The organism is Streptomyces scopuliridis (genome assembly GCF_042790125.1).
GTDB lineage: Bacteria > Actinomycetota > Actinomycetes > Streptomycetales > Streptomycetaceae > Streptomyces > Streptomyces scopuliridis_A.
Genome location: NZ_JBHTZS010000019.1, coordinates 1 through 115,343 on the forward strand (window position 1 = coordinate 1; position 115,343 = coordinate 115,343).

Consider the following 115,343-nt stretch of genomic DNA (forward strand, 5'->3'; position numbering starts at 1 on the left):
CTCGGGGCGGGCGGCTGGTCCGGGGTGTGCCCCTCTCATCCGCCTGGCGCCGCCGGACGGGTCCGGAGGGGGCCGGGCCCCACGCCCGGCCGCGCCGCGCGCCCCGTGGGAATGCCGGGGGCGCGCGGCGCTGTTCGTTCTCGCTCGGTAGGGCCGGATCAGCGGGTCCCGACCGCCGCGCGTACGGCCCGCCGGGCCATCGCGCAGTCGTCGTGCAGCCGCCGCAGCAGCAGCCGCTGCTCCTCGGCCGGCGTCAGACCGCTCTGCTGGGCGGACGGCGACGGGTGGGCGGCCGGGCCCGTACCGGATGACGGCGCCTCACGCAGCGCGCGCTGCACCGCCGTCTCGTACATCCGGATCTCCCGGGTCAGTACGAGCATCAGATTGACCAGGAACGCGTCCCGCGCCACCGGTCCACTGGCCTGCGCGAGCTGACTGATCCGGCGGCGCGCCAGCGGGGCGTCCCCGAGCACCGCCCACAGCGTCGCCAGATCGTAGCCCGGCAGATACCAGCCCGCGTGCTCCCAGTCGACGAGCACCGGACCCGCCGGAGACAGCAGGATGTTGGAGAGCAGGGCGTCACCGTGACAGAACTCCATGCCCTGTCTCGCGCCTGCCAGACCGTGCAGCAGCTTCTGTAGATCGCCCAGGTCCCGGTCGGTGAACAGCCCCAGCTCGTGGTAGCGGGCGATCCGCGACGCGTAGTCGAGCGGCTTGTCGAACAGACCGGCCGGGGGCCGCCAGGTGTTCAGCCTGACGATCGCACCGAGCGCGGCCCGCAGATCGGCGCGGGGCGGCGCCTCCACCGGATGGCGGGTCAGCGCGGCGGCTCGCCCCGGCATCCGCTCGATCACCAGCGCGCAGTTCTCCGGGTCCGCGGCGATCAGCCGGGGCACCCGTACCGGCGGCCGGTGCCGGACGAAGGAGCGATAAGCAGCTATTTCGTGCCTGAACCGTTCGGTCCAGACCGGAGAGTGGTCCAGCAGGCACTTGGCGACCGCGTTGGCGCGCCCGGTGGTTCCGACGAGCAGCACGGAGCGCCCGCTGCGCCGGAGCACCTGCACCGGGTTGAACTCCGGGCAGACCCGGTGCACCGCCGTGATCGCCATGCGCAGCTGGGCGCCCTGGGGGCCGGACAAGTCGATTCTCCCGCTGAGCGGTTGGGTGACCGTCCCCGCCCTGAGCCGCGGCCGCCCCGCATGCGTGGGGTCCAGGTACGGCCCGCTGCCGGGGGTGACCGTACGCTGCGACCGGGGCGGGGCGGACACGGAGGACGATGCTGTGTACATGGGCGATACAGATCCCTTCGTGTGCCGACGAATTACTCGCGCCTCCCGCCCGGCAGCCATGCGGCACCCTGGGGAGTACGTCCGGCTGCCGGGCCGGGAAGGCGCGTTCCTACCTGACACCGTGGACCCCCTGGCACACGAGCTGGCGAACCCTGGCGAACCCTGGCGAATAGTCGCCACGCATCTGACAGGCGGTTACTGTCAACTCAGCCGAGAACCTGGGGGCTTGACGTGAGCGGAGAACCCAACACCCGTCTGTCGGATCTGTTCGGCCTGGCCGGCTGGTCCAAGGGCGAACTCGCACGGCTGGTGAACCGGCAGGCGGCGGCCATGGGCCACCCCCAACTGGCCACCGACACCTCGCGGGTGAGGCGTTGGATCGACATGGGGGAGACCCCGCGCGATCCCGTGCCGAGAGTGCTGGTAGCCCTGTTCACCGAGCGGCTCGGTCGTGTCGTGACCATCGAGGACCTCGGGTTCGTACGCAGCGGGCGCGCGGGGAAACGACGGGACGCCGGGAACGCGGACAACCCCGACGCCCTCCCCTGGGCGCCCGACCGGACGGCCGCGGTCCTCACCGAATTCACGGGAATGGACCTCATGCTCAACCGTCGCGGCTTGGTGGGCGCGGGTGCCGCGCTCACCGCAGGCTCAGCACTCACCAGCGCCATGCATGACTGGCTGCACTCCGACCCCGCACTCTCGGCCGACGCCCCCCGGATCGACGGTCCCCTGAACGCCGAACCCGCCGGGTTCGACCGTTACGAGGCCGCCCCCATCGGGTCGCAGGAGATCGAGGCCCTGGAGCGCTCCGTCGAGGTCTTCCGCGCCTGGGACGCCGCCCGTGGCGGCGGACTCCAGCGCAAGGCCGTGGTGGGCCAGCTCAACGAGGTGGGCGGCATGCTCGCCTACCGTCACCCCGACCATCTCCAGCGGCGCCTCTGGGGCGTCGCCGCCAATCTCGCCGTACTCGCCGGCTGGATGTCCCACGACATCGGTCTCGAACCCACGGCCCAGAAGTACTTCGTCATCGCCACCCACGCGGCGCGCGAGGGCGGCGACCGGCCCCGCGCGGGCGAGGCCCTGTCCAGGGCCGCTCGTCAGATGGTCCACCTCGGCAGGCCCGACGAGGCACTCGATCTGATGAAGCTCGCGGATTCGGGCTCGGGCGAGGAGGCCCTGCCCCGTACCCGCGCCATGCTGCGCACCATCGAGGCATGGGCGCACGCGTCCATGGGCCACGGCCAGGCCATGCGCCGCACCCTGGGTGAGGCGGAGGAACTCTTCGGCGCCGACAAGCGGGACGTCCCGTCGCCCTGCTGGATGCAGATGTTCGACGAGGCCGATCTCCACGGCATGGAGGCCCTGGCCTTCCGTACCCTCGCCGACCATGAGCCCGCGGCGGCGATCACCGCGCAGCAGCATGCCAAGCGGGCGCTGGAGCTGCGCGGCAACGGCCGTCAGCGGTCCAAGATCTTCGACTACATCTCGCTGGCCTCCGCCTGCTTCATCGCGGACGATCCCGAACAGGCCGACCGCTACGCGCGGCTGGCGCTGGTGTCGATGGGAGAGACCTCCTCGCACCGCACCTGGGACCGGCTGCGGGAGATGTACCGGCTCACCGGCCAGTACGCGGGGTACGAGAAGATCGACGACCTGCGCGAGGAGCTGAAGATCGCCATGCCGAAGGGGCCGGCGAAACGGACGGGGAAGGCGGATGTGTAGCGGCCCCCGGCCGGGAGGCCCCGGAGTTCCCGGTCAGCCGGGGATCCTGACGACCATCAGACAGGCGGCGTCCGCGCGTTCGGCCCTGTCGGACTCCTCGGCGATCAGCTGAGCACACTCCCGCGCGGAGCGGATCCCCGCCGTCCGGGGCGCCAGTCCGATGAGGCGCTCCCGCGTCGGGCCGTCGGTGTGCAGTACCAGCAGATCCCCGGGCCGGAGCTGGATTTCGGCCTGCTCGTACGCGGCTCCCGAGGTCGCCCCGAGCAGTACGCCGTCCGGCGGTGTCAGCGCGTGCCCCGCCCCGTCGCGGAACAGCAGCGGGGCGGGGTGGCCCGCCTGCGCCCACGAGAGTGTCCGGGACTCCGGGTCGTAGCGGGAGCAGAGCGCGCTGCCCAGCGCGGGCCGCTCCGAGGTCTCCAGCAGCTGGTTGAGATGGCCGAGCAGCGCTCCGGGCGCGATGCCCGCCACGGCCATGCCGCGCAGCGCCCCCAGCAGCATCGCCATCGAGGAGGCCCCGGCGACACCGCGGCCGGGCAGCTCGCCGATGGTCAACAGCGTTTCCCCGCAAGGAAGTTCGAGCACGTCGAACCAGTGACCACCGGTCGCCGGGTGTGCCGCGTCGGGGAGCCGGCGGGCGGCCAGGTCCAGCGCGTCGGGCCCGCCCCTCGGCAGGCACGAGGAGCCGTGCCACGCGGGGAGCACGGCCTCGTGCAACTCGGCCATCAGCCGGTGTTCGGTCTGCGCGCGATGGTGCTCGCGCCGGAGGGAGTCACGGGAGTCGCGTACGGTCTGCTCGCCGTGGCGCAGCGCGCTGGTGTCGCGCAGTACCGCCCACATGGAGGCGGTGCAGCCGTCGGTGTCGAGGACGGGCTCGCCCATCATGTGCAGCGTACGGACCCGGCCGTCGGGCCTGACGATCCGGAACTCGCCGTCGATGGGCTTTCCGTCGATCAGACAGCCGGTCACCATCGCGGTGAGCAGTGCCTGGTCGTCGGGGAATACCAGGGACGGCAGTTCGTCGAGTGTCAGCGGTCCGCTCTCCGGGTCGCGCCCGAGGATCTGGAACAGTTCGTCCGACCAGCTGACCTCGTCGGTCAGGAGGTTCCACTCCCCGCTGCCCACGCGGCCGACGCGCGGCCCGGGTACGTCCTGGCCGGAGTCCTGGCCCGGGGCGTCCCGCACGAGGGCGGGCGTCCCCCCGGCATCCGGCCTGCCCGCCCTGAGCTGATCCAAGTGCGAGCCCAGATGGTCGAGTTGACGTACCGCCAGGTCGCACAGCGCGCGCTGCCAGCGCCAGAGCGTGTTGTCGTCGTCGGCCTCGGTGTCCCGGCGTACGGCGTCCACGTCGCCGCGCAGCCGGCGGGTCCGGGTGATGAGCGCGTCCATCGTCCCCGGCTCGGCCGGCTGCGGAACGGGGCGGTCCGCGAACAGAGGGGACGGCATCTCGTACTCCGATACGGGTGGCTCGGCCTGTCGGTGGGGGGACCGCTACGACTGTCGCACAGCCGCACCGGGCCCGTAAGGCGTTTGGCAACACTCGGGTCGATGGTGCCTTTGGCATATGCCGCAGGCTGTGCGTCCCGCATTCATGCGTCCCCCGGGTGGACGGGGCAAGCCGAAGCCCCCGGGCGAAGCGTGTCCCGGGGGCTCGGCCAGCATTCCCCGCTGGGGGCGCTTGGAGTTAACGCGGCACAGTCTGGCACCGCGGGCGCTCAGGCGCGGGCAGGCCGCGCCGTGATCACCGGACGGCCCGCACGATCACCAGATGGCCTCGACCCATTCCGGGTGGTCGATGAACGGGTTGCGGTTGTGCTGGATCTGGTCGTAGATGACCTGGTTGCGGCGCCGCTCGAAGGCGTCCGGCGGGTCCTCGTCGTTCCACTGCTTGAGTACGGACAGCTTCCCCATCGCGGGGCTCGATCCGTTGTTGACCCGCTCGTTGGGTTCGAGGTCGGGCCAGGAGTCGTCGCCCTCGTACCGTACGGCCATGTACAGGATCATCCGGGCGACATCGCCCTTCACCGCGTCGCGCGGCTCGAAGGAGTCGGAGTCCGTGTAGTTGCCGGGCGCGCCGGAGACCGCGCTGCCGCCGTTGTCGAAGTCCTTGTTCCCGCGTATGGAGTTGACGCTCACGTCCTCCGGGCGCAGATGGTGGACATCGGTGCCGGGGCCGGTCGCCTCGCCGAAGTTGCCGTGGGACTTGGCCCAGACGTGTTCGCGGTTCCACTGGCCCGAGTTGCCGCCGTTGTTCGACTTGGAGATGGACCGGCCGGTGTACAGCTCGATCACGTTCGACGAGTTCGCGGGATCCTGGTCCGTGGCCTGGAGCGCCGTCCAGACCTGGGCGTAGGTGATCTTCGTCTGGTTCTTGATGATCGAGTGCAGCGCCGACTTGAGTGCGGGACCGGTCTTGCCGATGGCGCCCTGGTAGTACGTGTCGTCGAGCGCGGCGGTGGCCGTGGTGGCCGACGCGGTCTCCTGGGAGGCGGCGGCGGGTGCGGCGGCCGCGGTGGTGGCGAGCACCGCGGTCGCGGCGCAGAGAGCCAACAGCGTGCGTCGGGTGGGACGTTGACGACGGGACATGGGGGAGCTGTCCTCTCCGGCGGGACCACCGCGACGCACGGCCACAGGGTGGGGGCGGTGCGGCGCGTGGTCGTGAAGTAACGGTTCAGCGGGAGCCTTCCACAGGGCATGTGTTCTCGTGTGAACGCCCGGTGTCGGTCATGTGCAGGTCAAGTTCAGCCAACCGTTCGGTGCCGTGTCGTCCGGTTGCGGGGGGTCTGCGTCCGTATGGATGCACGGCGGGCATGAATCTGGTCAGCTTTGGTCCATACCAGCTTCTTGACGACCCCTCGCACCCTCCCTTAAATCAAGTATTGAAATAAGCGTCCGGGGTTGGCTCTCCCCGAAGCTTCCCGGGCGTTTGAGGTGTCATGCGCATGCCCCCCACCCGAAGTGATGTGATGACTGTGCGAATCCCCATGGGACGCCGGATCGCGCTCTACGCGCTCGCTCTTCTCTGCTGTTCCAGCCTGGCGGCGGCGGTCCCCGCCGCCGCGGCGCCCGCGCCCGGGCCGGCGCCCGCCGAGGCCGGGGCGGCGGCGGTCACGTTCTCCGACGACTTCAACGGCGCCGCCGGCTCGGCCGTCGACGGCGGCAAGTGGCAGATCGAGACCGGCGACAACGTCAACAACCACGAGCGGCAGTACTACACCGCCGGCAACAACAACGCCGCCCTCGACGGCCAGGGCAACCTGGTCATCACCGCGCGCAAGGACAACCCCGGCAACTACCAGTGCTGGTACGGCCGGTGCGAGTACACCTCGGCCCGCCTCAACACGTCCGGCAAGTTCACCTCGACCTACGGACGCGTCGAGGCCCGGATGAAGGTCCCGCGCGGCCAGGGCATGTGGCCGGCGTTCTGGATGCTCGGGAACGACATCGGCAACGTCGGCTGGCCCAACAGCGGTGAGATCGACATCATGGAGAACGTCGGCTTCGAGCCCGGCACGGTCCACGGCACCCTGCACGGCCCCGGCTACTCCGGCTCGGGCGGCATCGGCGCCGGCTACACCCTGCCGAACGGCCAGGCGTTCGCCGACGCCTTCCACACCTTCGCCATCGACTGGTCGCCCAACCGCATCACCTGGAGCGTCGACGGCAACGTCTACCAGACGCGCACCCCGGCCGATCTCGGCGGCCGTACCTGGGTGTTCAACAAGCCCTTCTTCATCATCCTGAACCTCGCGGTCGGCGGCTACTGGCCCGGCGACCCCAACGGCAGCACCCCGTTCCCGTCCCAGCTCGTCGTCGACTACGTGCGCGTCAGCACGAACGACGGCGGTTCCGGCGGCACCGCGGGCACGATCACCGGAATCGGCGGCAAGTGCGTGGACGTGGCGGGCGCCAACCCCGCCAACGGCACGCCCGTACAGCTCTACGACTGCAACGGCTCGGCCGCCCAGCAGTGGACCGTCGCCTCCGACGGCTCGCTGCGCGCGCTCGGCAAGTGCCTGGACGTGAAGGACAACAGCACGGCGGACGGCGCGCAGCTCCAGCTGTGGGACTGCAGCGGCGGCGCCAATCAGCGCTGGGCCGTCCCGGACGCCAGAGACATCGTGAACATCCAGGCCGACAAGTGCATGGACGCGACCGGCAACAGCTCCGCCAACGGGACCCGGCTGCAGATCTGGACCTGCACGGGCGCCGCGAACCAGAAGTGGACGGTGAACCGCGGATGACGACGGTACGCACCCTCCGCAAGCCCCTCAGATCCCTCGCCCCGCTGGCCGCGCTGCCTCTCGTGATCGGCGCGTCGCTCCTCACCGCGCCCACCCCCGCCACCGCGGCGGTCGCCGCCGTCGGCACGATCACGGGCCTGGGCGGCAAGTGCGTGGACGTCGCGGCCGGCAGCTCCGCCAACGGCGCGGCCGTACAGCTCTACGACTGCAACGGGACGGCGGCCCAGCAGTGGGACGTCGCCTCCGACGGCTCGATCAGGGCCCTCGGCAAGTGCCTCGATGTCAAGGACAACAGCACCACGAACGGCGCACAGCTCCAGCTGTGGGACTGCACCGGAGCCGCCAACCAGAAGTGGACCGTCTCGGCGGCCCGCGACATCGTCAACACCCAGGCCGACAAGTGCATGGACGCGACCGGCAACAGCTCCGCCAACGGCACCCGGCTGCAGATCTGGACCTGCACGGGAGCGGCCAACCAGAAGTGGACCGCGCCCTCGGGCGGCGGCAACCCCGCCCCCGGCGCCCCCATGGCGGTCGCGCCGTACCTCTACAACGGCTGGGGCAGCCCGCCGAACCCGACCACCGTCATGAACGCGACCGGCGTGAAGTGGTTCACCCTGGCGTTCGTGCTCAGCAACGGCTACTGCAACCCCCAGTGGGACGGCGGACGGCCGCTCACCGGCGGAGTGGACCAGCAGACCATCAACACCGTGCGCGGCGCGGGCGGCGATGTCATCCCGTCCTTCGGCGGCTGGAGCGGCAACAAGCTGGAGAGCTCCTGCTCCAGCGCGGGTGAGCTGGCCGCGGCCTACCAGAAGGTCATCAACGCGTACGGCCTCAAGGCGATCGACATCGACATCGAGGCGGCCGCGTACGACAGCCCCACCGTGCAGCAGCGCACCGTCGACGCGCTCAAGACCATCAAGGCCAACAACCCCGGCATCAAGGTCTATGTCACCTTCGGCACCGGCCAGAACGGTCCTGACACCAGTCTGATCAACCGCGCGGCCGCCGCCGGACTCACCGTCGACAGCTGGACGATCATGCCGTTCAACTTCGGCGGCGCCGGCCAGAACATGGGCACGCTCACCACCCGCGCCGCCGAGGGCCTCAAGAACGCGGTCAAGAACGCGTACGGGTACAGCGACGACCAGACGTACCGCAGCATCGGCATCTCGTCGATGAACGGCATCACCGACAACAACGAGACGGTGACCGTCGCGGACTTCCGCACCATCCTCGCCTACGCGCAGCAGCACCATCTGGCCCGGCTGACCTTCTGGTCGGTCAACCGCGACCGGCCCTGCACCGGCGGCGGAGCCGACACCTGCTCCGGCATCGGCCAGCAGGCGTGGGACTTCACCCGCGTCTTCGCCCAGTACGCCGGCTGACCGGGCGAGGAGCCTGATGAACCGACACCCGCACGGCGGCGGGCAGCCCCGCCGCCGGCTCTTCCCGCTCACCCTGCTGCTGACCGTGGTGGCCCTGTGCGCCTCCCTGATCGGTCTGCCCCAGCAGGAGGCCGCCGCGGGCACCACCGCGGCGGCGGCCCTGCCCACCGGCTGGACCACGATCAGCAACAAGGGCAACGGCAAGTGCGTGGACGCCCGCGCCGCGGCGACCGGCAACGGCACCGTCGTCCAGCAGTACGCCTGCAACGGCAGCCTCGCGCAGAACTGGTCCCTCACGGAGACCGGCGCCGGCTACGTCAGGGCGGGCAACCGCAACGCCGACAGCCAGGTCTGGGACGTCACCGACGTCTCGGCCGCCGACGCCGCCACGATCCAGCTCTGGACGTACGGCGGAGGCAACAACCAGCAGTGGCTGCCGGTGGCGGAGGCCGACGGCGCCTACCACTTCGTCAACCGCCACAGCGGCAAGTGCCTCGACGTACCGGGCGCCTCGACCGCCGACAGCGTCCAGCTCCAGCAGTACACCTGCAACGGCTCCGCGGCCCAGTCCTTCCGGGTCCAGGCCGCCGATCCGCCGGCGCCCCCCGGCACCCCGGATCTCGGTCCGAACGTCGTCGTCTTCGATCCGTCGATGCCGGCCTCCTCGATCCAGAACCGGGTGAACGCGACCTTCCAGCAGCAGGAGACCAATCAGTTCGGGGCCCAGCGCGCGGCCTTCCTGTTCAAGCCGGGCACGTACGACGCCGATGTGAACGTCGGCTTCTACACGCAGGTGGCCGGCCTGGGGCTCTCGCCGGACGACGTCAATATCCGTGGCGCCGTCCATGTCGAGGCCGACTGGTTCCCGCCGCAGAACGCCACCCACAACTTCTGGCGCAGCGCCGAGAACCTGTCCGTCACCCCCACCACCGGCACCGACCGCTGGGCCGTCTCGCAGGCCGCCCCGTACCGCCGGATGCATGTCCGCGGCAATCTCGCGCTGGACGACGGCGGCTGGGCCAGCGGCGGATTCATGGCCGACTCGAAGGTGGACGGCCAGGTCAGGTCCGGTACGCAGCAGCAGTGGCTGTCCCGTAACACCGAATGGGGCAGCTGGACCGGGTCCAACTGGAACATGGTGTTCGTCGGCGCCCAGAACGCGCCCGCGAACAGCTTCCCCAACCCGCCCTATACCACGGTCGACCAGACCCCGCAGGTGCGGGAGAAGCCGTTCCTGTACGTCGACGCGGCCGGCGCCTACAAGGTGTTCGTGCCCGCGCTGCGCGCCAACTCGAAGGGCACGACCTGGTCGGGCGGTGCTCCGGCGGGTACGTCGCTCCCGCTGGACCAGTTCTACATCGCGAAGCCGGGCGCGACGGCCGCGGACATGAACGCCGCGCTGGCGGCGGGCAAGAACCTGCTCGTCACCCCCGGCGTCTACCACCTCAACCAGACGCTGCGGATCACCCGCCCCGACACGGTCGTCCTCGGGCTCGGTCTCGCCACCCTCATTCCGGACAACGGCATCACCGCGGTGTCGGTGGCCGATGTGGACGGCGTCAAGGTGGCGGGGCTGCTCATCGACGCGGGCCCGGTCAACTCCCAGCGGCTGATGGAGGTGGGCGCCGACGGCTCCAACGCGAGCCACGCCGCCAACCCCACCTCGCTGCACGATGTGTTCTTCCGCATCGGCGGCGCGGGTGTCGGCAAGGCGACCACCAGTCTGGTCGTCAACAGCCGCGATGTGATCGGCGACCATATGTGGATCTGGCGCGCGGATCACGGCAGCGGGGTCGGCTGGAACACCAACACGGCGGACACCGGTCTGATCGTGAACGGCGCCGATGTCACGATGTACGGCCTGTTCGTCGAGCACTACCAGAAGCATCAGACGATCTGGAACGGCAACGGCGGCAGAACGTACTTCTACCAGAACGAGATGCCGTACGACCCGCCCAACCAGGCGGCCTGGATGAACGGCGCGACACAGGGCTACGCCGCCTACAAGGTGGCCGACTCGGTGACCAGCCATCAGGCGTACGGGCTCGGCAGCTACTGCTTCTTCAACGTCAACAACAGCGTGACCGCGGAGCACGCGTTCGAAGTGCCCACCAACGCCAATGTCCGCTTCCGCAACATGGTGACGGTGTCGCTGGGCGGTACGGGCACCATCCGGCATGTCATCAACGACCGGGGAGGCCCCTCGAACTCGTCCACCAATGTGGCCAATCTCGTCAGCTATCCCTAGGCACCGCCCTTCGGACGGACCGACGAGAAGGAACACCCCGGGCACCGGCGCGACATGACGGTGCCCGGGGTGTTCCCGTTCCTTCTCCGTCCGCCGCGCGGCCACGGCGACAGCGGACGGCTCAGGCGAGCGGTTCGACCTCCAGGAAGCGCCGTCGTCGCGGCCCCCGGTAGAGCAGGGCCTCCCACCCCAGGCGCGTCAGTACGGCGGCGCACTCGGTCAGGGCCCGCTCCTCGTCCTGGGCGGCCCCGCCGCCGTGCGGGCCGAGCCACTCCACCCGTACGGCGGCGGGCGGCTCGGCCGCCTGTACGCGGTACCCCGTCGCGACGCGCTGCCCCGCGTCGTCCACCGCGGACGCCGGCAGACCGGCGGCCTCCAGCGCGAGCGCGACGGCGCGCACCGGCCGCCGCCGCTCCCACTGCGCGGGAACCGCCGCCGGATCACCGGCCCCGGCGTTCGTCAGCCGTCTGATCTGGAGCAACCCCTCGAACGCGACCCGGACTTCGGCCGCCCGCGCCTGGGGCGTCGTACCGCACACCGGGCCGTCGCCCGTGGCCGCCTCGAAGCCGCCGGGCCGCTCCGTCCCCTCGTCTCCGCTCGCCATCCCCGCCGCCGTCCCCTTCCGCGCTGTTCCCCGACCGGACCCTGCCCGGACCCCTGCCCGGACCCATCATGTGCCCGGACCGGCGGAGAACACAGAAGACCCCGACCGGACGGGGGATGCCGGTCGGGGTCGTCACAGGGGCGAGCGTGGTTCAGACGGCGCGTCCCCGCCGATTGTTCCCGGGGCGGGCGATCAGCACGCGATCAGGACGGAAGCACCCAGATGGGGTTCGAGTAGAACCACAGGTCCTTCCACGGGTCGGCATCGCCGATCACGTCCAGCGCCGGGCCCACGGGGTCGACGGACGCGCCGTTCGGGCCCACGGCGGTGCGGTTGCCGTCCGTGCCGCGCAGCCGGACGTAGAGCGGCCCGGAGACCCGGCCCAGCTTGTACGTCAGCCGGACGGTGCCGGTCGACTTGTTGACCTCGAAGGACTTCGCGACCCTGGCGGTCGGCGCGGTGAAGGTGTCCCGGTCGTGGACGTGACCGGTGACCTCACCCTGGATGACATCGACCCGGGCCAGCTTCGGCACGAACTGCGCCCAGTTGGCGCCGTTGGCCAGGGCGATGTCGATGGACAGCTCGACCTCAGTGCCGCGCTTGACGTGCAGCGCGCCGCCGAGCGTGGCCCAGCGCCCGCCGCCCTTGACCCGGGCGTCCAGACCGCTGATCAGCCCGCCGTGGTCGACCCAGATCCGGCCGGCCCGCATACCGTCCATGACCGCCGCGTACGAGAACCGGTCCGCGCCGACATGCGTACGGCTGTAGTGGCCCGGCCAGTAGTCGCCCTTGCCGAGGTCGAGGCCGGTTCCGTAGACGGGGTCGGAGTGCTTGCCGTTGGCGTTGAAGTCGTCGTCGGGCCCGATGACGGAGGGCTCGGCGTACACGCTGTGCGAGTCCGAGTTGGCGGTGATCCACCACGGCTTGCCCTCGGCCAGCAGGCTGTCCCAGAGACCGCCGACCGTGGCGGTCATCCAGTCGAAGCCGCCCCAGGTGCGGTAGCTCTCCGGCGGGTACGCGGCGAAGGAGTTGGCGTTGGGCCCGTTCTCGTAGTAACCACGGCCACCGCCACTGCCGTTCGGCTTCGGCAGACCGGCCGCCTGGTGGCCGGGGGCGCCCTCCATGCCGATGGCGATGGGGTGGTCGGCCGAGGTGGCGTCGCGCCAGCCGCGGATCTCGTGGGGCGAGTCGATGCCGTTGCGGGCCGGGTGGTTGGCGAGCATCACGGCGTCGTCGACCTTGCGCCGGCGCACCTGGTCGGCGAGGAACTGGAGCCCGGAGATGGCCAGCGCCTCATTGGTGGCGTTGGAGGAGCTGGGGTGCAGGCTGCCGTCGTAGTCGGTCTCGAACTTCTTCAGCACCTCCACCTCGTTGCGGCCCGGGTGGACGAAGACCGTGGCGTGCTCGGCGCCCGGGATGTTCCACTCCAGCCCCTGGAAGACGAGCTGGTCCTTGTAGGTCTCGCGGGCTTCCTTGATGTCCGGGTTGACCTTCTCCACACCGATCTTGGCGTGCGCGGCGCTGCCGTGGTCGGTGATGACCATCCAGTCGAGACCGTGCGCCGTGCCCTGGCGCACCTGGTCGACGACGCGGTACTTGCCGTCGCTGCTGTACTGGGTGTGGATGTGGTGGTCGCCCGCCAGCCAGAGGAAGCCGTCGCTCTTGCCCCGGCCGGACGAGCCGACGGAAGCGGCCGACTGCGCGGCGGCGGCGGTGGCGCCGCCCAGCACGCCCGCCCCGGCCAGGCCCGCGCCGAGCAGACCGGCGCGGCGCAGCATCGAGCGGCGGGACAGCTGGCTGGGCGACAGCTCACTGTCCGGCACGTCGGCGTCGAGCGCCGGAGGCAGGGGGCCGGTGTCGGCCTGATGGTGGTGCGCGTGGTCGTGTGCGTGGTCGTGCGGGTGGTGATGGCCGTGGCCCATTGCTGCTCCTCGCCGATGCCTGTGATGCCCAGCGGGTCAGATGTTCGATCGCCGGAATGACGGCGCGGTGACGGGGATCCGTACGCGCGATGTTGAATTCCGTACGGAACGCCGGGCCTGGGGGTGTTGACGCAGGTCGTAGGGGCGTGAGCGTCTTCACCAAACATCCGGGAGCGGGGAACACCCCACTATGCACTGCATGTATACGCGCTATGTATAGTGCGGCTGCGTCATTCGGTTCCGCCCTGTCCGGGGGCTCCGCAAGAGGGATTTGTCATGCCAAAAAACACTTCGTCACGCGGCCCGGGGGCAGCGGGCGCACTGGCGGCCGTCGCCTCGCTCGCCCTGGTGCTGAGCGGCTGCTCCTCGTACGACCCCCACTCGCCGGCCGACGCCAGAGGCGACGCCAGGAACGGGGCGAAGGTCGCGGCCGGTGCGGTCGACTGCGCGAAGGAACGCTGTATAGCCCTCACCTTCGACGCGGGACCGTCCGAGCACACCCCCGGGCTGCTCGACATCCTCAAGAAGGAGAGAGTCCCCGCGACGTTCTTCCTGCTCGGCAAGAACCATGTCGTCAAACACCCCGGCCTCGTGCGCCGAATCGCGGCCGAGGGCCATGAGGTGGCCAACCACACCTGGTCGCACAAGATCCTCTCGGACCAGGACCCCGACTCCGTACGCGGAGAACTCGCGCGTACGCAGGACGCCATAGCGGAGATCACCGGCCACAAGCCCACCCTGATGCGCCCGCCGCAGGGCCGTACCGACGACGAGGTCGCGAAGGTGAGCCGGGAGCTCGGCCTCGCGCAGATCATGTGGAGCGCCACCGCCAAGGACTACTCGACGACGGACTCCGAGCTCATCGAGAAGCGCATCCTCGACCAGGCGGACCGCGACGGCATCATCCTGCTGCACGACATCTACGACGGGACCGTGCCGGCCGTCCCCGGGATCATCGAGGAGCTGAAGCGGCGCGGCTACACGTTCGTCACGGTCCCCCAGCTGCTGGCGCCGGGACGGGCCGAGCCGGGAAAGGTCTACAAGCCCTGAAGCAGTTCCGGGGGTTCCAGGGACGCCGGGGAGTCAGGACGGGAACTCGCTCTCGGGGACCTCGCTGGTGGTGGCGTTGCCACCGATCGTCTTGGCCAGCGAGAAGGTCAGCACCGTGTACTGCGTACCCCCGCTGACCTGCACGGTCCTGAAATCCGCCGTGTCGTCGAACTTCTCGAAGGCGCAGTCCCGCGTGAAGGACCTCTTCGAGGAGTTCCAGTCCGAGCCCGAGGTGAAGTACACGGTGTACGAGCCGTCCCCGACGCGGCGCACCGTCGTACTGGCTCCCTTGCGTATGTACACCGTGAAGGCGGTCTTCTTGCCACGGGTCAGGGAGACCACCGCGTCGGAGTCCGTGCCGTTCCTGACCGTCAGCCGGCCCAGCCCGCCCGACCTGGCGTCCTTCACGAAGGCGCCGTTGCCGAGCCGGCGGTGCTTCGGCTCCTCGGTGCGGGGCAGCTTCAGCCGTACGGGGTAGCCGAGGCCGGTGAGCGTGGTGCTCGCTTCCCTGACGCGCCGGGGGCCGTCGGCCGAGCCCAGTTCGACGCGCGGTGAGGTGGCACAGCGTCCTTCGCCGGCCCCCGCGTCGGCCAGGCTCTGGCTCAGATCGCGCAGCGAGGCGGCGAGAGCGGCGTTGCCGGTCACGGCGTCATCGGGGGCCTCGGCCGTCTCCAGCCCGCCGGCGGCGGTGGCGGCCGCGGTCGAGGCCGTACCGAGCGCCCGCTCCAGGGCGCGGCCCTCGCTCGCGCGGTCCACCGCGCGCAGGGCCTTGTCGAGCGGGCCGAGCGTGGTGTCCAGCGCGCCGCGGTACGCGGCGGGGTCGACGGTCGGGGTGGGACTCGGCGTGGCACTGCCGACCGCCGCCGAGGAACCGCCGCCGCTGTCACCCCCCGAGTCACACGCGGTCAGTGGCAACGCCAGTGCCAGGACCACACCCGTGGCCATGGCCCGTCCCGAGATATGCGTGCGCGGATCACTCACCCTGCTGCCCCGTTTCCCCCCGCCCGCCCCCCGGCGAGCACCGGATATCCAGGCTTCTCCCGCGCCGGACGGCTGTCAAGACGCCGCCGGGGGCAGTCCTGGTTCCGGTCCTGCTGGCGGTGGCGGAAGACCGGCCGTACGGTGAAAACAAGGGCGACTGACTCGAAGTGACCTGTGCGAGTGACCTGTGCGGTCGGACGGGCGGCGGCGTGATGACGAACAGCGGAGAGCGCGGGAGCGGGTTCATCTGCGCTCATCTCGCGGATGTGCGGCCGGTGACCGCGGACAGCCCGGACAGTTGTACCGAGTGTGTGGCCATGGGGGACACCTGGGTGCATCTGCGGGAGTGCCAGGGCTGCGGGCACATCGGCTGCTGCGACTCCTCCAAGAACAAGCACGCGACCGCGCACCACAAGGCGTCAGGGCACCCGCTCATCCGTTCGTACGAGCCGGGTGAGGGCTGGTGGTGGTGTTACGAGGACGAGGTCGTCTTCGAGGTGGAGGGCGTTCCGCCGGTACGACCCGCCTGACCCGGTACGGCCCGCCCGACCCTGACACGGCCCGCCCGACCGTGAGCCGCGGGCGACCGGACCGGACCGGGGTCAACGGGACGCCGGTCCGGGCGTCAGCCCGACGTCACGGTGAACAGCGCGCCGTCCGGATCGCGCAGCGTCGCCTCCGCCGGGGCCCGCGACGCGTCCGGAGGCGAGAGCAGCGCGCCTCCGCCGTCGAGCGCCGCCGCCACCGAACCGGACACCTCCGGCACCCGGAAGTACACATGCCAGCGCGGCCGGATCCGGGGGTCGGGCGTCCCCTGTACGCCGCCGCCGCGGATCTTGGCGACCACATGCTCGTCCTGCCGCAGCACCGCGTGATCGTTTTCGCGGACGAGCGCGAAACCGCCCTCGGTCTCCGGCGCCCAGCCGAGGACCTGGCTGTAGAACCTGGCCGCGTCGTCGGTGTCGCGGGTACACAACTCCAGCCAGGCCGGGGCGCTGCCGCGTCCCACGGTCCAGTCGGAGCGCACCGCGCCCTCCCAGATGCCGAAGGCCGCGCCGTCGGGGTCCATGGCCAGCGCCGCCCGGCCCGAGTGGAAGGCCAGCGGACCCACCGCGACGGTCGCACCGCGCTCCCTGATCCGGGCCGCGGCCTCGTCCACATCGGCCACCGCGAAGTACGGCGTCCAGGAGACGGCGACCTGGAGCGAGGCCGCGGGCGCGCCGATGCCCGCGACCGGCATTCCGTCCGAGAGGGCGACGCGGAAGTCGTCGCCCAGCCCCGCCGGCCGGTAGGTCCAGCCCAGCACATCGCCGTAGAAGGCCTGGGCGGCGGGCAGTTCACGGGAGAGCAGCGTCACCCAGCAGGGAGCTCCGGCCACCGTCTGTGAGTCGATCTTGTCCTGCTGCACACCGTTCACTCCGCCCACGCCCCGCCCCTTGTCACTCTCTGTTGTCACTACCTACTGCCCCCGTTCGGTGCCTCTACTCTGCCAGGCCCGGCACTACTTCCCCGCGTCCCGGTCCGTACCGGCGTGCGCCGGGTTGTGCTCCCGGCGGCCGGGGTGCCGGCGGCGCCAGGACAGGAACACGGCGAGGGACACGAGCGCCCAGCCCGCCAGCACGGCGAAGGGGAACGCGTGCTGGGCGTTGCCGAAGTACACCGCGGTGTGGTTGGCGTTGACCGAGGCGCCCGGTGGCAGCCACCGTCCGATGTGCCCCAGCGCGGAGGGCAGCAGCGGCCAGGAGACGGCTCCGCCGGACGAGGGGTTGCCCAGCATCACCAGCAGCACCCAGGTCGGCAGCATCGCCCACCGGCCCATGAGGGTGTTGAACATGGTGAAGACCATCCCGGACGTGAACATGGTGAACGCCAGGATCAGCCACGATTCGACGAAGGGCAGAATGAGCGCGCCGAGCCACCAGTCGACCACCGAGGCGATCGTGAACGCGCCGAGCAGGGAGTACGCGACGGTGAAGGCGATCCGTGCCCAGCGGTTCAGCCCGGCCGCGTGGATGCTCAGCTGAATCGCCCCGATGAAGCCGATGACCACGGCGGCGAGCGAGACATAGAAGAGCGCCAGCCCGCGCGGGTCTCCCTTCTGGAGCGGCTTGACATCGCTGATCCTTACGGGGACCCCGGTGGCCCTGGCCACCGGCAGGGCCGTCTCCGTGAGCAGTTGCGCCACGGACGCCCCGGCGGCACCGGCCACCGCGAAATCGACGCGGCCCGGACGGAACGTCAGAATCGCGAAGACTTCCTGCTCCTCCACCGCGCGCCGGGCCGCCGCGTCGCTCGGATAGCGACGGAGTTCGAGCGAGCCGTTGAGGGCCTTCTGCATGCCGTTCACGAAGGCGGTGGCGGTGGCGGTGCCAGTGGGGCCCACCGTGGCGGCGGGGATCCGGTGGGGCGTCGGATTCGCCATGTTGTACGTGTAGGAACCCGCGAAGAGCCCGGCCGCCGCGGCGAGGATGAAGGTCAGGACGATCGCGGGGAGGAAGGGCGACGCGGTGAAGGCGGACCAGCGCTCGCCCATGGTCCGGTGTCTGATGTGCGCGCCGCCGGAGGGTGGGTGACCTTCATGATCCGCGTCCATGAAGGCACCGTAAACCACGCGTATCGGAAGAACGCCGCATATTGCCGCCGTCCCTCAGGCGATGAGCGGCGGGGTTCAGCGCAGCAGGAGCTGTAGACCGCCGAGGACCGTCGCCCCGATCACCAGCCGCTCGAAGAGCCGTTGGTCGATCCGGTCCACACACGCCTTGCCGATGAGGGCGCCGGGGAAGACGAAGAGCACCAGAGCGGCGTCCAGCAGCAGGGAACGGCCGTCGATCAGGCCGAGTCCCACGCTGAAGGGCAGCTTGGAGGTATTGACGATCAGGAAGAACCACGCGGAGGTGCCCAGGAAGCCGAGCTTCCGGAACCCCGCGGAGAGCAGATAGAGCGACATGACGGGGCCGCCCGCGTTGGCGACCATCGTGGTGAAGCCACCGAGCACACCGTACGAACGTGCCATGACGCGACCGGCGGACGATGCTCCCGGGCCGCCCTTCCCGGAGACCGCTCCCGCCGCTTCGCCCTTCTCCGCCCCGTCCCGTGGCTCCTTGACGCTGTCCGCGCCGCCGCGCCGCCGCCAGATCGTGACGCCCGCCATCAGCAGCAGGATCGCGCCGATCGAGGTGCGGACAGCGGCGTCATCGGCCCAGAACAGGAAGACGGTGCCGACCACCACTCCGGCGGCGACCGCGGGGAACAGCCGCCACAGGGTCGGCCAGTGGGCATGCCGCCGGTAGGTGAGCACGGCCACCACATCACCGACGATCAGTATCGGCAGCAGCACGCCCGTCGACTCACGTGCGGGCAGCACGGCGGCGAATACGGCCAGACTGACCGTATTCGCGCCGCTCACCGCGGTCTTCGAGAAGCCGACGAGCGCCGCCGCCGCGGCCAGCACGGCAAATCCCCACCAAGATATGTCCATTTCGGCAACCGATGGTATGCCCCGGTGCGGGACCGCCACCGGGCGGGCGGCGCTCGGCGGAATCAGCCTGGTACGGGCCGGACCCCCGGGGCGGTCAGCCGGCCGCCGCGCGCCAGCGCGCACACCGCTCCGGCGCAGGCCAGCCCCGTACAGGCCAGCACTGCCCACGGCAGCCAGCGGGCGTCGTGCCGCTGCGCCACATCCCACAGCGCGCCCGTGCCCAGGTTGCCGAGCGTGATGCCCAGCCCGGAGACGGTGTTGTAGAGGCCGTAGTGGGTGGCGACCAGCCGGTCGCCCGACAGCGCGACGACCGTGTCCATCTCGAACGGATAGACCACCGCGCTCCCGACGGCCAGCGCGACGACCGCCGCCACCAGCGCGGCGAGCATCCACAGCCGCGCCCCACGCCCGTCACCGGCGGGGACCAGGGCCGGCGGGACGAACGCCAGCCCCATGACGGTCAGCCCACGGACCAGCGCTCCCCGCGCACTCCAGCGGCGCGTGGCCCAGCGCGTCAGCCGTGTCTGCCCCACCACCGCCACGGCGGCCGAGATCACGAAGAGCGCGCCCGTGGCCTGCTCGGCGGCCGGCCCCAGCGCGTCGGCGGCGGCCAGCGGCAGGGCCAGATAGACCTGGAAGGTCAGTACGTACGAGCCGATCATGGCCAGCGAGAACAGCAGGAACGGCCGGTTGGCCAGCACCGTGCGCCACTGCGTCAGCATCCCCGCGGGCCGTTCGTCCACGCTCGTGCCACCGCCCCGGGCGGGCAGCGCGCGCCACTGGAGCACCGTGAGCGCCGCGAAGATCACCGCCGCGACCACACACACCAGCCGGAAGTCGGCGGCGAGCAGCACGAGACCCACCGGCGGCCCCAGCAACATCCCGGCCTGGTAGTAGACGTTGAAGACCGCGAAGGCCTCCACCCGCCGCTCACCCGCCTCGGCCGCCAGATACGCCCGTACCGCCGGATTGAACAGCGCGCCCGCGAATCCGGTCGCCGCCGAGGCCACGATCAGCGCGGGCAGCTGGTCCACCCACCCGAGCAGCGCGAAACCGCCCGTGCGCAGCAGACAGCCGGCCATGATCGGCGCCTTGTAGCCGAACCGGTCGGCCAGGGCGCCGCCGATGAGGAACATCCCCTGTTGCGAGAGCGTCCGGACGCCGAGCACCAGACCGACCGCCCAGGCGGCCAGTCCGAGACCGCCGGCCAGATGCGCCGCGAGATACGGCATGAGCATGTAGAAGGCGAGATTGATGGCGAACTGGTTCGCCATCAACAGGCGTGCCGCGGGCGGAAAGGACCGGGTCGAGGCCCACAGACCCGTCGTCCGCGCGGTCGTCGGCGCTGCCACGGAGCCCTTCACCGGGCCACCCCCGCCAGGCCGCCGCCCGCCTCCGGGCCGGTCATGGCGAGCGGGTCCACCACCGTCGTGCAGCGCGTCCACCGGGTGACGGTGCGTTCTCCGGGATGCGTGATCTCCCTGGGACGGTCGTCGGGCCGGTGGTCCAGCAGCCCGTGTTCACGGCAGTACGCGTCGTCGAACACCGTCCCGACATACCGCTGCGGCCCATCCGGGAAGACCGCCACGATCCGCTCCTCCGGTGGCCGGACGCCCGCCAGCCAGCGCGCGACCAGGGCGACGGCCCCGACGCTCCAGCCGCCCGTGGCATAGCGCGCCCGCGCCAGCGCTCGCGCGGCCCAGACCGCTTCCGGCGCGGCCACCCAGTGCACCTCGTCGAAGAGGCCGTACGCGACATTGCGCGGATGGATGCTGCTGCCCAGACCGCGCATCAGCCGGGGCGCCGCGGGCTGGCCGAAGATGGTCGAGCCGGTGGTGTCGACACCCACCACACGCAGGGCGGGGAAGTGGTCGCGCAGCACAGAGGCGATCCCGGCGGAGTGCCCGCCCGTACCGACACTGGCCACGAGCGTGTCGATCCGGCCCAGTTGGGACACCAGCTCAAGGGCGAGCGGACGGTACGCGGCCACATTGTCGGGGTTGTGGTACTGATCCGGGCACCAGGAACCCGGATACGCGGCGAGCAGCTCCGCCACCCGCCGTCGGCGGGCCTCCTGCCAGCCGCCCACCGGATGCGGCGCCCGTACCAGCTCGATGTCCGCGCCGTACGCCGTCAGCAGCCCGGTCATCAGCGGTTCCATCCCCGGGTCGGTGACGACGGTGACGGGATGGCCGAAGACCACCCCGGCCAGCGCCAGCCCCAGGCCCAGCGTGCCGGAGGTGGATTCCACGATCCGTGCCCCGGGCGGCAGTTCGCCGCGCTCCCGGGCGCGCGCCACCATGTACAGGGCCGTACGGTCCTTGATTCCGCCGGGGTTGTGTCCCTCCAGCTTGGCCCAGAAGCCACGGCCGGAGGCCGTGAACGGGGCGCCGATCCACAGCGTCGGGGTGTCGCCGACCAGCGCCGCCGGGCTGTGGGCCGGCTGAGGGGCGGGTGAAACGTCGAAGTGGTCCATCGCGCAGAGCTCCAGCGGCCGGCCGCGTGTGGGCGCGCCCCGGCCATGATGAGGGGGGTGAACGAGCAGAGAGCCTGTCGAGCCGCCGGCCGTACGGGCGGATGGAGCCGCCCGTACCGCAGTCAGAGGCCCGGGGCCGCCGTCAGTTCCGCCACACACCCAGCGCCGCGCGCCGCCGGTGTTCCGTGTCCCGTCCGCTCGGGCCGTTCTCGCGTGCCGCATGGGCGCGTGGGCCCATCGGATTCCGTACGGCGGTGTCCGCCGCGTCCGGCCCGTCCACCGTCAGCGGGACAGCGAACGTGTCCGGGCGCTGCGGCAGGACGCTCGGCTCATCCGCGTCGGTGCAGGAAGCCGCCCCATGGCTGGCCCGGCCGGCGCAGCCGGCCACCGGCGCGGTCCGGTGACCGAGGGCACCGGGGCCGGGGGACTGCGGCGCGACCGCCGCCGTGGACATCGACGCGCTCTGCACGGGCGCGGCCGAGACCGGACCGTGCGCGCAGCCCAGCACATGGAGCAGCGCGGCCAGCACGGTGAGCAGCACGACGCAGGGCCTCGGCCCGCGCCCGCCCTTCCCGTACCTCGCCGCACCGTTCATGTAGCGCAGCGTATGCGATCAGTCACCCCAGGTCGCAATCGGGGGGTGTCCGTCGCGCTGGTCGGACCATCCCGTATCCCGCCGGGAAAGCCGGGATCCGGCGGTCGCCCCGGGAAAACCCGGAGGACATCGGTCGCCGAAATCCGTAACGTCCTCGGTGGCGTGGCGCGCGACGGCCGCGCCGCTTCAACGAGTTGACGGGTATGGAGAACACGATGCACGCTGCCGGCCGACCGGTCGTCGATCTGCTGTCCCGGTACCGGACACGGGATCCGCGGGAGGCCGCCGACGCGGCCCGCGTCCGCGCGCTCGTGGAGGACGCGGACGATCCCTGGCTGCGCTCGACTCCGCTGCATGTGACGGCGTCCGCGCTGATCGTGCACCCCGGGAGCGGGCGGGTGCTGATGCGCTGGCACGCACGCCAGGGCTCATGGCTCCAGATCGGGGGCCATGGCGATCCGGGCGAGAGCGATCCACTGGAGGTCGTGTTGCGGGAGGGCCACGAGGAGACCGGGCTCGGGGACCTGGTCCCGTATCCGGACGCGTCCCTCGCGCGGCTTGTACAGGTGGTGATCGTGCCGGTCGCCGCGGGCGCCGGTGAACCCGCGCATGAACACGCGGACCTCCGGTTCGTCCTGGCCACGGCCGACCCCGACGCGGCACGGCCGGAGAACCCCGACGCCCCGTTGCGCTGGATGACCCCGGCCGAGGCGCGGGAGGCCACCTCCGAGGAGAACGTCCGTGAAGCGCTGCGGCGGGTGGAGGAGTTGCTCGCCGTCGCCGCGTAGCGCGTCCGACCGGCGGGCGGCGCGGGCCGGGCGTCCTCAGACCGCGGAGTCGTTCGGCACCGGCTCCGGCGCCAGCGCGAAGAGGCACGCGACGCCCCCCACCAGGACGGCGGCCAGCCCGACGACTCCCGCCAGCGTGATCTGGAGCAGCAGCGCGCCGGTCGCCGCTCCGGCGAACATCGCCAGCACCGAGCCGACCTTGCGGTGCGGATCCTTACCGAGGCCGGCCCCGAGCACGCTCTCCGCCGTGAGCCCGGTGAGCGCCTGGGTGAGGACGGTCGTCGCCAGATCCCGGGGGGCGAGCAGGCGCACCGTCGCGTTCTGCAGACCGCAGCAGCCACCGAGCAGCGCGATGATCACCAGGACCAGCCGGCCGTCGGGGCGCAGCACCCCCGTACCGAGCAGCAGAGCCGTCAGCGTGAGTCCGGCGGCCTGGCAGGCGAAGGCGCGAACGAGCCAGAACCGGGGCCGGCCGCCGAGGAACCTGCTGAGCCGCCCGCCGAGGAACGCCCCCAGGACGAAGGCCGCCATCGCCACGATCGGTGCCACCACCGGCAGCTGGTACGCCTCCGCGAGGGAGAACCCGAGGAAGACGATGTTGCCGGTCATATTGGCGACGAAGACATGCCCCAGCCGCAGATAGCTCACCGCGTCCACGAGACCGGTCGCGAAGGTCATGGCCAGCAGCGCGGCCACGGCCCACCGCGGTGCCACGGGAAGTCTCTCGGGCACGGGGGCACCTGCTTTCCTTCGCGCTTTCCCTCCCACCGGCGGACCGTCACCCTAGCCCCGGCGTACCGGGCGTCCCGCCCGCACCACGCGGACCGGTGGCGCGGGCGCATGCGGTAAGAAGTACGGGAGCGGGCATGGCCGCCGCGCCCGACCTCAGAGAAGGAGAACTCCGTGCTCCAGCCGCCTGGAAGCCCCGACGCCGCCCGCGACCCGGCCACATCTCCCGTGATGAGGAACTGGGCCGGCAACATCACCTTCAACGCGGCGCGCGTGCACACGCCTTCATCGGTGGAGCGGCTGCGGGAGATCGTCGCGGGGAGCGGCTCGGTGCGCGCGCTGGGCAGCGGCCACTCGTTCAACACCATCGCGGACACCCACGGCGATCTGGTCTCGGTGGCCGGGCTGCCCCGGATCGTGGAGATCGACGAGGCGGCCGCCACCGTCACGGTCAGCGCGGGTCTGCGGTTCGCCGAGTTCACCGGAACCCTGCACCGGGCGGGCCTGGCCCTGCACAACCTCGGCTCGCTCCCGCACATTTCCGTCGCCGGTGCGTGCGCCACCGGAACGCACGGATCCGGGGCCGGTAACGGCACGCTCGCCTCGGCGGTCCGCGCGATCGAACTCGTCACGGCGGACGGCGAACTGCTCGTCCTCGACCGGGACGACGAGGACTTCGCGGGGGCGGTGCTCGCCCTCGGCGCGGCCGGCATCGCGACCCGTATGACGCTCGACCTCGTTCCCGCGTACGACATCCGGCAGTGGGTGTACGAGGGACTCCCGTACGAGCGACTGCGCGAGCGGTTCGACGAGGTGCTCTCCGCCGCCTACAGCGTGAGCCTCTTCACCAGCTGGCGTACGGACCGGATCGAGCAGCTGTGGCTCAAGCAGCGGATCGGCGACGGTGACCCGGACCCGGCGCCGGACAGCCGTTTCGGCGCCGTGCGCGCCGACGGCCCCCGGCACCCGGTGCCCGGTATGGACGCGTCGACCTGCACGGAGCAGTCCGGCGTCGCCGGTCCGTGGCACGAACGACTGCCGCACTTCCGGCCCGAGTTCACCCCGAGCAGCGGCGACGAACTCCAGAGCGAGTACTTCGTCGCACGGGAGGACGGGCGCGCGGCCTTCGACGCGCTGGCCCGGATCAGGGAGCGCATCGCGCCGGTCCTCCAGATCGGTGAGATCCGGACGGTCGCGGCCGACGGACTGTGGCTCAGTCCCGCCCATGGACGGGACACGGTGGCCTTCCACTTCACCTGGCACCCGGACACCGCCGCCGTCACGCCCGTACTTGACGCGATCGAGGAAGCGCTGGCGCCGTTCGAGGCCCGACCGCACTGGGGAAAGCTGTTCACGATGGGCCCGGAGCGGGTGGCGGCGCTGTACGGGCGGTACGCCGACTTCGAGGCGCTGACGGCGAAGCTGGACCCGCGCGGAGTCTTCCGCAACGACCTGCTGGACCGGTACTTCCCGGGCGGGCGCGGCTAGAGCCTGCCCAGCCGATCTTCGCGGGCCCGCGTAAAAAATGGCGGGATTTACCCCGGAAGATCCGCCCATCCCGCCCTCGGGGACCGCTGTTTTGCGGCACTCTACTCACGTGAGCGCGAACCCCGATGAAGCGGCGGACGATGAGACGGCGGACGGTGAGTCCGCGGGCGGGTTATTCGACGACGCGGCCGCCCGGCGGCTGCTTGAGCTGGGCCAGCGCGAGGAGGCGCTACGGCGTAAGTTCCCCGTGAACGGACCGGACTGGGAGCGGACGTCGGTCTCGCACTACACCGCGTATTCGGCGATGCTCCATGAGGACGGGGGGTGGCGGCAGCTCTTTCCGGCGGTTCCGGCCGAGGAGGAGGCCAGGACGGATCTCCGTGATGTGCTGCGGGTACGGGCCGTGGACGCGGGCGAGTTGGCGCCGCGCTTCAGCCGGGCCGCCGAGGCGGTCGTACGCGGCGAGGACCAGGTGATCATCGGCGGTGATGTCTACCGCATGGTGCGCATCGAGCAGACCATCATCATGACCGGCCATGGCCCCCAGCCGCCGCAGCCACGGGACCAGGAGTTTCCCGAAGTGCTCGACGAACGTCCGGGGCCCCGGGGACCGGGTCGGGCGCTGGACGACTGACGGGGCCCGACAGGGTCCATCACGGGGCCAGGGGCGTACGGGGTTCACCCCCGGCGTGCCACCACCAGGGCGCATCGGGGGCTGCCGTCGGGGCGTTGGCCGAGGTCCGTCAGCGGAAGGAGTTCCGTGGTGAACCCCGTCCGGGCCAGTTCGTCGAGTACCTCGGGAAGCCTGAACGTGCGGTAGTACATGACGAATCGCGGATGCCAGAGCAGATTGCGCAGCCGCATCGCCGAATCGAAGCCCCAGAGCGCCCAGTAGAGCGGGGAGCCGACACGGGGCGGTGCCGGAACGGGAAAGACGAACAGACCGCCCGGCCGGAGCACCGCATGGGCCTGCGCGAACAGTACGGGCCGTTCGGCGGGCAGGAAATGGCCGAACGCGCCGAAGCTGACGGCCAGATCGAAGACCGGCGCGAAGGGCAGGGCGCGCGCGTCGGCCCGTACCCAGTCGACGGCCGCCGAGGTGAACTCGGGGAAGCCGGAGGCGGAGTCAGAGGCGGTGGCGGAGTCAGGGGCAGGGGCAGAAGCGGCGGCGGCGAGCATGCCCGCGCTGAAATCGACACCGGTGACCCGCTCGTCGCACAACCGCCGCAGCACACCCACTCCGGCCCCGGTCCCACAGCAGATATCGAGCCCCCTGGCGAACGGCCCGAGCGGCCGGACCGTACGTACCACCGCGTCCAGCACATGATCGGGCGTACGGAACGGCGTGTGGTCGAACTTCGGCGCCAGCAGGTCGTAGCCGTGCTCGATGGACGAGAACGCCTGCACGGCGAGTTCGCGAAGGGTCGGGCCCTGGGGTGTGAACATCAAGACCCAGGGTAACGACAGAGCCCCACGTCTCGCCCCGCGCGGCCGGTCCGGGGCCGTGCGGGGGGCACAGGGCGCGGTGGGCGGTTCCCGGCCAACGCGGACCCGCCCACCGGCGGAATTCATGCGATCGCAACGCTGTGATCTCGACAGATCACCCTGTGCGGTGCCACTCTCCCGCCATGCACCTCACCGCCCGAAGCCTCCTCCCCGCGCTTCCCGCCCTCCTCGTCATCGCCGCCGCCACGGCCTGCGCCCCGCAGGACACGTCGTCCGAGGCCGGCGCGTCGTCCTCGGCGTCCTCCTGCGACCCGGGCGCACTGGCCACCGAAACGAAGGGGAAGCTGACGGTGGGCACGGACAAGCCGGCCTACGCGCCCTGGTTCCAGGACGACGATCCGACGAGCGGCAAGGGCTTCGAATCGGCGGTGGCGTATGCCGTGGCCAAGGCTCTCGGGTACGAGAAGGACCAAGTCGTCTGGCAGACCGTGCCGTTCAACAACTCGTTCGCACCCGGCGAGAAGAACTTCGACTTCGACATCAACCAGATCTCCATCAGCGACGAGCGCGAGAAGGCCGTCGACTTCTCCTCGGGCTACTACGACGTACGGCAGGCCGTCATCGCGCTGAAGGACTCCCCGTACGCCAAGGCGACGACCGCCGCCGCTCTCAAGGACGCCAAGCTCGGCGCGCAGGTCGGCACCACGAGCCTCGACACGATCAACCAGATCATCAAGCCGACGCGGCAGCCCGCCGTCTACCAGAAGAACGACTTCGCCAAATCGGCGCTGCGCAACGGCCAGGTCGACGCGATCGTCGTCGATCTGCCCACGGCCTTCTACATCACCTCGGCGGAGGTGCCGGACGCCAAGGTGGTCGGCCAGTTCGCGAACTCGGCCGGCGCGGCGGAGAAGTTCGGGCTCGTCCTCGACAAGGGCAGCGCGCTCACGTCCTGCGTCTCCCGGGCCGTCGACGGGCTGCGGGCGGACGGCACGCTCGCCGCGCTGGAGAAGCGGTGGCTCGCCGACGCCGTGGACGCCCCGGTGCTCACGTGACCTCCTCGGACACCGTCCGGCTGACGAAGGACGAAGGTCAAGGCGGGGGCGGGGACACGTACACGCCCTCGGCGCGGCGGATCGCGCGCGAGCGGTACAAACGCGCCCGCGCACGCCGGGCCACCGCCGTCGCCGCGCTGTCCACGCTGGTGACGGGCGTGGTGCTGTTCCTCGTCATCACGGGCTCACCCGGCTGGCAGCGCACACGCGAGACCTTCTTCAGCGCCGAGTACGCGCGCATGGCCCTGCCCAAAGTCCTCGACGGACTGCTGCTCAATCTGCGGCTGCTGGCGGTCTGCGGGGTGTGTGTCCTGCTGCTCGGGCTGCTGCTGGCCGTCGCCCGCACCCTGCGCGGCCCGGTCTTCTTCCCGGTGCGCGCCCTGGCCACCGCGTACACCGACTTCTTCCGGGGGCTGCCACTGATCATCTGTCTGCTGATGGTCGTCTTCGGTGTCCCGGCGCTGCGGCTGGAGGGCGTCACCACGGACCCCGTGCTGCTGGGTGGGACGGCGCTGGTCCTGACGTACTCCGCGTATGTCGCCGAGGTCTTCCGGGCGGGCATCGAGTCCGTACACCCCTCGCAGCGGGCGGCGGCCCGTTCGCTGGGGCTGTCCAGTGCCAAGACGCTGCGGTACGTGGTGCTTCCGCAGGCCGTACGGCGTGTCGTGCCGCCCCTGCTGAACGATCTGGTGTCGCTCCAGAAGGACACCGGTCTCGTGTCGATCGCCGGTGCCGTGGACGCCGTGTACGCGGCGCAGATCATCGCCGGAAAGTACTTCAACTACACGCCGTATGTGGTCGCGGGCCTCGTCTTCGTCGCGCTGACGATCCCGATGACCCGCTTCACGGACTGGGTCACGGCCCGGATGGACCGCCGACGCGCCCAGGGAGGAACCGTATGACGGCCGACGACACCCGCACGGCGGGCGGCCACGACGCCCCGGTGCTGCGCCTGGAGTCCGTACGCAAGACCTTCGGGCGGGACCGGGTCGTCCTGCGCGATGTCAGTCTCGATGTGGCCCCGCACACCGTGACCGCGCTGATCGGCGCCTCCGGCTCGGGCAAGTCGACCCTGCTGCGGTGCGCCAATCTGCTGGAGGAGATCGACGACGGCGCGATCTTCCTCGACGGCGAGGAGATCACCGACCCGCGGGCCGACCCGGACGCGGTGCGCCGCCGTATCGGGGTGGTGTTCCAGTCGTACAACCTGTTCCCGCATATGACGGTGCTTGAGAACATCACGCTCGCGCCGCGCAGGGTCCTCGGCGTCTCCCGCGAGGAGGCGGAGACACGGGCGCACGAGCTGCTGGTACGGCTCGGCCTCGAGGACAAGGCGGGGGAGTACCCGGACCGGCTCAGCGGCGGTCAGCAGCAGCGCGCCGCGATCGTACGCGCACTGGCGGTACGGCCGCGGCTGCTGCTCCTGGACGAGATCACAGCGGCGCTCGACCCCGAACTCGTCGGTGAGGTGCTCTCGGTCGTACGCGATCTGAAGGGCGATGGGATGACGATGGTGCTGGCCACGCACGAGATGGGCTTCGCCCGTGAGGTCGCGGACCAGGTGTGTTTCCTGGACAACGGGGTGGTGCTGGAGCGCGGCACGCCGCAGCGGGTGTTCGGGGAGCCGCGGCAGGAGCGTACGAGACGCTTCCTGCGGCGGATCGTCGAGGCGGGCCGGCTGTGACGGCCCGCCTGACGGGGAGGAACGGTTCATGAAGCGGTCTCACCGGCGCGCACCATACCGACGTTCGACACATACTGGACCAGGCTGATCAGCGCGTCCACCGAGGCGGCGCGCTCACGCGCGTCGCACATCACCACAGGTGTCTCCGGCAGCAGGTCGAGCGCGGTGCGCAGCTCCTCCACCCCGTACTCCTCGCTGTCCGGGAACTGGTTGACCGCCACCGCGAACGGCAGCCCCCGGAGCTCCAGTTGCTCCAGGACATCGAAGCTGTCCTCCAGCCGCCGCGTGTCGACGATGACGAGCACACCGAGCGCGCCCTCCGCGAGGCCGTCCCACAGATCCCAGAACCGCCGCTGTCCGGGGGTGCCGAACAGATAGAGGACCAGCCAGGAGTTGAGGGTGATCCGGCCGAAGTCCATGGCGACCGTCGTGGTGGTCTTGGTGCTCATACCGGCCAGATCGTCCACGCCGATGCTCGCCTCCGTCATCACCTCCTCCGTGCGCAGCGGTGCGATCTCGCTGACCGAGCCGACCAGGGTGGTCTTCCCGACACCGAAGGCGCCCACCACGAGAATCTTGACGGCCTGCTGGACCGTGTCGGGCAAGTAGCGGTCAGCGGAGCCGACGGAGACCATCCAGTACCTCCTGAAGCAGTTGCGAGTCGGGCAGAACGGCCTGCGGAACGCCGGAGCGCGCGGACAGATGGCCACTGTCGACGAGATCGGATGCCAGCACCTTCACCAGACTCACCGGCAGTTCGAGATGGGCGGCGGCCTCCACCAGGGACAGCAGCCGCTCGCACATCCGCACCAGCGCGCGCTCCTCCCGCGTCGCGGAGACCGGAACGTCGCGCGGGGGATCGACGGCGATGAGAAGGGTCTCGACTCCTATGGTGTTACGGGAGGGCCTGGAGCGTCCCCTGGTGATCACATAGGGACGTAACGCACTGGCCGCGTACTCACCGTCCGGTTCACTCACCGCGCGGACTCCTGTCGCGGCGGGCTGCTCAGATTGCCGGCGCCGATCTTCATGACCTGTGCCTGCATCTGACGGGCGACCAGCTTCGGATCCACCACCGGGCCGGTCACCACCGCGAGATGGGCGCCGTTGGCGCTGCGCATGAACAGGAACCCGCCATTGAACTCCACCATCTGCTGATGGACGGCCCCACCGTCCTCGCCGAACTCCCGGCCCAGGCTGCGGGCCAGGGACTGAAGACCCGAGCAGTTCGCCGACAGCCGGTCGGCGGAGTCCCGGTTCATCCCCTCGGAACTGGCCAGCAGCAGTCCGTCGGCGCTGAAGACGATCACCTCGCGCACCCCGGGGACAGCGGCGACCTCGGCGATCATCCAGCCTCGCTGCTCCGGGTTCTCCACGTAACTCATGCTCACGTCAGTCCTTCCGGTGAATCTGGGGTGGGGGAGGAAGAGCCGTCCTGGCCCTCGTGCGGAACGGAGTCGGACGCCGGGACGGCCCGGCCGCCCTCGAAGAACTGCTCCATCCAGTCACCGGCCTGTTCGGGTGTGCCCGGCGGTGTGAGGGCGGTGGGGGCCGCCTCGACCGCGGGGGCGTATTCGTCGCGTCGTGAGCGGCGCTGGGGAAGCCGGCGACCGTTCCGGGACGGGAGGGCCGGGGCGTCCCGGAACGCCGCGTCGCGCGCGGCCGGCACTGACACGTCCGGTGCGGGTGCCGGTGCGGTGGCGGGTTCGGGGGCGGCGGGCCGGGACGCGACCGGCTCGGTCGCGGCGGCCTCGGGGGCGGATCCGGGGGCGGCTTCGGAGGCGGCCGGCCGAGCGGCGGCCGGGTGGTCGGCGGCGGAGCCGTTTCCGGAGGCGGTCCGCTCCGGCGCGGTGCCGGTCGCGTCGGGCCCGTCGGGCGCTGAGGTGGGCTGGGGCACGTGGGGTACCTGGGGAACGGGAGAGGCGGGCGCCGTCGTACCGGCGGGGGCGAGGGTCTCCAGTACCCCCGTGGGCACCAGCACCACGGCGCGGACACCGCCGTACGGCGAGGGACCCAGGTCGACCTGGAAGCCGTGCCGGTCGGCGAACCGGCCCACGACCGGGAAGCCGGTCTGGGGGATCTCACCGACCTCGCCGACCCCGAGCAGCCGGGAGCCGGACACGATCTCGCGTGCTTCGGCCAGCCGGTACTCGTCCATGCCGAGACCGCCGTCGTCCACCTCGATGACCGCGCCGCGCTGCACCGTACGCACGGTCACGGGCACACCCGTCCGGGGCGGTGAGTACTCGGTGGCGTTGGCGAGCAGTTCGGCGAGCAGATGGATCAGCGGTTCGACGACCGACGGTGTGACCCCGACGTCCGGGTCGCCGGTGACCTCGACACGCTTGTACGCCACGATCCGTCCGGACGCGGCGCGGACCACGTCGACCATCGCCAGCGGCTTCTGCCACTGCTGCCCCGGCCACTCGCCGCAGAGCACCTTGAGGCTCTGCGCGTGCCGGGCCTGCTGGGTCGCCGCGTGATCCACCTGCATGGTGGTCTCCAGCAGATCGGCGTCACCGGGATAGCGGTCCGCCAGCCCCGTCACCGCGGCCTGGATCCGGTGTGCCGAGGTCTGCACGCGGCTGGCCAGCTCGACCAGCGCGAGTCGCTGCGACTCCTCGCGGTGGTCCACCGCCTCGGCGACCTCGGCCAGCAGCCGGCCGAACCAGTCGGTGACCCCTTCGCCCAGCCGTTCGGGGCTGTGCAGCGGTCCGGGGATCTCCGTCCTGGCGAGTGCGGCGGGCAGCCGCTCCTTGACGAGATGCTCGACCTCCTCCCGTACCAGCTCGGCCTGGTGCTGGACATGGGAGCGCCAACGGGTGTCGCGACGGGCCGTGTCCGCCTCCCGCTCCCGGGTCTCGTCGCCGCAGCGGACCACATCGGACTCGGCGCGCCGGTGCTGTGCGCGCAGCACCAGCAGACAGACGAAGACCAGCAGCGCGATCACGCTGTAGGTCGCGGTCACACCGGCGCCGAGGCGCGTTATGGGCACGATCGCGACAGCGAATGCGGCGAGAGCGGCCACCATGGTCGTCGGCCAAAGCCACGGCGACCTGCGGGAGCGGGGAGAGGGCGCGGGGGAACGTGCCATGGAAAACCTTCGAGTTGGCTGAAAAAATGTGGTGCTGGGGATTCACCCGGTAGTGGTCACGGGGAGTGAGGGCGGCGCGGAGCCGGTACGACTGGCGGGTGCGAGGGTGTCCGTCGGCGGGGTATCTCACTCCCACCGTGGCCATGTGATTTGATCATGGGTTGAACTACCTCTTCGCCAGACGTTGTTGGGGGATCGTATATCCGCCCGGCCTCACCTGACGTCATATCCCGGCACCGGACGTCTCGAAGGTATGTTTCGTGCCGGGCGCACGCCGGTGTTGTTCTGTACATGAGCATCGCGGTGAAGCCGACAGGCCCCGGGCCCCAAGAGGCCCGTCTGGCTGGGCGGTCTTCCTCTCGGGTCCCCCGCGCCAGGGGCGCGGGAAAGGGCGTCGGGCGCCTCGTGTATTCCCTTCGGGCTTCCCTGGACGACGGTTGACATGAAAGCAAAGAAAAGGCAAAGGCCAGTAGATCCGGTGTCATGCGGGCAGGGTGGGCTGATTGAACTGGCAAGTTTCTCAGGCCCTCAGGGGAAGCGATTCCGTGAGTCTCATGGAACGGGAAAGGGAATTCGCTTGTCTCGCACAACTGTTGGCGGAGTGACCGCCGCGGGCCTCCCGCCGAACGGGGCCCGGGTGTCGGGCCCCGCGGACTGAGCGCGGAGGAGGCGCGGCCCTCTGCTCGCTGCTGCGGCCGAGCGGAGGACGGGCCGAGGTGGCCGGCTTCGACACCGTCACGCGGGCCGCCGAGGTGCGCTACCGGATCGGGCTGACCGGTCAGAACCCCGCCGTCGACGAGGTGCTGAAGGGACGTCAGAACCTCGTCATGTTCGGCCGTCTCTACCACCTGGACGCCACGTCCGCCCGCGCCAGAGCGGCCGAACTGCTGGAGCAGTTCAGTCTGACCGAGGCCGCGGACAAGCAGGCCAAGCACTACTCCGGCGGTATGCGCCGACGGCTCGATCTGGCCGCCGGCTTTCTCATGGCGCCGCAGGTGCTCTTCCTCGACGAGCCGACGACGGGTCTGGACCCCCGGCACCGTATCGAGGTGTGGGATGTCGTCCGCTCGCTCGTCGACGCCGGGACCACGGTCCTGCTCACCACCCACTATCTGGACGAGGCCGATCAACTCGCGGACAACATCGCGGTGGCAGGCGACGCGAAAGGCCCGACGGCAGCAGGCACGGAAGCGGAGGTCCCGGCATGACGCACATCCTGGTGAAAGCGTCCACGGCGATCGCCGCGGCTCCGGCGATCCCGCGGACCCCGCTCGCGCGGCTGCGCTGGGCGCTCACCGACACCTGGACGATCACTCAACGGGACCTGGTCCACTGGGTGCGGGAGCCGGGGCGCATTCTCGCCGGACTGCTCTACCCCAGCGTGATGGTGCTGCTGTTCGGCTATGTGTTCGGCAGCTCCATGACCGTCGCGGGCGGCGGGGACTACCGTCAGTTCCTCATGCCCGGCATGTTCGCCATGACGATGATGATGGGCATCGGCGAGACGATGGCGGCCATCAACAGCGACGCCAACAAGGGCGTCACGGACCGCTTCCGTTCGATGCCCATGGCGCCCTCCGCGGTGGTGGCGGGCCGGAGCGTGGCCGACATGCTCTACGTCGGGCTGCTGATCCGCACCCAGGAGACGGTCGCCGCCCTGTACGGCATGCTCTTTCCGCTGACCATGATCTCGAACACCTTCGCCTCACCGAGCGCGATGCCCGGCTGGCTGGGCGCGATCGCCGAGTGGAACCCCCTCTCGTCCACGGTCACCGCGACCCGTGAACTCTTCGGCAACCCCGGTGCCGGCGGCGGCTCGTGGATCGCTGAGCACGCGCAGCTGATGGCGGTCGTCTGGCCGGTGGCGCTGATCCTGATCTTCTTCCCGCTCTCGGTCCGCCGCTACCGGCGACTCAGCCGGTAGTCCTCGCCCGCGGGCCTCGCACCTGGCCTTTCACCGCTCACCGCGCGGACAGCCCGGTGTGGCCGAAGTGACGGCCGCACCGGGTTCGTTGCCGTCCGGGCCCGGCGCACCGATCTTGGCCGGGTCTAATCTGTAACCCCACAGGTCAACGTGACGGGGCGGGTAGGACGATGTCGGCAACGCGGCTGCTGGTACTCGGAGTGGTGCGGACGCACGGCACGGCGCACGGCTATCTGATCACCAGCGAGCTGGAATCGATGTGGGCCCAGGAGTGGGCCAAGCTCAAGTCCGGTTCGATCTATCACGCGCTGCGACAACTCGCCAAGGACGGACTGATGCGCGCCACCCAGATCGAGGAGTGGCCGGGGCGGGTGGACTACGAGATCACCGAGCAGGGTGACGCCGAGTTCCTCCGGCTGCTCAGGGAGGCCCTGAAGCGGCCCCGATCCCCGTCCCGATCTGCTGGCCGCCGCGCTGGTCCTGCTCACGGAGCTGCCACGCGCCGAGGCCGTCGCGCTGCTGAGGGAACGGCTCGCCGCCCAGGAGGCGGAGCGTGACCGGATCGCCGACCGGATCGCCGCCGACGAGTCGGACCGCCTCGGCGAGCTGTTCGAGATGCTCAAGGATTCCGCGGACAGCAACATCACCTGGACGCTCGGCCTGTTGCGCCGGCTCGAATCGGGCGCCCATGTCATGGCGGACGACAAGCCGTAAGAGAGCCGGGCGGCGGGCTCAGCGCTTCATGCGGTCGATCTCGCGGATCTTGTTGGTCACATCGAGGGCGGCGACCTTGTACGACTCGGCGAGCGTCGGGTAGTTGAACACCGCGTCCACCAAGTAGTCGACCGTACCGCCGCACCCCATCACGGCCTGGCCGATATGTATCAGCTCCGTCGCCCCCGAGCCGAAGCAGTGCACTCCGAGCAGCCGCCGGTCCTCCGGGGACACCAGCAGTTTCAGTACGCCGTGCGCGTCCCCGACGATCTGGCCCCTGGCCAGTTCGCGGTAGCGGGAGACCCCGACCTCGAACGGCACCCGGTCCTTCGTCAGCTGGTCCTCGGTCCTGCCGATGAAGCTGATCTCCGGGATGGTGTAGATCCCGATCGGCTGGAGATGGTGCATGGGATTAACTGGCTCGTCGCATGCGTGGTACGCGGCGGCCCGGCCCTGTTCCATCGAGGTCGCGGCCAGGGCGGGGAAACCTATGACGTCGCCGACGGCGTAGATGTGCGGAACCTCGGTGCGGTAGTGCTCGTCGACCGTGATCCGGCCGCGCCCGTCGGCGGAGAGACCCGCCTTGCCGAGGTCGAGTTCATCGGTCAGTCCCTGGCGCCCGGCGGAGTACATCACGGCGTCGGCGGCGATCTTCTTGCCGCTCTCCAGAACGGTGAGCGTGCCCTGCTCGTGCCGTTCGACCGCCGCCACCGTCTCACCGAAGCGGAAGGTCACGGCCAGATCCCGCAGCCGGTACTTGAGGGCCTCGACCACCTCGACATCGCAGAAGTCCAGCATGCCCGCGCGCTGTTCGACCACAGTGATCTTGCTGCCGAGGGCGGCGAACATCGACGCGTACTCCATGCCGATCACGCCGGCGCCGACGATCACCATGGACCGGGGCACCTTCTCCATGCTGAGCACACTGTCCGAGTCCATGACCGTACGGTCGTCGAACTCGACGCTCGCCGGGCGGGCCGGCCGGGTGCCGGTGGCGATCACGATGTGATCCGCGGTCAGCAGCCGGTCCTGACCGGAGGCGTCGCGTACGGCGACCGTGTGGTCGTCCATGAAGCGGCCCGTGCCCGCGAGCAGGGTGATCTGGTTCCTGGCCAGCTGGCTGCGTACGACATCGACCTCCAGGCCGACCACATGCCGCGTCCGTGCCGTCAGATCGGCGACGGTGATCTCTTCCTTGAGCCGGTAGCTCTGGCCGTACAGATCCCGCTGAGCCAGCCCGGTGAGATAGAGCACCGCCTCGCGCAAGGTCTTGGAAGGGACGGTTCCGGTGTGGATGGAGACACCGCCGACCATGTCGGGGCGGTCGATCACGGCGACCCGGCGACCGAGCTTGGCCGCCGCTATGGCGGCCTTCTGGCCGCCCGGTCCTGATCCGATGACAAGCATGTCGAAGTCGGGCACGGGAGGAGTCTGTCAGCCGTGCGTGTTTCCCGGAAGAGCGGGCGCGACGGTGAGACCCTGACCGGGCCTCACCGGGGGGAGCCGGGCCTCACCGAGGGAAGACGGGCAGCACGTGGTTCTGAAAACGTTCGGATGGGCGTTCGCCGTCACCGCGGCGGGCCTGGCACTCGGGGCGCTGTACGGCGGTTGGGCCGCTCTGGGGATCGTCGCCGTCCTCGCGGTCCTGGAGATCTCGCTCTCCTTCGACAACGCGGTGATCAACGCCGGGATCCTGAAGAAGATGAGCGCCTTCTGGCAGATGATCTTCCTCACCGTCGGTGTGCTGATCGCCGTCTTCGGCATGCGGCTCGTCTTTCCCGTCCTGATCGTCTCCCTCACCGCCAAGATCGGCCCGGTCAAGGCGGTGGAGCTGGCGATCAACGACAAGAACCGCTACCAGGAGCTGGTGACGGACGCTCATCCGTCGATCGCCGCCTTCGGCGGTGTCTTCCTGCTGATGATCTTCCTCAACTTCCTCTTCGAGGACCGGGAGATCAAGTGGCAGGCATGGCTGGAGCGGCCACTGGCCAAGCTCGGCCAGGTCGACATGCTCGCGGTCTGTATCGCGCTGATCGTGCTGCTCGTGGCGTCCATGACGGTCGCCACCCATGCCCACCAGCACGGCGGGACACACGTGGACAAGGCCCAGTCGGTGCTGACGGCCGGCGTCGCGGGGCTCATCACGTATCTGATCGTCGGCGGGCTCTCCCGCTTCTTCGAGCAGCGCATCGAGGACGAGGAGGAACGGGTCGAGGAGACCGAGAGGAAGCGCGGACCCGGCCAGGCGGTCGCGCTCACCGGCAAGGCCGCGTTCTTCATGTTCCTGTATCTGGAGGTGATCGACGCCTCGTTCTCGTTCGACGGGGTCATCGGCGCCTTCGCCATCACCAACGACATCGTGCTGATGGTCCTCGGCCTCGGCATCGGCGCGATGTATGTCCGGTCGCTCACGGTCTATCTGGTCCGTCAGGGGACGCTCGACGAGTTCGTCTATCTGGAGCACGGCGCGCACTACGCCATCGGCGCGCTCGCGCTGATCCTGCTCATCACCATCCAGTACCAGATCAGCGAGCTCATCACCGGACTCGTGGGCGTCGTCCTGATCGGCTGGTCCTTCTGGTCCTCGGTCCGTCGTAACGCGCGCCTGGCCGCGTGACCTCCAAGCCTGGCCGCGTGACCCCCGCGCCTGGCCGTGTGGTTCGTGAGCCCGGCGCTCTCACGCCGAGACGACGGTGAAGAGGCCGCCGTCGGGGTCGCGGAGAGTGGCCTCCTCCCCGGCGGGGGTGAGGTCCGGCGGGGTGACGACCAGACCTCCGGCCGCGGCGGCGGCCCGCGCGGCGGCGGTCACATCGGCCACCCGGAAGTACACATGCCAGCGCGGTCTGATCTGCGGGTCAGGGGCGCTCTCGATCGCGCCGCCGCGCAGCGCCGCGACCGTGTGCGCGCCGTCGCGCACCAGCACCTGATCGTCCTCGTAGTGGACCTCGCAGCTCTCCTTCTCGTCCGAACCCCAGCCGAGGACCTGCCCGTAGAAGATGGCGGCGGAGAACGCGTCCCGGGTCCGCAGCTCCAGCCGCGCCGGCGCGCTGCCCCGCCCCACGGACCAGCCGGCGATGGTCCTGCCCTCCCAGAAACCGAACACGGCGCCGTCCGGATCGGCGGCGAGGGTGGCACGGCCGGTGTGCATGGGCAGCGGCCCCACCGCCACGGTCGCGCCCCGCTCTCGGATACGGGCGGAGACCAGGTCGGCGTCGGCGACGGCGAAGTAGGGGGTCCAGGCGACCGCGGCCTGGAGGCTCGGAGCGAGCGCCCCGATCCCGGCGACCGCCGCGCCGTTGTTGAGCGCGAGACTGAACTCGTCGCCCAGGGCCGTGGGCCGGAAGCTCCAGCCGAGGACCGCGCCGTAGAAGACCTGGGCCGCGTCCAGATCGCGGGCCATCAGGCTCACCCAGCAGGGGGCCCCGTTCGCGGGGTGACGTGACGCCGGCATGGTTCCTGTCCGCTCCTTTCCTTCCGGCTCTCAGCCCATCGCCCGGTCGAGGTTGATCGCCGAGCTGATCAGCGCGAGGTGGGTGAACGCCTGCGGGAAATTGCCCAGATGCTCACCGGTCAGCCCGATCTGCTCGGCGTACAGCCCCACATGGTTGGCGTAGGTGAACATCTTCTCCAGCGCCAGCCGTGCCTGCTCCACCTCACCGGTGCGGGCGAGCGCCTCCACCCACCAGAACGAACAGATGGAGAACGTGCCCTCGGAGCCGTCGAGCCCGTCCGGGGCCTGGGACGGGTCGTAGCGGAACACCAGGTTGTCCATCACGAGCCGGTCGGCGATGGCCTCGACGGTGGACAGGAACCGCGGATCGACCGGCGAGATGAACTTGACCATGGGCATGAGCAGCACCGAGGCGTCCAGGATGCTCTCGGGAGGCCGGTCCGGCTCGGGGGAGAGCCGCTGGACGAAGGTACGGGTCCGCGGATCCCAGCCGCGCGACATGATCTGGTGGTAGATCTTGTCCCGGGCGGCGGTCCAGCGGCCCAGATCGCCGGGCAGTCCGCGCTGGCGCGCCATTCTGATCATGCGCTCCACGGCGACCCAGCACATCAGCCGTGAGTAGGTGTGGTGCTGCTGGCCCGCCCGGGTCTCCCAGATGGACTCGTCGGTGCTGTCCCAGTGCTCCAGCAGCCACTCCAGGATCTCGCACAGATCGGTCCAGCTGTCGTGCGAGATGCCCGCGCCGTACTTGTTGAACAGATAGATCGAGTCGATCAGTTCGCCGTAGATGTCCAGCTGGCGCTGGTCACTGGCGCTGTTGCCGGTACGCACCGGATGCGAGCCCCGGTACCCCTCCAGATGCCCGAGCACCTCCTCGGGCAGATGGGCGTGACCGTCGATCGAGTACATGACGCGCAGCGGGCCCACCCTGCCGTCCGTCGCGTCCCGCAGCCGCTCGGCCAGCCAGCTGATGAACCCCTGGGCCTCCTGGGTGAAGCCCATCCGCAACAGCGCGTACAGGGAGAACGCGGCGTCCCTGATCCATACGTACCGGTAGTCCCAGTTGCGCGCGCCGCCGAGCTGTTCGGGAAGCCCGAGCGTCGGCGCGGCGACGATGGCGCCCGTCGGTTCATGGGTCAGCAGCTTGAGGGTCAGCGCCGAGCGGTGGACCATCTCCCGCCAGCGGCCGGTGTAGGTGGACTGCCGCAGCCAGCGGCGCCAGAAGTCCACGGTCGCCTCGAAGAGCGCCTCGGCCGCCGCCGCGTCGACCGCGCACGGAACCGGCCCGGTGTCCGGGCCGATGCCCGCGTCCGCGGCGGCGGCCTCGGAGGCGCAGTCCGTTTCGAGGTCGAACAGGGCCGTTTCGCCCTCGTCGAGATCGAACGTGGCGAAGGCGTCGGTGTCGTCGAGCGACAGCGGGATGGAGGACCGCAGTTCGAGCGCGAGGGCGTCGCCGACGAACCGTACGCCGTCCGGCATCCGCTCCAGCCGGTGCCGCTCGCGGCCGTAGTTCAGCCGCGGCGCGATCCGCATCCCCAGCCGCATCCGGCCACGTACGTTGACCACCCGCCGCACCAGCCGCTGCCGGTGGTGCGGGTCCTGCTCCCGCACGATCGGCATGAAGTCCTGGACCTCCACGATGCCGTCCGCCGTGAGCATCCGGGTGATCAGGATGTTCGTGTCGGGGAAGTAGAACTGGTTGTGGGTGGAGATCTGGCACACCGGACGGATGGCCCAGCAGCCGCCGCGCTCCGCGTCCAGCAGGGACGCGAAGACGCTGGGGGAGTCGAAGCGGGGAGCGCAGAACCAGTCGATCCGGCCGTCGGTGCCCACCAGCGCCGCGGTCCGCAGATCTCCGATCAGACCGTGCTCGGCGATCGGCAGATATGCCTCGCCCCGCTGGTCCCCGGTCGGGGTCTCCGTCTCCTGAGCGTCCTCGTTCATGGTGCTGTCGAGTCTCGCGCACCGGCCCCGGGCCCGCATGTCGGTACGGGAGCGGACGCGGTTCAGGTGCGCTCGCCGTACACCCGGAGGTAGTCGACCCGGTACGACATGGCGGTCGCTCCCGGCTCCGGGGCGGGATGGTAGCGACCGGCGCAGACGGAGAGATTGACGATGAGGTGCGCCCGCCAGTCACGGCCGACGCCCCTGCCGTCGGCGAAGACGGGCCGGCCGTTGACCCACCAGACGACGGTCCTGGACCGGAACTCCACCTTCAGCCCCACCCAGGCGCCGGGGGCGATCGCCGGGTCGGTGTAGTAGCGCCCGCCGCCCCGCACACGGTTCGACAGCTCCAGCAGATGGGGGTTGTCGGGGTGGTACTCGAAGACGTCGATCTCGTTGCCGCCGTCCAGCCAGGTCCAGATCGCGGGCCACGCCCCGGTCCCGGTGGGCAGCTGTACGCGCGTCTCCAGCACATCTCCGGTCCGGACGGTGAACTCCTCGGGGCTGCCCTCGGTGGTCAGCAGCCCCGTGTTCCAGTAGCCGTCGGAACGGCGCGCCGCCCGGAAGACGCCACCGCGGCTGTACTCCGCGTCGGGGACGAGATGATCGAGCTTGTTGTCCCCGGGATTGGTCGGCCCGCCGCCGGGATACGCCCACGAGCGCCCCGCGACCCACTGCTCCGTGGAGCAGAAGTCGGCGGTGAAGCGTGGCGTACGGGGCGGGCGGGACGTCTGGGACGGGGCGGGCGTACCGCTGCTCATGATGTCCTCTCCCGAGACCCGGATCACGGACCGGCCGCCGGTGCCGGCCTAGGGCCTGTCTTCAAAGTCCCGCCTGCCCGCCGGGCGGACGGCGCTGCTTTGAAGACAGGCCCTGGCCCAGGCTAGGGACCCACCGGCCGGGCGCGGGGGAGGCGTACCGGGTGCGCGCGGGCGGCCCTTTGTTCGTACGTCACCCCGTCCGTGGCCGGTCGGCCGCCGGGAGGCGCCGGGTCCACGCGAGGACCAGGACGGACGCCACCGCCGCGAGGGCGCACCAGGTGGAGATGAACTCCAGCCGCCAGAGCACCGCGCACAGCACCGCTCCGTACGCGACGACCACACCGAGCAGCCGCACCGTCGGATCGCCGCCGATGAGCAGCGCGCCGACGGTGGCAAGAAGGTAGGCCGCCACGAACCAGGGGGTGTGCGGGAGACCGAGCGCGTACCCCATGGTGTGGCCGCGGATCTCGGCCGTCACCGTCCGGTGGACGAGGAAGTACGACAGCGCCGCGGCGGTGCCGAGCCCGATCGCGGCCGGGACCATCAGCCGTCGCCGCGCCCGGGGCGGCGCGGCGAGCAGGACGGCGAACGGCACCCACACCGCCAGCACGGGCAGGGCGATCACGGCCCAGGCGAGGGTGGCCGGGCCCGCGCCGCCGCCGGAGCGCCACACGGCCGATTCGATGATCTGGTGTGCGCCCAGGAGCAGCGGCAGCGCGGCGAGCGGCAGATCGCGGACCCTGTGCACACGCGCCACACAGGCCACACCGACCGCGGTGACACCGGCGCCCACCACAAGATCGGCTGTCGCACTCCAGCACACGCGCACCACGGTACGCGCCGGCCCGTCACCGGGCGCGGTCACCACGAGGGAGCACTACGTGCTCCACGTCATCGGGGAAGCCTCTCCGTGTAGGTGATCCGCTTCAGGTGGTAGTAGTCGGCCACACATCCGGCCGGCCAGATCCTGCTTCCCCTGCCCCCGAACGGCTCCCCCATCCCGCTGACCGACAGCGGCTTGTACGGGAGGATCCGCGCGCCCCGCGCCGCCCGCTCCCGCAGCCACTGGTCCTGGTGGTCCCACTTCTCGGCCCGTACGCGCATGTTCTCGCCCAACTCGCCCAGCGGAAAGGCCAGTCCGACACAGACCGAGACACACATCGCCGCCCCTGCGGCCGTCGCGACGACGCCCGCACGCCCCCGCAGCGCCCGCCCCAGGAGAGCTCCGGCGCCCGCCAGAAGGACGACGAACAACAGGAGATAGTCGTTCCAGGTCCGGTACGCGGTCACCACATGTGATCCGAAGAGCGGGTACGTGATGACCGTGCAGAGGTAGCCGGCGACCAGGAACGTGACCGTGCCCGCGCCCAGCAGGAAGAGCGGGCGGCACGGCAGCAGCACCGGCGCGCGCCCTTCCCGGTTCCCGGTCAGCAGCGCCAGCAGCACACCGGCCGCGAGCGCGCCCAGATAGTGCCAGGTGGTGAACAGGGTCCCGAGGATGTCGAGGAACCCGTCCAGCGAGTCCGCCAGCGATTCGGGCGCGAACATCGAGGCGGTGCCCGCGTCGTACCGCTCACGGCGGTTGCGCGATCCCGGGGAGGTCAGCAGCAGCAGCGTGCCGATCCCGATCCCGGCCACACCCGCCAGACACCAGGCGCGCGCGTGGGCGCGTACGCGGGGGACGAGGATCCTGCGGTTGAGCAGCAGCAGAGCCGCGAGCACGACCAGCGCGACGACCGACGTCTCCTCCGAGAGCGTGCCGAGGAAGGCGCCCACGACGAGCGCGGAGGCCGCCGCCACGACGCGTCCCCGCCGCGACCGGGCCCACAGCAGGGGAACCGCCGCGGCGCACGCCAGTACCGGTGCGGCGGTGTGCGAGACGGAGGAGGCGGGCCAGTAGAACGTCTTGTACGTGTTGAGGCTCGCGAAGAGGAACACCACCGTCACCATCGACGCCACGAGCAGTGGTACCCCACGCGGCGCCGTCCGGCCCGCCAGGCGCAGCAGCAGTACGGTCACGGCCCACAGCAGCCCCAGCATCACCACACCACTGACCAGGCCGAACCACTGGTGGCCCGCGACCCCGAACTTGGCGTACAGCCCGACCAGCAGACCGTTGCCGAGCCGCCCGTTGTCCGACAGGTAGAACTTCCCGAGCAGCCCCACGATGCCGTGATCGCGCACGCTGGGCAGGAAACACCACTCGTCCGCGCTGGGACGTACATGGCGGCCGAGCCAGAACGCCGACCCGAGAAGGCACAGAGGCAGTGTCAGCAGACCCAGCACCCCGTATTTCGTCCACGGGCGTACGGCGGGTAGGGATGACCCGCGGCCGTTCTCCCGCTCCTGCCCGGGGCTTTCCCCGGGCTGTTCCGGGATGATGACGCTCGGCGCGCCCGCGGCCATGTACACCACTGCCTTTCGAAAGGGGACGTTCCGTTTCCGGTGGGACCGCGGCCGGGCGCCGGTGCTCTATCGCTCGGAACGGGCTTGTCCGACGGAGGTCGCCGACGGCGCACCGGACGGAAAGGACGCACGCGTCGCGTCCGTTTCCCGGACCACGTAGTGCGGACGGCGCTTCGCCTCGTGGTAAATGCGCCCGACATATTCGCCGATGACGCCGAGCGTGGCGAGCTGAATTCCGCTGAGCGCCACGATGGCCGTCATGAGTGTCGTATAGCCGGGCGCGTCCACACCGTTGAGAGCGACATTCGCGATAATCCACAGCGCGTAGACGAGCGCGGAGAGAAAGAGCCAGAGACCGCTGTGGATGGCGAGACGCAGCGGGCGGCTGTTGAAGGAGAGCAGTCCGTCGATGCCGTAGTTGAGCAGATTCCGCCCGCCCCACTTGGAGGTGCCGGCCGCGCGCTGGACATTCCGGTAGGTGAAGCTCGCCGTGTCGAAGCCGATCCAGGAGAAGATTCCCTTGGAGAACCTATTGCTCTCCGGGAGCGACAGCACACTGTTCACCGCATGGCGCGAGAGCAGCCTGAAATCGCCCGCCCCGTCCACGACATGGACGTCCATACAACGCCGCACCAGCCGGTAGTAGACCCTGCTGAGGGCGGTGCGCAGGGCGCCCTCGCCCGTGCGGTCGCGCTGCGCCACGACCTGGTCGTAGCCGTGCCGGTGCAGTTCCAGCATGCGGGGGACCAGCTCAGGGGGGTGCTGGAGATCCGCGTCCATGAGCACGACCGCGTCGCCCCTGGACATACGCAGTCCCGCGAGCATGGCGGCTTCCTTGCCGAAGTTGCGGCTGAAAGAGGTGTAGCGGACGCGCGGGTCGGCCGACGCCAGTTCACTGAGCTGTCGTCTGGTTCCGTCCACGCTGCCGTCGTCCACGTAGCAGATCTCGAAAGTCTGCCGGGTCGGTTCGAGGGCGGCGAGCAGAGTGAGGTGAAAGGTACCGAGCACCTCGCTCTCGTTGAAGCACGGTACGACAATGGAAATCTGAGGGATCGTCATCTCACTCCACATACCCGTGGTGGGGCGGGAAGGAAGGGGCACCGAAAGGGAACGGGTCGCGAGGGGAAATCCGTTGGATCACGGTGCTGTTGGTGGTGTTGCGGGGGCGTTACCCGGTCCTGCCGTAAGGATTTCCGGAGCGGTCACGGAAAAGGGGTACGCGCTGCGTGGAGACGGTGCGTCAGCGGGTGGCGGCCGGCGGGCATATGAGCAGGAAGAGATGTGACGGAACGTTCCTCACTCTTCTTCCTCCGGTTCACGCCGCGTTCACTGATGCGGTGGCAACTATAAGATTTATCAATCGCCTGCTCAAGCGTCACCACGGCATGGCGCCGAGGCGGCTGAAGCGTTTCTGCGGCATCGTCACGCCCTGTAGGCATGCTCGTCGGACGGTGGAATGCGAGACCCGGGAGCTGTGATCTCCGGCACAGTCGATGACCCGGGGGCGGATCCTGCATTTCAAGGGCGTGACAGGCCGATATCACGCACATGATCCGCGGATTGCGGTCCTGGCAAGGCGTCCGATTGCTGCCCCCTCGTGAGGGTTCTTCAGCTACGGAGTGTGGGGGTCGGCGGCAATTTGTAACTCGTCGCGCAGCGTGACCAGTTGACCCCCGGGAGGCAGGGCCAGTTAACTACCGGCCAGTCACCCCCACGGTCTGCCCCCCACGTTCGCCCCCACGGTTCACCCTTCCCACGGTTCCCCCCACCCTTCACACCCCCCCGCCATTCCCCCCACGGTTCACCCCCCACTTCGATCCGGGAGACTTCATGCGGATGCCGGAATCCGTCGCGTCCATTGAGTTCTCACTGCCCCAGTCGGTCATCGCCGTCAACCCTCTGCACCGCTCGTCGCCACGGCTGACGGCCGCCGCCGCACGGGCGGGCGCTCTCAGCGTGCTGGAGCTGTCCACGGGTGATCCGCGGAGCGTCGCCGACACACTCGACCGCACGCTTCGCTGGTCATCGCTGCCGTTCGGGGTGCGGATACGTCCCGGCTGCACCGTCACCGCGGCGGAGCTGCCCGAGCCGGTGGACACCGTGCTGCTGGCGGACCCCGGGCGCACGGCGGGGGAGTTCGCCGGCCGCCGGGTTCTGGTGGAGGTGACCGATCTGGCGGGCGCGCGACAGGCGGCCGGAGCCGGGGCGGCCGGGCTGATCGTGCGCGGTGCGGAAAGCGGTGGCAGGGCCGGTGAGCTGAGTACGTTCGTGCTGCTCCAGCAGGTGCTGGCGGACCCGGACATCGCGCTGCCGGTCTGGGCGTGCGGTGGCATCGGACCGCACACGGCGGCCGCCGCCGTCGCGGGAGGCGCGGCGGGTGTCGTACTCGACACCCAGCTCGCGCTGTTCGACGAGGCGGGCCTGCCCGCGGAGCTCACCGGCGCGCTCACCGGACTCGACGGCTCCGAGACCGTGCTGCACCACGGGATCCGGGTGCTGCGCCGCCGTGGTCCCGGCGCCCCCGAACTCCCCGCCGACGCGGCCGAGTTCGCGGCCAGGGTCGGCAGCGACGATCTGCGCACGCAGTTCCTGCCGGTCGGTCAGGACGCCTTCCTCGCGGCCTCCTTCGCCCGGCGCTGGAAGTCGGTGGGCGACGCGATACGGGGCGTCAGGGGCGCGATCTCCGCCGCCGTCGAGGACGACCGGCCCGCCGCCGCGCTGGCCGCGGGCTCGGCGGGTGCGCGGGCGCTCGGCACCGCATGCCCCATCGCCCAGGGGCCGATGACCCGGGTCAGCGACGAGCCGGCGTTCGCCGCCGCCGTCGCGGCCGGGGGCGGCCTGCCGTTCCTGGCACTGGCGCTCGCGAACGCGGACCGCACCCGGACGATGCTGGAGCGCACCCGCGAAGCCCTCGGCGACGCCCCCTGGGGAGTCGGGGTGCTCGGGTTCGCGGACGAGGAGATCAGGTCCGCGCAGCTGGAGGTCGTACGGGAGCTGCGGCCGACGCACGCGATCATCGCGGGCGGCAGGCCGGCCCAGGCCGCCGCTCTGGAGGCGGAGGGCATCGCCACCTTCCTCCATGTGCCCTCGCCGGGGCTGCTGCGGCAGTTCCTCGCGGCCGGCGCGCGCCGGTTCATCTTCGAGGGCGCCGAGTGCGGTGGGCACGTCGGACCGCGCAACAGCTTCCCGCTGTGGGAGGCGCAGACCGAGGTCCTGCTCGACTTCGTGGCCGAGAACGGCGACGAGACCGCCGCCGAGCTGACCGTTCTGTTCGCCGGCGGCATCCACGACGCCCGCTCGGCCGCCATGGCGGCGGCCCTCGCCGCCCCGCTGACCCGCGCCGGAGCCGCGTTCGGTGTGCTGATGGGCACCGCGTACCTCTTCACCGAGGAGGCGGTCGCGGCCGGCGCCATCCAGCCGCTCTTCCAGCGCAGCATCATCGCCGCCGAACGCACCGATCTGCTGGAGACCGCCCCCGGCCACGCCACGCGGTGCGCCCACAGCGCCATCACCGAGGACTTCGCCCGGCTCAAGGACGAGCTGCGCGGGCAGGGCGTGCCCGACCGGGAGATCTGGGAACAGCTGGAGCGGTTCAACGTCGGCAGACTCCGGCTCGCCAGCAAGGGCATCGAGCGGGTCGGCGACGAGCTGCGGCCGGTCGACGAGACACGCCAGTCCGACGAGGGCATGTTCATGGCGGGGGAGGTCTGTGTCCTGCGTGAATCCGTCACCTCCGTCGCGGCGCTCCACGAGTCCGTCGCCGACGGGGCCGCCGGATGGCTGCGCTCCCGGGCCGCCGCACTGCGCACCGCGCTCGGTCTCGACCGGACGGACGAGGACGGGGAGAGCGCGCCCGAGCCGCTGCGGATCGCCGTGGTGGGCATGGCCGGCATGTTCCCCGGCGCCCCCGACCTCGCCGAGTTCTGGGCCAACATCCTGGAGGGGAAGGACTGCGTCACCGAAGTCCCGGCACACCGCTGGGACGCGGAGCGGTACTACGCGCCCGACGGCGACGGCGAGCGCACCCCCTCGCGCTGGGGCGGGTTCCTGCCCGAGATCCCCTTCGACCCGCTGCGCTACGGCATCCCGCCGGCCTCGCTGGCCAGCATCGAACCCGTACAGCTGCTCGCGCTGGAGGCCGCGCGACGGGCGCTCGCCGACGCCGGATACGACGGGGCGGACGCGGATCACGCCCGTACCTCCGTAGTGTTCGGCGCGGAGGCGGGCAGCGATCTGTCCAACGCGACGACCCTGCGTACGGTGCTGCCCGGGTACGTCGGCACCATCCCGGCCGCGCTCGACGAACAGCTGCCACGGCTGACCGAGGACTCCTTCCCCGGCATGCTCGCCAATGTCATCGCGGGCCGGATCGCCAACCGGCTCGACCTCGGCGGCGCCAACTACACCGTGGACGCGGCCTGCGCGTCCTCGCTCACCGCCGTGGACGTGGCCTGCAAGGAACTGGTCACCGGCACCAGCGATCTGGTGCTCTGCGGCGGCGCCGACCTGCACAACGGCATCAACGACTATCTGCTGTTCTCCTCCGTGCACGCGCTCTCCCCGACCGGCCGCTCCGCCACCTTCGACGGCGCCGCCGACGGCATCGCGCTCGGCGAGGGCGTGGCCTGTGTGGCGCTCAAGCGGCTGGCCGACGCCGAGCGCGACGGCGACCGGGTCTACGCCGTGATCGACGGCGTCGGCAGCGCCAGTGACGGCCGGGCGCTCGGACTGACCGCGCCCCGCCCGGCCGGACAGCGCTCCGCGCTCACCCGCGCCTACCGCAACGCCGGTGTGTCCCCCGCCGACGTCGGTCTGATCGAGGCGCACGGTACCGGCACCGTCGTCGGCGACCGCACCGAACTCACCACGCTCACCGAGGTGTTCACCGAAGCGGGGGCCGAGCCGGCCGGCTGCGCGGTGGGCTCGGTGAAGTCCCAGATCGGCCACACCAAGTGCGCGGCGGGACTGGCCGGACTGATCAAGACCACGCTGGCGCTCTACCACGGGGTGAAACCGCCGACCCTGCATGTGCGGCAGCCCAACGCGGCCTGGGACGGCGACAGCAGCCCGTTCGTCTTCCACACCGCCGCCCGGCCGTGGGCCGCGGAGCCCGCGGACCGGATCGCGGGAGTGAGCGCCTTCGGATTCGGCGGCACGAATTTCCATGTGGTTCTACGCGCGTATGACCAGGCGCCACCCGCTCATACGCTGGACACCTGGCCCGCGGAGCTGTTCACGTTCCGCGGCCGGGACGCCGCCGCGGCCCGCCGCGCGGCTCGCGCGCTCCTTGAGCTGCTCCAGCGCGGAGGCGAGTGGCGACTGCGCGACTACGCGCGTCACGCGGCCCACCGAAGTGACCAGGCGGCGGTACGCGGCGAGCCGGTACGGATCGCCGTGGTCGCACCGAGCCTCGCGGCCCTGCCCGGGCTGCTGCGCAGGGCCGCCGACGGGGAGCGGGACCCGGATGCCGGGCTCCATGTCGCCGACGACACGGCGACCGACGACACGGCGACCGGCGCCACGGGTGCCGATGCCACGGGCAGCGACGCCGAGGGGCCCGGAAAGCTGGCCTTCCTCTTCCCCGGACAGGGCAGCCAGCGCCCCGGCATGCTCGCCGAACTCTTCGTCGCCTTCCCCGAGTTGCAGCGCTACCTCCAGCTCGGCGCCCGCTGGGCGGACGCGCTCTACCCGCCGGCCGCCTTCGACGAGGAGACGAAGGCCGGCCAGCTGGCCCGGATCACCGACACCTCCGTCGCCCAGCCCGCGCTCGGTGTGGTCGAACTCGCCGCCGCCGAACTGCTGGCCTCGGTCGGCGTACGCCCCGCCATGGCGGCGGGTCACAGCTACGGCGAACTGGTCGCGCTCGGTGTGGCCGGGGCGCTCGCGCCCCAGGACGTCCTGACCGCGAGCGCCGCCCGCGCCGAGGCGATCCTCGCCCAGGTGGCGGACGGCGACGCCGGCACGATGGCGGCCGTCACCGCCACCGTCGAGCAGGTCGAGGACGTCCTGCGGCCGGCCGGTCTCGCCGAGGACGTCGTCGCCGCCAACCGCAACGCGCCCCGGCAGACCGTCATCTCGGGACCCACCGGGCCGATGGCCGCGGCCGTCACCCATCTGCGGGACGCCGGCTACTCGGCCAAGCCGCTCCAGGTGGCCTGCGCCTTCCACAGCCCCCTGCTGGCGGGCGCGGGCGATGCCTTCGCCGACCGCCTCGCGTCCATGACCGTCTACCCGACCGCCTTCGACGTGTGGGCCAACCGCACGGCCGAGGCGTACCCGGCGGAGCCCGAGGCGATCCGGGCCGGTCTCGCCGCGCAGATCGGCGCGCCCGTCCGGTTCACCGAGCAGATCGAGGCCATGTACGCGGCGGGCGCCCGGGTCTTCGCCGAGGTGGGCCCCGGTCGCGTACTGAGCAGGCTGGTCGCCGCCGTCCTCGGCGACCGTCCGCACCGTACGATCCCGCTCGACGCCGGCCGTGGCGCCGGACTGACCGGCTTCCTCACCGCCCTGGCCCAGCTCGCCGTCAGCGGAGCCGATGTCCGCACCGGCCGGCTCTTCCAGGGACGCGACGCGGTCGACCCCGAGACCACGGTCCCCGAGCGCACCGCCGGCTGGACGGTGGACGGCCAGCTCGTCCGTCTCGCCGACGGCACCATTCCCCCCAACGCCCTGCACCCCGCCAGACCCGTTACGGAGCTGATCGTGCCGGAGAACCACGCCCCCCACGGCGCCGCCGCGTCCGGTGCCGACGCACTCGTCGCCGAATTTCTGCGCACCAGCCGGGACTTGGTGGCGGCGCAGCGCGACGTCATGCTGAGCTATCTGGGCGGCCCCGTGACCGTCCCGGCGGCGGACCGGCCGCTCGTTCACACCGTCGCACCACAACTGTCCGCCCCCGCCGCACTGCCCGCCCCCGCCCCGGCGACCGCGCTCGTCGCCTCCGCCGCTCCGGCCCCTGCCGCTGTTCCGGTTGTCGCTGGTCCGGTGTTGGGTCGTGAGGCGGTGTTGGGTGCGGTGTTGGCGGTGGTGGCGGAGCGTACGGGTTATCCGGTGGACATGATTGAGCCGGATCTTGATCTGGAAGCGGATCTGAGTGTGGACTCGATCAAGCGGACGGAGATCGCGGGTGAGTTGGCGGTTCGGCTGGGTCTGCCGGTGGATGGCGGTGCTGAGCTGGACGGGCTGAGCGCTGCCCGTACCGCCGCCGGGATCGCCGGACTGCTCGCCACCCGGCTCGGTGGAGGGGAGACCTCCGAGACGAGTGGCGCCCGGACCGGTCCCGCCGCACCCGCCTCGCCCGCCGGGCCCGAGGCCGAGGTCGTGCCCCCGCAGCGGCTGGAGTTCACCGAGACCGAACTGCCCGCCGTGACCGGGACCGTGGAGAGCGGACGTACGGTGCTGCTCCTCGGCGGCGGTGAGCTGGCCCCGGTCGTGGCGGACCGGCTGCGCGCCGCCGGGGCCGAGCCGGTGCTCGTACCCTCCGGGGAGCTGCCGGAGGGCGGCGCCGACGCCGTGCTCTATCTGGATGCCCTCGACGCGTCCGACTCGCCGCTGCCCGAGGCCTTCCCGCTCTTCCAGACCGTGCTGGCCGGCGCCCCGCGCCGACTGCTCGCCGTCGAGCGCAGGACCGAGGGCGCGGCCAGCGGTCTGCGCGGCTTCTTCCGCAGTGTCGCCCGCGAGTACCCCGACCTCGCCGCGACCCTGGTCGAGGTGGCGCCCGGCGCGGCACCGGACGCGGTCGCCGACGCGCTGGTCACCGAACTCGCCGCCACGGAACGGGAGCCGGTCGTCCTGACCGACGGCGGCACCCGGCGCGCCCTGCGGCTGACCCTCACCGATCTGGGCGCGCTGGCCGCCACCGGCGCGGGCCCGGCCGGTGACGGGGTCGCGGAGGCCGAGGCGGCGGGGCTCGACCGTGACGCGGTCGTCCTGCTGGTCGGCGGAGCCCGCGGGATCACCGCGCGGTTCGCCCGTACGATCGCCTCCGTCAGCCGGTGCCGTATCGAACTGATGGGCCGCACGCCGGTCCCGGCCGGCACCGAGGACCCGGCGACCGCCGGAGCCACGGACCGTGCCGGGCTGCGCGCCGCCTTCCTGGCAGCCGGACCGACCTCGCCCGCCGAGGTCGAGCGCCGGGTGTCCGCCACGCTCGCCGCGCGCGAGGTGCGCGACACCATCGCCGGACTGCGGGTGCTCGGCAGCCAGGTGCGCTACCACTGCGTCGATGTGCTCGACACGGAGGTGGTACGGGCCACGGTGAAGGACATCCACGCCGAGCACGGCAGGCTCGACGGTGTCGTCTACGCCGCCGGGGTCATCGAGGACAAGCTGATCGCCGAGAAGCCGGTCGAGTCGTTCCGCCGCGTGTTCTCCACCAAGGTGGGCGGGGCGCGCGCGGTGCTCGACGCGGTCGACTCACTGCCCACCGGCCCCCGCTTCGCCGTACTGTTCGGCAGCATCGCCGCCGCGCTCGGCAACCGGGGCCAGTCCGACTACGCCGCCGCCAACGACGCCCTGGAGGAACTGGGACGCCGCTGGTCGACCACTGAGCGGCGCGGGCTGACCGTCCACTGGGGCCCCTGGGCGGCTGCCGAGACGAACGGCGGCATGGTCACCCCGGAGCTGATGCGCTCGTACGTGTCCCGGGGCATCAAGCTCATCGACCCCGAAGAGGGACCGCTGAGCCTGCTGCGTGAACTCGCCTGGGGCGCCCCCTCGGTGCACGCCGCGGTCTACACCGCCTCCGGCTGGTGACCGGGATGGCTCCCCGGACGCCCGCCGGTTCCGGAGCACCGGTGGCCATCGTCGGGATGGCCGCGTTCTTCCCCGGCGCGAGGGACCTGGACGGCTACTGGCACAACATCGTCAACGGGGTCGACGCGATCGGCGACGTACCGGCCGACCGCTGGGACGGCGAGTTCTACGCGCCCGACGGGCCCCGGCGCAGCGACCGCGTGTACTGCCGGCGCGGCGGATTCGTCGACCAGGAAGCCGAGTTCGATGTCACGCGGTTCGGCATCATGCCCACCTCCGTGGCCGGCACCGAGCCCGACCAGCTGATCGCGCTGGATGTCGCCCACCGGTCCATCGAGGACGCCGGCGGGGACCCCGTGCTCCCCGCCGACCGGCAGCGCGCCGGGATCGTTCTCGGCCGGGGCGGGTATCTCACGCCCGGTCTGGTCCGGCTCGACCAGCGGGTGCGTACGGCCGGCCAGGTCGTCCGTACGCTCCGGGAGCTGGCGCCCGAGCTGGGCGAGGACAGGATCGAGGAGGTACGGGCGGCCTTCGCCGAGCAACTGGGCCCGGAACAGCCCGAGTCGGCCATCGGGCTGGTGCCCAATCTGGCCGCCTCACGTGTCGCCAACCGGCTCGATCTGCGCGGCCCCGCGTACACCGTGGACGCCGCCTGTGCCTCCTCGCTGGTGGCGGTCGATCACGCGGTCCGTGAACTGGCCGCCGGGCGTTGTGACGTGATGCTGGCGGGCGGTGTGCACCACTGCCACGACATCACCCTCTGGAGTGTGTTCAGCCAGCTCGGCGCGCTCTCGCCGAGCGAGCGGATCCGCCCGCTGCACGCCGGCGCGGACGGGGTGCTCATCGGTGAGGGCACCGGCATCGTCGTGCTCAAGCGGCTCGCGGACGCCGAGCGTGACGGCGACCGGGTCTACGCCGTGGTCTCCGGGACGGGAGTGGCCAGCGACGGCCGCTCCGCCAGCCTCTTCAACCCCGACCCCGGCGGCCAGATCCGCGCGGTGCGGCAGGCGTGGGACGCGGCGGGTCTCGACCCGCGCGCGGCGGACGCCCTGGGACTGCTGGAGGCACACGGCACCGCCACCGTCGCCGGTGACCGCGCCGAACTGACCACGCTCGCGGAGGTGTTCGGCCCGGCGGCCGGTGAACGGGCCGCCATCGGCTCGGTGAAGTCCATGATCGGGCACACCATGCCCGCCGCCGGGATCGCCGGGCTGATCAAGGCAGCGCTCGCGATCCACCACGGGGTGCTGCCCCCGACCCTGCACTGCGACGAGCCGAACCCCGCCCTGGACGGCACCCGGTTCGCCCCGCTGTCGAAGGCCAGGCCCTGGGCGGAGCCCGCCACCGGCGCCCCGCGCCGGGCGGGGGTCAACGCCTTCGGCTTCGGCGGCATCAACGCCCATGTCGTTCTGGAGCAGCCGGCCATGGCCCCGGCCGCGCGCACTGCCCGTACGACGGTGACCGAGCCCGAGCGGGTGCTGCGGCTCGCCGCGGCGAGCCCGGCGGAGCTGGCCGCGCTGCTGGACGCCGACGACTCCACGGTCCTGGCGGCCGGGCTCGACGAGCGCGCCCCGGCGGCGGGAGCGGCGGCCGGGCCGGTACGGCTCGGGATCGTCGACCCGACCGCGCGCCGGCTGAAGCTGGCACGCAAGGCCGTGAGCAAGGGCGCCGCCTGGCGCGGACGCAGTGATGTGTGGTTCAGCCCGCGCCCGCTGCTCGGCCCGGCCGGCGGCGGGCGGACCGCGTTCGTCTTCCCCGGCCTGGAAGCGGAGTTCGAGCCCCAAGTGGCGGGACTGGCCGCACGGTTCGGCCTCCCGTGGCCGACGGGCGAGGACGCCAGGGTCGGTGATGTGGGACGGCACGGAGCCGCGGTGTTCCAGCTCGGGCGCGTCCTCGACACCGCGCTGCGCAGGCTCGCGGTCGTGCCCGACGCGGTCGCCGGACACAGCGTGGGGGAGTGGACCGCCATGGCCTGCGGCGGCATCCACGCCGCCGACGAGGTGGACACCTTCCTCGCGGGCTTCGACCCGGACGCGCTGCGCGTTCCCGGCGCGGTCTTCGCCGTGCTCGGCATGCCCGCCGGGAAGGTGCTGGCCGAGCTGGGCGGACGGACCGATGTGGTGCTCTCGCACGACAACGCGCCGAACCAGTCGATGATCTGCGGCCCCGAGGAGGCCGTCGGTGAACTGGTCCTGCGCTTCCGGGCCCAGGGCGTGATCGGGCAGGTGCTGCCGTTCCGGTCCGGCTTCCACACCCCGATGCTCGCGCCGTACCTCGATCCGATCCGGCGCGCGGCGGAGACGTACACCCTCCATCCGCAGACCACCCCGGTCTGGTCCGCGACGACCGCCGCGCTCTACCCGGCCGAACCGGCCGCCGTACGGGAGCTGTTCGTCCGGCATCTGCTCGAACCGGTGCGGTTCCGCCTCATGATCGCCGCGATGCACGAGGCGGGGTACCGCGCGTTCATCCAGCTGGGCGCGGGGCAGCTCGGCTCGCTGATCGACGACACCCTGGCGGGCGAGGACCGGCTCGTCGTCTCCGCGCACTCCACGGCCCGGGACAGTCTGGCGCAGCTGCGCCGGGTGGTCACCGCGCTCTGGGTGGACGGCGCCGCGCCCGATGCCGCCCCGCTGCTGGGGCCCGTGAGCGCGGCGGCGGCCCGTACGGCGAGCGCGTCCGCGCGGCCTGCCAGGGCCGGGGTGCGGCTGGATCTCGGCGGGGCGCTCGTCTCGCTGCCCGAGCGGACCAGGAAGGCGCTGACCGGGATCGTTCCCCGGCCCGTCACCCCGGTCGCCCCCGCCGCCTCGCCCGCGCTCGCCGTCGCCGACGGAGGGGCGCTGGAACTGCTCGGCCGGGCCGGGGCGCGGTTCCCGGTGGCCGCCGAACTCGCCGCGCTGCTCAACGACACCGCGGCCGTCGCGAACCAGCTCATCGGCGCGGGCGCCGCCCACCGGCGCACCGCCCCGGCCCGCCGGGGACCCTCGACGCCCGCCCCCGCTCCGGCCGTGGCGCCTGTTCCCGAGGTGCTGCGGGTGGATGTCGACGCGATGCCGTATCTGCTCGACCACTGCTTCTTCCGGCAGCGCCCCGGCTGGCCCGACGAGGCCGACCGCTGGCCGATCGTGCCCGCCACCACGGTCATCGGCCATCTCATGGAGATCGCCGAACGCGTCGTGCCCGGAACGCGGGCCGTCGCCGTGCACGAGGTGCGGCTGCTGAAGTGGATCGAGGCCATGCCGTCCGTCGACGTACCGGTGGTGGTACGGCGGCAGGCGCCCGACCGGGTCGAGGTGAGCCTGACCGGCTACTCCCGCGCGGTGGTCGAACTGGCTCCGCGCCATCCGGCAGCGCCCGCGCCCTGGCCGGTGGACCCGGCCGCCGAGCGCGTCCCCGGGCTGCGGGCCGAACAGCTCTACAGCGAGCGGTGGATGTTCCACGGACCGCGCTTCCAGGGCGTCAGCGAACTGACCGCCGTCGGCGATCTGTCGGTCCGGGGCGTCATCACCGCCCCGGACGCCCCCGGCGCCCTGCTCGACAACGTCGGACAGCTCCTCGGCTACTGGATCATGGCGACGCTCACCGAGCGCACCACGGTCTTCCCGGTCGGGATGGACCGGATCCGCTTCCACGGGCCGGAGCCGACGCCGGGCGAACGGCTCGACTGCCTGATCCGTATCACCGAGGTCACCGACCTCACCCTCACCGCGGACATGCAGCTCGTCCATGAGGGCCGGGTCTGGGCGGAGTTCACCGGCTGGCAGGACCGGAGGTTCGACACCGACCCCAACATCCGCGCGGTGGACCGCTTCCCGGGCCGCAACACCCTCTCCACGGCCGAGCCCGAGGGCTGGACGAAGGTGCACGAGCGCTGGCCCGACCTGGCCACCCGCGAGCTGATCATGCGCAATATGCTCGGCGGCGCCGAACGCGCCGGCTATGACGCGCTGCCTCCCGTCCGCCGCCGTCAGTGGCTGCTCGGCCGGGTCGCCGCCAAGGACGCGGTCCGCGGACTGCTGTGGGGCGAGGGCGCGGACGAGATCTATCCGGCCGAGATCGCCGTACGCAACGACGAGACGGGGCGGCCCGTCGCCCACGGGGTGCACGGACGCGCGCCGGGCGAGCTGACCGTGTCGATCGCGCACTGCCGGGAGACCGGCGTGGCCATCGCCCGGCGCGGCGTGTGCGGGATCGACATCGAGGAGATCACCGACCGGCCGAGGTCCGCCGCCGAGATGGCCTGCGACAGCGGCGAACTGGCCCTGCTGGACGGGCTGGTGGCCTTGCACCCGGACAGCGGGCCCGGCTGGTTCACCCGGTTCTGGACGGCCAAGGAGGCCGTCGCCAAGGCACGCGGTACCGGTCTGCGCGGCCGGCCCGCCGACTACCGCGTGGTGGCCGCGGACGCGGCGAGGCTGCGCGTGGTGACCGAGGGCCGGGCGTACGAGGTGAGTGTGCGGCAGGTGGCCAATCCACCGGGACTGCCCGAACGGCAGTACATCGTCGCCTGGACGACCGATGACAACGAGACAGGAGAGTCTGATGAGCACTGAGGCGATCGGGATCATGACCACGGAGCCGCTGGACACCGATGATGCCGCTGTGCTGGCGGACATCACCCGCATGCTGCGCGAACTGCTGGAGGAGGACGGTCTCGACGACGCCGAGATCAGCCGGGAGACCACCTTCCACGACGATCTCGAACTGGAGAGCATCGATCTCGTGACGCTCGCCGGCGTCCTGCGCGAGCACTACGGGGACCGGGTCAACCTCGCCCTCTTCATCGCCGATCTCGAACTCGACGAGATCATCGCCCTCACCGTCGGTGAGCTGGCCGACTATGTCGCGACGTCGCTGCGCGCCAACGGGCAGGGCTGAGCCGATGACCAAGATACGCACCGGCGAGATCACCACACATGTGCAGCGGCTGCCCGCCGCCACCCGGCCCGCGGACGGGGGTGAGCCGGACGTCGTCGTGTTCGTGCACGGTCTGCTCACCGACAGCCTCGCCAGCTACTACTTCACCCTCGGCCCGGCCTTCGCCGCCGCGGGCTTCGACGTGATCATGTACGACCTGCGCGGCCACGGCCGCAGCGACCGGCCGGCCACCGGCTACCGTCTGGAGTCCTTCGTCGGCGACCTCGCCGGACTGCTCGACGCGCTCGGCGAGACCCGCCGGGTGCATGTCGTCGGCAACTCCTTCGGCGGGACGGTGGCCGCCGCGCTCGCCGCGTGGCACCCCGACCGGGTCGCCACGGTCACCATGATCGAGTCCGAGCCGCCGGTCGCGGAGTGGACCCGGCACATGGCGGACGGGCTCGCGGACGCCAAGAGCCAGCTCTCCCGCGAGGAGGTCATCGGCTGGATCTCGGCCCATCACGGCGCGCACACCGCCCGGCTCTCCCGGGGCGCGAGCCGCATCCTGCGGGTCACCACCCTCGCCGAGGACATCCCGGCCGGACGCGTCATCGACGACGATCTCTCCGCGCTCGGCTGCCCGGTGCTGGCCATCTTCGGCGACGAGTCCGGTCTGAGCGCCCAAGTCGGCTCCCTGGAGGCCAAGCTGGCGTCCTGCCGCACCGTGGTCCTCGCCGAGCAGGGCCACTCCGTCCTCGTGGAGCGGACCGAGGAGACCCGGGACCTGATCCTGGAGTGGATCCGGGACCACACGCTCGCCGGGGCGGTGCGGTGACCCGCTTCCTGCTCGTCGTCCCGCCGCTGGTCGGGCATATCAACCCGCTGGTGGGGGTGGCCGGTGAACTCGCCCAACGGGGGCATCCGGTGGCATGGGCAGGCCAGCCCGACCAGATCCGCCGGCTCGCCGGCCCGGAGGTCACGGTCTTCGACTGCCCCATGCCCGCGGGCGGACTGGTCAGGCCGCCGGAGCTGACCGGACCCGCCGCCTTCCGGTTCCTGTGGGAGGAGTTCTTCGTACCCCTGGCCGACCTGATGGCGCCGGGCATCGAGGCCGCCATCGACGCGTTCCGCCCGGACGTCGTCCTCGGCGACCAGCACGCCGTCGCGGGCGCGCTGATCGCGGAGCGCAGGGGCATCCCGTACGTCACCTCCGCGACCACCTCCGCCGAACTCGTCGACCCGCTGGCCGGGCTGCCCAAGGTGGCGGCCTGGCTCGGCGAACTGCTGGGCGGGCTGCGCGCACGGATCGGCGACCCGGCGGGCACGGCCGACCCGCGGTTCTCCCCGTACGGTGTCATCGCCTTCACCGGGCGCGAACTGCTCGGTGACGCGCCGCTGCCCTGGGAGCGGACGCATCTGGTCGGACCGGCCATCGCCCCCCGTGCCGACCGCTCCGACTTCCCGTGGGACGAGCTGGACCCGGGGCGTGCCACCGTGCTCGTCTCGCTCGGCACCGCCAACGCGGACGCGGGCGGCCGGTTCCTGGCGGAGGCGGTCACCGCGCTCGACGGGCTCGGGGACGCGGTACAGGGCGTGGTGGTCGACCCCGGCCATACGCTCTCATCGGCGCCACCGGGAGTCCTCGTACGCGCCCATGTCCCCCAACTCGACCTGCTGGCACGGGCCGACGCCGTCGTCTGCCACGCCGGGCACAACACCGTCTGCGAGTCGCTCTGGCACGGGCTGCCGCTCGTACTCGCCCCCATCCGCGACGACCAGCCCATCGTCGCGCAGCAGGTGGTCGACGCGGGCGCGGGGGTGCGGGTCCGGTTCAGCCGGGTGAACGCCGCCCGGCTGGCCACGGCCGTCGAAACCGTACTGGACAGCGCCGGCGGCCACCGCGCCGCCGCCGAGGCGATCGGCCGGTCCTTCCGCGCGGCGGGCGGTCAGGTCACCGCCGCCGGCCACCTGGAGCGGATCGCGGCGCGGCACACGCCCGCACCCGTACCCGCGACCCCCTGAACACCCCACTCCCCACCGGCGAACACCCCTCCCGACCAGCGAACCCGGACCTCCCATGACAACGGCTTCCGCTCCTCCCGCGCCGGCTGAGACCCCTCGGCCGGCCGCGCCGGCCCAGCCCCCTGAGCCGCCCGCGACACCCCCGCTGCGCGTACTGCTGCGCTATGCCCGCCCGCACCGCACGGTGCTGCTCGCCACCCTGCTGCTCGTGCTGGCCGCCAGCGCGGCCGGACTCGTACAGCCGCTGGTGGCGCAGCACGTACTGGACGGACTGAGCGACGGGCGCGGGGTGCTCGGGCCCGTGCTCCTGCTGGCCGCGCTCGTCGTCCTGGGCGCCGGGCTCACCGGACTCCAGTCCTGGTGGCAGCAGCGCACCTCCGAACGGGTGGTCCGGCAGATCCGCCGCGACCTGGTGTTCCGGCTGATCCGGCTGCGCGTACCCGAGCTGGACCGCCGTCCTCCCGGCGACCTCATCTCCCGCGTCACCTCCGACAGCGCGCTCGTCCAGAACGCCGCCACCGAAGGGCTGGTGCTGGTCTCCAACGGAGTGCTCAGCATCCTCGGCGCGGTGGTCCTGATGGGCGTGGTGCATCTGGGACTGCTCGGGGTCACCGCCGGCGTGCTGATCGCCGTCGCGCTGGTGATGGTGCTCGTCCTGCCCCGGATCCGTGAAGCGGTCGCCCGCGCCCAGGAGTCGGTCGGCGCGGTGGGCGCCGCACTGGACCGTACGCTCGGCGCCGCCAGGACCGTGAAGGCCAATGGCGCCGAGGGCAGGGAGACCGAGCGCGCCGGAGACGCCATCGAGGGCGCCTACCGCGCCGGACTGGCCGGGGCGCGCTATGTCGCGCTGGTGAAGGTCCTCTCCGGGGTGTCCATCCAGGCGGCCTTCCTCGCGGTGCTCGGCGTGGGCGGCGCGCTGGTGGCCTCCGGCGGCCTCGAAGCCTCCGCCCTGATCGCCTTCCTGCTCTACGTCTTCTATCTGGCGAGCCCGGTCGGCTCACTGGTCGCCGGACTGAGCATGCTGCAACAGGGGCTCGGCGCAGTCGGCCGTATCGAGCAGGTCAAGCACATGCCGGTCGAGGACGATGTGGACGAGCCCCGCGAACCACTCGCCGCCGTGGCCGCGCCCGGCGCGCCCCCGGTCGAGTTCCGGGACGTACGGTTCTCCTACCCCGGCCGCGCGCCCGCCCTGCGCGGAATCTCGTACACCGTCCCCGGCGGCACCCAGACCGCGCTGGTCGGGCTCTCCGGCGCGGGCAAGACCACGATGTTCGCCCTGCTCCAGCGCTTCCACGAACCGGAGGCGGGACAGATCCTGATCGACGGCGTCGACATCGCCACCCTGCCCCGCTCGGAGGTGCGCAGGCGTATCGCCTATGTGGAGCAGGAATCGCCGGTGATGGCCGGCACCATCGAGGACAATCTGCGGTACGCGGCGACCGGCGCGTCGGACGAGGACATCGCGGAGGTCCTGCGGCTCACCCGGCTCGACGCCCTGATCGGCCGGCTGCCCGACGGGCTGCGCACGGAGGTCGGCAACCGCGGCGTCACCCTGTCGGGCGGCGAGCGCCAGCGGCTGGCCATCGCGCGGGCCCTGCTGCGCCGGCCGGAGGTGTTGCTCCTGGACGAGGCCACCGCCCAGCTCGACGCGAGCAACGAGCGGGCACTGCGGGAGGCGGTGGACCAGGCGGCCCGGCGCTGCACCGTGATCCTGATCGCGCACCGGCTCTCCACCGTGACCGGCGCCGACCAGATCGTGGTCCTCGAACACGGCCTGGTGCGCGCCGCGGGAACCCACGCGGAGCTGGTCGAGGCCGATGTCCTCTACCGCGAACTCGCCTCCTCCCAGATGCTGGTGAGTGAAGGCAATGAGGACATCGGCGAATTGGCCGACGTGCCACGCTGACAAAGGGATACGGCAGTGGGGGCGTTCCGCCGAAGAAATCGGAACGCCCCCACTTAATTGATCCGCAGGCCGGTCGGCCGGTCGTTCCGTCAGCCGGTGAGGGCCTTCAGAGCGGCCAGATAACCGTCGCGGTGGCCCGCGGCGTTCGGGTGGTAGGACTCATTGATCTTGTCCCATTCCAGGCTGGTGACCCAGGTGGGACCGGACGAGCAGATCGTGTGCGGGTCGAATACCGGCCGGGCGTCCAGGAATTCGAAACCGGCGGCCGCCGCACGGCTGGACATGACGGAGGCCAGCGTGTCGGCCGCGGAGTTCAGCGCGGTACGCTCGGCGTCACTCAGTCCGAATATGCCGCAGGAACCTCCGATGGTGTAGAGCCGGGGATATCCGACGACGATGACTCTCGCGTTGGGCGCGGCGGCGCGCACCGCCGCGTAGGTCTGCGCGAGCGCGGGGGACAGGACGGACTGCGCCGCCTGCTTGGCCGCCTCGACCCCGTTGACGCAGTCGCGGTCGTCGATGGTGAGGATGCAGTTCGTCAGAATCTCGACGAAGCCGACGTCATTGCCGCCGACCTGCAGCGTCACCAGGGTGGTGTCCGCCGTGAGGCGCGGTATCTGGGAGTTGATCACATCGGTCGTGGTCGCACCCGAACACGACGCCTCGACGAACGCCACCGAGCTGTGCTGAGCCGCCCACAGCCGCGGGTAGGTCAGCGGCCCCCGGCGGCACGCGTCGTTGGGGTCGTCGTAGGTACGGGTGCCGGGAGCGACCGCGTACGAGTCACCCAGCGCCACGTACTTACCGTCGGCCGCGTAGGCCGTTGGCGAAATCGTGACCGCCGCGATGATTGCCAGAAGGACGGCGAACAGTGCCTTTATTGAACGCACGGAGATGCTTCTCCAGGAGTGGGGGGACAAGGACCCCACTTGGATAGCAGTTCACGGCGGCGAGTGATGAGGGATTCAATGAAAAACTGATGACGATTCAGATGTCAGATGGATGGCGGTGGCCACCAGTCCCCGTTCCGCGATCCAACGGCCCTGGAATTCACCGATATGACGGCCATTCACGAAGGGGCCCGGTACCAGAAGCCTTGCCTGAAAGGTCCGTTCGACCGGATCGATGTCGATCTCCGCCTCGGAGAAGTCGAGTTCGCGCCCGGTGAGCGGATACCACACCTTGAAAACGCTCTCCTTGGCGCTGAAAATCAGCCGGTCATAGCTGACGCCGGGGTGACGCTCGGTCAGCGACGCGATGCGCGTCCGCTCGGCCGGCAGCGCGACGACCTCCAGCACACCTTCGGGCAGCGGCGCGTCGGGCTCCGCGTCGATACCGAGCGCCGCCGTCCCCTCGGCCCTGGCCACGACCGCGGCGCGGTAGCCGTCGCAGTGCGTCATGCTCCCGACGATGCCCTCCGGCCACTGCGGCGCCCCGCGCCGGTTGGGCAGCAGCGGTACGGGCCGCTGCCCCAGACGGCGCATCGCGCGCCGGGCCAGGAACCGTACGGTGGTGAACTCCCGCTGCCGCTTGGGGACCGCGTTCGCCACCAGCGCCTTCTCCTGCGGGAACAGCTCCTCGCCCGGCTCGCGCCCGTCGTCGTAGGCCGCCTCGGCCGCGACCTCGGCGGGCAGCACCGCCCCGATCACCGGGCGGCCTGTCCGGCCGGCTCCGGCAGGATCTGGCGCAGCGGCTCCCGGGGCGGGCGTTTGCGCCACTCGCGCGGATAGCCGATCGACACCTCCTCGAAGCGCACCCCGTCGTGCCGGGTGACCCGGGGGATGTGCAGATGGCCGTAGACCACGGCGGCGGCGCGGAAGCGCACATGCCAGTCGGCGGTCAGTTCCGTACCGCACCACTGCGCGAACTCGGGGTAGTACAGGACGCGGGTGGGGTCACGGACCAGCGGGAAGTGGTTGACCAGCACCGTACGCAGGGACGGATCGACGGCCGACAGCCGGCGCTCGGTCTCCTCGACGCGCGACCAGCACCAGGCGTCGCGGCCCGCGAACGGGTCGGGGTGCAGGAAGTACTCGTCGGAGCAGACCACGCCGGCCTCGTGGGCCAGCCGCAGCGACTCCTCCGTCGTGGTGGCGCCCGGAGCCCGGAAGGAGTAGTCGTAGAGCACGAACAGCGGAGCGACCGCCACCGGCCCCCCGGCGCCCCGCCACACGGGATAGGGGTCCTCCGGGGTGGCGATGCCCAGCCCCCGGCACAGCTCCACGAGATGGAGATAGCGCTTCTCGCCGCGCAGATCGCACGGATCCTTCGGGTGGGTCCACAGCTCATGGTTGCCCGGAGCCCAGATCACCTTCGTGAACCGCTCGCTGAGCAGCCGCAGCGCCCACTCGACATCGGTGTACTTCTCGGCGACATCCCCCGCGACGATCAGCCAGTCGTCGTCCGAGGTCGGGCGCAGTTCCTCGACCAGCGCGCGGTTCTCGTCGTACACGACATGCAGATCGCTGACGGCGAGGAGTTTTCCGTCGGGCACAATACCGTCCTTATCGGTCGGGCTCGAACGCCGTTGTTCGGACCGGTGGCGCTGACCCTTCGAGATTACGCGGAAGCGGGCGGCGACGCCTCAGCCGCCGGTCACCAGCCGCTCGCCGTCGGCGGCCGGCCGGGGGGAGCCGTGGGCGCGGGCCGCGTGCAGCCGCGCGTAGGCGCCCTGTTCGCGGATCAGTTCGTCATGGGTGCCGCGCTCCACGATCCGCCCCGACTCCATGACCACGATGACATCGGCGTCGCGGATGGTGGACAGCCGGTGGGCGATGACGAAGCTGGTCCTGCCCGCGCGCAGGGTGTTCATCGCGCGCTGGATCAGCACTTCGGTACGGGTGTCGACGGAGCTGGTCGCCTCGTCGAGGACCAGCACGGCGGGCCGGGCGAGAAACGCCCTGGCGACCGTGATCAGCTGCTTCTCGCCCGCGCTCACGCCGGCCGACTCGTCGTCCAGGACGGTGTCGTAGCCGTCCGGCAGCGTACGGATGAAGCGGTCCGCGCAGGTGGCGCGCGCGGCGGCGACGATCTCCTCACGGGTGGCCCCGGCATGGCCGTACGCGATGTTCTCGGCGATCGTGCCGCCGAACAGCCAGGTGTCCTGGAGCACCAGACCGAACTGCGCGCGCAGCTCGTCGCGGGTCATCGCCGCGATGTCCGTCCCGTCGAGCAGGATCCGGCCCTCGTCCACCTCGTAGAAGCGCATGAGGAGATTGCCCAGTGTGGTCTTGCCGGCCCCGGTCGGGCCGACGATCGCCACCGTACTGCCGGGCTCCACGGTCAGGGACAGGTCCTCGATCAGCGGGGTCTCGGGCGAGTAGCGGAAGCCGACACGGTCGAACTCCACGCGTCCGGTGACCCGTTCCGGCCTGACGGGGTCCTTCGGGTCGGGGCCCTGTTCCTCGGCGTCGAGCAGGGTGAAGACCCGCGCGGCGGAGGCGATCCCGGACTGGAGACGCCCGGCGACGCTGGCGACCTGCACGATCGGCTGGCTGAACTGCCGGGAGTACAGGATGAACGCCTGTACGTCGCCGAGCGTCAGCGCGCCGCTCACCACCTTCCACGCGCCCACCACCGCCACCACCACATAGCCGAGGTTGGCGATGAACATCATGGCGGGCTCGATGGTGCCCGAGGCGAACTGGGCCTTGGCGCCCGCCCGGTACAGCGCTTCGTTGTGCGCGTCGAACCGCCGCTCGGCCTGCTCGCGCCTGCCGAAGCCCTTGATCAGCGAGTGGCCCGTATAGACCTCCTCGACCTGCGCGTTCATCGAGCCGGTGGCCGCCCACTGCTCGGCGAACCGGGGCTGGGCGCGCTTGCTGATCCAGGCGGCGAGCACCCCCGACACCGGCACGCTCGCCAGCATGATCAGTGCCAGGGACGGCGAGATCACCAGCATCAGGATGAGCATGGTGACGATGGAGAAGACCGAGGTGATCAGCTCGGCGAGGGTCTGCTGAAGGGTCTGCTGGAGATTGTCGACATCGTTGGTCGTACGGCTCAGCACCTCGCCCGCGGGATTGCGGTCGAAGTAGCGCAGCGGCAGCCGTCCGAGCTTCTCCTCCGCCCTCTCCCGCAGATCGAAGACCACCCGCTGGACGACGGACGCGACCAGCCGGCCCTGCGCCAGCATGAACAGCGAGGCCGCGACGTACAGCACGAGCAGGAGCAGCAGCACGCGCCCGACCGCGTCGAAGTCGACGCCCCCGGTGGTCACCCCCGGTGACGCGCCGCCGGATCCGTCGAGGAGACCGTCGACGATCAGATCGGTGGCCCTGCCGAGCAGCAGCGGGCCGAACGCGTTGAGTGTGATCCCGCCGATGCCCACCAGGAGGGCGACGGCGATCCGGGGGCGGTGCGGCCGGAGCAGGCCGAGGAGCCGGCGGCCGGGCCCGCGGGACTCAGTGGGGCTGGGGCTGGCCGGCGAGACCATGAACGGTCTCCTCCTCGGTGAGCTGGGAGAGGGCTATCTCGCGGTAGGTGGCGTTGTCGCGCAGCAGTTCGTCATGGGTGCCGGTGCCGACGACGCGCCCGCCGTCGAGGACCACGACGCGGTCGGCGTACCGGACGGTGGCGACCCGCTGGGCGACGGTGATGACGGTCGACCGCGCGATCTCCGGCGCCATCGCGGTACGCAGCGCGGCGTCGGTGGCGTAGTCGAGCGCGGAGAAGCAGTCGTCGAAGAGATAGACGTCGGGCCGGCGCAGCAGGGTGCGCGCGATGGAGAGCCGCTGACGCTGGCCGCCCGACACATTCGTACCGCCCTGGGAGATCTCGGCGTCGAGCCCGCCGGGCATGCGCGCGACGAACTCGGCGGCCTGGGCGATCCGCAGGGCGTGCCACAGTTCGTCGTCCGTGGCGTCCGGGTTCCCGAAGCGGAGGTTGGTCGCGACGGTCCCGGAGAACAGATACGGCTTCTGCGGTACGAAGCCGACGGCCCGGCTGAGGACGTCGGGGTCCAGTTGCCGTACGTCGACGCCGTTGACCCGTACCGACCCCTCCGTGGCGTCGAACAGCCGCAGCACGAGGTTGAGCAGTGTCGTCTTGCCGCTGCCCGTGGAGCCGAGGATCGCCACGCTCTCCCCGGGGCCCGCGGTCAGATCGATCCCCTGGAGCACCGGCTTCTCCGCGCCCGGGTAGCGGAACTCCGCCCCGCGCAGCTCCAGTCGGCCGACGGCGTCCGCCGTGGCCGCCACCGGCTCGGACGGCGGGGTCACACTCGTCGGCGTCGCCAGAATCTCCTGGATACGCGCGGCGGACACCTTCGCGCGCGGCACCGACAGGAACACGAACGCGACCATCACGACCGACATGAGGATCAGCGAGAGATAGCTGAGGAACGCGCTGAGCGCGCCGATCCGCATCGCCCCGCTGTCGATCCGGTGGGCGCCGGTCCAGAGGATGGCGACCATGAACCCGTTCATCAGCAGCAGCACCACGGGCAGCATCGACGCGATGAGCCGGCCGACCCGCCGCGAGACCTCGAACAGCTCCGTGCTCGTCCGGGCGAACCGCTCGCGCTCGTAGCCGTCCCGTACGAAGGAACGCACCACGCGCACACCGGTGATCTGCTCGCGCAGCAGCCGGCCGAGCCGGTCGAGATACGTCTGCATCCGCTCGTAGAACACGCCCATCCGGGCCAGCAGCAGCCCGAACGCCACGGCGACGACCGCGATGAGGACCACCAGGATCAGCGCCAGCGGAACGTCCTGCTGAAGCGCCAGTACGACGCTCCCCAGACACATCAGGGGCGCGGCCACCACGATGCCGAAGCCCGACTGTGCCAGCGTCTGCACCTGCTGCACATCGTTGACCGTGCGGGTCAGCAGCGACGGCGTACCGAAACGGCCCACCTCACGGGCGGAGAAGTCCAGCACCCGGCGGAAGACGACCCGGCGGATGTCGCGTCCCATCGCCATCGCGGTACGGGACGCCAGGGACACCGCGCCGATCGCCGCGGCGACCTGGACGAGCGCCAGCGCGACCATGACCGCGCCGAGGCGCGCGATATAGCCGCTGTCCCGGGCGACGACACCGTTGTCGATCAGGGCGGCGCCGAGCGTCGGCAGCAGCAGGGTGCCGAGGATCTGGATCAGTTGCAGAAGGACCAGCAGGGCAGCGGCTCGCCGGTACGGGCGCACATGGGTGCGCAGAAGTCTGAACAGCACGGAAAGACGCTCCGGTTGACAGAGCCGGCCCGAACGCCGACGCACACAGTGCACCGCATCGAGGTCCCGAAAATTACTAGTGTTCCGCCACTCCGTGCCTTCCCGGCTCCGCTCCGACTCAGGAATTCCCTAGTAAGCACGGGTTTTCTTGACACCGTGGTCGGCGGCTTGCGAGCGTGCCGATGTCTATCGTCCGGACAGAAGCGTATTCGATGCAAGGTCGTCGACCGAGCTCTGCGTTTGGGCGGTCTCTCCGTGGTCGAGAAGGGGTTGGTATGACCAAGCGTGCGCTGATCACCGGAATTACCGGGCAGGACGGTTCTTATCTGGCCGAGCATCTCCTGTCACAGGGCTACCAGGTTTGGGGATTGAACCGAGGGCAGGCCAACCCGCGAAAGTCCCGGGTCAGCCGTCTCGTCTCCGAACTCTCGTTCGTGGACGGCGACCTGATGGACCAGGGCAGCCTGGTCTCCGCCGTCGACACCGTGCAGCCGGACGAGGTGTACAACCTCGGCGCGATCTCGTTCGTGCCGATGTCGTGGCAGCAGGCCGAACTCGTCACCGAGGTCAACGGCATGGGCGTGCTCCGTGTCCTTGAGGCGATCCGGATGGTGAGCGGCCTCAACAGCTCGCGCACCGCGGGAAGCGGCCAGATCCGCTTCTACCAGGCGTCGTCCTCGGAGATGTTCGGCAAGGCCGCCGAGACTCCGCAGCGTGAGACGACGCTGTTCCACCCGCGCAGCCCGTACGGCGCCGCCAAGGCGTACGGGCACTTCATCACCCGCAACTACCGTGAGTCCTTCGGGATGTACGCCGTTTCCGGGATGCTCTTCAACCATGAATCCCCGCGCCGGGGCGCGGAGTTCGTGACCCGGAAGATCTCCCTCGCCGTGGCCCGGATCAAGCTGGGACTGCAGGACAAACTGCACCTCGGAAACCTCGACGCGGTACGTGACTGGGGCTTCGCCGGCGACTATGTGCGCGCGATGCATCTCATGCTCCAGCCCGACGAGCCGGACGACTACGTGGTGGGCAGCGGCTCCATGCACTCGGTACGGGACGCGGTGCGCATCGCCTTCGAACACGTGGGCCTGGACTGGCAGGACTACGTCGTCATCGACCCCGAGCTGGTCCGCCCCGCGGAGGTGGAGATTCTCTGCGCGGACAGCGAGCACGCCCGTACCAAGCTGGGCTGGAAGCCCAGTGTCGACTTCCCGGAACTGATGCGGATGATGGTCGACGCCGACCTGAATCAGGTCTCCCGGGAACACGAATACGGGGACCTTCTGCTGGCCTCCAACTGGTAGCGGAACGAAGGACCGCGGAGGACTAGGGAATTCCCGTAGCGGTCCGTACGACACTCGCCACATGGCTTCCCGCTAAACGGCTGCGAAGCCATGTGGCTTTCTTTTATCGCATTGCACGGCGAGCGCGAGATGCCCCGCGTGATTCATGTTCGGCCGCTGGCTGTCGAGATGGGTTGAGTTGAGATGGACAACGAACAGAAGCTCCGGGACTACCTCAAGCTTGCTACCGCCGATCTCCGACGGACGCGGCAGCGGGTCAATGAGCTGGAGACGGCGGCCCAGGAGCCGATCGCCATCATCGGTATGACCTGCCGCTACCCCGGCGGTGTCAGCAGCCCGGAAGATCTCTGGCGGCTGGTCGAGGCCGGTGAGAACGGCATCACGGCATTTCCCACCGACCGCGGCTGGGACGCCGAGGCGCTCGCCTCGTCCAGCACCTCCTCCGGCGGATTCCTGCACGACGCCCCCGACTTCGACGCCGACTTCTTCGGTATCTCGCCGCGCGAGGCCGTGGCGATGGACCCGCAGCAGCGTGTCGCGCTGGAGTCCGCCTGGGAGGCGTTCGAACGCGCCGGGATCGACCCGACCTCGGTCAAGGGCAGCCAGACCGGTGTGTTCATGGGCGCGATGGCCCAGGACTACCGGGTGGGACCCGCCGACGGCGCCGAGGGATTCCAGCTCACCGGCAACACCGGCAGCGTCCTGTCCGGACGTATCTCCTACACCTTCGGCACCGTCGGCCCCGCGGTCACCGTGGACACCGCCTGCTCCTCCTCGCTCGTGGCCGTCCATCTCGCCACCCAGGCGCTGCGCGCGGGGGAGTGCACCCTCGCGCTGGCCGGCGGCGTCACCGTCATGTCGAGCCCCGGCACCTTCATCGAGATGGGCCGCCAGGGCGGCCTCTCGGCGGACGGCCGCTGCCGCTCGTTCGGGGACACCGCCGACGGCACCGGCTGGGCGGAGGGCGTCGGTGTCCTCGTCCTGGAGCGGCTCTCCGACGCCCGGCGCAACGGGCACGAGATCCTCGCCGTGGTACGCGGCACGGCCGTCAACCAGGACGGCGCGTCGAACGGACTGACCGCCCCCAACGGCCCCTCCCAGCAGGAGGTCATCCAGCAGGCCCTGATCAACTCCCGGCTCTCCGCCGCCGAGGTCGACGCCGTCGAGGCGCACGGCACCGGCACCACGCTCGGTGACCCGGTCGAGGCACAGGCCCTGCTCGCCACCTACGGCCAGGGCCGCGACGAGAACCGGCCGCTGCTGCTCGGCTCCGTCAAGTCGAACATCAGCCACACCCAGGCCGCCGCCGGTGTCGCCGGTGTCATCAAGATGGTCATGGCGATGCGCCATGGAGTGCTGCCGCGGACCCTGCTGGCCGAGGAGCCCTCCTCGCATGTCGACTGGTCGCAGGGCGCCGTCCGGATCCTTGACCAGAACGTCCCCTGGCCCGAGACCGGCGCGCCCCGGCGCGCGGGCGTCTCCTCCTTCGGTATCAGCGGCACCAACGCGCACACCATCGTCGAGCAGGCCCCGTCCGCGCCCGGCCCCGAGGGTGACACCGACGCCGCCGACGCCCCCGCGGACGGCGCCGGCATCGAGCCGGGGACCGTACCGCTGCTGGTCTCCGGACGGACCCGGGAGGCGCTGCGCGCCCAGGCCGCCGGGCTGCTGGCCGCGCTGGAGTCCGACCCCGCCGCGACCGTCCTCGACACCGCGTACTCACTGGCCACCACCCGCGCGGGCTTCGCACACCGCGCCGTGCTCATGGCCGCCGACCGCGACGGCGCGCTCGCCGCGCTGACGGCGCTGGCCGAGGACCGGGAAGGGGCCGGGCAGGTGCGGGGCGCCGTCCAGGGCGCCACCCAGGGCGACGGGAAGCTGGCGTTCCTCTTCACCGGCCAGGGCTCCCAGCGCCTCGGCGCCGGCCGTGAACTGCACGCCAGATTCCCGGTGTTCGCCCAGGCGCTGGACGCCGCCTTCGCCGCGTTCGGCCCGCTGCTCGACCGGCCGCTGCGCGAGGTGCTCTGGGGCGAGGACGCCGAAGCGCTGAACCGCACCGAGTACGCGCAGCCCGCGCTGTTCGCCGTCGAGGTCGCGCTCTACCGGCTGGTCGAGTCCTGGGGCGTCAAGCCCGACTACCTGACGGGCCATTCGATCGGCGAGATCACCGCCGCCCATGTCGCCGGAGTGCTGTCGCTGACCGACGCGGCGGCGCTCGTCGCCGCCCGCGGCCGGCTGATGCAGGCGCTGCCCGGGGGCGGCGCGATGATCGCCGTACAGGCCACCGAGGACGAGGTCACCCCGCTGCTGGCCGGCCACGAGGACACGGTGTCGGTCGCCGCGGTCAACGGCCCCTCCGCCCTCGTTCTCGCCGGCGAGGAGAGCGCGGTCACCGAGATCGCCGCCGGGCTGGCGGACGAGGGCCGCAAGACCAAGCGGCTGACGGTCTCCCACGCCTTCCACTCGCCGCTCATGGAGCCGATGCTCGAAGAGTTCCGCGCCGTGGTGGCCGGTCTGTCCCTCCAGGCCCCGCTGCTGCCGTTCGTCTCCAACCTCACCGGCGAGCCCGCCACGGTCGCGCGGGTCACCTCCGCCGACTACTGGGTGGACCACGTCCGGCGGGCCGTACGGTTCGCCGACGGTATCGGCTGGCTCGCCGGGCACGGCGTCACCACCTTCCTCGAACTCGGCCCCGACAGCGTCCTGTCCGCGATGACCGAGGACTGCCTCGACACGGCGGACACCGAGGGCCGCGCCGTGCTCCCCGCGCTGCGCGCCGGCCGCCCCGAGACCGACACCCTCACCACCGCGCTGGCCGGACTGTACGTACGCGGCGTCACCGTCCGCTGGGCGGAGTACTTCGCGGGCACCGGCGCACACCGTCACGACCTGCCCACCTACGCCTTCCAGCGCCGCAGGTACTGGCCCAAGGGCGGCGCCCAGAACCAGTCGGCCGACCTGCGGGCCGCCGGGCTCGGCGCGGCCCACCACCCGCTGCTCTCCGCCGCCGTCTCCCTCGCCGACTCCGAGGGCGTGCTCCTCACCGGCCGGCTCTCCCTCCAGTCCCACCCGTGGCTCGCCGACCACGCCGTGCGCGGCACGACGCTGCTCCCCGGCACCGCCTTCCTCGAACTCGCCCTGCGCGCGGGCGACGAGGTCGGCTGCGACCTGGTCGAGGAACTGACGCTGGCCGCGCCGCTGATCCTCCCGGAGCGGGGCGGTATCCAGGTCCAGCTGTGGATCGGCAACCCCGACGACTCCGGCCGCCGCACCGTCAACGTCTACTCGCGCCCCGAGGGAAGCGACGAGACGGCCTGGACCCGGCATGCCACCGGTGTGCTCGCCGTCGACGAGCGGGCCGGGGAGCGGGGCGCCGGATTCGACGCCGCCGTGTGGCCCCCCGCCGGGGCCGAGCCCGTCGCCGTCGAGGGCGTCTACGACCGGCTGGCCGGCGACGGCTTCGGCTACGGCCCGGTCTTCCAGGGCCTGCGGGCCGCCTGGCGGCGCGACGGCGACGTGTACGCCGAGGTCGTGCTCCCCGAGGGCGGTGAGGCCGAGGCGGACGCGTTCGGACTGCACCCCGCGCTGCTGGACGCGGCGCTGCACGCGGCCTCCTTCGTCGACCTCGGCGCGGAGAGCCGCGGCGGGCTGCCCTTCTCGTGGGAGGGCGTGTCGCTGCACGCGACGGGCGCCTCCGCACTGCGGGTACGGCTCTCCCCGGCGGCCGAGGACGCGGTCTCCCTCACCGTCGCCGACACGTCCGGTGACCCGGTCGTCTCCGTCGAGTCACTGGTGCTGCGCGCGGTCGCGGCGCAGGAGCTGGGCGGCGCCGCCACGGCCGCCCGCGACGCGCTGTTCGGCCTCGACTGGGTTCCCGTACGGCAGGGGGCGCGGGCCCCGGAGTCCGTCGCCCTGGTCGGCCCCGACGCGTTCGGGCTCGCCGGGCACGAGGCCCTGGCGGGCACCCTCGCGGTCCATCCGGATCTGGCGGCGCTGGCGGCGGGCGAGGAGCCCGTACCGGCTGTCGTCCTCATGACGGCCGCCGGTACGCCGGGAGTTGACGCGGCCGAGTCCGCGCACACGCTGACCGCCGAGGTCCTGGCGGCGGCGCACGCCTGGCTCGCGGAGGAGCGCTTCGCCGGATCACGGCTGGTGTTCGTGACGCGCGGCGCGGTCGGCGGCGCCGACGTGGCGCCGGCCGCGGTGTGGGGCCTGGTGCGCTCCGCGCAGTCGGAGAACCCCGGCAGCTTCGGACTGGTCGACCTGGACCCGGCGGAGCCGGTCGCGCTCCCGCTGTGGGCACTGGGTACGGACGAGCCGCAGCTGATCGTCCGGGACGGCGGGATCAGGGCCGGGCGGCTGGTGCGCAGGGCGCTCGGTGAGATCGAGGCGGGGCCGGTCTGGGACGCCGACGGCAGTGTGCTGATCACCGGCGGTACGGGCGGTCTCGGCGCGGTGATCGCGCGGCATCTGGTGGCCGAACACGGCGTACGCAGGCTGCTGTTGGTGAGCCGCCGGGGCCTGGCGGCCGAGGGCGCCGAAGCGCTCACGGACGAGCTGACGGAGCTGGGCGCCGAGGTGTCGGTCGAGGCGTGCGACGCGGCCGACCGCGACGCGCTGGCCGGGCTGCTGGCCCGCCACACCGTCTCCGCCGTGATCCATACGGCGGGTGTGCTGGACGACGCTCTGATCCCTTCGCTCACGCCGGAGCGGCTGGACACGGTCCTGCGTCCGAAGGCGGACGCGGCCTGGAACCTACATGAACTGACGCGGGATCAGGAGCTGTCCGCGTTCGTGGTCTTCTCCTCGGTCGCCGGGGTCATCGGCAGCGCCGGGCAGGGCAACTACGCCGCCGGAAACGCCTTCCTGGACGCGCTGACGGAGCACCGCCGGGCCGAGGGCCTGCCGGGCGTGTCCCTCGCCTGGGGCCCCTGGGAGCGTACCGGCGGTATGACGGGCACGCTGGCGGAGGCCGAGGCGGAGCGGCATGCCCGCTCCGGGGTGCCGGCGCTCCCGGTCGAGCAGGGCGTGGCGCTGTTCGACGCGGCGCTGACCACCGGCGAGGCCGCCGTCGTACCCGTACGGCTGGATCTTCCCGTGCTCCGCGCCCAGGGCGAAGTGCCGCCGCTGCTGCGGTCGTTGATCCGTACCCGCGCCCGCCGCGCGTCGTCCGTCGCGGGGTCGGGCACGGCCGGTGATCTCATCCAGCGGCTGGGCAGGCTGGACGCGGCCGAGCGGGCCGAGCTGCTGCTCGATCTCGTACGCGGACAGGTGGCCCTCGTTCTGGGCCACGCCAGTGGCGCGGACATCGACGCCGGGCGCGCCTTCCGCGAGCTGGGCTTCGACTCGCTGACGGCGGTGGAGCTGCGCAACCGGCTGGGCACCGTCACCGGACTGCGGCTGCCCGCCACGCTGGTCTTCGACTACCCGACCGTGCGCGCCCTGGCCGCCTACCTCCTCGACGAACTGCTGGGCGCCGACGCGGCGGTGGCCGGGCCGGCCGCCACACGGACCGCCGCGGTGGCCGACGATCCGATCGTGGTCGTCGGGATGAGCTGCCGCTATCCGGGCGGGGTGGCCTCGCCGGAGGACCTGTGGCGGCTGGTCACCGAGGGCACGGACGCCATTTCCGGCTTCCCCACCAACCGTGGCTGGGACGTCGACGGGCTCTACCACCCGGACCCGGACCACGCCGGTACGGCGTACACCCGCTCGGGCGGATTCCTGCACGAGGCGGGCGAGTTCGACCCGGCGTTCTTCGGGATGTCGCCGCGTGAGGCGCTGGCCACCGACTCCCAGCAGCGCCTGCTGCTGGAGGCTTCCTGGGAGGCCGTGGAGCGGGCGGGCATGGACCCGACGACGCTGCGCGGCAGCGCGACCGGGGTGTTCGCCGGGGTGATGTACAGCGACTACGGCGCGGTGCTGGCGAGCCCGGAGTTCGAGGGCTTCCGGGGCGGCGGCAGCTCGGCGAGCCTGGCCTCGGGCCGGGTGTCGTACACGCTGGGCCTGGAGGGCCCGGCCGTGACGGTGGACACCGCCTGCTCGTCGTCGCTGGTCGCGATGCACTGGGCGATGCAGGCACTGCGCAGCGGCGAGTGCTCGCTGGCGCTGGCCGGTGGTGTGACGGTGATGTCGACCCCGTCGGTGTTCGTGGACTTCGCGCGCCAGCGCGGACTGTCGCCCGACGGCCGCTGCAAGGCGTTCGCCGACTCGGCCGACGGCGTCGGCTGGTCCGAGGGCGTCGGCATGCTGGTGCTCGAACGCCTCTCGGACGCCCGGCGCAACGGCCATGAGATCCTCGCCGTGGTCCGTGGCTCCGCCGTGAACCAGGACGGTGCCTCCAACGGCCTGACCGCCCCCAACGGCCCGTCCCAGCAGCGCGTCATCCGCCAGGCGCTGGCCAGCGGCGGGCTCGCGGCCGACGACATCGACGCGGTGGAGGCGCACGGCACCGGCACCACGCTCGGCGACCCCATCGAGGCACAGGCTCTGCTCGCCGCCTACGGCCGGGACCGCGACCCGGAGCGACCGCTGCTGCTCGGCTCGGTCAAGTCCAACATCGGTCACACGCAGGCCGCCGCCGGGGTCGCCGGTGTGATCAAGATGATCATGGCGATGCGGCACGGCGTGCTGCCCCGGACGCTGCACGTCGACGCCCCGTCCTCGCATGTGGACTGGTCCGAGGGCGCGGTGGAGCTGCTGACGGAGGAGACCGCCTGGCCCGAGACCGGCCGTCCGCGCCGGGCCGGTGTCTCCTCGTTCGGTATCAGCGGCACCAACGTCCACACCATCATCGAGCAGGCGCCGGGCACCACGGCCCCGGCGCGCACCGCGCCGCGCCGCGAGCCCGGAGCCGTGCCCTGGCTGATCTCGGGCCGGACCAGGGACGCCCTGCGCGGCCAGGCCGCCCGGCTGCTCTCCTACGTACAGGCGCGGCCCGAACTCGACCTGGTGGACACGGCGTTCTCGCTCGCCACCACCCGTACCCGGTTCGACCAGCGCGCCGCCGTGGTGGCGGGGGACCGTACCGCGCTGCTGCGGTCCCTCACCGCGCTGGCCACCGACCGCCCCGACGCCGGAGTCATCGAGGGCGAGGCGGCGCGGCGGGGCAGGACCGCGGTGCTCTTCACCGGACAGGGCAGCCAGCGGCCCGCCATGGGACGCGAACTGTACGAGCGGTTCCCGGCGTTCGCCGAGGCGCTGGACGCGGTGCTCGCCGAGCTGGACCCGCTGCTCGAACGCCCGCTGCGCGACGTGCTGTTCGCCGACGAGGGTACGGACGGGGCCGCGCTGCTGGACGAGACCGGCTGGACCCAGCCGGCGCTGTTCGCGGTCGAGGTCGCGCTGTTCCGTCTCGTACGGTCCTGGGGCGTCACACCGGACTTCGTGGCCGGCCACTCGATCGGTGAACTCGCCGCCGCCCATGTCGCGGGCGTGCTGTCGCTCGCGGACGCCTGCGCGCTGGTCGCCGCGCGCGGCCGGCTGATGCAGGCGCTGCCCGCCGGCGGCGCGATGGTCGCCGTACAGGCCGCCGAGGACGAGGTGCTGCCGCTGCTGGCCGGCCGCGAGGACACCGTCTCGGTCGCCGCGGTCAACGGCCCCGACTCGGTCGTCGTCTCCGGGGACGAGGACGCGGTCCTGGAGATCGCCGCCGCGTTCGACGCGCGCGGGCGCAAGACCAAGCGCCTGCGGGTGAGCCATGCCTTCCACTCGCCGCGCATGGCCGGGATGCTCGACGCCTTCCGCACCGTCGCCGAGGGACTGACCTACCACGCGCCGCGCATCCCGCTGGTCTCCAATCTGACCGGCGCCCTGGCCACCGCCGAGCAGGTGTGCTCGGCGGAGTACTGGGTCGCGCATGTCCGCGACGCCGTCCGCTTCGCCGACTGCGTACGTACGCTGCGCGACGCCGGTACGACCACTTTCCTGGAAGTGGGCCCCGACGCACCGCTCTCCGCCATGGCCCAGGACACCCTGGGCGACACCTACGAAGCCGAAGTCGTCCCGCTCTGCCGCGCCGACCGCGGCGAGGAAGTGGCCGTCACCACCGCGCTGGCCAGGCTCCAGGTACAGGGCGTCACGGTCGACTGGGCGGCCTGCTTCGCGGGCAGCGGCGCCCGACGCGTCGATCTGCCGACCTACGCCTTCCAGCACACGTTCTACTGGCCCGAGCTGCCCGCGGCCTCCGCCGCGGCGAGCACCGACCCGGGGGACCAGCGGCTGTGGGCCGCCGTGGAGCGCGGCGACGCCGATGAGCTGGCCGCCATCCTCGGACTGGGCGAACAGGAACACGACTCCCTCGGCTCGCTGCTGCCCGCGCTGACCTCCTGGCGCCGGGGCAAGCAGGAGAAGACCCTGCTGGACTCGCTGCGCTACCGCGTCGAGTGGACCCGTCTCGACAAGCCGGCCGCGCCGGTCCTGGACGGCACCTGGCTGCTCATCACCAGCGACGTCGAGGACACCGACGCGGACGGTGGCGATCCCGCCGAGCGACTGGCGGGCGCGCTCAGCGCCCACGGCGCGCGGGTACGCTGCCTCGTCCTCGACCCCTCGTGCGCCGACCGGCAGACGCTGGCCGCACGGCTCGAAGCCACCGAGGGCTTCGACAGCGCCGCCCAGGTGCTCTCCCTGCTGCCGCTGGACGAGCGCCCGAGCGACAGCTACGCGCCGCTCACCCACGGCCTCACCCTGACGCTCGCGCTCGTCCAGGCACTGGACGACACCGGATCCCGGGGACGGCTCTGGACGGTCACCCGTGGCGCCGTGTCCACCGGCCCCGCCGACCCGGTCACCCACCCCGCCCAGGCCGCCACCTGGGGACTGGGCCGGACCGTGGCCCTGGAGTACCCGCGGCTCTGGGGCGGGCTGATCGACCTGCCCGGCACACTCGACCAGCAGGCCGCCCAGCGGCTCGCGGGCGTGCTCGCCACGAAGGACGCCCCCGACGGCGAGGACCAGGTGGCGCTGCGCGCCTCCGGCGTCTCCGGCCGCCGGCTCGTCCGGTACACCGCCGACGCGCTGCCCGCCGCCGAGGAGTTCACCGCCCGGGGCACCGTCCTGGTCACCGGCGGCACCGGTGGCCTCGGCGCCGAGGTCGGCCGCTGGCTGGCCCGCTCCGGCGCCGAGAACCTCGTCCTCACCTCCCGGCGCGGCCCCGACGCCCCCGGCGCCGCCGAACTTCGTGCGGAACTGGAGGAGTTGGGCGCTCGCGTCGAGATCGTCGGCTGTGACGCCGCCGACCGCGACGCGCTCGCCGCCGTACTCGCCGGCATCCCGGCCGAACTGCCGCTGACCGGGGTCGTGCACACCGCAGGCGTCGGCCAGTACGGCCCCCTGGCGCAGCTGACCCCCGCCGAGTTCGCCGAGCTGACCTCCGCGAAGCTGGCGGGCGCCGCCCATCTCGACGCCCTGCTCGGCGACCGCGAACTCGACCTGTTCGTCCTCTTCGGCTCCATCGCCGGCGTCTGGGGCAGCGGCGGCCAGAGCGCCTACGGCGCCGCCAACGCCTATCTCGACGCCCTCGCCGAACACCGGCGCGCCCGGGGCCTGACCGCCACCTCCATCGCCTGGGGCCCCTGGGCCGAGGCCGGCATGGCCACCGACGAGGCGGTCTCCGGCGCCCTGAAGCGCCAGGGACTCGGCTTCCTGGAGCCGGGCCCGGCCATGACCGAACTGCGCCGCGCCGTCGTCCAGCGGGACATCGCCGTCACGGTCGCCGACGTCGACTGGGACCGCTACGCCCCGGTCTTCACCTCGGTACGCCCCAGCGCGCTGCTCGCCGGACTGCCCGAGGTACGGGCGCTCGCCGCCGCCACCGGACACGACGCCTCGGGCAGCGCCTCCGCGTTCGGCACACGCGTACGCGCCCTGGACGGGCCCGAGCAGGACCGGCTCCTCTCCGACCTCGTACGGAGCGAGGCCGCGGCGGTCCTCGGCCACAGCTCCGCCGACGGAGTCCCGGAAGGACGCGCCTTCCGCGACATCGGCTTCGACTCACTGACCGCCGTCGAACTGCGCAAGCGGCTCTCCGGCGCCACCGGCCTCACCCTGCCGAGCACCATGGTCTTCGACTACCCGACCCCGGTGGAGCTGGCGCGGTATCTGCGGGCCGAGATCCTCGGCTCCGTCCTGGAGGTGGCGGGCCCGGTCGCCACCGGCGCCGCCGACGACGAGCCCATCGCCATCATCGGTATGAGCTGCCGCTTCCCCGGCGGCGCCGACTCCCCCGAACAGCTGTGGGACCTGGTCACCAACGGCACGGACGCGGTGACGGAATTCCCCGTCAACCGCGGCTGGGACGCCCAGGGACTCTTCGACCCCGACCCGGACCGGCAGGGCAAGACCTACTCGACACTCGGCGGATTCCTGCACGAGGCCGACGCGTTCGACCCCACGTTCTTCGGTATCTCCCCGCGCGAGGCGCTGGTGATGGACCCCCAGCAGCGGCTGCTGCTGGAGACCACCTGGGAGACCTTCGAGCGCGCCGGGATCGATCCCGCCGAGGCGCGTGGCAGTCTCACCGGCACCTTCATCGGCTCCAGCTACCAGGACTACGGCCTCGGCGCGGGCGACGGCGCCGAGGGCCATATGGTCACCGGCAGCAGCCCGAGCGTCCTGTCCGGACGTATCTCGTACGTCTTCGGGCTCGAAGGCCCCGCCGTCACCGTCGACACCGCCTGCTCCTCCTCGCTGGTCGCGCTGCATCTGGCCTGCCAGTCGCTGCGCAACGGCGAGTCCACGCTCGCCGTCGCGGGCGGCGCCACGATCATGACCACGCCCGCCCCCTTCGTCGCGTTCAGCCGGCAGCGGGCCCTCGCGCAGGACGGCCGCTGCAAGGCGTTCTCCGACGAGGCGGACGGCATGACGCTCGCCGAGGGCGTCGGCATCCTGCTCGTCGAGCGGCTCTCGGACGCCCGGCGCAACGGACACCCCGTCCTCGCGGTGATCCGCGGCTCGGCGATCAACCAGGACGGCGCGTCCAACGGTCTCACCGCGCCCAACGGCCCCTCGCAGCAGCGCGTGATGCGCCAGGCGCTGGCCAACGCGCGCCTCGCCCCCTCCGACATCGACGCCCTGGAGGCGCACGGCACCGGTACGCCGCTGGGCGACCCGATCGAGGCGCAGGCGCTGCTGGCGACCTACGGCCGGGACCGCGACCCGGAGCGCTCCCTGCTGCTCGGCTCGGTCAAGTCCAACATCGGGCACACCCAGTCCGCGGCCGGGGTCGCGAGCGTCATCAAGATGGTGATGGCGCTGCGCCACGGCGTCCTCCCGAGGACGCTGCACGCCGAGAACCCGTCCTCGCACGTGGACTGGTCCTCCGGCGCGGTCCGGCTGCTGCACGAGGCCGTCGAATGGCCCGAGACCGGCCGCCCGCGCCGGGCCGCCGTCTCGTCGTTCGGCATCAGCGGCACCAACGCCCATACGCTGCTGGAGCAGGCGCCCGCCGCCGACGAGCCCGAGGAGACCGGGACCGCGCTCCCGCCGGTGCCCGTCGCGGCCGGCGTCGTCCCGTGGACCGTCTCGGCCAGGACCGGCGCCGCGCTGCGCGAGCAGGCGGCCCGGCTGGTCTCGTACGTCGAGAACGCCGACCCCGCGCCGCGCCCGCTCGATCTCGGCCACTCGCTCGTCGCGTCCCGCTCGGTCTTCGAGCACCGCGCCGTGGTGGTCCCCACCGAGGACAGCGACCCGCTGGAGGCCCTGCGCGCCGTAGCGGCCGACGGACCGTCGTCCGTGGTGGCCCGGGGTGTGGCCGATGTCGAGGGCAAGACGGTCTTCGTCTTCCCCGGCCAGGGCTCGCAGTGGGCCGGAATGGGCGCCCAACTGCTGGCGGAATCACCGGTCTTCGCCGAGCGGATCGGTGAATGCGCCGCCGCGCTCAGCGAGTTCGTGGACTGGTCCCTGCTCGATGTGCTGCGGGAGGCGGAGGGCGCGCCCACGCTGGAGCGCGTCGATGTCGTCCAGCCCGCCTCGTTCGCCGTCATGGTGTCGCTCGCGGCGCTCTGGCGCTCCCGGGGCGTGGAGCCCGCGGCCGTGGTGGGCCACTCGCAGGGCGAGATCGCGGCGGCCGTCGTCTCCGGCGCGCTGTCCCTGCGGGACGGCGCCCGGGTCGTGGCGCTGCGCAGCCAGGCGATCGGCCGGACACTGGCCGGCCATGGCGGGATGATGTCCGTGGCGCTGCCGGCCGACGAGCTGGAGAGCCGGCTGGCGGCCTGGTCGGGCCGGGTGTCGGTGGCCGCCGTCAACGGGCCGCGCTCGGTGGTCGTCTCGGGTGAGCCGGAGGCGCTGGACGAGCTGTCGGCCGAGCTGACGGCCGAGGACGTACGGGTCCGCCGGGTCGCGGTGGACTACGCCTCCCACTCCGCGCAGGTGGAGAATCTGCACGACGAACTCCTCGATGTGCTGGCCCCCGTCAGCCCGCGCACCTCCGATGTCCCGTTCTTCTCGACGATGACCGGCGACTGGCTGGACACCGAGGAGATGGACGCGGGCTACTGGTTCCGCAATCTGCGCCGTCGGGTCCTCTTCGCCGACGCCGTACGCGATCTGCTGGGCGCGGGGCACCGCGCCTTCATCGAGGTCAGCTCGCACCCCGTACTGACCATGTCGGTACAGGACATGATCGACGAGACGGCCGAACCGGCCGTCGCCACCGGCACATTGCGCCGCGACCAGGGCAGCGTCTCCCGCTTCCTGCTGTCGGTCGCCGAGGCCCACGTACGCGGCGTCGAGACCGACTGGGCCGGAGTCTTCGCGGGCACCGACGCCCGGCGGGTCGGGCTGCCGACGTACGCCTTCCAGCACGAGAGGCTCTGGGCCATACCGCCCGCCCCCGAGCACGCGGTCGCCGCCGACCCCGTCGACGAGGAGTTCTGGACGGCGGTGGAGCGGGAGGACCTCTCCGCGCTGACGTCCACCCTGGGCACGGACGAGGACTCCGTGGCCGCCGTACTGCCCGCGCTGTCGTCGTGGCGCAGGTCCCGCAAGGACCGCGACACCGTCGACTCCTGGCGCTACCGGGTGTCCTGGACGCCGGTGGGCACCGTCCCGCAGCGGTCGCTGACCGGCAGCTGGCTCGTGGTCTCCGCCGAGGGACACGACACCGGTGAGGTGGCCGACGCGCTCGTCGGCCAGGGCGCCGAGGTGATCCCGCTGGTGCTGGGCGAGGCGTGCGCGGACCGCGCGGTCCTCGCCGAACGGCTGGCCGGAGCCGGTGAGTTCGCCGGGGTCGTCTCGACGCTCGCCGCCGCCGAGGAGCCCGGCGAGCTCCACCCCGGACTGACGCTCGGCCTCGCGCTGACCGTCTCGCTGGTCCAGGCCCTGGGCGACACCGGAATCGACGCCCCGCTGTGGTTCCTCACCCGGGGCGCGGTCTCCACCGGCCGCTCCGACGAGGTGACTTCCCCCGTCCAGGCACTGGTGTCCGGCGTCGGCTGGACCGCCGCGCTGGAGCACCCCCAGCGCTGGGGCGGCGTCATCGACCTGCCGCACGCTCTCGACCAGCGGGCGGCCGGACGGCTCGCCTCCGCGCTCTCGGGCGCGCTCGGCGAGGAGGACCAGCTCGCCGTCCGCCCCTCCGGCGTCTTCACCCGCCGTATCGTCCGCGCCGGCGCCGGTGAGCAGGGCGTCTCCCGCGACTGGACGCCGCGCGGCACCACACTCATCACCGGCGGCTCCGGCACGCTCGCGCCGCATCTCGCCCGCTGGCTGGCCGGACAGGGCGCCGAGCACCTGGTGCTGATGAGCCGCCGGGGCATGGAAGCCCCGGGCGCCGCCGAACTCGTCGCGGAACTGGCCGCGTCGGGCACCGAAGCCACCACCGTCGCCTGCGACGTGACCGACCGCGACGCCGTCGCCGCGCTCCTCGCGGACCTCAGGGCCGAGGGCCGAACCGTACGCACGGTCGTCCACACCGCCGCGCTCATCGAGCTGTACTCACTGGACGAGACCACCATGGACGCCTTCTCCCGCGTCCTGCACGCGAAGGTGACCGGCGCCCAGGTCCTGGACGAACTCCTCGACAACGACGACCTGGACGACCTGATCCTCTACTCGTCCACCGCCGGCATGTGGGGCAGCGGAGCACACGCCGCCTATGTGGCGGGCAACGCCTATCTCGCCGCGCTCGCCGCCCACCGGCGCGCCCGCGGCCTGCGCGCCACCTCCCTGTCCTGGGGCATCTGGGCCGACGACATCAAGGCCGGCCGCGTCGACCCGAAGATGATCCGCCGCAGCGGTCTGGAGTTCATGGACCCGCAGCTGGCGCTGACCGGACTGAAGCGGGCCCTGGACGACGACGAGACCGTCATCGCCGTCGCCGATGTCGACTGGGAGACGTACTACCCCGTCTACACCTCCAGCCGCCCCACGGCCCTCTTCACCGAGGTCCCCGAGGTCCGGGCGCTCACCGAGGCCGCCGAGCAGACCACCGGCACCGTCGTGGAGGGCGAGTTCACGGCCCGGCTGCGCGCGCTGTCCGCCGCCGAGCAGGAGCGGCTGGTGCTGGAGGTCGTCCGTACCGAAGCCATGGCCGTGCTGGGCCTCTCGTCCCCCGACGCCCTGCCCGACCAGCGCGCGTTCCGTGACGTCGGCTTCGACTCGCTCACCGCCGTCGGACTGCGCAACCGTCTCGCCTCCGTCACCGGGCTGACGCTGCCGACGACCATGGTCTTCGACTACCCGAGCCCCGCCGCGCTCGCCGGATTCCTCCGCTCCGAACTGGCCGGCGCGCAGCACGCAGGCGGGACGGCCGCCGTCGGCGCGTCCCTCTCCGGGTCCCTCTCCGCGGCCGACGACGACCCGATCGCCATCGTCGGCATGAGCTGCCGCTACCCCGGCGGGGTCAGCTCGCCCGAGGAGCTGTGGCAGCTCGTCCTGAACGGTACGGACGCCATCTCCGGCTTCCCCGCCGACCGCGGCTGGGACGCCGAAGGGCTCTACGACCCGGACCCGGACCGCTCCGGCAGGACCTACTCCGTCCAGGGCGGATTCCTCCGGGACGTCGCCGAGTTCGACCCCGGCTTCTTCGGTATCTCGCCGCGTGAGGCCATGTCGATGGACCCCCAGCAGCGGCTGCTGCTGGAGACCGCCTGGGAAGCCTTCGAGCACGCCGGGATCGATATCGTCGCCCAGCGCTCCAGCCTCACCGGCACCTTCATCGGCGCCAGCTACCAGGACTACGCGTCCAGCGTGGCCAACTCCGCCGAGGGCTCCGAGGGCCACATGATCACCGGCACGCTCTCCAGCGTGCTGTCGGGCCGGGTCTCCTATCTCTTCGGCTTCGAGGGACCGGCCGTCACCCTCGACACCGCCTGCTCCTCCTCGCTGGTCGCGCTGCATCTGGCCTGCCAGTCGCTGCGCAACGGCGAGAGCTCCCTCGCGCTCGCCGGCGGCGTCAGCATCATGTCCACCCCCAGCGCCTTCGTCGGCTTCAGCCGGCAGCGGGCGCTCGCCGTCGACGGCCGCTGCAAGGCGTACGCCGAGGCCGCCGACGGCATGACGCTCGCCGAGGGCGTCGGGCTGGTCCTGCTGGAGCGCCTCTCCGACGCGCGGCGCAACGGCCACACCGTGCTCGCGGTCGTACGCGGCTCCGCCGTCAACCAGGACGGCGCCTCCAACGGGCTGACCGCCCCCAACGGCCCCTCGCAGCAGCGGGTCATCCGCCAGGCCCTGGCCAACGCCGGACTCGAATCCCGCGAGATCGATGTCATCGAGGGCCACGGCACCGGCACCGCGCTGGGCGACCCCATCGAGGCACAGGCCCTGCTCACCACCTACGGACAGGACCGGGACGCCGAACGGCCCCTGCTCCTCGGCTCGGTGAAGAGCAACATCGGCCACACCCAGATGGCCTCCGGCGTCGCGAGCGTCATCAAGATGGTGCACGCGCTCCAGCAGGGCATCGTCCCGAAGACCCTGCACATCGACACCCCGTCCTCGCACGTGGACTGGTCCTCCGGCGCCATCGGTCTGCTGACCGAACAGACCGACTGGCCCGAGACCGGCCGCCCGCGCCGCGGCGCCGTCTCCTCCTTCGGACTCAGCGGCACCAACGTGCACACCATCCTCGAACAGGCCCCCGACGAGGAGCCCGCCGGGGAAGCGGCGCCCGGCACCGAACCCCGCCCCGGCCACCTGCCGCTGGTCGTCTCCGCCAGGAGCGAGGCCGCGCTGCGCGCCCAGGCCGGACGGCTGCTCTCGCTGGTGGAGGAGCGCCCGGACGCGCGCCTCACCGACCTCGCCTTCTCCCTGGCCACCTCCCGGGCCGGCCTGGAGCGCCGCGCCGCCGTGGTGGCGGGCGAGCGCGATGAACTGCTGCGGGGTCTGCTGGCCCTGCGCGACGGACTGCCGGGCCCCGGTGTCCTCCAGGGCGGTACGGGCCGCGGCCGTACGGCGTTCCTCTTCACCGGCCAGGGCAGCCAGCGCCCCGGCATGGGCCGCGAGCTGTACGAGCGGTTCCCCGTCTTCGCCGACGCGCTCGACGCCGTACTGGCGCGAGTGGACGGCGCGCTGGACCGGCCGCTGCGCGACGTCCTGTTCTCCGCCGAGGGCTCGGCGGAGGCGGACCTGCTCGACCGGACCGAGTACGCGCAGCCCGCGCTCTTCGCCGTCGAGGTGGCGCTGTTCCGGCTGGCCACGTCCTGGGGCATCACCCCGGACTATCTCGCCGGGCACTCCATCGGTGAACTCGCCGCCGCGCATGTCGCCGGGGTGTTCTCCCTGGAGGACGCGTGCGCCCTGGTGGTGGCGCGCGGCCGGCTGATGCAGGCGCTGCCCGAGGGCGGCGCGATGGTCTCCCTCCAGGCCGCCGAGGACGAGGTCCTGCCGCTGCTGGCCGGACGCGAGGACGAGGTGTCCATCGCCGCCGTCAACGGCCCGGCGTCGCTCGTCGTCGCGGGCGCCGAGGAGGCCGTCCTCGACATCGCCGCGACGATCGCGGCCGACGGGCGCAAGACCAAGCGGCTACGGGTGAGCCATGCCTTCCACTCGCCGCTCATGGACGCCATGCTCGACGACTTCGCGCGGGTCGCGGAGGGCATCACGTACCACCCGCCGGTGATCCCCCTCGTCTCCAACGTCACCGGTTCGCTCGCCACCGACGACCAGGTGAGCACCCCGGAGTACTGGGTCCGGCATGTGCGCGGAGCCGTCCGGTTCGCCGACGGGATCAACTGGCTCTCGGCACAGGGCGGAGTCCGCACCTTCCTGGAGACCGGCCCCGACGGCGTGCTCTGCGGCATGGCCAGGGAGAGCCTCACCGACGCGCCGCACACCGGACTGCTGCCGCTACTGCGGGCCGGCCGTCCCGAGGAGCAGGCGGTCGTCACCGCGCTCGCCGGGGCGCACGCGCACGGCGTGGACATCGACTGGGCCGCGTACTTCGCGGACACCGGCGCGCGCCGGATCGAACTGCCGACGTACGCCTTCCAGCGCGAGCGGTACTGGCCCGACACGCTCGCCGTCACGGGCCCGCCGGAGAGCGCGGGCAGCGCGGCGGACGCCGAGTTCTGGTCGGCCGTGGAGCGCGACGACATCGGCTCGCTCGCCGCCTCGCTGGGCCTCGACGACGCGACCGTCACCGCGATGGTCCCGGCGCTCACCGCCTGGCGCCGCCGCCGCGACGAGCAGTCCGAGGTGGACGCCTGGCGCTACCGGGTCACCTGGAAGCCGCAGACCGGATCCTCCGCGCCGACCGCGCTGACCGGCCGCTGGCTCGTCCTCGCGCCGTCCCGTACGGAGGAGGCCGAGTGGTCCGCCGAGGTCGTCCGCGCCCTCGCCACCGACACCGTCACCTACGAGGTCACCGGCGCCGACCGGACCGCGCTCGCCGCCCGGCTGGCCGAACTCCACGCGGCACACGGGGAGTTCGCCGGAGTCCTGTCACTGCTCGGCCTCGCGGGCTGCGAGAGCGTCCCGCGCACCGGCGTACCGGACTCCCTCCTCCTGACCACCGTCGCCGTACAGGCGCTGGGCGACGCCGGGATCGGCGCGCCGCTGTGGGCCGTCACGCGCGGCGCCGTCTCCGTGGGCCGCTCCGAGCCGGTGGTCGGACTCGACCAGGCCGCCGTCTGGGGCCTCGGCCGCGTCATCGCGCTCGAACAGCCCGACCGCTGGGGCGGCTGCGTCGACCTGCCCGAGCAGCTCGACAGCCACGCCGCCCGCCGGCTGCGCGGTGTCCTGGCCGGGACGGGCGGCGAGCACGAGGCGGCCGTACGCGCCTCCGGTGTCTTCGTGCGCCGGCTCGCCCACAGCCCCGCCGCACAGAACGACGGGCACCCCTTCGACCCGTCCGGCACCATCCTGATCACCGGCGGCACCGGCGGCCTCGGCGGACATGTCGCCCGCGGGCTGGCCCGCGCGGGCGCCGAGCATCTGCTGCTCGTCAGCCGGCGCGGCGAGGACGCCCCCGGCGCCGACGCGCTGCGCACCGAACTGACCGGACTCGGCGCCCGGGTCACCATCACGGCCTGCGACGTCGCGGACCGCGAGGCGCTGGCCGCCCTGCTCGGCACCGTCCCCGAGGACACCCCGCTCAGCGCGGTCATCCACACGGCCGGTGTCGTGGAGGACAGCGTGGTGGACGCGCTGACCCAGGACAGCTTCAGGACCGTCCTGGACGCGAAGGTCGCCTCCGCGCGCAATCTGCACGCACTGACCGCCGGGCTGCCGCTGTCCGCGTTCGTCCTCTTCTCCTCCACGGCGGGCGTCTTCGGCGCCGCCGGACAGGGCAACTACGCCGCCGCCAACGCCTATCTGGACGCCCTCGCCGAACACCGGCGGGCGCACGGACAGACCGCGCTCTCCGTGGCCTGGGGCCCCTGGGCCGGATCCGGCATGGTCGCCGACGCGGCCGAGATCGAGACCCGGGTACGGCGCGGCGGATTCGAACCGCTCGCCCCGGAACCCGCCGTCCGCGCCCTGCTCCGGGCGATCGAGCAGGACGACACCGCCCTCGCGCTCGCCGACATCGACTGGACCCGCTTCCTCCGCGCCTTCGCGGCGACCCGCCCCCTGCCGCTCGTCGGCGACCTGCCCGAGGCACGGCGGTCCGCCACCGCCCCGGCCGGAGCCACCGGCGGGGAGCCGGAGCTGCGGCAGCGGCTCGCGGATCTCCCCGAGGCCGAACGCGGCGGATACGTACTGGACCTGTTGCGCGGCCAAGTGGCCGCCGTGCTCGGCCACTCCGACGCCGGTGCCATCGAGGACGACCGGGCCTTCCGCGACCTCGGCTTCGACTCGCTGACCACACTCGAACTGCGCAACGGGCTCGCCGCCGCCACCGGGCTCAGCCTTCCCGTCTCCCTCGTCTACGACCAGCCGACCCCGCGCGAGATGGCCGACTTCCTGCTCGCCGAACTCCTCGGCGCGCTGCCCGGCGCGGCCGCCGCCACGCCGGTGGCCGCCGGACGGCCGCTCGACGACGACCCGATCGCCGTCGTCGGCATCAGCTGCCGCTTCCCCGGCGGGGTCTCCTCGCCCGAAGAGCTGTGGCAGCTGCTCGACGAGGGCAGGGACGGCATCACCCGCTTCCCGGACGACCGCGGCTGGGACATCGAGGCCCTGGGCGCGGGCGCCTCCGCCACCCTCGAAGGCGGATTCCTCACCGGCGTCGCCGACTTCGACGCCCGCTTCTTCGGCATCTCGCCGCGGGAGGCACTGGCGATGGACCCGCAGCAGCGCCTGCTCCTCGAAGCGACCTGGGAGGCGCTGGAGCGGGCCGGGATCGACCCGTCCGGTCTGCGCGGCTCCACCACCGGTGTCTTCGTCGGCACCAACGGCCAGGACTACCCCAGCCTGCTGCGCCGCTCCGCCTCCGACGTCCAGGGGTATGTGGCCACCGGCAACACCGCCAGCGTCATGTCCGGCCGGCTCTCCTACGCCCTCGGACTGGAGGGCCCGGCGGTCACGATCGACACCGCCTGCTCCTCCTCGCTGGTCGCGCTGCACTGGGCCGGCAAGGCGCTGAGCGCCGGTGAATGCTCGCTGGTGATCGCGGGCGGCGTCTCCGTGATGTCGAGCCCCGACTCCTTCGTCGAGTTCTCCACCCAGGGCGGACTGGCCCCCGACGGCCGCTGCAAGGCGTTCTCCGACGCCGCCGACGGCACTGCCTGGTCCGAGGGCGTCGGCATCCTGGTGCTGGAACGGCTCTCCGACGCCGTACGCAACGGACACGAGGTCCGCGGCATCATCCGCTCCACCGCCGTCAACCAGGACGGCGCGTCCAACGGGCTGACCGCGCCCAACGGGCCCTCGCAGCAGCGCGTCATCCGGCAGGCGCTCGCCGACGCCGGACTGACCGCCGCCGACATCGACGCCGTCGAGGCCCATGGCACCGGCACCACCCTGGGCGATCCGATCGAGGCCCAGGCCCTGCTCACCACCTATGGCCGCGACCGGGAGCGCCCGCTGCTGCTCGGCACCGTCAAGTCCAACATCGGCCACACCCAGGCCGCCGCCGGAGTCGCGGGCGTCATCAAGATGCTGCTGGCGATGCGGCACGGCACCCTGCCCAAGTCCCTGCACATCGGCACCCCCTCCGGGCATGTGGACTGGACGGCGGGCGACGTACGGCTGCTCACCGAGCCGGAGGCATGGCCGGAGACCGGCCGCCCGCGCCGCGCCGGAGTCTCGGCGTTCGGTGTCAGCGGTACGAACGCGCATGTCATCGTCGAGCAGGCCCCGGCCGCCGGGGCGCCGCCCGCGCGCACCGCCGAGCCGGTCGCCGTCCCGGCCGTCGTGCCCTGGACCGTCTCCGGCAGGACCCGCGAGGCGCTCCAGGCCCAGATCGACCGGGTCACCTCCTTCGCCGCGTCGCACACCGGCCTGTCCGCGCTGGACATCGGCCGCTCGCTCGCCACGGACCGTACGGTCTTCGCGCACCGCGCGGTGCTGCTGGCCGGCCCCGACGGCGTACGGGAGAGCGCGCGCGGCGTCGCGAGCCGCGCCCCCGGCACGTCCGCGTTCCTCTTCTCCGGCCAGGGCAGCCAGCGCGGCGCCATGGGCCGGGAGCTGTACGAGCGGTTCCCCGTCTTCGCCGAAGCCCTGGACGCGGTCCTCGCCCATCTGGACACCGAACTCGAATTCCCGCTCAGGGAAGTGCTGTTCGCCGATCCGGGCACCTTCGAGTCGGAGCTGCTGGACGAGACGGGCTGGACCCAGCCCGCGCTGTTCGCGATCGAGGTGGCGCTGTTCCGGCTCGCCGAATCCTGGGGCCTCACCCCGGACTTCGTGGCCGGGCACTCCATCGGCGAGATCGCCGCCGCGCATGTGGCGGGGGTGTTCCCGCTGGCGGACGCCTGCCGGCTGGTCGCGGCCCGCGCCACGCTCATGCAGGCGCTCCCGCAGGGCGGCGCGATGGTCGCCCTCCAGGCCACCGAGGACGAAGTCGCCCCGCTGCTGGAGGGCGACGTCTCCATCGCGGCCGTCAACGGCCCGCGCGCGCTGGTCGTCGCCGGAGCTGAGGACGCCGTTCTGGAGGTCGCCGAGCTGTTCGCCTCCGAGGGTCGGCGCACCAGGCGGCTGCGGGTCTCGCACGCCTTCCACTCGCCGCTGATGGACCCGATGCTGGCGGACTTCGCGCGGGTCACCGAGTCGCTCACCTACGAGGAGCCCCGGATCCCGGTGGTCTCCAATCTGACCGGCGCCCTGGCGACGGCGGACGAACTGCGCTCGCCCGCCTACTGGGTGCGGCACGTACGCGAGGCCGTACGGTTCGCCGACGGCGTGCGCACCCTGCGCGAGGCCGGGGTCGGTACGTTCGTGGAGCTGGGCCCCGACGGGGTGCTCGCCGCGATGGCCCAGCAGAGTCTGGACGGCGTCGAGCCCGCGCCCCTGGTGGTGCCGCTCCTGCGCAAGGACCAGGGCGAGGAGACGGCCGTGGTCGCCGCCCTGGCCGCGCTGCACACGCGGGGCACGGGACCGCGCTGGGCCGCGTTCTTCGAGGACCTGGGCGCGCGCCGGGTCGAGCTGCCGACGTACGCCTTCCAACGCGAGCGGTACTGGCCCGAGCCCGCCGCGCTCGCCGCCGGGGCGCCCGACCCCGTGGACGCCGAGTTCTGGTCGGCGGTGGAGCGCGAGGACCTGGAGTCGCTGGCCGCCTCGCTGGACCTGGACGGCGACACCGTCACCACGATGGTGCCCGCGCTCTCCGCCTGGCGCCGCCGCCGGGGCGAGCAGTCCGCCGGCGCCAACTGGCGCTACCACGAGACCTGGACGCCGCTCACCGCACCGGCCGCGACCGAGCCGTCCGGCGACTGGCTGGTGATCGTGGCGGCCGACGACGGATCGCCCTGGCTCTCCGCGGCCGTCGAGGCGCTGCGTACGGGCACCGCCCGGCTGGACACGGTCACGGCCGACCCCGCCGACCCCGGCGGGCTGGTGGAAGCGCTGGCCACGGCGCGCGCGGACCGGGACGGAGCGGCCTACACCGGCGTCGTCTCACTGCTCGCCACCGGAGCTACCGAGGCCACCGGAGTTACCGGAACCACCGGAACCACCGGAGTCCTGGGCGCCACGGACCTGCCCGCGGACGCGGCCTGGCCCGACGCGCTGCTGAGCGCGCTGGACGAGGCGGGGATCGACGCGCCGCTGTGGTGCGTCACCCGCGGCGCCGTCTCCACGACCCCCGCCGAGCCGCCGCTCAGCGCCGGACAGGCCGCCGTATGGGGCCGGGGCCGGGTCACCGCGCTGGAGCACCCCGACCGCTGGGGCGGGCTGATCGACCTCCCGGAGACGATCGACGACCGCACGGGCGCCGTCTTCACGGCCACCCTGACGGACCGTCAAGACAGCGCCGGAGAGGACCAGATCGCGGTCCGCGCCGACGCGGTCCTCGGACGCAGGCTGGTCCGTACGACCGCCACGCCGGCCAACCCGTCCGGCGCCTCCTGGCGCCCCACCGGCACCGTGCTCATCACGGGCGGTACGGGAACGATGGGCGGCCGGGCCGCCCGCCGACTGGCCCGCGAGGGCGCCCGGCATCTCGTCCTGACCAGCCGTCACGCGTCCGGCCTCGCCGGGTCCGACGCCCTCGAAGCGGAACTGAAGCGGCTCGGTGCCACCGTCACCTTCGCCGTCTGTGACCTCGCCGACCACGACGCGCTGACCGCGCTGCTCGCCGCACTCCCCGAGGACGCGCCGCTGACCGCGGTGATCCACGCGGAGGAGGCCACCGGCGCCACCGGCTCCGGATCCGCGGGCCTCGCCGCCACGCTGGCCGGGGTCGTACAGCTCGACACCGTCCTCGGCGACCGGCCGCTCGACGCGTTCGTCCTCTTCGGCACGATCGCCGGAGTCTGGGGCGTACGGGGCCAGTCGGACGAAGCCGCGCTCGGCGCGTACCTCGACGCCTTCGCCCGGCAGCGCCGCGCCCGGGGAGCCACCGCGCTCGCCGTCTCCTGGAGCGCCTGGTCGGACGTGGTCGACACCGGCATGGCCGCGCATCTGCGGATGAACGGACTGCCCATACTCGACGCCGACGCAGCGCTCGCCGCGCTCGGCAGGGCCGTCGCCGACGGCGAGCCCGCCGTGACCGTGGCCGACGTGCGCTGGGAGACCTTCGCACCGGCCTTCACCGAGGCCCGCCGCAGCGCCCTGCTGGCCGGCCTGCCCGAGGCCCGCAAGGCCATCGACGCGGCCGAACGCGACCGCGGTGACGAGCGGTCGGCGGCCGGCGACTACCGGCGGCGGCTGCTGGAACTGCCCGCGGCGGAGCGCGCGGACGCCCTGCTCACGCTGGTCACCGACAAGGTCGCCGTGGTCCTCGGACACCCGGACACCGCGGTGGTCGAATCCGATCTGCCCTTCCGTGACCTCGGCTTCGACTCGCTGACCGCCGTCGACCTGCGGAACCAGCTCACGGCGAGCACCGGCGTCACCCTGCCCGCCACGCTGGTCTTCGACCACCCGACCCCGGCCGAACTCGCCGGTCATCTGCGCGGTCTGCTGCTCGGCGAACTGCCGGACGCCGAGGCCCCGTTGGCGGTCCCGGCGCAGGCCGGTGACGACCCCGTCGTCATCGTCGGCATGGCCTGCCGCTACCCGGGAGGCGTCGGCTCGCCCGAGGACCTGTGGCAGCTCGTCATGGACGAGACCGACGCCGTGGGCGAGTTCCCCACCGACCGCGGCTGGGACCTCGACACCCTGCTCGGCGGCCCGCCCGAGGGCGGACGCGGACGCAGCACCACCGGGAACGGCGGCTTCCTGTACGACGCCGCCGACTTCGACCCCGGAGTCTTCGGCATCTCGCCGCGCGAGGCCATCGTGATGGACCCGCAGCAGCGCATCGTGCTCGAAGCGGCCTGGGAGGCGCTGGAGCGGGCGGGCATCGACGCGGCGACCCTGCGGGGCAGCACCACCGGTGTCTATGTCGGCGGCGGCAGCGGAGACTACCGGCCGCCGGCCGAGGCGGGCCAGTGGGAGACGGCCCAGTCGGCGAGCCTCCTGTCCGGCCGGCTCGCCTACTCCTTCGGCCTCCAGGGACCCACGGTCTCCGTCGACACCGCCTGCTCCTCGTCGCTGGTCGCGCTGCATCTGGCGGCCCAGGCGCTGCGTTCGGGCGAGTGCTCGATCGCGCTGGCCGGCGGGGTGACGGTGATGGCCACCCCGGCGGGCTTCGTCGAATTCAGCGCCCAGGGCGCGCTGTCGCCCGACGGCCGCTGCAAGGCGTTCTCCGAGGACGCGGACGGCACCGGCTGGTCCGAGGGCGTGGGCATGCTCGTCGTCGAGCGGCTCTCCGACGCCCGGCGCAACGGACACCACGTCCTGGCGGTCCTGCGCGGCTCCGCCATCAACCAGGACGGCGCCTCCAACGGACTGACCGCGCCCAGCGGACCGGCCCAGCAACGGGTGATCCGGCAGGCGCTCGCCAACTCCGCCCTGACGGCCGCCGAGGTGGACGCCATCGAGGCCCATGGCACCGGCACCAAGCTCGGTGACCCGATCGAGGCGCAGGCGCTGCTGGCCACCTACGGCCAGGACCGCGACCCGGAGCGCCCGGTGCTCCTCGGCTCGCTGAAGTCCAACATCGGTCACACCCAGGCCGCCTCCGGTGTCGCGGGCGTGATCAAGATGGTGATGGCGATGCGGCACGGCACGCTGCCGAGGTCGCTCTACACCGAGACGCCGACCTCGCACGTGGACTGGACGTCCGGCGCCGCCCGGCTGCTCACCGAGCCCGTCGCCTGGCCCGAGTCGGGCCGCCCGCGCCGCGCCGGAGTCTCCTCGTTCGGTGCCAGCGGTACGAACGCCCACGTCATCCTGGAGCAGGCGCCCGCCGGGGCCGCCCCGGCACCCACCGCGCCCGAGGCGCCCGTGCGCGAGGCGGAGACGCTGCCGGTGCTGCTCTCCGGCAAATCCGGGAACGCGCTGCGGGCCCAGGCCCGCAGGCTGCTCGCCCAGCTGACGGCGCGGCCCGACACCCCGCTGACCGACCTGGCGTTCTCGCTCGCGACGACCCGCGCGATCTTCGAGCACCGCGCCGCCCTGACGGCCAGCGGCCGGGACGGTCTGCTCGCGGGACTCGCCGCCCTCGCCGAGGGCGGTACCGCCTCGGACCTGGTCGAGCACCAGGTGGAGCGGGTCGGGAAGCGCGCCTTCCTCTTCTCCGGGCAGGGCTCGCAGCGGATCGGCATGGGCCGCGAACTCTACGAGTCCTTCCCGGTGTTCGCGGAGGCCCTCGATTCCGTACTGACCGCGCTGGACGCCCAGTTGGGCCGTTCACTGCGGGAGGTGATGTGGGGCGAGGACGCCGGTGCGCTGAACGCGACGGGCTTCGCACAGCCCGCGCTGTTCGCCATCGAGGTGGCCCTCTTCCGGCTGGTGGAGTCCTGGGAGCTGAGTCCGGACTTCGTGGCGGGCCACTCGATCGGTGAGATCGCGGCGGCCCACGTGGCGGGGGTGTTCTCGCTGGAGGACGCGGCCCGGCTGGTGGTCGCGCGGGCCCGGCTGATGCAGGCCCTGCCGTCCGGTGGTGCGATGGTCGCAGTCCAGGCCACCGAGGAGGAGGTCCTGCCGCTGCTGTCGGAGCGCGTCTCCGTGGCGGCGGTCAACGGCCCGACGTCGCTGGTGATCTCCGGTGACGAGGACACGGTCCTGGAGGCCGCGGCCCAACTGGAGGCCCAGGGCCGCAAGACGAACCGGCTGCGCGTCTCGCACGCCTTCCACTCGCCGCTGATGGACCCGATGCTGGACGAGTTCCGCACAGTCGTCGCCGGGCTGTCACTTCAGGCGCCGCGTATCCCGGTGGTGTCCAACCTGACCGGCGCCCAGGCCACGGCCGACGAACTGCGCTCGCCGGAGTACTGGGTACGGCACGTCCGCGAGGCCGTCCGCTTCGCCGACGGCGTACGGACCATGGCCGAGCGCGGGGTGACCACGTTCCTGGAGCTGGGCCCGGACGGGATCCTCTCCGCGCTGGCCCAGGAGACGGCGCCGCGCGGCGCCCTGGCCGTACCGGTCCTGCGCAAGGGCCGGGGCGAGGAGACCACGCTCGTCACCGCGTTCGCCCGGCTGCATGTCCACGGGGTGAGCCCGAGGTGGTCCGCGTTCTTCGCGGGCACCGGAGCCCAGTGGCTGGACCTGCCCACCTACGCCTTCCAGCACGGCCGGTTCTGGCCGGACGTCATGCCCGGCGCCACCGCCGCGGGCGCCGACGCGCAGGAGACGCGGGCCACGGACCGCGCGTTCTGGGACGCCGTGGAACAGGAGGACTTCGCCTCCCTGGAGTCCGCCCTGGACGTCGAGGGCGACGCCCTGTCGAAGGTGCTGCCCGCCCTGCTGGACTGGCGCAGGCGGCGCGACGACGAATCGGTCGTGGACGGCTGGCGCCACCGGATCGTCTGGAAGGCACTGGCCGGCGCCTCCCTCGCCCACCGCAAGCCGCTCACGGGCACCTGGCTCGCGGTGGTACCCGCCGAACTGACCGAGGACGCCTGGGTGTCCGCCGCGCTCGAAACGCTCGGCACCAAGGCCGTACGGCTGGCCGTGGCCGGCCCCGACCGGGCCGCACTGGCCGGGGAACTGCGCGAGCTCGCCGCGCGCGCCCACGCCGAGGACGGCACACGCTTCGCCGGTGTCGTCTCGCTCCTGGCGCTGCGCGAGACCCTCGCGGGCAGCGTGCCCGAGGGAGCCGCCCTCACCGCCGTACTGCTCCAGGCACTCGGCGACGCCGGGATCGACGCGCCGCTGTGGTGCGCCACCCGGGGCGCTGTGTCCGTGAACCGCGCGGACGGCGCGCACCGCCCGCTCCAGGCCGCCGTATGGGGTCTCGGCCGGGTCGCCGCGCTGGAGTACCCGGAGCGCTGGGGCGGTCTGGTCGACCTCCCCGAGACGCTGGACGAGCGCGCGGCCGCGGGATTCGCGGGGGTGCTGGCGGGCCTCGACGGGGAGGACCAGGTGGCGGTACGCACCTCCGCGGTCCTCGCCCGGCGCCTCGTACGGGCGCCCGGCAAGCGGTCCGCCCGCGCCTGGGACCCGGACGGCACCGTCCTGATCACCGGTGGCACCGGCGCCCTCGGCGCGCATGTCGCCCGCCGGCTCGCCAAGGACGGCGCCCAGCGTCTGGTGCTGCTCAGCCGGAGCGGCCCCGGGGCACCGGGCGCCGACGCCCTGCGCGCCGAACTCGACGCCCTCGGCACGGCCGTCACGATCGCGGCCTGCGATGTCGCCGACCGCGCCCAACTGGCCGCCGTACTCGCGGACATCCCGGCGGAGCACCCGCTCACCGGCGTGGTCCACGCGGCCGGAGTCCTGGACGACGGAGTGCTCGACCGGCTCACCCCGGAGCGGTTCGAGGCCGTCTTCCGCGCGAAGGTCACCTCGGCCCTCCTGCTCGACGAACTCACCCGTGAGCTGGACCTCACGGCGTTCGTCCTCTTCTCCTCGGCCTCCGCGTCCGTGGGCAACCTCGGCCAGGCCAACTACGCGGCGGCCAACGCCGTCCTGGACGCCCTGGCGGAACGGCGAAGGGCACAGGACCTCCCGGCGACGTCCCTCGCCTGGGGCGCCTGGGGAGGCGGCGGAATGGCCGGCGGCGCCGGGGCCGACGAGGCCGCCAAGCGCGCCGGAATCGGCGCCATGGACCCGGAGCTGGCCTGCGAGGCGCTGCTCCGGCTGGTCATGGAGCCCGAGCCGACCGCGGTCGTCGCCGAAGTCGCCCTGGATCGCTTCGTCGGAGCCTTCGGCGCGGCCCGGCCGAGCGCCCTGCTCCGCGAACTCCCCGGCTACGACGAGAAGGTGGCCGCCACGGCGGCGCCCGAGAGCGGCACGGCCGACAGCGGGCTGCGGGACCGGCTCACGCGTCTGCCGGCGCACCGGCGGCTGGAAACGGTCGTGGACCTCGTCCGTACCCGGGCCGCGCAGGTGCTCGGCTACCCGGACACGGACGCCGTCGGCGCCGAACGGTCCTTCCGGGACCTCGGGGTGGACTCGCTCGGAGCCGTCGAGCTGCGCAACCAGCTCAACACGGCCACCGGCCTGAGCCTCTCCGCGACGCTCGTCTTCGACCACCCGACGCCCACGGCCCTCGCCGAGCATGTGCTCGGCCGGCTGATCCCCGACGAGGGGGACGGATCCGGCGCCGACGGCGAGGAAGCGGAGATCCGGGCCCTGCTGGCGTCCGTACCGCTCGCGCGGTTGCGGGACATCGGCGTGCTGGAGCCGCTGCTCCAGCTGGCGGGAGGGGGCGACACGTCCCCGGTGCGGGACGAGGACCCCTACGACACCGAAGACACCGACGAGTCCATCGACTCGATGGCAGTGGCAGACCTGGTGCGGGCCGCGCTCAACGGCCAGTCCGACCTGTAGCGCGAGAGTGATGGAGCAGACGATGAACGCCCCCACCGAGAAAGCACCCAACGCCAACGTCGTGGAAGCGCTGCGCGCCGCGATGAAGGAGACGGAGCGGCTGCGCCGGCAGAACAGAATGTTCGTCGCCGCGGCCAGGGAACCCATCGCCATCGTGGGAATGAGCTGCCGGTTCCCCGGCGAGGCGCACTCCCCGGAAGCACTCTGGGACCTCGTCGCCTCCGGCACCGACGCCATCTCCGGATTCCCCGCCGACCGAGGCTGGGACCTGGACGCGCTGCGCGACAGCACCACCGACGAGCGCGACACCTCCGTCAGCCAGCAGGGCGGATTCCTCGGCACCGTCGCCGACTTCGACCCCGGCTTCTTCGGGATCTCGCCGCGCGAGGCCGTCACCATGGATCCCCAGCAGAGGCTGCTGCTGGAGACCACCTGGGAGGCCATCGAGCGGTCCGGGATCGACGCCACGCGGCTGCGCGGGACCCGTACCGGCGCGTTCATCGGCACCAACGGCCAGGACTACGCCTACCTGTTGGTCAGATCGCTGGACGACGCGACCGGCGACGTCGGCACCGGCATCGCCGCCAGCGCCGTGTCCGGCCGGCTCTCGTACACCCTCGGGCTCGAAGGTCCGGCCATCACCGTCGACACCGCCTGCTCGTCCTCCCTGGTCGCCCTCCACCTCGCCGTGCAGTCGCTGCGCAACGGCGAATGCGGACTGGCGCTCGCCGGCGGCGTCAATGTGATGTCCACCCCCGGCTCGCTCATCGAGTTCAGCCGGCAGGGCGGGCTCGCCAGGGACGGCCGCTGCAAGGCGTTCTCCGAGTCGGCCGACGGCACCGGCTGGTCCGAGGGCGCGGGCGTCCTGATGCTGGAGCGCCTTACGGACGCACAGCGCAACGGACACCCGGTCCTCGCCGTCATCCGGGGCTCCGCCGTCAACCAGGACGGTGCCTCCAACGGCTTCACCGCGCCCAACGGCCCCTCCCAGCAGCGGGTGATCCGGCAGGCGCTCGCCAACGCCGGTCTCACCCCGGCCGAGGTGGACGCCGTGGAGGCGCACGGTACGGGCACCCCGCTGGGCGACCCGATCGAGGCGCAGAGCCTGCTCGCGAGCTACGGCCAGGACCGGGAGCGCCCGCTGCTGCTCGGCTCGGTCAAGTCCAACATCGGTCACACGCAGGCCGCTTCGGGTGTCGCGGGCGTCATCAAGATGGTCATGGCGATGCGGCACGGCGTGGTGCCCAAGACGCTGCACGCCGACGAGCCGTCGTCGCACGTCGACTGGTCGGCGGGCAAGGTCGAACTGGCCACCGAGGCGCGCGCCTGGCCGGACGCGGGCCGTCCGCGCCGTACGGGTGTCTCCTCGTTCGGGGTCAGCGGCACCAACGCGCATGTGATCATCGAGCAGGCGCCGGGCGCCGAGGAGACCCCCGCCCAGAAGGACGGGACCGCTCCCCTCCGCCGCGCGAGCGCGCTGCCGTGGGTCATCTCCGGCCGGACCGCCGAGGCGCTGCGCGACCAGGCGACCGCGCTGCTGACCAGGCTGGAGGCCGAGCCCGGTACGCGCGCGCTGGACACCGCGCTGTCCCTCGCGACATCCAGGGCGAGCCTGGAGCACCGCCTCGCCGTCGTCGCGGACGAGGACGGCGGGGCCGGACGCGCGGCGCTGGAAGGCTGGCTCACCAACGGCGCGGCGGCCGGCGCGGTCCAGGGCACGGTCGCGGGACGCACGAAGAGCGCCGTGCTGTTCTCCGGCCAGGGCAGCCAGCGGCTCGGGATGGGCCGCGAACTGTACGCGGGCTTCCCGGTCTTCGCCGAGGCGCTGGACGCCGTACTGGCCCAGCTGGACGGGGAGTTGGACCGGCCGCTGCGCGAGGTCATCTGGGGCGAGGACGCGGACGCGCTGAACGACACCGGCTTCACGCAGCCCGCGCTGTTCGCGGTCGAGGTGGCGCTGTTCCGGCTGGTGGAGTCGTGGGGTGTGGTCCCGGACTTCGTGGCCGGTCATTCGATCGGTGAGATCGCGGCGGCGCATGTGGCGGGGGTCTTCTCGCTGGAGGACGCCTGCACGCTCGTGGTCGCGCGGGCGCGGCTCATGCGGGCGCTGCCCCCGGGCGGCGCGATGGTCGCCGTCCAGGCCACCGAGGACGAGGTCCTGCCGCTGTTGTCGGATTCCGGCGAGGTGTCCATCGCGGCCGTCAACGGCCCGACGTCCGTGGTGCTGTCGGGCGTTGAGGACGCGGTGCTGGAGGTCGCGGCGCGGCTGGGGGAGCGGGGCCGCAAGACGAGCAGGCTGCGGGTGTCGCACGCGTTCCACTCGCCGCTGATGGACCCCATGCTGGACGAGTTCCGCGCCGTCGCTCAGGGCCTGGCCTACACGGAGCCGGTCATCCCCGTCGTGTCGAATCTGACGGGCGCTCTGGCGTCGGACGAGGAGCTGTGCTCGGCCGAGTACTGGGTACGGCATGTCCGCGAGGCCGTCCGGTTCGGCGACGGCGTACGCACGCTCGGCGAGCAGGGCGTGACCACCTTCCTGGAACTGGGCCCGGACGGTGTGCTGTCGGCCATGGCCCAGGAGTCCGTACCGGCCGGCGCCGTGACCGTACCGGTGCTCCGCAAGGACCGCCCCGAGGAGACCTCGGCCGTCACCGCGCTCGCTCAACTGCATGTCCATGGCGTGCGCGTGGAATGGCCGGCGTTCTTCGACGGCACCGGCGCCCGGCTGGTGGATCTGCCGACCTACGCGTTCCAGCACGAGCGGTTCTGGCCGAAGACGACCTTCCGGCCGGCCGACGCGACCGGACTCGGACTGACCTCCGCGAACCACCCGCTGCTGGGCGCCGCCATGTCCGTGGCGGGCTCCGACGAACTCCTGCTGACCGGCACCCTCTCGCTGGCCACCCACCCGTGGCTCGCCGACCATGTCGTCAGCGGGATGGTCTTCTTCCCCGGCACCGGATTCCTCGAACTGGCCATCAGGGCCGCCGACCAGGCAGGCTGCGACCGCGTCGAGGAACTGATGCTCGCCGCCCCGCTCATCCTGCCCCGCACCGGCGCCGTCCAGGTGCAGATCGCCATCGGCGGCGCGGACGACGAGGGCCGCCGCGAGCTGCGCTTCTACACCCGCCCCGTCGACGCGCCCGACGACGAGTGGACCCTGCACGCCTCCGGCCGGATCGGCGGCGGCGAGCGGATCCTCGGCTTCGACGGATCCGTATGGCCGCCCAAGGGCGCGACCGTGGTGGACATCGAGGGGCTGTACGACCGGTACGCGGGCAACGGACTCGACTACGGCCCGGTCTTCCGCGGCCTGCGCGCGGTCTGGCGCCGTGACGAGGAGATCTTCGCCGAGGTCGCCCTCGACCGGGGTGTCACCGACGCGAACGACTTCGGCGTGCACCCGGCGCTGCTCGACTCCGTCCTGCACAGCACCGTGTTCGCCAGCGCGGACGGCGACGACCGCAGCCTGCTGCCCTTCGCCTGGAACGGCGTCTCCCTGCACGCCTCCGGGGCGTCGACCCTGCGCGTCCGGATCACCAGCAACGGCCAGGACTCCGTCCAGCTGGCCGCCGTCGACGTCCAGGGCGAACCGGTCATCTCGGTGGACTCGCTGCTCCTGCGGGCGGCGGGCCCCCAGGCGGCCGACAGCGGACGCCGGGACGAGCTGAACTCGCTCTTCCGCGTCGACTGGGTGCCCGGCACCCCGGAGAAGGTCCCCGCGGACACCGAATGGGTGGTGCTCGGCACGGACGGGCTGGGCCTGACGGCCGCCCTCGCCGCCACCGGCGCCGCCGGGCTCGGCGCCCCGGCGCGCACCCTCGCCGAACTGGCCGCCCGTGACGACGCCGCGGTGCCGGGGATCGTGGTCGTACCGCTGAGCGGCGACAGCGCGCGCGGCGCCGAGTCGGCACACGAACTCGCCCACTACGCGCTGACCTTGGTGCAGGAATGGCTGGCCGAGGAGCGGTTCGCGGACTCGCGCCTCGTGTTCGTCACCCGTGGCGCGGTCGAGGACGGCGCCACGGACGTCACCGATGTCGCCGCCGCCCCCGTCTGGGGCCTGGTGCGCTCGGCGCAGGCCGAGAACCCCGGCCGGTTCCTGCTCGTGGACACCGACGACACCGCCGGCTCGGCGGCCGTACTCCCCGCGCTGCCGGGGCTGGTGGCCGCCGACGAGCCGCAGGCCGTGGTCCGCGCGGGCACGCTGCGCGTCGGCCGGCTCGCCCGGCTGGAGTCGGGTACGGGTCTGGTGCCGCCGGCCGGAGTGCCGTGGCGGCTGGGCAGCCGGGCCAAGGGCAGCCTCGACGGACTGACCCTCGCCCCGTTCCCCGAGGTCCTCGAACCGCTGACCGGCCACGATGTACGGATCGAGGTCCGCGCGGCCGGAGTGAACTTCCGCGATGTCCTCAACGCCCTGGGCATGTACCCCGGCGACGCGGGGCTGTTCGGCTCCGAGGCGGCCGGTGTCGTGGTCGGGACCGGGCCCGACGTGACCGGTCTGCGGGTCGGCGACCGGGTCATGGGCATGCTCTTCGGCGGCTTCGGCACCCATGTGGTGGGCCACGAGCGCATGATGACCCCCGTACCGGACGGCTGGTCGTGGGAGACGGCGGCCTCGATGCCGCTCGTCTTCCTGACCGCGTACCACGCGCTGGTGGAACTGGGCGGGCTGCGGCAGGGCGAGAAGGTGCTGATCCACGCCGGTGCGGGTGGTGTGGGTATGGCGGCGATCCAGGTGGCGAACCATCTGGGTGCCGAGGTCTTCGCGACGGCGAGTGAGGGCAAGTGGGATGTGCTGCGGTCGCTCGGTGTGGCCGAGGATCACATCGCGTCGTCGCGTACGACGGACTTCGAGGCGGCGTTCGCTGAGGTCAGTGGCGGCCGGGGGGTCGATGTCGTACTGAACTCGCTGGCCGGTGAGTTCGTGGACGCGTCGCTGCGGCTGGTCGGTGAGGGCGGCCGGTTCCTGGAGATGGGCAAGACCGACATCCGGGAAGCCGCCGAACTGCCCGACGGCGTGGACTACCAGTCCTTCGACCTCGGCTGGGTCGGGCCCGAGGGCATCCAGCGGATGCTGGTCGAGTTGGGCGGGCTGTTCGAGCGCGGCGTACTGGAGCCGCTGCCGGTGCGGTCGTGGGACGTACGGCGGGCGCGCGACGCGTTCCGCTTCATGAGCCTGGCCAAGCACATCGGCAAGATCGTGCTCACCATGCCGCCCGTATGGGACCCCGAGGGCACGGTCCTGATCACCGGCGGCACCGGCGGCCTGGGCGGAGTGCTCGCCCGCCACCTGGTCGCCGAGCGCGGCGTACGGCACCTGGTGCTCACCAGCCGGCGCGGAGTGGAGGCCCCCGGAGCCGCCGAACTGGCCGCGGAGCTGCGGACCGTGGGCGCGGAGGTGTCGGTCGCCGCCTGCGACGTGGCGGACCGGGAGGCGCTGGCCGAGCTGCTGGCGTCGCTGCCCGCCGCGCACCCGCTGACGGCCGTGGTGCACACGGCGGGTGTGCTGGACGACGGCGTCGTCGGCTCGCTGACCCCCGAGCGCCTGGCCGGTGTGCTGCGTCCCAAGGTCGACGCGGCCTGGAACCTGCACGAGCTGACGCGCGATCTCGATCTGGCCGCGTTCGTGGTGTATTCGTCCACGGCCGGCGTCATGGGCAGCCCCGGACAGGCCAACTACGCGGGAGGCAACACCTTCCTCGACGCGCTGGCCGCGCACCGCCGCGCCCAGGGACTGCCCGCGCTCTCGCTGGCCTGGGGCGCCTGGGAACAGGGCGTCGGTATGACCAGCACGCTGGAGGACCACGACGTACGCCGGGTCAGCGGCAGCGGAATGCCGCTGCTCTCGGTGGAACAGGGCCTGGCGCTCTTCGACGCCGCCACCGCGAGCGACGAGGCGCTGATCGTCCCGCTCTCCCTCGGCGGCGGCGCGATCCCCTCGGCCGCCGGTGTCCCGGCCCTCCTGCGCGGGCTCGTACGGACCGGCCGCCGCGCCGCGAAGAGCGGAGCCGCCGGAGTGTCCCGCGCGGGCCTCGTCGAGCGGCTGGCCGCGCTGCGCGAGAACGAGCGGCCCCGGCTGCTGGCCGATCTCGTCCGCGCCGAGGCGGCGGTGGTGCTCGCGCACTCCTCGCCCGAGGCCATCGCCGTGGAACGGGAGTTCAGGCAGCTCGGCTTCGACTCGCTGACCGCCGTCGAACTGCGCAACCGGCTGGCGTCCGCCACCGGACTGACGCTGCCCGCCACCCTCATCTTCGACTACCCGACACCGGCCAGGCTCGCCGTGTATCTCCTCGAAGAACTGGTCGGTGAGGACGATGTCGCGGCCGTCACCGCGCGCGAGTCGCGCGAGCGCGCCGACGCCACCGACGATCCGATCGCGATCGTCGGCATGAGCTGCCGTTTCCCCGGCGGCGTGGAGTCCCCCGAAGGGCTCTGGGAGCTGGTGCTCTCCGGCGGCGACGCCATCTCCGGCTTCCCCGACGACCGGGGCTGGGAGGCCGACGCCTCCATCGGCGCGGTCGAGGGCCAGGGCGGATTCCTGCGCGACGTCGCCGACTTCGACGCCGGATTCTTCGGTATCTCGCCGCGCGAGGCCCTCGCCATGGACCCGCAGCAGCGCGTCCTGCTCGAAGTCTCCTGGGAGGCGGCGGAACGCGCGGGCATCGACCCGGCCACCCTGCGCGGCAGCCGCACCGGCGTCTTCGTCGGCGTCAGCGGCCAGGACTACGCCGGTCTCGTCATGCGGTCCAAGGACGACATGGCGGGCCATGCCACCACCGGCCTCGCGGTCAGCGTCGTCTCCGGCCGGCTGGCCTACGCGCTGGGCCTGGAGGGTCCCGCGATGTCGGTCGACACGGCCTGCTCGTCGTCCCTCGTCTCGCTGCATCTCGCCGCCCAGGCGCTGCGCGGTGGCGAGTGCTCGCTCGCCCTGGCCGGCGGCGTGACGGTGATGACCACCTCCGCGAACTTCGCCGGTTTCTCCCGGATGGGCGGACTGGCCGGCGACGGCCGCTGCAAGGCGTTCTCCGACTCCGCCGACGGCACCGGCTGGTCCGAGGGCGCGGCCGTGCTCGTCCTGGAACGCCTCTCGGACGCGCGGCGCAACGGACACCAGGTGCTGGCGGTCGTACGGGGCTCCGCCGTCAACCAGGACGGCGCCTCGAACGGACTGACGGCCCCCAACGGACCCGCGCAGCAGCGGGTGATCCGGCAGGCGCTCGCCAACGCCGGACTCTCCCCGGCCGAGGTCGACGCGGTCGAGGCACACGGCACCGGCACACCGCTCGGTGACCCGATCGAGGCCCAGGCGCTGCTGGCCACCTACGGCCAGGACCGCGACCAGGACCTGCCGCTGCTGCTGGGCTCCGTGAAGTCCAACATCGGCCACACCCAGGCCGCGGCGGGCGCCGCCGGCCTGGTGAAGATGGTGATGGCGCTGCGGCACGGGACGCTCCCGAAGACGCTGCACCTGACCGAGCCGTCAAGCCATGTCGACTGGTCGGCGGGGGCCGTGGACCTGCTCGCGGACACCACCGCGTGGCCGGAGACCGGACGCGCCCGCCGGGCGGGCGTCTCGTCCTTCGGCATCAGCGGTACGAACGCGCATGTGGTCCTGGAGCAGGCGGACCCGGCGGACGACACCGCCGACGGCGCACCGGTCGCGCCCGGGGCAGCCCCGCGTGCCGTGCCATGGCTCGTCTCGGCCAAGAGCGAAGCGGCGCTGGACGGACAGCTCGACCGGCTCAGGGCCTTCGCGCGGCAGCATCCCGAGACCCCGGCCGTGGATATCGGCCACTCGCTGGCGACGGGCCGTTCGGTCTTCGAGCACCGCGCGGTGCTGCTGGCGACCGACGAGGGCGTCGTGGACATCGCCCGGGGCCTGGCCACCGAGCGGTCGTCGGCGGTGCTGTTCTCCGGTCAGGGTTCGCAGCGGCTGGGGATGGGCCGTGAGCTGTACGGACGGTTCCCGGTCTTCGCGGAGGCCCTGGACTCCGTACTGGCCGCGCTGGACGCCGAGTTGGGGTGTTCGCTGCGGGAGGTGATGTGGGGTGAGGACGACGGGCCGCTGAATGACACGGTGTTCACTCAGCCGGCGTTGTTCGCGGTCGAGGTGGCGTTGTTCCGGCTGGTGGAGTCGTGGGGTGTGCGGCCGGAGTTTGTGGCCGGTCATTCGATCGGTGAGATCGCGGCGGCGTTTGTGGCGGGGGTGTTCTCGCTGGAGGACGCGGCCCGCTTGGTGGTGGCGCGGGCGCGGCTGATGGGGGCGCTGCCGGCCGGTGGCGCGATGGTCGCGGTCCAGGCGACGGAGGACGAGGTCCTTCCGCTGCTGTCCGGCTCCGGCGACGTGTCCGTCGCCGCGGTCAACGGCCCGACGTCCGTGGTGATTTCGGGCGCCGAGGAGACCGTACTGGAGGTCGCGGCCCGACTGGCGGCCCAGGGCCGCAGGACGAGCAGGCTGCGGGTCTCGCACGCGTTCCACTCGCCGCTGATGGACCCGATGCTGGACGAGTTCCGCACGGTCGCCGAGGGCCTGGCGTACGCCGAACCGGTCCTTCCCGTCATGTCCAACGTGACGGGCGGTCCCGCGGCGGCCGGTGAACTCTCCCGCGCCGACTACTGGGTACGGCACGTCCGCGAGGCCGTGCGCTTCGCCGACGGCGTACGCGCCCTCGCCGACCTGGGCGTCGCTACGTTCCTGGAACTGGGCCCGGACGGGGTGCTCTCCGCGATGGCGCGCGAGTCCGTACCCGCCACCGCCGTGCTGGTCCCCGCGCTGCGCAAGGACCGCGACGAGGAAGCCGCGCTGGTCACCGCGGTGGCCCGGCTGCATGTCGCGGGGGCCACCATCGACTGGACCGGGATCTTCGCGTCCACCGGCGCCCGGCAGGTCGATCTGCCGACCTACGCCTTCCAGCGCGAACGGTTCTGGCCCGAGGTGGTCGGGGCCGCGCCCGCCGACGGTACGGACCCGGTCGACGCGGAGTTCTGGGCCGCCGTGGAGCGGGAGGACCTGGAATCCCTCGCGGCCGGACTGGATGTGGACGGCGACTCGCTCGGGGCCGTACTGCCCGCGCTGTCGTCGTGGCGTACCCGGCACAAGACCCGCTCGGCCGTGGACGCCTGGCGCTACCGGCAGAGCTGGAAGCCGCTCACCGTCAGCGGTTCCACGGCCGCCCTGTCCGGGACCTGGCTGGTACTGGCGCCCGCGCCGGGGACCGCCGACGCGTGGGTGACCTCGCTGATCGACGGGCTCGGCCCGGCCGCCGTACGGGTCGACACCGGCGCACTCGACGCGGCCGGCCTGGTCGCCCGGCTCACCGAGGCCGCCTCGGACGCGCAGGCGGAGATCACGGGTGTGGTGTCGCTGCTCGCCCTGGACGAGTCGGCCGGCCCCGCCGGTGTGCCCGCCGGGCTGACCGCCACCGCCGCGCTCATCCGCGCCCTCGGCGACGCGGGCATCGCGGCGCCCCTCTGGGCCGTCACGCGCGGCGCCGTCTCACCCGTCCACTCCGAGCCGCCGGCCGGCTCGGCCCAGGCCGCCGTCTGGGGCCTCGGCAGAGTCGCGGCGCTCGAACACCCCCGCCAGTGGGGCGGGCTGGCCGATCTGCCCGAGGAACTGGACGAGCGGTCCGTACGGCGGTTCATCGCCGTCCTCTCCGGCCGGGACGGCGAGGACCAGGTGGCCGTCCGCGCCTCGGGCGTGTTCGGCCGCAGGATGACGCCCGCGGCCAGCACGGGGAGCGCCGGGGCCACCGAGGAGCGGTGGCAGCCGTCCGGCACCGTACTCATCACCGGCGGTACGGGCGCGCTCGGCGCCCATGTAGCCCGCCGGCTCGCGACCGAGGGCGTCGGGCATCTCGTACTGCTGAGCCGCCGGGGCCCGGACGCGCCCGGCGCCGAGGAGCTGCGGACGGAACTGACCGGTCTCGGCGCGCGGGTCACCCTCACCGCCTGCGACGCCGCCGACAGGGACCAGCTGACGCGCGTCCTTGCCGACGTCCCCGAGGACGCCCCGCTGACGGGCGTGGTGCACACGGCGGGGGTCCTGGACGACGGGGTGCTGGCAGGGCTGACGGCCGAGCGGTTCGAGACCGTGTTCCGCGCCAAGGTCGCCTCGGCGCTGCTGCTCGACGAACTGACCCGGGATCTCGGTCTGTCGGTGTTCGCGCTGTTCTCCTCGGTGGCGGGCGCCGTGGGCAACCCCGGCCAGGCCAACTACGCCGCCGCCAACACCGTCCTCGACGCACTGGCCGAGCGGCGCAGGTCGCTCGGTCTGCCGGCGACCTCGATCGCCTGGGGCGCGTGGGACGGCGGCGGCATGGCCGCCCACTCGGGCGCCTCCGCTCAGCAGGCGGGACCGAGCGCCCTCGACCCCGCTCTCGCGGTCTCCGCGCTGCTCCGGGTCGTGGTGGAGCCCGAGCCGACCGTGGTCCTCGCGGACCTCCAGCAGCCCCAGTTGCTGAGCGCCCTGCTGAGCCTGCGCCCCAGCCCGCTCCTCGCCGATCTCCCCGAGGCGCGCAAGGCGCTGACAGCCGTACGGGAAGCGCGGCGCGCCGGCGAATCGGCCGCGTCCGGGCTGCGCGAGCGGCTGCGCGATGCGACCGGGGCCGACCGGACCGCCGTACTGCTCACCCTCGTCCGTACCCAGGCCGCCGCCGTACTGGGACACACCGGAGCCGACGCGATCAGGGGCGACAAGGCCTTCCGCGACCTCGGCTTCGACTCGCTGACCGCCGTCGAACTGAGCAACAGGCTCACGGAGATGACCGGTCTGGCCCTCCCCGCCGGCCTGGTCTTCGACTATCCGAACCCGCACGCCCTCGCCGTCCATCTCAGCACCGAACTGCTCGGCGGGGAGACCGGCGAGGAGAGCGGCGAGCCGACCGGATCCGACGCCCCGGGCACCGCCTCCGCCGGGGTCACCGACGACCCGGTCGTCATCGTCGGCATGGCCTGCCGCTTCCCCGGCGGGGTGCGCTCGCCCGAGGAGCTGTGGCAGCTGCTCACCGAAGGCCGGGACGGCATCGCGGAGTTCCCCACGGACCGCGGCTGGAACCTCGATGTCCTCGCGGGCGACGGCCAGGGCCGCAGCGCCACCCGCGAGGGCGGATTCCTCTACGAGGCCGCCGACTTCGATCCGGGCTTCTTCGACATCTCACCGCGTGAGGCCCTTGCCATGGACCCGCAGCAGCGGCTGCTGCTGGAGACCGCGTGGGAGGCGTTCGAGCGGACCGGGACCGACCCGGTCTCGCTGCGCGGCAGCCGGACCGGGGTGTTCATCGGCACCAACGGCCAGGACTACGCCCATCTGATCCTCCGGGCGGACGAGGACGTGGAGGGCCACGCGGGCACCGGTCTGGCCGCCAGTGTCATCTCCGGCCGGCTCTCCTACGCCTTCGGCTTCGAGGGCCCCGCCGTCACCGTCGACACCGCCTGCTCCTCCTCCCTGGTCGCGCTGCACTGGGCCGCCCAGGCGCTGCGCGCCGGTGAATGCTCCATGGCGCTGGTCGGCGGTGTCACCGTCATGTCGACCTCGACCAGCTTCGCCGGGTTCACCCGCCAGGGCGGTCTGGCCCCGGACGGGCGCTGCAAGGCGTTCTCCGACTCGGCCGACGGCACCGGCTGGTCCGAGGGCGTCGGCGTGGTGGTCGTCGAGCGGCTGTCGGACGCCCGGCGCCACGGCCACGAGATCCTGGCCGTGCTGCGTGGTTCCGCCGTCAACCAGGACGGTGCCTCCAACGGACTGACCGCGCCCAACGGCCCCTCCCAGCAGCGGGTCATCCGCCAGGCCCTCGCCTCCGGCGGTCTGACCCCCGCGGACGTGGACGCCGTCGAGGCCCATGGCACCGGCACCACCCTGGGCGACCCCATCGAGGCGGGGGCCCTCCTCGCCACGTACGGCCGTGACCGCGACCCCGGGCGGCCCCTGCTGCTCGGCTCCGTGAAGTCGAACCTCGGCCACACCCAGGCCGCGGCGGGTGTCGCGGGTGTGCTGAAGACGGTACTGGCGCTCCGGCACGGCCGGTTGCCCCGGACGCTGCATGTCAGCGAGCCCTCGACCCGGATCAACTGGTCCTCGGGCGCGGTGGAGTTGCTCACCGAGCAGCGGGAGTGGCCGGAGACCGGGCAGGCCCGCCGGGCCGGTGTGTCGTCCTTCGGGATCAGCGGTACCAACGCGCATGTGATCCTGGAACAGGCCCCGCCGGCCGAGCCGGCGGCCCCGGGCCCGGCCCCCGAGGTGACCCCGGCCGCTGTGCCGTGGCTCGTCTCGGCCAAGAGCGAAGCCGGGCTGGACGCACAGCTGGACCGGCTGCGCTCCTTCGTGGCGGACCGCCCCGGGCTCTCCCCGCTCGACCTCGGTCTCTCACTGGCCGGGAGCCGGTCGGCCTTCGAGCACCGGGCCGTGCTGATGGCTCCGGGCGACGGCGCGGACGCGCGGCCGATCGCCAGGGGAGTGGCCGTGGAGCGGCCGACGGCGGTCCTCTTCTCCGGCCAGGGCAGCCAGCGGCTGGGAATGGGCCGCGAGCTCTACGAACGCTTCCCGGTCTTCGCCGACGCGCTCGACTCCGTACTCGCCCATCTGGACGGGGAGTTGAACCGTCCGCTGCGTGAGGTGATCTGGGGCGACGACGCCGCGACGCTGAACCGCACCGCGTACACCCAGCCCGCGCTGTTCGCGGTCGAGGTCGCTCTCTTCCGGCTGCTGGAGTCGTGGGGAGTGACCCCGGACCATGTGGCGGGTCACTCGATCGGTGAGATCGCCGCCGCCCATGTGGCCGGGGTGTTCTCGACGGCGGACGCGGCCCGGCTGGTCGCGGCGCGCGCCCGGCTGATGGAGGCGCTGCCCGAGGGCGGTGCCATGGTCGCCGTGGAGGCCACCGAGGACGAGGTACGGCCGCTGCTCTCCGCCGAGGTGGCGATCGCCGCCGTCAACGGCCCCACCGCCGTGGTCATCTCCGGCGCCGAGGACCAGGTCCTGAAGACCGCGGAGCGCCTGGCGGCCGGGGGACGCAGGACGAGCCGGCTCCCGGTGAGCCACGCGTTCCACTCGCCGCTGATGGACCCGATGCTGGACGGATTCCGGGCGGTCGCCGAGAAGGTCACCTACGAGGCGCCCCGTATCCCGGTCGTCTCGAACCTGACCGGCGAGCCGGCCACGGCCGGTGAACTGTGCTCCGCCGACTACTGGGTACGGCACGTCCGCGAGGCGGTCCGCTTCGCCGACGGCGTACGGACCCTCGCGGGCAAGGGAGTCGGCACGTTCCTGGAGCTGGGCCCGGACGGTGTGCTCTCCGCCCTGGTCCGCGCCTCCGTACCGGACGAGGCCGTCGTCGTGCCCGTCCTGCGCAAGGACAGGCCCGAGGAACTGACCGTCGTCACCGCGCTCGCCCAGCTCCACGCGCACGGTGTCCCCTGCGACTGGACCGGGATCTTCGCCGGTACGGGCGCGCGCCGGGTGGAGCTGCCGACGTACGCCTTCCAGCGCGAGCGCTACTGGCCCTCGGTGTCGCGGAACCCGGCGGCCGACGCCTCCGGACTCGGTCTGGTCGCCGCAGGGCATCCCCTGCTGGGCGCGGCGATGACGGTGGCCGGCTCCGACGATGTGGTGCTGACGGGAAGGCTGTCGCTCCCGGCGCATCCCTGGCTGGCCGCCCACCGGGGCGCCGACGGGCCCGTGCCGCTGCCCGCGGCGGCCTTCGCCGAGCTGGCCGTACGCGCCGGTGACGAGGTGGGCTGTGAGCTGATCGAGGAACTGGACCTGGAGAACGGGCTGTTCGTGCCCGAGGAGGGCGCGGTACGGATCCAGGTGCGGGTGGGCGCCGCCGACGAGGCCGGCCGCCGAACCCTGGATGTGCACGCCCGCCCGGAGGACGGACCGGACCTCCCCTGGACCCGGTACGCCACCGGAGTGCTGGCCGCCGGTGCCGGGGCGGCGGCCCCGGGCGCGGAGTTCGACACCTCCGTCTGGCCGCCGGCCGGTGCCCTGGCCGTGGAGTCCGAGGAGGAGGACGACGCGGGGTCGCGCGCCGCCTGGCGGCGGGACGGCGTGGTCTTCGCGGAGGTCGCGCTGGACGAAGAGGCGGGCGGGGACGGCGCGTTCACCATCCATCCGGCGCTGCTGGGCGCCGCCGTCCGCGCGGCGGGACTGCTGGACACCGACATCGACACCGACACCGACTCCGGCGCCGACACCGACCGCGACGCCACGGCCGAGGGCGTCGAAGCGTTCGCCTGGCGGGGACTGACCCTGCACGCGGGTGCCGCCACCGCGCTGCGGGTACGGCTGACCGCCACCGGCCAGGACACCGTGTCGCTGGTGGCCGTCGACGCCGACGGCGCGCCGGTGATCTCCGTACGCTCGCTCGCCCTCCGTCCGGCCGCCGACGCGGCTCCCGCCCCCTCGGAAGCCGGTGGAGAGGCCGCCTCGCTGTTCGGCGTCGTCTGGGAGACGGCGCCCGCTCCGGAGACACCCGCCTCCGCCGGACTCCGCTGGGCGGTCGTCGGCGCGGACCCGGCGGGTCTGGCGACCGCGCTGGACGCGGCGGCCCCGGCCGACGGAGCGCCCGCCGTACGCGCCGGGACACTCGCCGAACTCCTCGACGGCGAAGGGCCGTTGCCGGACGTCGTGCTGGCCCCGGTCATCGGCGACGCCTCCGGCACTGGGGACGTCCCCGGTGCCGCGCGGACCTCGACGGCCGCCGCTCTCGATCTGCTGCGCGGCTGGTCCGCAGACCGGCGGACCGCGGCATCGCGGCTGGTGTTCGTCACCCGGCGCGCGGTCGCCGTCGGCGCCGAGGACGTACGGGACCTGGCCGCCGCCCCCGTATGGGGCCTGGTCCGCTCCGCCCAGCTGGAGGAGCCCGGCTCCTTCCTGCTGCTCGACCTCGACGACACCGACGCCCTGGGCAAGGCTCTCACCGCCCTGCCGGGGCTGCTGGACGCCGCCGAGTCCCAGGCGGCGCTGCGCGACGGCGCCGTCCGGGTCGCCCGGCTCGCCCGGCTGCCCGAGAGCGGTGCCACCCCGCCGCCGGACCAGTTCCGGACCTGGGACCGCGACGGTACGGTGCTGATCACCGGCGGCACCGGCGGCCTCGGCAGCGCGCTCGCCAGGCATCTGGTGACCGCGCACGGCATGAAGCATCTGCTGCTGGCCGGCCGGCGTGGACCCGACGCGCCCGGCGCCCGGGAACTGCGGGCCGAACTCACCGCCCTCGGTGCCGAGGTGACCGTCGCCGCCTGCGATGTCGCCGACCGTACGGCGCTCGGCGCGCTGCTGGCCGCCGTACCGGCCGAACACCCGCTGACCGCCGTGGTGCACACCGCCGGTGTGCTCGGCGACGCCACCATCGGCTCGCTCACCCCCGATCTCGTCGACCGCGTACTGCGTCCGAAGGCGGACGCGGCCTGGCAGTTGCACGAGCTGACCCGCGAACTCGCCCCCGGTCTGGGCGGATTCGTCGTGTACTCCTCGGTCGCCGGTCTCATCGGAGCTCCGGGGCAGGGCAACTACGCCGCCGCCAACACCTTCCTGGACGCCCTGGCCGCGCACCGCGCCGCCCTCGGTCTGCCCGCCGTCTCGCTCGCCTGGGGCCCCTGGACCTCGGACTCCGGGATGACCGGCACCCTGAGCGACACCGATCTGCGCCGTATGTCCCGCTCGGATCTCGCCCCGCTCCCGGTGGCACAGGGCCTCGCGCTGTTCGACGCGGCGAGCGCCCGTGACGAGGCACTGGTCGCGCCGGTACGGATCGCCGCCGGAGCGGCTCCGGCGGCGGTGTCCTCGGCCGACGGGATCCCCGCGGTACTGCGCGGTCTTGTCCGGACCAAGCGCCGTACGGCCGCCGCCCGGAGCCGTGCCACCGGTCTGACGGGGCGCCTGGAGGGGCTGACCGCGGAGGCGCGGGAAGCGGCCCTGGTGGAGCTGGTGCGGACCGAGACCGCCGCCGTACTGGGCCACGCCACCCCGGACGCCGTCCCGGCCGACCGGGACTTCAGCCGGCTGGGCTTCGACTCGCTGATGGCGGTGGAGCTGCGCACGAGGCTGACCGCGGCCACGGGGGTACGGCTCTCCGCCACCCTCGTGTTCGACCACCCCACGCCGCTCGCCGTCGCCGGGCATCTGATGCCGGCGCTGTTCGGCGCGGACACCTCCGGCACGGAGGGCTCGCCGCTGACGGCGCTCGACCGGCTGGAGGCGGCGTTCACCGACGGCACGCTCGACGAGGTCACCAGGACCGGGGTCGCCGGACGGCTGCGCCGGCTCCTCGCGCGGTGGGACGGAGCCGCCCCGGAGACCGGCGAGGCCGTGGTCACCGAACGGATCGAGGCCGCGAGCGCGGACGAGATCCTCGCCTTCATCGACAACGAGCTCGGCAGGTCGACGGATTCCTGACAGGGGCCCACTCCCTTCGCACGCGATACATCTGAGGAAGGTTCACGGACGATGCCGGACGAAAAGAAACTCGTCGACTACCTGAAGTGGGTCACGACGGATCTGCACCAGACCCGCCAACGACTCGAAGAGGCCGAATCCGGCCGTCACGAACCGGTGGCGATCGTCGGGATGGGATGCAGGTTCCCCGGCGGGGTCCGGTCCCCCGAGGACCTGTGGGACCTGCTCGCCGACGGCCGCGGCGCCATCTCCGGATTCCCCGACGACCGCGGCTGGGACCTGGACGTGCTCGCCGGTGACGGCGAGGGCCGCAGCGCCACCCAGGAGGGCGGCTTCGTCCACGACGCGTCGCGGTTCGACCCGGGGTTCTTCGACATCTCGCCGCGCGAGGCGCTCGCGATGGACCCGCAGCAGCGACTGCTCCTGGAGGTGGCCTGGGAGGCCATCGAGCGCTCCGGCATCGACCCGGCCACTCTGCGCGGCAGCAGGACCGGTGTGTTCGTCGGCACCAACTCCCAGGACTACGCGCACCTGGTGCTCGCCTCGCGCGACGACATGGGCGGCTACGCGGGCAACGGCCTCGCGGCGAGCGTCATGTCGGGCCGGCTCTCCTTCGTCCTCGGGCTCGAAGGCCCCGCCGTCACACTCGACACCGCGTGCTCGTCCTCGCTGGTGACCCTGCATCTCGCCGCGCAGGCCGTACGCAACGGCGAATGCTCGCTGGCGCTGGCCGGCGGCGTGACCGTGATGGCCACCTCCGCCAGCTTCGCCGGGTTCAGCGTCCAGGGCGGACTGGCCGCCGACGGGCGCTGCAAGGCGTTCTCCGACGCGGCGGACGGCACCGCCTGGTCCGAGGGCGCGGGTCTGCTGGTCGTCGAGCGGCTGTCCGACGCCCAGCGCAACGGACACCCCGTGCTCGCGGTCCTGCGCGGCAGCGCGGTCAACCAGGACGGCGCGTCCAACGGCCTGAGCGCGCCCAACGGCCCCTCCCAGCAACGGGTGATCCGCCAGGCACTGGCCGGCGCCGGACTCTCCCCGTCCGAGGTGGACGCGGTCGAGGCGCACGGTACGGGCACGACCCTGGGCGATCCGATCGAGGCGGGCGCCCTGCTCGCCACGTACGGCCAGGACCGCGAGCCGGAACACCCGCTGTGGCTCGGTACGGTCAAGTCGAACATCGGACACACACAGGCGGCGGCCGGTGTCGCCGGTGTCATGAAGATGGTGCTCGCGCTCCGCAACGGCCTGCTGCCCCGCACGCTGCATGTGGACACGCCCTCCTCGCACGTGGACTGGACGGCCGGTGACGTACGGCTGCTCACCGAGCCGGTGGAGTGGCCGGAGGGCGACCGGGTGCGCCGCGCCGGTGTGTCGTCGTTCGGTATCAGCGGCACCAACGCGCATGTGCTCATCGAGCAGGCGCCGCCCGCCGAAACGGCGCAGGAGCCCGGTCCGGCGCCGGCCGTCGTGCCGAAGGCCGTGCCGTGGCCGGTGTCGGGCCGCAGCGGGGCCGCGCTCGACGCGCAGCTGGACCGGATCCGCGCCTTCGCGGACGCGCGCGGCGGCGACCCGCTCGACCTCGGCTTCTCGCTCGCCACGACCCGCACCGCGTTCGAGCACCGCGCGGTGCTGCTGGCCACGGCG

55 protein-coding genes and 1 pseudogene (1 of these 56 running past the window's edge) are annotated in these 115,343 nt (G+C 72.3%); 26 read left to right on the forward strand and 30 right to left on the reverse strand.

The window, feature by feature from the left end; translation table 11 throughout:
* Positions 1 to 158 precede the first annotated feature (158 nt).
* Positions 159 to 1,289 (reverse strand): aminoglycoside phosphotransferase family protein, encoded by a 1,131-nt coding sequence (locus ACFRKB_RS25835; RefSeq protein ID WP_383108803.1) that lies wholly within the window; start codon positions 1,287 to 1,289, stop codon positions 159 to 161.
* 231 nt (positions 1,290 to 1,520) lie between these two features.
* Here ACFRKB_RS25835 and ACFRKB_RS25840 point away from each other — a divergent pair, with 231 nt between their 5' ends.
* Complete coding sequence (locus tag ACFRKB_RS25840) at positions 1,521 to 3,014, forward strand: DNA-binding protein NsdB (protein ID WP_383108804.1); 1,494 nt, start codon at positions 1,521 to 1,523, stop codon at positions 3,012 to 3,014.
* A 33-nt stretch (positions 3,015 to 3,047) separates the two neighbouring features.
* Here ACFRKB_RS25840 and ACFRKB_RS25845 read toward each other — a convergent pair whose 3' ends face one another.
* Both ACFRKB_RS25845 and ACFRKB_RS25850 read right to left on the reverse strand, forming a co-directional pair.
* A complete protein-coding gene (locus ACFRKB_RS25845; protein WP_383108806.1) occupies positions 3,048 to 4,457 on the reverse strand; it encodes a PP2C family protein-serine/threonine phosphatase in 1,410 nt (469 codons plus the stop codon).
* A gap of 315 nt (positions 4,458 to 4,772) precedes the next feature.
* Positions 4,773 to 5,597 (reverse strand): endonuclease I family protein, encoded by an 825-nt coding sequence (locus tag ACFRKB_RS25850; protein WP_383108807.1) that lies wholly within the window; start codon positions 5,595 to 5,597, stop codon positions 4,773 to 4,775.
* A gap of 398 nt (positions 5,598 to 5,995) precedes the next feature.
* On the opposite strand from ACFRKB_RS25850, the gene ACFRKB_RS25855 reads away from it, so the two are divergent.
* The 3 genes from ACFRKB_RS25855 to ACFRKB_RS25865 are packed head-to-tail and all read left to right on the forward strand — an operon-like array spanning position 5,996 to position 10,894.
* The gene (locus ACFRKB_RS25855; RefSeq protein WP_383108868.1) at positions 5,996 to 7,255 is read left to right on the forward strand and encodes a ricin-type beta-trefoil lectin domain protein; all 1,260 of its coding nucleotides are present in this window, start codon (positions 5,996 to 5,998) and stop codon (positions 7,253 to 7,255) included.
* Complete coding sequence (locus ACFRKB_RS25860; protein WP_383108808.1) at positions 7,252 to 8,646, forward strand: ricin-type beta-trefoil lectin domain protein; 1,395 nt, start codon at positions 7,252 to 7,254, stop codon at positions 8,644 to 8,646. Before ACFRKB_RS25855 ends, ACFRKB_RS25860 begins: the two co-directional genes overlap by 4 nt.
* Before the next feature lie 16 nt (positions 8,647 to 8,662).
* Complete coding sequence (locus ACFRKB_RS25865) at positions 8,663 to 10,894, forward strand: RICIN domain-containing protein (RefSeq protein ID WP_383108810.1); 2,232 nt, start codon at positions 8,663 to 8,665, stop codon at positions 10,892 to 10,894.
* 121 nt (positions 10,895 to 11,015) lie between these two features.
* Here ACFRKB_RS25865 and ACFRKB_RS25870 read toward each other — a convergent pair whose 3' ends face one another.
* Positions 11,016 to 11,498 (reverse strand): hypothetical protein, encoded by a 483-nt coding sequence (locus ACFRKB_RS25870; protein WP_383108811.1) that lies wholly within the window; start codon positions 11,496 to 11,498, stop codon positions 11,016 to 11,018.
* A gap of 203 nt (positions 11,499 to 11,701) precedes the next feature.
* Positions 11,702 to 13,420, reverse strand: a complete 1,719-nt coding sequence (locus tag ACFRKB_RS25875; protein ID WP_383108812.1) for a PHP domain-containing protein — start codon at positions 13,418 to 13,420, stop codon at positions 11,702 to 11,704.
* 276 nt (positions 13,421 to 13,696) lie between these two features.
* On the opposite strand from ACFRKB_RS25875, the gene ACFRKB_RS25880 reads away from it, so the two are divergent.
* A complete protein-coding gene (locus ACFRKB_RS25880; protein WP_383108814.1) occupies positions 13,697 to 14,470 on the forward strand; it encodes a polysaccharide deacetylase family protein in 774 nt (257 codons plus the stop codon).
* 33 nt (positions 14,471 to 14,503) lie between these two features.
* Here ACFRKB_RS25880 and ACFRKB_RS25885 read toward each other — a convergent pair whose 3' ends face one another.
* Complete coding sequence (locus ACFRKB_RS25885; RefSeq protein WP_383108815.1) at positions 14,504 to 15,451, reverse strand: hypothetical protein; 948 nt, start codon at positions 15,449 to 15,451, stop codon at positions 14,504 to 14,506.
* Positions 15,452 to 15,663: 212 nt separating this feature from the next.
* Between ACFRKB_RS25885 and ACFRKB_RS25890 the strand changes: the two genes are divergently transcribed.
* A complete protein-coding gene (locus ACFRKB_RS25890; protein ID WP_383108816.1) occupies positions 15,664 to 15,981 on the forward strand; it encodes a UBP-type zinc finger domain-containing protein in 318 nt (105 codons plus the stop codon).
* A gap of 95 nt (positions 15,982 to 16,076) precedes the next feature.
* Here the strand turns inward: ACFRKB_RS25890 and ACFRKB_RS25895 are convergent, their stop codons facing one another.
* The 6 genes from ACFRKB_RS25895 to ACFRKB_RS25920 form a co-directional block, all read right to left on the reverse strand.
* Positions 16,077 to 16,877 (reverse strand): VOC family protein, encoded by an 801-nt coding sequence (locus ACFRKB_RS25895; protein WP_383108818.1) that lies wholly within the window; start codon positions 16,875 to 16,877, stop codon positions 16,077 to 16,079.
* A gap of 75 nt (positions 16,878 to 16,952) precedes the next feature.
* On the reverse strand, positions 16,953 to 18,044 hold the full coding sequence (locus ACFRKB_RS25900) for an ABC-2 transporter permease (RefSeq protein ID WP_383108819.1): 1,092 nt from the start codon (positions 18,042 to 18,044) through the stop codon (positions 16,953 to 16,955).
* 75 nt (positions 18,045 to 18,119) lie between these two features.
* The gene (locus ACFRKB_RS25905) at positions 18,120 to 18,929 is read right to left on the reverse strand and encodes a sulfite exporter TauE/SafE family protein (protein ID WP_383108820.1); all 810 of its coding nucleotides are present in this window, start codon (positions 18,927 to 18,929) and stop codon (positions 18,120 to 18,122) included.
* Between the two features lie 62 nt (positions 18,930 to 18,991).
* A complete protein-coding gene (locus tag ACFRKB_RS25910; RefSeq protein WP_383108869.1) occupies positions 18,992 to 20,203 on the reverse strand; it encodes an MFS transporter in 1,212 nt (403 codons plus the stop codon).
* A gap of 86 nt (positions 20,204 to 20,289) precedes the next feature.
* On the reverse strand, positions 20,290 to 21,405 hold the full coding sequence (locus ACFRKB_RS25915; RefSeq protein WP_383108822.1) for a PLP-dependent cysteine synthase family protein: 1,116 nt from the start codon (positions 21,403 to 21,405) through the stop codon (positions 20,290 to 20,292).
* Between the two features lie 142 nt (positions 21,406 to 21,547).
* Positions 21,548 to 22,000, reverse strand: coding sequence for a hypothetical protein (locus ACFRKB_RS25920; RefSeq protein WP_383108823.1), 453 nt, complete (start codon positions 21,998 to 22,000; stop codon positions 21,548 to 21,550).
* 215 nt (positions 22,001 to 22,215) lie between these two features.
* Between ACFRKB_RS25920 and ACFRKB_RS25925 the strand changes: the two genes are divergently transcribed.
* Positions 22,216 to 22,788 carry an NUDIX hydrolase gene (locus tag ACFRKB_RS25925; protein WP_383108824.1) on the forward strand — a complete coding sequence of 191 codons (573 nt, stop codon included), beginning with the start codon at positions 22,216 to 22,218 and terminating at the stop codon, positions 22,786 to 22,788.
* Positions 22,789 to 22,824: 36 nt separating this feature from the next.
* On the opposite strand, the gene ACFRKB_RS25930 is transcribed toward ACFRKB_RS25925, so the two are convergent.
* Positions 22,825 to 23,520, reverse strand: a complete 696-nt coding sequence (locus ACFRKB_RS25930) for a YoaK family protein (RefSeq protein WP_383108826.1) — start codon at positions 23,518 to 23,520, stop codon at positions 22,825 to 22,827.
* Positions 23,521 to 23,748: 228 nt separating this feature from the next.
* Between ACFRKB_RS25930 and ACFRKB_RS25935 the strand changes: the two genes are divergently transcribed.
* The gene (locus tag ACFRKB_RS25935; RefSeq protein ID WP_383108870.1) at positions 23,749 to 25,005 is read left to right on the forward strand and encodes a D-arabinono-1,4-lactone oxidase; all 1,257 of its coding nucleotides are present in this window, start codon (positions 23,749 to 23,751) and stop codon (positions 25,003 to 25,005) included.
* Positions 25,006 to 25,114: 109 nt separating this feature from the next.
* Positions 25,115 to 25,639 (forward strand): DUF5954 family protein, encoded by a 525-nt coding sequence (locus tag ACFRKB_RS25940; protein ID WP_383108827.1) that lies wholly within the window; start codon positions 25,115 to 25,117, stop codon positions 25,637 to 25,639.
* 44 nt (positions 25,640 to 25,683) lie between these two features.
* On the opposite strand, the gene ACFRKB_RS25945 is transcribed toward ACFRKB_RS25940, so the two are convergent.
* The gene (locus ACFRKB_RS25945; RefSeq protein ID WP_383108828.1) at positions 25,684 to 26,451 is read right to left on the reverse strand and encodes a class I SAM-dependent methyltransferase; all 768 of its coding nucleotides are present in this window, start codon (positions 26,449 to 26,451) and stop codon (positions 25,684 to 25,686) included.
* 182 nt (positions 26,452 to 26,633) lie between these two features.
* On the opposite strand from ACFRKB_RS25945, the gene ACFRKB_RS25950 reads away from it, so the two are divergent.
* From ACFRKB_RS25950 to ACFRKB_RS25960, 3 genes are read left to right on the forward strand one after another with little or no spacing between them, the layout of a single operon-like run.
* The gene (locus ACFRKB_RS25950; protein WP_383108829.1) at positions 26,634 to 27,506 is read left to right on the forward strand and encodes an ABC transporter substrate-binding protein; all 873 of its coding nucleotides are present in this window, start codon (positions 26,634 to 26,636) and stop codon (positions 27,504 to 27,506) included.
* Positions 27,503 to 28,408: an amino acid ABC transporter permease gene (locus ACFRKB_RS25955; protein WP_383108831.1), complete on the forward strand. Its 906-nt coding sequence runs from the start codon at positions 27,503 to 27,505 to the stop codon at positions 28,406 to 28,408. Before ACFRKB_RS25950 ends, ACFRKB_RS25955 begins: the two co-directional genes overlap by 4 nt.
* Entirely contained in the window at positions 28,405 to 29,190 is a 786-nt protein-coding gene (locus tag ACFRKB_RS25960; RefSeq protein WP_383108832.1) for an amino acid ABC transporter ATP-binding protein, read from the forward strand. Before ACFRKB_RS25955 ends, ACFRKB_RS25960 begins: the two co-directional genes overlap by 4 nt.
* A 26-nt stretch (positions 29,191 to 29,216) precedes the next feature.
* On the opposite strand, the gene ACFRKB_RS25965 is transcribed toward ACFRKB_RS25960, so the two are convergent.
* The 4 genes from ACFRKB_RS25965 to ACFRKB_RS25980 are packed head-to-tail and all read right to left on the reverse strand — an operon-like array spanning position 29,217 to position 32,185.
* Entirely contained in the window at positions 29,217 to 29,825 is a 609-nt protein-coding gene (locus tag ACFRKB_RS25965) for a GTP-binding protein (protein ID WP_365970571.1), read from the reverse strand.
* Positions 29,803 to 30,168: a DUF742 domain-containing protein gene (locus ACFRKB_RS25970; protein ID WP_383007730.1), complete on the reverse strand. Its 366-nt coding sequence runs from the start codon at positions 30,166 to 30,168 to the stop codon at positions 29,803 to 29,805. The genes ACFRKB_RS25965 and ACFRKB_RS25970 overlap by 23 nt, the downstream gene beginning before the upstream one ends.
* Positions 30,165 to 30,575 (reverse strand): roadblock/LC7 domain-containing protein, encoded by a 411-nt coding sequence (locus tag ACFRKB_RS25975; protein ID WP_030353840.1) that lies wholly within the window; start codon positions 30,573 to 30,575, stop codon positions 30,165 to 30,167. The genes ACFRKB_RS25970 and ACFRKB_RS25975 overlap by 4 nt, the downstream gene beginning before the upstream one ends.
* A gap of 2 nt (positions 30,576 to 30,577) precedes the next feature.
* The gene (locus ACFRKB_RS25980; protein ID WP_383108833.1) at positions 30,578 to 32,185 is read right to left on the reverse strand and encodes an ATP-binding protein; all 1,608 of its coding nucleotides are present in this window, start codon (positions 32,183 to 32,185) and stop codon (positions 30,578 to 30,580) included.
* Positions 32,186 to 32,961: 776 nt separating this feature from the next.
* On the opposite strand from ACFRKB_RS25980, the pseudogene ACFRKB_RS25985 reads away from it, so the two are divergent.
* From ACFRKB_RS25985 to ACFRKB_RS25995, 3 genes and pseudogenes are all read left to right on the forward strand, one after another.
* Positions 32,962 to 33,453, forward strand: a pseudogene (locus ACFRKB_RS25985) (ATP-binding cassette domain-containing protein); the annotation flags it as partial.
* 35 nt (positions 33,454 to 33,488) lie between these two features.
* Positions 33,489 to 34,208: an ABC transporter permease gene (locus ACFRKB_RS25990; protein WP_383108834.1), complete on the forward strand. Its 720-nt coding sequence runs from the start codon at positions 33,489 to 33,491 to the stop codon at positions 34,206 to 34,208.
* 170 nt (positions 34,209 to 34,378) lie between these two features.
* Positions 34,379 to 34,765, forward strand: a complete 387-nt coding sequence (locus ACFRKB_RS25995) for a PadR family transcriptional regulator (protein ID WP_383108836.1) — start codon at positions 34,379 to 34,381, stop codon at positions 34,763 to 34,765.
* Between the two features lie 175 nt (positions 34,766 to 34,940).
* On the opposite strand, the gene sthA is transcribed toward ACFRKB_RS25995, so the two are convergent.
* Positions 34,941 to 36,344: a Si-specific NAD(P)(+) transhydrogenase gene (gene sthA / locus ACFRKB_RS26000; RefSeq protein WP_030353838.1), complete on the reverse strand. Its 1,404-nt coding sequence runs from the start codon at positions 36,342 to 36,344 to the stop codon at positions 34,941 to 34,943.
* 112 nt (positions 36,345 to 36,456) lie between these two features.
* Between sthA and ACFRKB_RS26005 the strand changes: the two genes are divergently transcribed.
* Positions 36,457 to 37,539, forward strand: coding sequence for a DUF475 domain-containing protein (locus tag ACFRKB_RS26005; protein ID WP_383108837.1), 1,083 nt, complete (start codon positions 36,457 to 36,459; stop codon positions 37,537 to 37,539).
* A 60-nt stretch (positions 37,540 to 37,599) separates the two neighbouring features.
* Here the strand turns inward: ACFRKB_RS26005 and ACFRKB_RS26010 are convergent, their stop codons facing one another.
* The 6 genes from ACFRKB_RS26010 to ACFRKB_RS26035 form a co-directional block, all read right to left on the reverse strand.
* Positions 37,600 to 38,373 (reverse strand): VOC family protein, encoded by a 774-nt coding sequence (locus ACFRKB_RS26010; protein ID WP_383108838.1) that lies wholly within the window; start codon positions 38,371 to 38,373, stop codon positions 37,600 to 37,602.
* 30 nt (positions 38,374 to 38,403) lie between these two features.
* On the reverse strand, positions 38,404 to 40,317 hold the full coding sequence (locus ACFRKB_RS26015; RefSeq protein WP_383108839.1) for a glycoside hydrolase family 15 protein: 1,914 nt from the start codon (positions 40,315 to 40,317) through the stop codon (positions 38,404 to 38,406).
* Positions 40,318 to 40,379: 62 nt separating this feature from the next.
* Entirely contained in the window at positions 40,380 to 41,078 is a 699-nt protein-coding gene (locus tag ACFRKB_RS26020) for a glycoside hydrolase family 16 protein (RefSeq protein ID WP_383108840.1), read from the reverse strand.
* Positions 41,079 to 41,268: 190 nt separating this feature from the next.
* Entirely contained in the window at positions 41,269 to 41,901 is a 633-nt protein-coding gene (locus tag ACFRKB_RS26025) for a DUF6629 family protein (protein WP_383108842.1), read from the reverse strand.
* 68 nt (positions 41,902 to 41,969) lie between these two features.
* Entirely contained in the window at positions 41,970 to 43,364 is a 1,395-nt protein-coding gene (locus ACFRKB_RS26030; RefSeq protein ID WP_383108843.1) for a DUF6056 family protein, read from the reverse strand.
* Positions 43,365 to 43,550: 186 nt separating this feature from the next.
* The gene (locus ACFRKB_RS26035; RefSeq protein ID WP_383108844.1) at positions 43,551 to 44,543 is read right to left on the reverse strand and encodes a glycosyltransferase family 2 protein; all 993 of its coding nucleotides are present in this window, start codon (positions 44,541 to 44,543) and stop codon (positions 43,551 to 43,553) included.
* Between the two features lie 771 nt (positions 44,544 to 45,314).
* Between ACFRKB_RS26035 and ACFRKB_RS26040 the strand changes: the two genes are divergently transcribed.
* From ACFRKB_RS26040 to ACFRKB_RS26065, 6 genes are read left to right on the forward strand one after another with little or no spacing between them, the layout of a single operon-like run.
* Positions 45,315 to 52,238, forward strand: coding sequence for an SDR family oxidoreductase (locus tag ACFRKB_RS26040; RefSeq protein WP_463291755.1), 6,924 nt, complete (start codon positions 45,315 to 45,317; stop codon positions 52,236 to 52,238).
* 5 nt (positions 52,239 to 52,243) lie between these two features.
* Positions 52,244 to 56,791, forward strand: a complete 4,548-nt coding sequence (locus ACFRKB_RS26045) for a beta-ketoacyl synthase N-terminal-like domain-containing protein (RefSeq protein ID WP_383108845.1) — start codon at positions 52,244 to 52,246, stop codon at positions 56,789 to 56,791.
* Complete coding sequence (locus tag ACFRKB_RS26050; protein WP_365970585.1) at positions 56,781 to 57,116, forward strand: acyl carrier protein; 336 nt, start codon at positions 56,781 to 56,783, stop codon at positions 57,114 to 57,116. The genes ACFRKB_RS26045 and ACFRKB_RS26050 overlap by 11 nt, the downstream gene beginning before the upstream one ends.
* Before the next feature lie 4 nt (positions 57,117 to 57,120).
* Entirely contained in the window at positions 57,121 to 57,930 is an 810-nt protein-coding gene (locus ACFRKB_RS26055) for an alpha/beta fold hydrolase (protein ID WP_383108847.1), read from the forward strand.
* Positions 57,927 to 59,117 carry a glycosyltransferase gene (locus ACFRKB_RS26060; protein ID WP_383108848.1) on the forward strand — a complete coding sequence of 397 codons (1,191 nt, stop codon included), beginning with the start codon at positions 57,927 to 57,929 and terminating at the stop codon, positions 59,115 to 59,117. The genes ACFRKB_RS26055 and ACFRKB_RS26060 overlap by 4 nt, the downstream gene beginning before the upstream one ends.
* 55 nt (positions 59,118 to 59,172) lie before the next feature.
* Complete coding sequence (locus ACFRKB_RS26065; RefSeq protein ID WP_383108849.1) at positions 59,173 to 61,023, forward strand: ABC transporter ATP-binding protein; 1,851 nt, start codon at positions 59,173 to 59,175, stop codon at positions 61,021 to 61,023.
* A gap of 89 nt (positions 61,024 to 61,112) precedes the next feature.
* Here ACFRKB_RS26065 and ACFRKB_RS26070 read toward each other — a convergent pair whose 3' ends face one another.
* From ACFRKB_RS26070 to ACFRKB_RS26090, 5 genes are all read right to left on the reverse strand, one after another.
* Positions 61,113 to 61,913 (reverse strand): SGNH/GDSL hydrolase family protein, encoded by an 801-nt coding sequence (locus ACFRKB_RS26070; protein ID WP_383108850.1) that lies wholly within the window; start codon positions 61,911 to 61,913, stop codon positions 61,113 to 61,115.
* Positions 61,914 to 61,988: 75 nt separating this feature from the next.
* The gene (locus tag ACFRKB_RS26075) at positions 61,989 to 62,672 is read right to left on the reverse strand and encodes a 4'-phosphopantetheinyl transferase family protein (RefSeq protein WP_383108852.1); all 684 of its coding nucleotides are present in this window, start codon (positions 62,670 to 62,672) and stop codon (positions 61,989 to 61,991) included.
* Positions 62,669 to 63,517 (reverse strand): metallophosphoesterase family protein, encoded by an 849-nt coding sequence (locus ACFRKB_RS26080; RefSeq protein ID WP_383108853.1) that lies wholly within the window; start codon positions 63,515 to 63,517, stop codon positions 62,669 to 62,671. The genes ACFRKB_RS26075 and ACFRKB_RS26080 overlap by 4 nt, the downstream gene beginning before the upstream one ends.
* A 90-nt stretch (positions 63,518 to 63,607) precedes the next feature.
* Positions 63,608 to 65,458 carry an ABC transporter ATP-binding protein gene (locus ACFRKB_RS26085; RefSeq protein WP_383108854.1) on the reverse strand — a complete coding sequence of 617 codons (1,851 nt, stop codon included), beginning with the start codon at positions 65,456 to 65,458 and terminating at the stop codon, positions 63,608 to 63,610.
* Positions 65,427 to 67,193, reverse strand: coding sequence for an ABC transporter ATP-binding protein (locus ACFRKB_RS26090; RefSeq protein WP_383108855.1), 1,767 nt, complete (start codon positions 67,191 to 67,193; stop codon positions 65,427 to 65,429). The genes ACFRKB_RS26085 and ACFRKB_RS26090 overlap by 32 nt, the downstream gene beginning before the upstream one ends.
* Before the next feature lie 275 nt (positions 67,194 to 67,468).
* On the opposite strand from ACFRKB_RS26090, the gene ACFRKB_RS26095 reads away from it, so the two are divergent.
* From ACFRKB_RS26095 to ACFRKB_RS26110, 4 genes are all read left to right on the forward strand, one after another.
* Entirely contained in the window at positions 67,469 to 68,500 is a 1,032-nt protein-coding gene (locus ACFRKB_RS26095) for a GDP-mannose 4,6-dehydratase (protein ID WP_383108857.1), read from the forward strand.
* A gap of 183 nt (positions 68,501 to 68,683) precedes the next feature.
* Positions 68,684 to 97,303, forward strand: a complete 28,620-nt coding sequence (locus ACFRKB_RS26100; RefSeq protein WP_383108858.1) for a type I polyketide synthase — start codon at positions 68,684 to 68,686, stop codon at positions 97,301 to 97,303.
* Positions 97,304 to 97,325: 22 nt separating this feature from the next.
* The gene (locus ACFRKB_RS26105) at positions 97,326 to 113,699 is read left to right on the forward strand and encodes a type I polyketide synthase (protein ID WP_383108859.1); all 16,374 of its coding nucleotides are present in this window, start codon (positions 97,326 to 97,328) and stop codon (positions 113,697 to 113,699) included.
* A 51-nt stretch (positions 113,700 to 113,750) separates the two neighbouring features.
* Positions 113,751 to 115,343, forward strand: the beginning of a protein-coding gene (locus tag ACFRKB_RS26110; protein ID WP_383108861.1) for a type I polyketide synthase. The gene runs 4,572 nt beyond the window's last position; the window shows 1,593 of its 6,165 coding nt (coding positions 1-1,593); the start codon lies at positions 113,751 to 113,753; its stop codon lies beyond the right edge, outside the window.

Coding starts and splice junctions, on each gene's coding strand:
- ACFRKB_RS25905 (WP_383108820.1), bottom strand. CDS start 18,929: ATGGACATATCTTGGTGGGGATTTGCCGTGCTGGCCGCGGCGGCGGCG.
- ACFRKB_RS25900 (WP_383108819.1), bottom strand. CDS start 18,044: ATGGACGCGGATCATGAAGGTCACCCACCCTCCGGCGGCGCGCACATC.
- ACFRKB_RS25920 (WP_383108823.1), bottom strand. CDS start 22,000: ATGAACGGTGCGGCGAGGTACGGGAAGGGCGGGCGCGGGCCGAGGCCC.
- ACFRKB_RS25975 (WP_030353840.1), bottom strand. CDS start 30,575: ATGAGTTACGTGGAGAACCCGGAGCAGCGAGGCTGGATGATCGCCGAG.
- ACFRKB_RS26100 (WP_383108858.1), top strand. CDS start 68,684: ATGGACAACGAACAGAAGCTCCGGGACTACCTCAAGCTTGCTACCGCC.
- ACFRKB_RS26050 (WP_365970585.1), top strand. CDS start 56,781: ATGAGCACTGAGGCGATCGGGATCATGACCACGGAGCCGCTGGACACC.
- ACFRKB_RS26095 (WP_383108857.1), top strand. CDS start 67,469: ATGACCAAGCGTGCGCTGATCACCGGAATTACCGGGCAGGACGGTTCT.
- ACFRKB_RS25925 (WP_383108824.1), top strand. CDS start 22,216: ATGCACGCTGCCGGCCGACCGGTCGTCGATCTGCTGTCCCGGTACCGG.
- ACFRKB_RS25845 (WP_383108806.1), bottom strand. CDS start 4,457: ATGCCGTCCCCTCTGTTCGCGGACCGCCCCGTTCCGCAGCCGGCCGAG.
- ACFRKB_RS25935 (WP_383108870.1), top strand. CDS start 23,749: ATGAGGAACTGGGCCGGCAACATCACCTTCAACGCGGCGCGCGTGCAC.
- ACFRKB_RS25965 (WP_365970571.1), bottom strand. CDS start 29,825: ATGGTCTCCGTCGGCTCCGCTGACCGCTACTTGCCCGACACGGTCCAG.
- ACFRKB_RS25960 (WP_383108832.1), top strand. CDS start 28,405: ATGACGGCCGACGACACCCGCACGGCGGGCGGCCACGACGCCCCGGTG.
- ACFRKB_RS26015 (WP_383108839.1), bottom strand. CDS start 40,317: ATGAACGAGGACGCTCAGGAGACGGAGACCCCGACCGGGGACCAGCGG.
- ACFRKB_RS25870 (WP_383108811.1), bottom strand. CDS start 11,498: ATGGCGAGCGGAGACGAGGGGACGGAGCGGCCCGGCGGCTTCGAGGCG.
- ACFRKB_RS26035 (WP_383108844.1), bottom strand. CDS start 44,543: ATGACGATCCCTCAGATTTCCATTGTCGTACCGTGCTTCAACGAGAGC.
- ACFRKB_RS25945 (WP_383108828.1), bottom strand. CDS start 26,451: ATGTTCACACCCCAGGGCCCGACCCTTCGCGAACTCGCCGTGCAGGCG.
- ACFRKB_RS25865 (WP_383108810.1), top strand. CDS start 8,663: ATGAACCGACACCCGCACGGCGGCGGGCAGCCCCGCCGCCGGCTCTTC.
- ACFRKB_RS25835 (WP_383108803.1), bottom strand. CDS start 1,289: ATGTACACAGCATCGTCCTCCGTGTCCGCCCCGCCCCGGTCGCAGCGT.
- ACFRKB_RS25860 (WP_383108808.1), top strand. CDS start 7,252: ATGACGACGGTACGCACCCTCCGCAAGCCCCTCAGATCCCTCGCCCCG.
- ACFRKB_RS26020 (WP_383108840.1), bottom strand. CDS start 41,078: ATGAGCAGCGGTACGCCCGCCCCGTCCCAGACGTCCCGCCCGCCCCGT.
- ACFRKB_RS26065 (WP_383108849.1), top strand. CDS start 59,173: ATGACAACGGCTTCCGCTCCTCCCGCGCCGGCTGAGACCCCTCGGCCG.
- ACFRKB_RS26045 (WP_383108845.1), top strand. CDS start 52,244: ATGGCTCCCCGGACGCCCGCCGGTTCCGGAGCACCGGTGGCCATCGTC.
- ACFRKB_RS25855 (WP_383108868.1), top strand. CDS start 5,996: ATGGGACGCCGGATCGCGCTCTACGCGCTCGCTCTTCTCTGCTGTTCC.
- ACFRKB_RS25875 (WP_383108812.1), bottom strand. CDS start 13,420: ATGGGCCACGGCCATCACCACCCGCACGACCACGCACACGACCACGCG.
- ACFRKB_RS26085 (WP_383108854.1), bottom strand. CDS start 65,458: ATGGTCTCGCCGGCCAGCCCCAGCCCCACTGAGTCCCGCGGGCCCGGC.
- ACFRKB_RS25995 (WP_383108836.1), top strand. CDS start 34,379: ATGTCGGCAACGCGGCTGCTGGTACTCGGAGTGGTGCGGACGCACGGC.
- ACFRKB_RS25915 (WP_383108822.1), bottom strand. CDS start 21,405: ATGGACCACTTCGACGTTTCACCCGCCCCTCAGCCGGCCCACAGCCCG.
- ACFRKB_RS25890 (WP_383108816.1), top strand. CDS start 15,664: ATGACGAACAGCGGAGAGCGCGGGAGCGGGTTCATCTGCGCTCATCTC.
- ACFRKB_RS26010 (WP_383108838.1), bottom strand. CDS start 38,373: ATGCCGGCGTCACGTCACCCCGCGAACGGGGCCCCCTGCTGGGTGAGC.
- ACFRKB_RS25880 (WP_383108814.1), top strand. CDS start 13,697: ATGCCAAAAAACACTTCGTCACGCGGCCCGGGGGCAGCGGGCGCACTG.
- ACFRKB_RS25910 (WP_383108869.1), bottom strand. CDS start 20,203: ATGGCGAACCAGTTCGCCATCAATCTCGCCTTCTACATGCTCATGCCG.
- ACFRKB_RS25950 (WP_383108829.1), top strand. CDS start 26,634: ATGCACCTCACCGCCCGAAGCCTCCTCCCCGCGCTTCCCGCCCTCCTC.
- ACFRKB_RS26040 (WP_463291755.1), top strand. CDS start 45,315: ATGCGGATGCCGGAATCCGTCGCGTCCATTGAGTTCTCACTGCCCCAG.
- ACFRKB_RS26105 (WP_383108859.1), top strand. CDS start 97,326: ATGAACGCCCCCACCGAGAAAGCACCCAACGCCAACGTCGTGGAAGCG.
- ACFRKB_RS26055 (WP_383108847.1), top strand. CDS start 57,121: ATGACCAAGATACGCACCGGCGAGATCACCACACATGTGCAGCGGCTG.
- ACFRKB_RS25990 (WP_383108834.1), top strand. CDS start 33,489: ATGACGCACATCCTGGTGAAAGCGTCCACGGCGATCGCCGCGGCTCCG.
- ACFRKB_RS25850 (WP_383108807.1), bottom strand. CDS start 5,597: ATGTCCCGTCGTCAACGTCCCACCCGACGCACGCTGTTGGCTCTCTGC.